At 42.0% G+C, this 115343-nt stretch carries 98 protein-coding genes, 2 tRNA genes, 3 rRNA genes and 2 pseudogenes; 68 read left to right on the forward strand and 37 right to left on the reverse strand.

The genetic code is table 11. The annotated features are described in order from the left end of the window. Positions 1-95: 95 nt before the first annotated feature. From F991_RS00680 to F991_RS00710, 7 genes and pseudogenes are all read left to right on the forward strand, one after another. A pseudogene (locus tag F991_RS00680) lies at positions 96-997 on the forward strand (IS3-like element ISAcsp5 family transposase); the annotation flags it as partial. Between the two features lie 175 nt (positions 998-1172). Beyond that, on the forward strand, positions 1173-2174 hold the full coding sequence (locus F991_RS00685) for a DUF1852 domain-containing protein (RefSeq protein ID WP_004668091.1): 1002 nt from the start codon (positions 1173-1175) through the stop codon (positions 2172-2174). A 27-nt stretch (positions 2175-2201) separates the two neighbouring features. After that, complete coding sequence (locus F991_RS00690) at positions 2202-3230, forward strand: methionine synthase (RefSeq protein ID WP_004668092.1); 1029 nt, start codon at positions 2202-2204, stop codon at positions 3228-3230. Positions 3231-3389: 159 nt separating this feature from the next. Then, positions 3390-3881, forward strand: a complete 492-nt coding sequence (locus F991_RS00695; RefSeq protein WP_004668093.1) for a flavin reductase — start codon at positions 3390-3392, stop codon at positions 3879-3881. Positions 3882-4036: 155 nt separating this feature from the next. After that, positions 4037-4984 carry a pirin family protein gene (locus F991_RS00700; protein ID WP_004668094.1) on the forward strand — a complete coding sequence of 316 codons (948 nt, stop codon included), beginning with the start codon at positions 4037-4039 and terminating at the stop codon, positions 4982-4984. Then, positions 4981-5379: an OsmC family protein gene (locus F991_RS00705; RefSeq protein ID WP_004668095.1), complete on the forward strand. Its 399-nt coding sequence runs from the start codon at positions 4981-4983 to the stop codon at positions 5377-5379. The genes F991_RS00700 and F991_RS00705 overlap by 4 nt, the downstream gene beginning before the upstream one ends. A 97-nt stretch (positions 5380-5476) precedes the next feature. Further along, positions 5477-6130, forward strand: a complete 654-nt coding sequence (locus F991_RS00710; RefSeq protein ID WP_004668096.1) for a glutathione S-transferase family protein — start codon at positions 5477-5479, stop codon at positions 6128-6130. A gap of 60 nt (positions 6131-6190) precedes the next feature. On the opposite strand, the gene F991_RS00715 is transcribed toward F991_RS00710, so the two are convergent. From F991_RS00715 to F991_RS00725, 3 genes are all read right to left on the reverse strand, one after another. Further along, complete coding sequence (locus F991_RS00715; protein WP_004668097.1) at positions 6191-6793, reverse strand: SPOR domain-containing protein; 603 nt, start codon at positions 6791-6793, stop codon at positions 6191-6193. A gap of 129 nt (positions 6794-6922) precedes the next feature. Next, positions 6923-8725, reverse strand: a complete 1803-nt coding sequence (argS, locus tag F991_RS00720) for an arginine--tRNA ligase (RefSeq protein ID WP_004668098.1) — start codon at positions 8723-8725, stop codon at positions 6923-6925. Positions 8726-8895: 170 nt separating this feature from the next. Further along, positions 8896-9816: a Dyp-type peroxidase gene (locus F991_RS00725; RefSeq protein WP_004668099.1), complete on the reverse strand. Its 921-nt coding sequence runs from the start codon at positions 9814-9816 to the stop codon at positions 8896-8898. A gap of 161 nt (positions 9817-9977) precedes the next feature. Between F991_RS00725 and F991_RS00730 the strand changes: the two genes are divergently transcribed. Then, positions 9978-10604 (forward strand): LysE family transporter, encoded by a 627-nt coding sequence (locus tag F991_RS00730; RefSeq protein WP_004668100.1) that lies wholly within the window; start codon positions 9978-9980, stop codon positions 10602-10604. A 6-nt stretch (positions 10605-10610) separates the two neighbouring features. Here F991_RS00730 and znuB read toward each other — a convergent pair whose 3' ends face one another. From znuB to F991_RS00745, 3 genes are read right to left on the reverse strand one after another with little or no spacing between them, the layout of a single operon-like run. Beyond that, entirely contained in the window at positions 10611-11420 is an 810-nt protein-coding gene (znuB, locus tag F991_RS00735; RefSeq protein ID WP_004668101.1) for a zinc ABC transporter permease subunit ZnuB, read from the reverse strand. 3 nt (positions 11421-11423) lie between these two features. Beyond that, positions 11424-12212 (reverse strand): zinc ABC transporter ATP-binding protein ZnuC, encoded by a 789-nt coding sequence (gene znuC / locus F991_RS00740; protein ID WP_004668102.1) that lies wholly within the window; start codon positions 12210-12212, stop codon positions 11424-11426. Next, on the reverse strand, positions 12185-12682 hold the full coding sequence (locus F991_RS00745) for a transcriptional repressor (protein WP_004668103.1): 498 nt from the start codon (positions 12680-12682) through the stop codon (positions 12185-12187). The genes znuC and F991_RS00745 overlap by 28 nt, the downstream gene beginning before the upstream one ends. A gap of 258 nt (positions 12683-12940) precedes the next feature. Between F991_RS00745 and F991_RS00750 the strand changes: the two genes are divergently transcribed. The 12 genes from F991_RS00750 (at position 12941) to F991_RS00805 (ending at position 24117) form a co-directional block, all read left to right on the forward strand. Further along, on the forward strand, positions 12941-13780 hold the full coding sequence (locus tag F991_RS00750) for a metal ABC transporter solute-binding protein, Zn/Mn family (RefSeq protein WP_004668104.1): 840 nt from the start codon (positions 12941-12943) through the stop codon (positions 13778-13780). A gap of 170 nt (positions 13781-13950) precedes the next feature. After that, positions 13951-14349: an ATP synthase subunit I gene (locus tag F991_RS00755; RefSeq protein WP_004668105.1), complete on the forward strand. Its 399-nt coding sequence runs from the start codon at positions 13951-13953 to the stop codon at positions 14347-14349. Positions 14350-14448: 99 nt separating this feature from the next. Beyond that, positions 14449-15324, forward strand: coding sequence for a F0F1 ATP synthase subunit A (gene atpB, locus F991_RS00760; protein WP_004668106.1), 876 nt, complete (start codon positions 14449-14451; stop codon positions 15322-15324). 82 nt (positions 15325-15406) lie between these two features. Then, positions 15407-15652, forward strand: a complete 246-nt coding sequence (atpE, locus tag F991_RS00765) for a F0F1 ATP synthase subunit C (protein WP_000424060.1) — start codon at positions 15407-15409, stop codon at positions 15650-15652. A 39-nt stretch (positions 15653-15691) separates the two neighbouring features. Continuing rightward, positions 15692-16162, forward strand: coding sequence for a F0F1 ATP synthase subunit B (locus F991_RS00770; protein WP_004668107.1), 471 nt, complete (start codon positions 15692-15694; stop codon positions 16160-16162). An 11-nt stretch (positions 16163-16173) separates the two neighbouring features. Next, entirely contained in the window at positions 16174-16710 is a 537-nt protein-coding gene (locus F991_RS00775; protein ID WP_004668108.1) for a F0F1 ATP synthase subunit delta, read from the forward strand. Positions 16711-16752: 42 nt separating this feature from the next. Beyond that, positions 16753-18297, forward strand: a complete 1545-nt coding sequence (atpA, locus tag F991_RS00780; RefSeq protein WP_004668110.1) for a F0F1 ATP synthase subunit alpha — start codon at positions 16753-16755, stop codon at positions 18295-18297. Positions 18298-18374: 77 nt separating this feature from the next. Then, the gene (gene atpG, locus F991_RS00785; protein ID WP_004668112.1) at positions 18375-19244 is read left to right on the forward strand and encodes a F0F1 ATP synthase subunit gamma; all 870 of its coding nucleotides are present in this window, start codon (positions 18375-18377) and stop codon (positions 19242-19244) included. A 30-nt stretch (positions 19245-19274) separates the two neighbouring features. Then, entirely contained in the window at positions 19275-20669 is a 1395-nt protein-coding gene (gene atpD / locus F991_RS00790) for a F0F1 ATP synthase subunit beta (protein WP_004668113.1), read from the forward strand. Positions 20670-20696: 27 nt separating this feature from the next. Next, positions 20697-21116 (forward strand): F0F1 ATP synthase subunit epsilon, encoded by a 420-nt coding sequence (locus F991_RS00795; protein ID WP_004668114.1) that lies wholly within the window; start codon positions 20697-20699, stop codon positions 21114-21116. 136 nt (positions 21117-21252) lie between these two features. Then, entirely contained in the window at positions 21253-21732 is a 480-nt protein-coding gene (locus F991_RS00800) for a DUF2846 domain-containing protein (protein ID WP_004668115.1), read from the forward strand. 225 nt (positions 21733-21957) lie between these two features. Beyond that, a complete protein-coding gene (locus F991_RS00805; protein WP_004668116.1) occupies positions 21958-24117 on the forward strand; it encodes a hypothetical protein in 2160 nt (719 codons plus the stop codon). On the opposite strand, the gene F991_RS00810 is transcribed toward F991_RS00805, so the two are convergent. The 4 genes from F991_RS00810 to F991_RS00825 form a co-directional block, all read right to left on the reverse strand. Next, positions 24114-24710 (reverse strand): hypothetical protein, encoded by a 597-nt coding sequence (locus F991_RS00810; RefSeq protein ID WP_004668117.1) that lies wholly within the window; start codon positions 24708-24710, stop codon positions 24114-24116. The two genes, F991_RS00805 and F991_RS00810, sit on opposite strands and share 4 nt — an antisense overlap. Positions 24711-24889: 179 nt before the next feature. Continuing rightward, positions 24890-25435: a glutathione peroxidase gene (locus F991_RS00815; RefSeq protein WP_004668118.1), complete on the reverse strand. Its 546-nt coding sequence runs from the start codon at positions 25433-25435 to the stop codon at positions 24890-24892. A 99-nt stretch (positions 25436-25534) separates the two neighbouring features. Continuing rightward, positions 25535-26308, reverse strand: a complete 774-nt coding sequence (locus F991_RS00820) for an AraC family transcriptional regulator (RefSeq protein WP_004668119.1) — start codon at positions 26306-26308, stop codon at positions 25535-25537. A gap of 14 nt (positions 26309-26322) precedes the next feature. Beyond that, complete coding sequence (locus F991_RS00825) at positions 26323-27543, reverse strand: MFS transporter (RefSeq protein WP_004668121.1); 1221 nt, start codon at positions 27541-27543, stop codon at positions 26323-26325. 145 nt (positions 27544-27688) lie between these two features. Here F991_RS00825 and F991_RS00830 point away from each other — a divergent pair, with 145 nt between their 5' ends. Together F991_RS00830 and F991_RS00835 are read left to right on the forward strand one after the other, a co-directional pair. Beyond that, a complete protein-coding gene (locus F991_RS00830) occupies positions 27689-28333 on the forward strand; it encodes a TetR/AcrR family transcriptional regulator (RefSeq protein WP_004668124.1) in 645 nt (214 codons plus the stop codon). Between the two features lie 101 nt (positions 28334-28434). Beyond that, positions 28435-29355 (forward strand): DMT family transporter, encoded by a 921-nt coding sequence (locus F991_RS00835; RefSeq protein WP_004668125.1) that lies wholly within the window; start codon positions 28435-28437, stop codon positions 29353-29355. Positions 29356-29760: 405 nt separating this feature from the next. Here F991_RS00835 and F991_RS00840 read toward each other — a convergent pair whose 3' ends face one another. Genes F991_RS00840 through F991_RS00850 form a run of 3 tightly spaced genes read right to left on the reverse strand, consistent with a single transcriptional unit; the run spans position 29761 to position 32673 of the window. Continuing rightward, the gene (locus F991_RS00840) at positions 29761-30330 is read right to left on the reverse strand and encodes an L-threonylcarbamoyladenylate synthase type 1 TsaC (protein ID WP_004668126.1); all 570 of its coding nucleotides are present in this window, start codon (positions 30328-30330) and stop codon (positions 29761-29763) included. 36 nt (positions 30331-30366) lie between these two features. Then, the gene (gene dprA, locus F991_RS00845) at positions 30367-31497 is read right to left on the reverse strand and encodes a DNA-processing protein DprA (protein ID WP_004668127.1); all 1131 of its coding nucleotides are present in this window, start codon (positions 31495-31497) and stop codon (positions 30367-30369) included. A gap of 24 nt (positions 31498-31521) precedes the next feature. Further along, positions 31522-32673, reverse strand: a complete 1152-nt coding sequence (locus tag F991_RS00850; protein WP_004668128.1) for a LysM peptidoglycan-binding domain-containing protein — start codon at positions 32671-32673, stop codon at positions 31522-31524. Positions 32674-32798: 125 nt separating this feature from the next. Here F991_RS00850 and def point away from each other — a divergent pair, with 125 nt between their 5' ends. From def to F991_RS00865, 3 genes are all read left to right on the forward strand, one after another. Further along, positions 32799-33329 (forward strand): peptide deformylase, encoded by a 531-nt coding sequence (def, locus tag F991_RS00855; RefSeq protein WP_004668129.1) that lies wholly within the window; start codon positions 32799-32801, stop codon positions 33327-33329. 44 nt (positions 33330-33373) lie between these two features. Continuing rightward, complete coding sequence (locus tag F991_RS00860; protein WP_034595322.1) at positions 33374-33811, forward strand: DUF2946 family protein; 438 nt, start codon at positions 33374-33376, stop codon at positions 33809-33811. Positions 33812-33913: 102 nt separating this feature from the next. Beyond that, entirely contained in the window at positions 33914-36010 is a 2097-nt protein-coding gene (locus F991_RS00865; protein WP_004668131.1) for a TonB-dependent copper receptor, read from the forward strand. A 45-nt stretch (positions 36011-36055) separates the two neighbouring features. On the opposite strand, the gene F991_RS00870 is transcribed toward F991_RS00865, so the two are convergent. Together F991_RS00870 and F991_RS00875 are read right to left on the reverse strand one after the other, a co-directional pair. After that, on the reverse strand, positions 36056-36817 hold the full coding sequence (locus tag F991_RS00870; RefSeq protein ID WP_004668132.1) for a hypothetical protein: 762 nt from the start codon (positions 36815-36817) through the stop codon (positions 36056-36058). Positions 36818-37236: 419 nt separating this feature from the next. After that, positions 37237-40728, reverse strand: a complete 3492-nt coding sequence (locus tag F991_RS00875; protein ID WP_004668134.1) for a hybrid sensor histidine kinase/response regulator — start codon at positions 40726-40728, stop codon at positions 37237-37239. Between the two features lie 185 nt (positions 40729-40913). On the opposite strand from F991_RS00875, the gene F991_RS00880 reads away from it, so the two are divergent. Beyond that, positions 40914-41246, forward strand: a complete 333-nt coding sequence (locus F991_RS00880) for a DUF485 domain-containing protein (RefSeq protein WP_004668136.1) — start codon at positions 40914-40916, stop codon at positions 41244-41246. 1 nt (position 41247) lies between these two features. Beyond that, positions 41248-42963, forward strand: a complete 1716-nt coding sequence (locus F991_RS00885) for a cation acetate symporter (protein ID WP_034595323.1) — start codon at positions 41248-41250, stop codon at positions 42961-42963. Positions 42964-43020: 57 nt separating this feature from the next. On the opposite strand, the gene F991_RS00890 is transcribed toward F991_RS00885, so the two are convergent. Next, the gene (locus F991_RS00890) at positions 43021-44229 is read right to left on the reverse strand and encodes an oxygenase MpaB family protein (protein ID WP_004668138.1); all 1209 of its coding nucleotides are present in this window, start codon (positions 44227-44229) and stop codon (positions 43021-43023) included. Between the two features lie 85 nt (positions 44230-44314). Between F991_RS00890 and F991_RS00895 the strand changes: the two genes are divergently transcribed. The 9 genes from F991_RS00895 to cysK all read left to right on the forward strand — a co-directional run bounded on the left by F991_RS00895 (position 44315) and on the right by cysK (position 56270). Further along, positions 44315-44911, forward strand: coding sequence for a TetR/AcrR family transcriptional regulator (locus tag F991_RS00895; protein WP_004668139.1), 597 nt, complete (start codon positions 44315-44317; stop codon positions 44909-44911). A gap of 274 nt (positions 44912-45185) precedes the next feature. Continuing rightward, a complete protein-coding gene (locus F991_RS00900; RefSeq protein ID WP_004668140.1) occupies positions 45186-47153 on the forward strand; it encodes a BCCT family transporter in 1968 nt (655 codons plus the stop codon). 522 nt (positions 47154-47675) lie between these two features. After that, positions 47676-49213, forward strand: a 16S ribosomal RNA gene (locus F991_RS00905). A 61-nt stretch (positions 49214-49274) separates the two neighbouring features. Then, a tRNA-Ile gene (locus F991_RS00910) sits at positions 49275-49351 on the forward strand. Positions 49352-49406: 55 nt separating this feature from the next. Continuing rightward, a tRNA-Ala gene (locus F991_RS00915) sits at positions 49407-49482 on the forward strand. Between the two features lie 410 nt (positions 49483-49892). Beyond that, positions 49893-52786 (forward strand): 23S ribosomal RNA (locus F991_RS00920). Between the two features lie 253 nt (positions 52787-53039). Continuing rightward, a 5S ribosomal RNA gene (gene rrf / locus F991_RS00925) occupies positions 53040-53154 on the forward strand. Together the 16S, 23S and 5S rRNA genes with 2 tRNA genes alongside form the textbook arrangement of a ribosomal RNA operon. 235 nt (positions 53155-53389) lie before the next feature. Beyond that, on the forward strand, positions 53390-55015 hold the full coding sequence (locus F991_RS00930) for a Na/Pi cotransporter family protein (protein ID WP_004668142.1): 1626 nt from the start codon (positions 53390-53392) through the stop codon (positions 55013-55015). Between the two features lie 253 nt (positions 55016-55268). Continuing rightward, on the forward strand, positions 55269-56270 hold the full coding sequence (gene cysK / locus F991_RS00935) for a cysteine synthase A (RefSeq protein ID WP_004668144.1): 1002 nt from the start codon (positions 55269-55271) through the stop codon (positions 56268-56270). 62 nt (positions 56271-56332) lie between these two features. On the opposite strand, the gene F991_RS00940 is transcribed toward cysK, so the two are convergent. Together F991_RS00940 and F991_RS16935 are read right to left on the reverse strand one after the other, a co-directional pair. Next, positions 56333-56833 (reverse strand): lytic transglycosylase domain-containing protein, encoded by a 501-nt coding sequence (locus F991_RS00940; protein ID WP_034594865.1) that lies wholly within the window; start codon positions 56831-56833, stop codon positions 56333-56335. A 383-nt stretch (positions 56834-57216) separates the two neighbouring features. Further along, on the reverse strand, positions 57217-57435 hold the full coding sequence (locus F991_RS16935) for a DUF2798 domain-containing protein (RefSeq protein WP_004668147.1): 219 nt from the start codon (positions 57433-57435) through the stop codon (positions 57217-57219). A 241-nt stretch (positions 57436-57676) separates the two neighbouring features. On the opposite strand from F991_RS16935, the gene F991_RS00950 reads away from it, so the two are divergent. From F991_RS00950 to F991_RS00965, 4 genes are all read left to right on the forward strand, one after another. Further along, complete coding sequence (locus F991_RS00950; RefSeq protein WP_004668148.1) at positions 57677-58897, forward strand: MFS transporter; 1221 nt, start codon at positions 57677-57679, stop codon at positions 58895-58897. Between the two features lie 118 nt (positions 58898-59015). Continuing rightward, the gene (locus tag F991_RS00955; protein ID WP_004668150.1) at positions 59016-59522 is read left to right on the forward strand and encodes a hypothetical protein; all 507 of its coding nucleotides are present in this window, start codon (positions 59016-59018) and stop codon (positions 59520-59522) included. Between the two features lie 188 nt (positions 59523-59710). Next, entirely contained in the window at positions 59711-62074 is a 2364-nt protein-coding gene (locus F991_RS00960; RefSeq protein ID WP_034595345.1) for a YgiQ family radical SAM protein, read from the forward strand. A gap of 295 nt (positions 62075-62369) precedes the next feature. After that, positions 62370-62906, forward strand: coding sequence for a DUF2726 domain-containing protein (locus F991_RS00965; RefSeq protein ID WP_004668153.1), 537 nt, complete (start codon positions 62370-62372; stop codon positions 62904-62906). Here the strand turns inward: F991_RS00965 and F991_RS00970 are convergent. The 4 genes from F991_RS00970 to mdtD form a co-directional block, all read right to left on the reverse strand. After that, the gene (locus tag F991_RS00970) at positions 62903-63259 is read right to left on the reverse strand and encodes a RidA family protein (protein WP_004668155.1); all 357 of its coding nucleotides are present in this window, start codon (positions 63257-63259) and stop codon (positions 62903-62905) included. The genes F991_RS00965 and F991_RS00970 overlap by 4 nt on opposite strands. A gap of 415 nt (positions 63260-63674) precedes the next feature. Further along, on the reverse strand, positions 63675-64730 hold the full coding sequence (dinB, locus tag F991_RS00975; RefSeq protein ID WP_171063383.1) for a DNA polymerase IV: 1056 nt from the start codon (positions 64728-64730) through the stop codon (positions 63675-63677). A 1-nt stretch (position 64731) separates the two neighbouring features. Further along, positions 64732-65490, reverse strand: a complete 759-nt coding sequence (locus F991_RS00980; RefSeq protein ID WP_004668157.1) for a glycoside hydrolase family 25 protein — start codon at positions 65488-65490, stop codon at positions 64732-64734. 55 nt (positions 65491-65545) lie between these two features. Beyond that, on the reverse strand, positions 65546-66943 hold the full coding sequence (gene mdtD / locus F991_RS00985) for a multidrug transporter subunit MdtD (protein WP_004668158.1): 1398 nt from the start codon (positions 66941-66943) through the stop codon (positions 65546-65548). 164 nt (positions 66944-67107) lie between these two features. Between mdtD and F991_RS00990 the strand changes: the two genes are divergently transcribed. Beyond that, a complete protein-coding gene (locus tag F991_RS00990; protein ID WP_004668159.1) occupies positions 67108-69108 on the forward strand; it encodes a choice-of-anchor I family protein in 2001 nt (666 codons plus the stop codon). A 46-nt stretch (positions 69109-69154) separates the two neighbouring features. Here F991_RS00990 and F991_RS00995 read toward each other — a convergent pair whose 3' ends face one another. Then, positions 69155-69775, reverse strand: coding sequence for an LOG family protein (locus F991_RS00995; RefSeq protein WP_034595325.1), 621 nt, complete (start codon positions 69773-69775; stop codon positions 69155-69157). 316 nt (positions 69776-70091) lie between these two features. Between F991_RS00995 and F991_RS01000 the strand changes: the two genes are divergently transcribed. The 6 genes from F991_RS01000 (at position 70092) to F991_RS01025 (ending at position 77753) form a co-directional block, all read left to right on the forward strand. Continuing rightward, on the forward strand, positions 70092-71675 hold the full coding sequence (locus tag F991_RS01000; protein ID WP_004668161.1) for a TerC family protein: 1584 nt from the start codon (positions 70092-70094) through the stop codon (positions 71673-71675). After that, entirely contained in the window at positions 71672-72154 is a 483-nt protein-coding gene (locus tag F991_RS01005) for a YchJ family protein (RefSeq protein WP_004668162.1), read from the forward strand. Before F991_RS01000 ends, F991_RS01005 begins: the two co-directional genes overlap by 4 nt. Before the next feature lie 52 nt (positions 72155-72206). After that, positions 72207-72851, forward strand: coding sequence for a trimeric intracellular cation channel family protein (locus F991_RS01010; RefSeq protein ID WP_004668163.1), 645 nt, complete (start codon positions 72207-72209; stop codon positions 72849-72851). 92 nt (positions 72852-72943) lie between these two features. Further along, positions 72944-73582: a tetratricopeptide repeat protein gene (locus tag F991_RS01015; RefSeq protein WP_004668164.1), complete on the forward strand. Its 639-nt coding sequence runs from the start codon at positions 72944-72946 to the stop codon at positions 73580-73582. Between the two features lie 114 nt (positions 73583-73696). After that, positions 73697-75916: a DNA topoisomerase IV subunit A gene (gene parC, locus F991_RS01020; RefSeq protein ID WP_004668165.1), complete on the forward strand. Its 2220-nt coding sequence runs from the start codon at positions 73697-73699 to the stop codon at positions 75914-75916. A 157-nt stretch (positions 75917-76073) separates the two neighbouring features. Then, positions 76074-77753, forward strand: a complete 1680-nt coding sequence (locus tag F991_RS01025; protein WP_004668166.1) for a long-chain-fatty-acid--CoA ligase — start codon at positions 76074-76076, stop codon at positions 77751-77753. A 91-nt stretch (positions 77754-77844) separates the two neighbouring features. On the opposite strand, the gene F991_RS01030 is transcribed toward F991_RS01025, so the two are convergent. Continuing rightward, positions 77845-78231, reverse strand: coding sequence for a hypothetical protein (locus F991_RS01030; RefSeq protein WP_004668167.1), 387 nt, complete (start codon positions 78229-78231; stop codon positions 77845-77847). 167 nt (positions 78232-78398) lie between these two features. On the opposite strand from F991_RS01030, the gene F991_RS01035 reads away from it, so the two are divergent. Beyond that, positions 78399-78797 carry an MAPEG family protein gene (locus F991_RS01035; RefSeq protein ID WP_004668172.1) on the forward strand — a complete coding sequence of 133 codons (399 nt, stop codon included), beginning with the start codon at positions 78399-78401 and terminating at the stop codon, positions 78795-78797. Positions 78798-78916: 119 nt separating this feature from the next. Further along, entirely contained in the window at positions 78917-79444 is a 528-nt protein-coding gene (ppa, locus tag F991_RS01040) for an inorganic diphosphatase (RefSeq protein ID WP_004668173.1), read from the forward strand. A gap of 105 nt (positions 79445-79549) precedes the next feature. Here ppa and F991_RS01045 read toward each other — a convergent pair whose 3' ends face one another. Further along, a complete protein-coding gene (locus F991_RS01045) occupies positions 79550-80875 on the reverse strand; it encodes an OprD family outer membrane porin (protein ID WP_004668174.1) in 1326 nt (441 codons plus the stop codon). 736 nt (positions 80876-81611) lie between these two features. On the opposite strand from F991_RS01045, the gene F991_RS01050 reads away from it, so the two are divergent. Both F991_RS01050 and F991_RS01055 read left to right on the forward strand, forming a co-directional pair. Then, entirely contained in the window at positions 81612-82385 is a 774-nt protein-coding gene (locus F991_RS01050; RefSeq protein WP_004668177.1) for a TorF family putative porin, read from the forward strand. Between the two features lie 446 nt (positions 82386-82831). Further along, a complete protein-coding gene (locus tag F991_RS01055; RefSeq protein ID WP_004668179.1) occupies positions 82832-83620 on the forward strand; it encodes a TorF family putative porin in 789 nt (262 codons plus the stop codon). 40 nt (positions 83621-83660) lie between these two features. On the opposite strand, the gene F991_RS01060 is transcribed toward F991_RS01055, so the two are convergent. Next, the gene (locus tag F991_RS01060) at positions 83661-85148 is read right to left on the reverse strand and encodes a YifB family Mg chelatase-like AAA ATPase (protein WP_004668181.1); all 1488 of its coding nucleotides are present in this window, start codon (positions 85146-85148) and stop codon (positions 83661-83663) included. A 69-nt stretch (positions 85149-85217) separates the two neighbouring features. Then, on the reverse strand, positions 85218-85445 hold the full coding sequence (locus F991_RS01065) for an accessory factor UbiK family protein (protein ID WP_004668184.1): 228 nt from the start codon (positions 85443-85445) through the stop codon (positions 85218-85220). A gap of 275 nt (positions 85446-85720) precedes the next feature. Here F991_RS01065 and glnK point away from each other — a divergent pair, with 275 nt between their 5' ends. The 7 genes from glnK to F991_RS01100 all read left to right on the forward strand — a co-directional run bounded on the left by glnK (position 85721) and on the right by F991_RS01100 (position 92577). After that, a complete protein-coding gene (gene glnK / locus F991_RS01070) occupies positions 85721-86059 on the forward strand; it encodes a P-II family nitrogen regulator (RefSeq protein WP_000780326.1) in 339 nt (112 codons plus the stop codon). A gap of 68 nt (positions 86060-86127) precedes the next feature. After that, positions 86128-87513 (forward strand): ammonium transporter, encoded by a 1386-nt coding sequence (locus F991_RS01075; RefSeq protein ID WP_004668186.1) that lies wholly within the window; start codon positions 86128-86130, stop codon positions 87511-87513. 138 nt (positions 87514-87651) lie between these two features. Next, complete coding sequence (nrdR, locus tag F991_RS01080) at positions 87652-88116, forward strand: transcriptional regulator NrdR (RefSeq protein WP_004668188.1); 465 nt, start codon at positions 87652-87654, stop codon at positions 88114-88116. A gap of 12 nt (positions 88117-88128) precedes the next feature. Next, positions 88129-89244, forward strand: a complete 1116-nt coding sequence (ribD, locus tag F991_RS01085) for a bifunctional diaminohydroxyphosphoribosylaminopyrimidine deaminase/5-amino-6-(5-phosphoribosylamino)uracil reductase RibD (RefSeq protein ID WP_004668190.1) — start codon at positions 88129-88131, stop codon at positions 89242-89244. Further along, positions 89241-90533, forward strand: coding sequence for a DNA adenine methylase (locus tag F991_RS01090; RefSeq protein WP_004668195.1), 1293 nt, complete (start codon positions 89241-89243; stop codon positions 90531-90533). The genes ribD and F991_RS01090 overlap by 4 nt, the downstream gene beginning before the upstream one ends. Positions 90534-90915: 382 nt before the next feature. Further along, entirely contained in the window at positions 90916-91752 is an 837-nt protein-coding gene (locus F991_RS01095) for an MIP/aquaporin family protein (RefSeq protein WP_004668196.1), read from the forward strand. Positions 91753-91917: 165 nt separating this feature from the next. Further along, positions 91918-92577, forward strand: a complete 660-nt coding sequence (locus tag F991_RS01100) for a riboflavin synthase (RefSeq protein WP_004668198.1) — start codon at positions 91918-91920, stop codon at positions 92575-92577. Positions 92578-92622: 45 nt separating this feature from the next. Here F991_RS01100 and F991_RS01105 read toward each other — a convergent pair whose 3' ends face one another. From F991_RS01105 to F991_RS01115, 3 genes are read right to left on the reverse strand one after another with little or no spacing between them, the layout of a single operon-like run. Beyond that, positions 92623-93249 carry a cell division protein BlhA gene (locus F991_RS01105; protein ID WP_004668199.1) on the reverse strand — a complete coding sequence of 209 codons (627 nt, stop codon included), beginning with the start codon at positions 93247-93249 and terminating at the stop codon, positions 92623-92625. Between the two features lie 35 nt (positions 93250-93284). After that, positions 93285-93692: a DNA polymerase III subunit chi gene (locus tag F991_RS01110; protein ID WP_004668201.1), complete on the reverse strand. Its 408-nt coding sequence runs from the start codon at positions 93690-93692 to the stop codon at positions 93285-93287. 4 nt (positions 93693-93696) lie between these two features. Then, on the reverse strand, positions 93697-95145 hold the full coding sequence (locus F991_RS01115; protein WP_004668203.1) for a leucyl aminopeptidase: 1449 nt from the start codon (positions 95143-95145) through the stop codon (positions 93697-93699). 157 nt (positions 95146-95302) lie between these two features. Between F991_RS01115 and lptF the strand changes: the two genes are divergently transcribed. From lptF to F991_RS01135, 4 genes are all read left to right on the forward strand, one after another. Next, a complete protein-coding gene (lptF, locus tag F991_RS01120; RefSeq protein WP_004668204.1) occupies positions 95303-96403 on the forward strand; it encodes an LPS export ABC transporter permease LptF in 1101 nt (366 codons plus the stop codon). Next, entirely contained in the window at positions 96403-97473 is a 1071-nt protein-coding gene (gene lptG, locus F991_RS01125) for an LPS export ABC transporter permease LptG (protein ID WP_004668205.1), read from the forward strand. Before lptF ends, lptG begins: the two co-directional genes overlap by 1 nt. 128 nt (positions 97474-97601) lie before the next feature. Further along, positions 97602-99146, forward strand: a complete 1545-nt coding sequence (gene gpmI / locus F991_RS01130) for a 2,3-bisphosphoglycerate-independent phosphoglycerate mutase (protein WP_004668206.1) — start codon at positions 97602-97604, stop codon at positions 99144-99146. A 51-nt stretch (positions 99147-99197) separates the two neighbouring features. Continuing rightward, the gene (locus F991_RS01135; RefSeq protein ID WP_004668208.1) at positions 99198-100364 is read left to right on the forward strand and encodes a S41 family peptidase; all 1167 of its coding nucleotides are present in this window, start codon (positions 99198-99200) and stop codon (positions 100362-100364) included. Between the two features lie 44 nt (positions 100365-100408). Here the strand turns inward: F991_RS01135 and F991_RS01140 are convergent. The 3 genes and pseudogenes from F991_RS01140 to F991_RS01150 form a co-directional block, all read right to left on the reverse strand. Next, positions 100409-101838, reverse strand: a pseudogene (locus F991_RS01140) (sigma-54-dependent transcriptional regulator). A 21-nt stretch (positions 101839-101859) separates the two neighbouring features. Then, a complete protein-coding gene (locus tag F991_RS01145; RefSeq protein ID WP_004668211.1) occupies positions 101860-103425 on the reverse strand; it encodes a sensor histidine kinase in 1566 nt (521 codons plus the stop codon). A gap of 18 nt (positions 103426-103443) precedes the next feature. Next, a complete protein-coding gene (locus F991_RS01150) occupies positions 103444-104079 on the reverse strand; it encodes a response regulator transcription factor GacA (RefSeq protein ID WP_004668213.1) in 636 nt (211 codons plus the stop codon). Between the two features lie 209 nt (positions 104080-104288). Between F991_RS01150 and pbpG the strand changes: the two genes are divergently transcribed. Beyond that, positions 104289-105353, forward strand: coding sequence for a D-alanyl-D-alanine endopeptidase PBP7/8 (pbpG, locus tag F991_RS01155; protein ID WP_004668215.1), 1065 nt, complete (start codon positions 104289-104291; stop codon positions 105351-105353). 66 nt (positions 105354-105419) lie between these two features. Here pbpG and thrC read toward each other — a convergent pair whose 3' ends face one another. The 4 genes from thrC to xerD form a co-directional block, all read right to left on the reverse strand. Then, complete coding sequence (gene thrC, locus F991_RS01160; protein WP_004668218.1) at positions 105420-106559, reverse strand: threonine synthase; 1140 nt, start codon at positions 106557-106559, stop codon at positions 105420-105422. A 109-nt stretch (positions 106560-106668) separates the two neighbouring features. After that, the gene (locus tag F991_RS01165; protein WP_004668219.1) at positions 106669-107970 is read right to left on the reverse strand and encodes a homoserine dehydrogenase; all 1302 of its coding nucleotides are present in this window, start codon (positions 107968-107970) and stop codon (positions 106669-106671) included. Between the two features lie 129 nt (positions 107971-108099). Continuing rightward, the gene (locus F991_RS01170; protein WP_004668220.1) at positions 108100-108915 is read right to left on the reverse strand and encodes a DsbC family protein; all 816 of its coding nucleotides are present in this window, start codon (positions 108913-108915) and stop codon (positions 108100-108102) included. A 134-nt stretch (positions 108916-109049) separates the two neighbouring features. Next, entirely contained in the window at positions 109050-109970 is a 921-nt protein-coding gene (gene xerD / locus F991_RS01175; RefSeq protein ID WP_004668221.1) for a site-specific tyrosine recombinase XerD, read from the reverse strand. A gap of 151 nt (positions 109971-110121) precedes the next feature. On the opposite strand from xerD, the gene F991_RS01180 reads away from it, so the two are divergent. The 5 genes from F991_RS01180 (at position 110122) to ftsW (ending at position 115321) form a co-directional block, all read left to right on the forward strand. Beyond that, complete coding sequence (locus tag F991_RS01180; RefSeq protein WP_034594829.1) at positions 110122-110382, forward strand: FeoA family protein; 261 nt, start codon at positions 110122-110124, stop codon at positions 110380-110382. Next, the gene (feoB, locus tag F991_RS01185) at positions 110379-112232 is read left to right on the forward strand and encodes a ferrous iron transporter B (protein WP_004668224.1); all 1854 of its coding nucleotides are present in this window, start codon (positions 110379-110381) and stop codon (positions 112230-112232) included. The genes F991_RS01180 and feoB overlap by 4 nt, the downstream gene beginning before the upstream one ends. 75 nt (positions 112233-112307) lie before the next feature. Beyond that, the gene (locus F991_RS01190; protein ID WP_004668225.1) at positions 112308-112559 is read left to right on the forward strand and encodes a DUF6587 family protein; all 252 of its coding nucleotides are present in this window, start codon (positions 112308-112310) and stop codon (positions 112557-112559) included. A 199-nt stretch (positions 112560-112758) separates the two neighbouring features. Further along, positions 112759-114117 (forward strand): UDP-N-acetylmuramoyl-L-alanine--D-glutamate ligase, encoded by a 1359-nt coding sequence (gene murD / locus F991_RS01195; protein ID WP_004668226.1) that lies wholly within the window; start codon positions 112759-112761, stop codon positions 114115-114117. Between the two features lie 10 nt (positions 114118-114127). Then, on the forward strand, positions 114128-115321 hold the full coding sequence (ftsW, locus tag F991_RS01200; RefSeq protein WP_004668228.1) for a putative lipid II flippase FtsW: 1194 nt from the start codon (positions 114128-114130) through the stop codon (positions 115319-115321). Positions 115322-115343: the final 22 nt, after the last annotated feature.

The raw sequence follows: 115343 nt of genomic DNA on the forward strand, positions 1-115343 counted from the left end.
GTGTCATGGTTGACTCCAAAAACAAGCATTTCCCATGCTTATTGGGGAGTAGATTATCACTTATAGGCGTGGTCTAAAATCCTAGAACCACATCAATAGGACATCAGGCATTGCAAATTGATTTTTTAGAAGGTGCGCTCAGAAAAATAGGGCAGCTGAGCGGCAAAAAATGATCGATAAGACCCATCAACTTTCGGTACGACAACAATCGCAATTGATTCAAATCAATCGCAGTACGTTGTATTACAAGTCCAAAGAGATTTCATCAACTGATTTGAGTTTGATGCGCCTGATCGATGAAATTCATCTCGACTACCCATTTATGGGCAGTCGAATGATACGAGATATGCTACAGCGTCAAGGGCATCAAATAGGTCGGCGTAAAGTCCGACGTTTAATGCGCTTGATGGGAATACATGCCTTGTATCCAAAACCCAATACCAGTAAGCCTAATCTTGCACACCGTATTTTCCCATATCTGTTGAAAAACATGGTCATCGATCACTCTAATCAAGTCTGGTGTACAGATATCACGTACATTCCTATGGCTAAAGGCTTTGTCTATCTGTGTGCAATTATAGATTGGCATAGTCGTAAAGTACTGGCTCATCGTGTATCGATCAGTATGGAAACAGGCTTTTGCATAGATGCGTTGCAAGAAGCAATTGTGAAATATGGTTGTCCTGAGGTGTTTAATACAGACCAAGGCAGTCAATTCACAAGCGAGGCATTTTTGAATGAGTTAAAATTGCGAAATATCCGTATCAGTATGGATGGGAAAGGACGATGGATGGATAATGTAATGATTGAGCGTTTATGGCGCAGCGTGAAGCATGAGGAAGTCTATTTGAAGGCTTACGATACGGTTAAACAAGCGAAACAATCAATTGCTGAATATTTGGATTTTTATAACATGATACGTCCTCATTCAAGTTTGAATAAGGCAACACCGGATGAATTTTATGATCAACATTTACTAAAAGTAATGGCAGCATAATTTAAATATTTAGAGCGGATTTATCACTTATAAAACTGAATTGAGTGGTCTAATTAACGGAACCACATTACTCACTTTTCTATGAAACTAAATCATTTTTATTCATGTTGTGAATCGGGTATAAATCACATCATAAAGAAATTAGATTTATCACGGAAATTAGGGTGTCAGATCAATGAGTAAAGAATTTAAATTTACGATAAAGAGTATTCGTTTCGATGAAGACTATCGCCCTTCAGACAATACTCGCATAACCACCAACTTTGCGAATTTGGCTCGTGGCGAAAGTCGTCAAGAAAATTTACGCAATACTTTAAAAATGATCGACAATCGTTTCAATACCTTGGCACATTGGGATAACCCAAATAGCGATCGCTATTCTGTCGAACTTGAAATTATTTCCGTTGAAATGAAAATTGATGCTGAAAGCAATACAAATGCATTGCCTTTGATTGAAATATTGAAAACCAATATCGTTGATAAAAAAACCAATCAGCGCATTGAAGGCATTGTCGGGAATAATTTTTCTTCTTACGTGCGTGATTATGATTTTAGTGTGTTATTGCTTGATCATAATAAAAATCAGTCTGAATTTAAAACACCAGAAAACTTTGGTGATCTACATGGCAACTTATTTAAGAGCTTTATTAATTCTGATACTTACAAAGCAAACTTCAAAAAACAGCCTGTGATTTGTCTCAGTGTTTCGAGCAGTAAAGTTTATCGCCGTAGTGATAATCAACATCCAGTTTTGGGTGTCGAATACCTGCAAGATGAATACTCTTTAACTGATGAGTATTTCCAAAAAATGGGCTTAAAAGTTCGCTACTTTATGCCGCCAAATAGTGTTGCACCTTTGGCTTTCTATTTCTCAGGTGATTTATTAAGTGATTACACCAATCTTGAGTTGATCAGTACGATCAGTACGATGGAAAGCTTTCAAAAGATTTATCGTCCTGAGATTTACAATGCTAACGCTGCGGCAGGAACATCTTATCAACCGAGTTTGAAGAACCAAGATTATTCACTTACTCGCATTGTGTATGACCGAGAAGAGCGTAGCCGACTGGCGATTGAACAAGGCAAATTCGTTGAAGAGCAGTTCATCAAACCCTATCAGAATATTCTTGAGCAGTGGGCGAAGAACTACGCTGATCAAAACTGTGCTGCTGTTTAACGATTCATATTGAGAAGATGATTGACGATGAAAATATTATTACCGACTTCAACAGCTGGCAGCTTACCAAAACCATCTTGGCTTGCAGAACCAGAAAAGCTTTGGTCACCTTGGAAGTTGCAAGATGAAGAACTGATTCATGGCAAACAAGATGCGTTACGTTTGTCATTGCAAGAACAGCAGCATGCAGGCATTGACATCGTTAGCGATGGTGAACAAACCCGTCAGCATTTTGTCACCACTTTTATTGAACACCTTGACGGTGTAGATTTTGAAAAACGTGAAACCGTTCGAATCCGTGATCGTTATGATGCGAGTGTACCGTCAGTTGTAGGTGCAGTGAGTCGTCAAAAACCTGTTTTTGTTGAAGATGCCAAATTTTTACGTCAGCAAACCAAGCAACCGATCAAATGGGCGTTGCCTGGTCCGATGACCATGATTGATACGCTTTATGATGGGCATTATAAAAGTCGTGAAAAACTCGCTTGGGAATTTGCCAAAATTCTTAATCAAGAAGCGAGAGAGTTAGAAGCCGCAGGTGTAGATATTATTCAGTTTGATGAGCCAGCATTTAATGTGTTTTTTGATGAAGTGAACGATTGGGGTGTTGCCACCTTAGAAAGAGCACTCGAAGGTCTTAAGTGTGAAACTGCCGTTCATATTTGCTATGGCTATGGCATCAAAGCCAATACAGATTGGAAAAAGACACTCGGTTCAGAGTGGCGTCAATATGAAGAAGCGTTCCCAAAGCTGCAAAAATCCAAGATCGATATCGTTTCGTTAGAATGCCAAAACTCACGTGTGCCAATGGATCTGATTGAATTGATTCGAGGCAAGAAAGTGATGGTGGGTGCGATCGATGTGGCAACCAATCAAGTTGAAACACCTGAACAAGTTGCCGATACCTTACGCAAAGCACTTCAGTTTGTTGATGCTGACAAGCTCTACCCATCGACCAACTGTGGCATGGCACCTTTAGCGCGTGAAGTCGCAAGAGGCAAGCTCAATGCTTTAAGTGCTGGTGCGGAGATCATTCGCAGAGAGCTTTCTGCTTAATACTCACCAAAATCGTATGTGTAAAGGGATGAGGCAGTTTGATTGGATTTTTCATGATCAAACTGCTTCATCCCACTCCATAAAGATGAAGTGCTTGCGTGACGGAATAGCTTGGTATCACTAAATCTCAAAACTAAGGTGCAATTTAGGAACAATGTGATGATTGAAGCAACAGACTTTAGAAATGCAATGTCTTTGTTAACCAGCGCAATTAGTGTCGTGACTACGGCAGGCTTATCTGGTCGTTATGGATTTACTGCATCTGCCGTGTGTAGTGTTACAGATACGCCGCCGACATTGTTGGTCTGTATGAATCAAGCCTCTAGTTCACATGTGCATTTTGTAGAAAACAAAATTTTAACTGTGAATGTTTTAGGTGCACATCATGAGCATGTTTCTAAAGTATTTTCGTCTAAGTTAGGTCCAGAAGAACGATTTAAACATGGGGTTTGGACAGAATTGGAAACTGGTGCACCCGTTTTAAATGATGCTTTGGTGAGTTTTGATTGTGAGATTGATCAAATTCAACAGGTTGGAACACATACTATTTTTATTTGTCCTATTGTTGCAATTCAACAAAGTCAGCACGATCAAAGTTTGGTTTATTTCAATCGCGCTTATCATCAAGTGGGGCAGACGGAAATCGCTTAAAGCAACTTTTGTATGTTCTTATTCGCTATAAAAATAGATTATCTCATTCATGACACTCTGCGTTTTACTAAAAGACTATATTGATTGATGTTTGTATTGTTAAGATCAATAAAACAACTCATTGCAATAGCATAGGTAAAAAAGAGAGCGATATCATGAGCAATAACAACGATTACGATATTTCTGATTCAAAAGACTGCGAAACTTATATCAATCAATTTATTCAAGATTTTACAATTCGTTCGGCTGAAATTGGTAAGGGCACCGTGATTAAACGAGCTTTGCCAAGTCGACAGAAACGCCTAGTGGGGGCGTGGTGTTTCCTTGATCATGCAGGGCCTGTTACGTTTCCCGCAGGTGATGGTTTAGATGTAGGACCACATCCACATATTGGTTTGCAGACTTTTACATGGATGATTGAAGGCACCATGATGCATACTGATAGCCTTGGTTCAAAACAGTTGATTCGTCCAAAGCAGGTCAATTTAATGACGGCAGGGCGCGGGATTTCGCATACTGAAGTTGCCCCTGATACTGAAACCAAAATGCACGCGGCACAGCTCTGGATTGCATTGCCAGATGATAAGCGTGAGATGGAACCGAACTTTGAACATTATCCAGAATTACCTGTGGTCACCAAAGACCAAGTCGAGTTTACGGTGTTGGTCGGTGACTTTTTAGAAACGTTATCACCTGTGAAAGTGCATACCTCTTTGGTGGGTGTAGATCTCACCGCCCAAGCCGATACCAAAACACGTATTCCGTTAAACCCAGAGTTTGAATATGCCTTTATGGCACTCGAGGGAACGGCTTGCGTCAATGGCCATGAGCTAAACATAGACAATATGGTGGTCTTGGAAAAAGGTTTAACTGAAATATCAGTGGAGCTGACAAAAGGTCATCGTGTGTTATTGATTGGTGGTGAACCCTTTGAGTCACCTATTTTACTGTGGTGGAATTTTGTTGCACGTACCATGGATGATTTAAAACAAGCACGCCAAGACTGGATCAATCACGATGCACGCTTTGGCGAGATTGCTGACTATCAAGGCAAGCGCTTAGAAGCACCTGTATTACCTGATCAAATGAGGGCGTCGAAATGAGTGTGATTGCAAGTGCAAAAGTACAGACTTTGACAGCACCGTGGAAAGGTGAGGTGACGAGTGGTACACATCAATTTCTCACCGATAAGCCTGAAGCTGCTGGCGGACACGATACTGGCCCCGCACCTTATGATTTTCTCACCGCGAGTTTGGCATCATGTACCATGATTACCTTGCGGATGTATGCCAAACATAAGGAAATAGAGTTGGGTGATTTTCAAGTTGAGGTCGATTTTCATACTAATCGCGAACAACAGGAAAAAATACAGCGCCGCGTAATCTTTACGCAACCTATTTCACAAGACTTAAAAGAAAAGCTTCTAAACGTGTGTAGCAAAACACCAGTGACTAAAACTTTGTTACGCAGTTTAGACATAGAGACCGTGATTCTTTAAGACTAAAGTGCTATTGTGCTTGGGCAAAACATAATTCTAAGTGTGATTGTTAGAGGGATCAAAACAGCAATCACACAGCAAAAAAGCAGGCACAAAAATGATTACCTTACATTATCTACAATGCTCGCGCTCATTTCGTATATTGTGGGCATTAGAAGAACTGGGTTTGGATTGCCATGTTGAATATTATCAAAGGTCGTCCAGTTATACCGCGCCAGAAAGCCTAAAACAGATTCACCCATTGGGCAAAGTGCCAATTTTAGTGGATGATGGGCAGGTGATTGTTGAATCTGCTGTGATTTTGGATTATCTGCAACAAAAGTATGATGAACAGCAAAGATTCAAACCACAAAGTGCTAAAGATCAGATGCAATATGCTTATTGGATGCATTATGCAGAAGGCTCTCTGATGCCATTATTGGTGATGACTTTGGTGATGAATAGTGTAAGTAAACACGTGCCGTGGGTGATTCGCCCAATTGCTCAGAAGATTACAGATGGTGTTAAAGCCGGTTTTGTTCGCCCGCGTGTAAAAGAGCATATTCTTTATCTTGAGAATTATTTGTCAGAACATGATTATTTTGCAGGGGATTTTTCTTTTGCTGATATTCAGATGGCATTCCCACTCATCGCTATTCAAAATCGATTACATGGCAAATATCCGCATATTCAAGCTTTTGTACAACGTGTTCAGGAGCGTGCAGCCTTTCAACGCACAGAGCAAAAGAGCTTAGATTCTGAATGCGCATGAGTGGTTGAGATGCAAAAAAAGGAACGATTTTTCGTTCCTTTTTTATTTAAAATCATGTGACTAGCGTTTAATGACAATCGAATCAATGCCACTATGCTGTAGTGTTTGTTGTGCAGCTAAAGCAGCTTCTTGGCTATCATACGGACCAGAAAACACGCGGTACCATGTCTGACCATTTTCAACAGTTCTCACCACATCGGCAGACAATCCATTTAGAATAATTTCTGCACGACGCGCATCTGCGCTATCAGGATCTGGATAGCTACGCACTTGTAAAATATACGTGGTCGGTGCAGGCGGCGTTTGCTCACTTGGGGTGAGGCTTGCTGAATCTTCTGTTGTTTCGACTCTAGGTGATTCAATAATCACAATATTGCCTTGTTGTTTGGTTTCAGGCACAGCTTGTTGTGGAATCGGAGTCACTTGTTGTTGTGGCAACAAGTCGTAGAAACGATAATCTTTGTTGGTGTTTTCTTCTTGATAGTGTTCAGCAGGCACCTGAGTTTTTGTAGGGACAGGTTGCCATGGCTGCCAGAGCATCAACATGACTGCGGCACATAGGATCGCTAGAATGGCGACAAACATGCCTAGCCATTTCGGAATAAGCGGTTTTTTGGGCTTATTTGGTCGTTCAGATACACCACGTTGCGTTTTTCCAAACACCTGAAATTCCTCTTGATTCTATTATGTTATTTCTAGCTTGAATCTTCTGGGAAACAAAGCATTATATTTAAAATAATGCTTTGTTTACTGTATTTTATCCACTGTTCTGTAAGAGCGTTGCTTTGCTATTTACATTGTCTCAGGAGCGGACACACCTAGTAATGTTAAACCATTTCGAATCACTTGCTGTACGTTTATTGATAATAATAAACGGGCTTGTGATAGTTCAATGTCTTGTTCATCGAGTACACGACCATGCGTTCTGTCGTCATACCAGCCATGAAACAGTGCTGCTAATTCTTTTAAATAAGTACCAATCTGATGCGGTTCACACACATTTGCAGCGCGAACAATAATCTCAGGATAGGCAGCCAGTTTGGTCAGAATTTCTGTTTCAACTGGTAGGCTTAATCGTGCAACATGATTACGTGCGAAGCTTTCATCAAAATGGATATTCTTTTCAGGCGCACGAGATAGCATGCGATTGACACGTGCATATGCATATTGAATGTAATACACCGCATTGTCTTTACTTTGTGAAACTGCAAGGTCTAAGTCAAAGTCAATGTGCTGCTCAGATTTACGCATCACGTAGTAGAAACGCGCAGCGTCGTTACCAACTTCCTTACGTAAATCACGCAAAGTCACGAACTGACCTGAACGAGATGACATTTGTACCATCTCGCCACCACGCCATAAGCTGACGAACTGAACCAAAAGAACGGTTAACTTCTTCGAGTCATAACCCATCGCATCAATCGCCGCTTTCACACGAGAGATATAACCGTGGTGGTCTGAACCCCAAATATCAATCAGGTCAGTATAACCACGTTGTAATTTATTGAGGTGGTAGGCAATGTCTGATGCAAAGTAAGTGGTTTGACCATTGCGACGCTTTACAACACGATCTTTTTCATCACCAAATTCAGTTGATTTAAACCAGATGTTGCCATCTTTTTCATAGAGGAAGCCACGTTGATCTAAAGTTGTGAGCGCTTCATCAATCTTGTCGGCCAATGATGCTTCACTAAACCATTCATCAAAGGTTACGCCAAAGTCAGCAAGATCATCTTTGATGTCATCTAAAATGGCATGTAATGCTGCTTGATGGAAAACGCGGTAGCCTTCAGCTAACTGTTGTTGTGAATTTGCGATTAAACCATCGATATGTTTTTCTTTATCACCAGAAAGCACAACTTTGTTGCCTTCAGCATCTACTTCTTCTGCGTATTGAACGTCTTCTGGCACATCTTTATAGATGTCAGCGACTGGGCGAACATGCGCATCACCATCTTGGTCAATAATGCTTTGTGCGATTTCTTTGACATAATCACCTTGATAAGCATTTTTAGGAAAGACCAGTGTTTGACCCGTAAGTTCTAAATAACGTAAATAGGTTGAAGTTGCCAAAATATCCATTTGACGACCTGCATCGTTAACATAGTATTCACGGTCAACTTGAGCACCTGTGGCTTCTAATAGGTTTGCAACCGTCATACCATACGCTGCACCACGACCATGCCCGACATGTAGGCTAGAGGTTGGGTTTGCAGACACAAATTCGACTTGGATTTTTTTGGCTGCATTGGCTTGGCTGCGACCATATTGATCTTTTTGTGCATGGATCTGATCGAGCACAGCAAAGCGCTGGTCTGCATTTAAAAAGAAATTAATAAAACCAGGACCTGCGATTTCTGCTTTGTTAATGTCAGCGACTTCAGGCAGTGCTGCTAAAATCTTTTCAGCAAGATCACGTGGTTTCATGCCAGCCGCTTTAGAGCCGATCATGGCAATATTGGAAGCAAAGTCTCCGTGACTTCGGTCTTTGGTACGGGTTAAATGGCTCGTGTTTGTCCAATCTGAAGGGAGTACACCTTGTTGTTGAAGGGATTGTACCGCATGATCAAGAGCTGCTTGTATTGCCGTATTCATAGTTACCGAAATAAATGTCGCGGAAAAACGTTAAATATAGCAAATTTTGATGGCTTAAGGGGAGAGTCTATGCAGGGAATTCACATATTCCGATCAATCTTTTTTGAGTGCTTTGTTCGTTGGCATTCATAAAGATGCTACACCAGTCAACGGCATAGCACCTTGCGGTTTTAATCTTCCAAAATTTGTTCTAGCAATGCATCACTTGGCGCAAAATAATAAGCACCATCCACAGCCGTTGTGAAGTGCAGTAAACGGTCATGAATACCATCACCAGCAGTACCAAACATGCGTTTTAGCATCGCATCAATAATCGTTAAATTATTGGTGTAAGCAACGAAGAACAAGCCTTGTTCACCTTTTCCATCACCATAAGGCAAGCTGTGGCGCAAGATTTCCATTTCCTCACCTTCATCATCCTCAACCACTGTACGAGCAACATGCGCATTTTCAGGTTTTATTTCGTCATCTAGCTCAATTGATTCAAGCTTGGTGCGTCCAATCACATGCTCTTGTGCATCGACTTTCAGTTGTTGCCATTTCGCTAAATCGTGTACATAACGTTGTGCGAAAATAAAACTACCCTCTTGGAAGATACCAGCGGATTCGGGTAGCAATGTTGCTTCGGCACGATCATCGGGGAATTGCGGATTTTCAGTTCCATCAATAAAACCAGTTAAATCACGACCATCGAATTGGCGGAAACAAGCACGCTCATCGAGCACTTCAACTTTATCTTGAATACCTGCAAAGAACGATTGGCTCATTGCAAAGCATAAATCAGCCCGTGCACTTGCGATGTGAATAAATACATCTGCGGGCACCACAGGCATATTGAAAGCACCTTGCTCAGGATCAAGTTGTTTAAACCCATCAGGTGTTTGTGGGTACAATTTGGACCAAAGTTCAGGACCGAAGGCGATCGCAGTTTTGATCTGAGCATCTGGGTGTTGGGTGATCAAGCGATCACGAGTTAAAAGCAGCGCTGAAATTTGTCGTTTTAATTCAGCGATCGTTAAATCTTTTAAACGGAGAACAATAAAACGCGCATGATCAGAAGGTAGTGGAAGAATGACAGATTGAGCAGCCATTAAGATCTCCTTAGTCATTTTTAAGGCGGCAAAAAAAGGAGTCATTGTGCCTGATCTAAGCAGGACTTAACAATTTTTTTGTTCATTTTTTATCGACTAAAAAAAGTACTGCTTGCACTCAATAAAACGGTATAATTCAACTTTTATTTTGCTCTTTGATTATGTCTTTACAGGTCTGGTTTGCTTTTATGTTGGCATGCTGTGCGATTAGTGTTTCGCCGGGTGCAGGTGCAATTGCTTCAATGTCCAATGGCTTGAACTATGGGTTTAAGCATGGATATTGGAATGTGATTGGATTACAGATTGCACTGCTGATTCAAATCATGATTGTTGCGGCTGGGGTGGGGGTACTCTTTGCGACGACGCCATTGGCGTTTCAAGTGGTGAAGTGGTTTGGGGTGGGCTATCTGATCTATTTAGCATATCAACAGTGGACTGCACCGATTAAAACGATTCAGATTGAACATGAACAAAAGCATAAATCGGCCTTAAATCTAATGCTCAATGGTTTTGTGGTGAATATCAGTAATCCCAAAGCAATTGTATTTTTATTGGCGGTGTTGCCTCAGTTTTTAGATTTATCTCGACCACAATGGCTGCAATATTTGATCATGGCGTCAACGATGGTGGCGATTGATCTGATGGTGATGGCGGGATATACCGGTTTGGCTTCAAAAGTATTGAGATTATTGCGTTCGCCTCGGCAACAAAAGTATTTAAATCGAGGCTTTGCCATGATGTTTGGTTGTGCCGCACTATTGCTTAGTGCGATTCAGCAATCAAGCTAAACAGGGTTAAATTGATTGCGATCGACTTTTCAATTTTTGTGCTGTGAAAATTAGCGCAAAACAAAGTGCCATACATAAGACAATACTTAAGCCAGTGGCAATGTTTAATGCCGCACTTGACCATAGGCCAACCGTGATGCCAAATTGAGCCAATATAAATGCCCAAATCACCATTTGTTTAGGGGAGTGTGCCAGTAAGCGGGCGCTTAGCGCAGGGATGACTAATAAGGCACCCATCAGTAATGAACCGACTGCACGTAATGCCAGTACGGTAAACAATGCCAGTAATAACATGAAAATCAGACGTTGCCAGTTCGCATTTACGCCTTCACTCATGGCCACATCTGGGTCGATCGCAATTTGAATTTGTGCGGACCACGAGCGATACAGCACCACCATTGCAGCTGCAATCACCACAGCAAAGATTGGCAATTCAGCCCATTCAACACTGAGTAAATCACCAAACAAGTAGCTTAATAGTTCTGGGCGTAAGCTTGGAATTTGTTGGATCAGTAATAAACCTGAACAAAGTAAGGTGGCTGAGCATAAAGCAAGCAGTGCATCATTGGGTAGGCGCGAATCGTGCAAAATCCATAAAATAGCAACCAGCAAGACGGCTAAACACGCAACACCAAGCCAAAAAGGTAAATTCAGTATGCCTGCAATAGCAACACCAAGTAAGGTGCCGTGTGCCATGGTATCGGCGAAGAATGACATTCTGCGCCACAGCATCAAGCAGCCCAAAGGGGCGGTTAGAAATACCAGAAGTGTACCCATAATCCAAGCAGGGAGCAGCAGTTGTAACCATTCCATCATTGCTTAGACCTTTGGTTCAGGGTGAATGTGAGGGCGTGGGTCATGTGTACATGGTTCGACATGATCGCTATGTGCACAATCATCATGATGGTGCTGATAGAACATGCGTTGCGTCCCAAAAATAGCTTGGTATTCAGGATGCTGTTGAATGCTTTCAGGCAAACCGCTACAGCAAATATGTTTATTCAGACACACAACACGATGTGTCCCTTGCATGACCCATTGTAAGTCATGAGAAACCATCAGTACGGCACAACCATATCGCTCGGGCAAGCTGCGGACATATTCATATAGCTCTGCTTCAGATTGGATGTCTAAGCCCTGCATGGGCTCATCTAGCACCAAAATATCAGGTTGGCGCAATAAAGCACGCGCCAGTAACACGCGTTGACGTTCACCGCCAGAGAGTTGTTGTACTTTGGAATGCTGTAATTGCAGAATGCCTGTATCCGCCATGATTTCTTGGCGTAAACTTGCTGCACAAATTTCTAAATCGAGTAAGTCCTGAACCCGTAACGGTAGACTAGCAGATGGATTGAACTTCTGTGGAACATAGGCCATCTTAAGTTTTTTAGCAAAGTGAACTTTGCCTTGATTGGGCGACATGATGCCCAGTAATACTTTGATGAGTGTTGACTTACCAGCGCCATTCGGACCAATCAGCGTCACAATTTCTTTTGCTTGTAGTGCAAAATCAACATTTCTCAAAATAACGCGCTCATCACGTTGGACAGAGATATTTTCCAACTGAATCAGGGGAGAGCTTACTGCGATTTGCTGCACTGATGACATTTTCCCGAAATTTCAATGATGCTGTGTTGAGCTGAAAATTGATCAGAGTGAGCAAGTTGATCAAGTTGTTGAAGCAGCCCTTGTGCGGAAGCCTCTTTGACAGAGCGGCATTCAGTACAAATTAAAAACGCAGCTTGATGTCCTTCACGTGGGTGGCAACACGGAATATAAGCATTAATAGACGTTAAACGATGGATCAGTCCCTTTTCTAATAAAAAATCCAATGTTCTGTATACCGTCGGCGGCGCAGCAGGGCGGTCTGCTTGGCCTTTAATTTTTGCCAATAAGTCATAAGCACCCATGGGCGCAGATGCATTTAATATCAGTTCAAGGACTTCTTTACGTAGAGGAGTCAGTCGAGCGCCAGTTGCAGTACATAAAAGTTCTGCCTCTGCGAGTCGAGCTTTAATATCATGATGACCATGAACACCGTGTAAAGCGTTGTCATGTTCATGTGAGCAAGAACTCATAAATGGACCTCATTGTTTGCCTTGAATCGGTTGATCTATCACGGATAACTTTAACTAACCAAATACCTTGTGCTGTAGATGAGCGCGCTAAGTATCTGTGAAATGTCAACGGACCGTATATCATAACATGCAATTCATTTGGAACTAACTATATAAGTCATCCAAGCAAGGAATGACGTTAAGTAGATAAAATAGACATAGGTATTTTTTAACTTTTGTTATATTATAACATGCTTTGCTAAGTTGAGTAGTGTTGTGATGTTGCGCCTTTTTCTGTTTGTCTCGTTTTCAATGTTAAGCACATGGGGCTGGACACAAAGTTTGGTCGTGTCAACACATCCAATTTATTTGATTGCAAAAGAAGTCACCAATGGGATAGAAACACCTGTTCTTTTACTCAGCGATCAAACTGGGCATGATGTGCAACTCACACCAGCACATCGCAAAGCAATTCAAGAGGCTTCTTTGGTGGTGTGGCTTGGTAAAGCACACGAAGCCCCATTAGAGAGATTGCTACATCAAAATCGTAAAGCCGTTGCGTTATTAGATATGGGGATCTTAACGATATTACCGCAACGTAATTTACGTGGCGCGTCACTAGAAAATACCATTGACAGTCATGTTTGGTTAGAGCCAAATAATGCAGTACGTATTGCTTTTTTTATCGCGACACTACGTTCACAGCAGTACCCAGAAAATAAAGCCAAATACTTAGCCAATGCAAGAGATTTCGCACAACAGATGCGACAAGCTGCTCAACAGTATGAAGGAAGCAATAAAGCAAAACCTTATTGGTCATACCATGATGCTTATCAATACTTGGAACGCGCATTGAATTTAAAGTTTGCTGGTGCACTTACCAATGACCCACATATTGCGCCAACAGCTGCACAAATTAAATACTTAAAAGACAGTCGACCTAAGACACAAATGTGTTTATTGGCTGAAATTTCAGCCAGCAGTAGCCAGTATCGAAGACTGAATCCTGTCATTTTTGAGACTGTGGATGAAAGTATGAATGGTGAGGACAATTTTATCTCCGCTTGGAAGAAATTGGCTACAAAAACTGATAAATGTGTATTAAGTGCCCAAAATTAATCAGAAAATTAAAAAAGCGTTGACTCTATCGTCAGAAAATAGGGTAACGAAAAAAGCAGACTTAGGTCGAGAAAAGATTGCATGTTCAGGGGTGTAACTCTATAATGCCTGCGATTCGAAACGATCCGTATTAAAACTTGTCAAGCAGTTATGTTGTGAGTGGATAAAAAATGAGCCGGACTAGTCGATTGATTGACCGACGATTGGCAAAAGCTTTGGTCTTCTTACAAGCATGTATGATTCCAATTGCAGCTTTGCTGGCATGGATGATGAAAGATATAACTGCTGCGATGAGTGCTGCGCTTGGGGCTTCGGTTTGTTGGTTAGCACACTGTTATTTTGCTTGGCAGTCGTTTAGAACGGCGGGCGCAAGAGCATCAAAACAAGTCATGCTCAACATGTATCGAGGAATACTCGGCAAGTTTGCAATTGTGATCGTGGGTTTTATTTTAATTTTAAACAATGTTGAACCACTATCACCGGTTGCATTGTTTGGTGGATTTATCCTTGTTCAAGCGATGTCGTGGGTTGCACCATTTTGGGTGACACGTCTGCAAAAACAAGTGTAAGACACTTTTTTGAGATTTTTGGAGGGTAGCGTGAGATATTCGCAGTTCGCAATATTCATTGCCCTTCTTTTAATGATTGACATTGACCAGGTGTGATTTATGGCTGCTGAAGAACATGCCCTGACTTCGACCGAGTATATCAAGCATCACTTGACCAATATGACCTATGGCAAAATGCCAGACGGCTCATGGAAGTTAGCTGAGACTGCTGAAGAAGCTCAATCGATGGGGTTCACTGCAATTCACTTGGATTCAATGGGTTGGTCTATCGGACTTGGCATCATTTTTTGCTTAATGTTCTGGATCGTTGCGAAAGCTGCAAATGCAGGTGTACCAACAAAATTCCAGTCTGCAATTGAAATGATTATCGAGTTTGTGGACTCAAGTGTTCGTGATACTTTCCACGGCAAATCGCGTTTAATTGCGCCATTGGCATTAACCATTTTCGTGTGGATTTTCCTCATGAACTTAATGGATTTAATCCCTGTTGACTGGATTCCTTATTTAGCTCAACAGATTGGTGCAAGTGTATTTGGTATGGACCCTCACCACGTTTACTTCAAGATCGTACCAACTACTGACCCGAACATTACCCTAGGTATGTCCTTGTCAGTATTTGCATTGATCTTGTTCTATAGTGTTCGTGAGAAAGGGATCGGCGGTTTCGTCGGTGAATTGGCACTTAACCCATTCAACCCAAGTAACAAATTTGCAAAAGCGTTATTGATTCCAGTGAACTTAATTTTGGAATTAGTAACTTTCCTTGCTCGTCCAGTTTCGTTGGCTCTTCGACTGTTCGGTAACATGTATGCGGGTGAGTTGATCTTCATCTTGATCGCATTATTACCGTTCTGGATCCAGTGGGCATTATCTGTGCCTTGGGCTATTTTCCACATTCTTGTAATCACGTTGCAAGCATTTATCTTTATGATGCTGACCATCGTTTACTTGAGCATGGCAAGCGAAAAGCATTAATGGTATTGCCTGATCATCAGTTGATGGTTGGGCTTAAATTTTAGTTTAATTTGGTAATAACCTAACCTCTGAGGAATTTTTCATGGAACTCACTTTAGGTCTAGTTGCAATTGCATCTGCTATCTTGATCGCTTTCGGTGCTTTAGGTACTGCGATTGGTTTCGGTCTTTTAGGTGGCCGCTTCTTAGAAGCTGTAGCTCGTCAACCAGAATTGGCTCCACAACTTCAAACTCGTATGTTCTTAATTGCGGGTCTTCTTGATGCTGTGCCTATGATCGGTGTTGGTATTGGTTTGTTCTTCATCTTCGCTAATCCATTTGTAGGTTAATAGCTTAATTCCTAAATCCACATATTGAGGAATAGCGAAATGAATATCAACCTCACATTGATTGGCCAAGCGATTGCATTTGCGGTATTTGTCGCATTCTGTATGAAGTTTGTTTGGCCACCATTAATCAATGCAATTAGTGAGCGTCAGCGTAAAATTGCTGATGGCTTAAATGCTGCTGAAAAAGCGAAAGCTGACCTTGCTGATGCACAATCACAAGTGAAGCAAGAGATCGACGCAGCAAAAGCACAAGCGGCTCAATTGATTGAACAAGCGAACCGTCGTGCAGCGCAATTGATCGAAGAAGCGCGTACCCAAGCTGCGGCTGAAGGTGAACGTATTCGTCAACAGGCGAAAGAAACTGTTGATCAAGACATCAATGCTGCTCGCGAAGAATTACGTCAACAAGTTGCTGCCTTGGCAGTTGATGGTGCAGAGAAAATTCTGAACCAACAAGTTGACGCAGAAGCTCATAATGCCATGCTGACTCAGCTGGCTGCTAAACTTTAAGCGAGGGAAATATGGCTGAATTCTTGACGTTGGCACGCCCATACGCTAAGGCAGCATTTGCTTATGCATCTGAGCACAATGCAACTGACTCTTGGTCAAATGCGTTACAAGTGCTCAGTGCTGCGGTGCAAGATGAGGCATTTTCCGCTTATTTAAATCGTCCTGAGCTGACTCCTGCGGAGCAAGTAGGTCTTTTTGCTAAGATTCTAGGTGAAGATCAAACTCAATCGGTGTCGAACTTTCTGACACTGCTTGCAGATAATGATCGTTTAATATTGTTACCTGAAATTGCAGCAGAATATGAATTACTTAAATCGCAGAACAACAACACATTGGAAGTAGAGATTCAATCTGCTTTCCCAATGGATGCGAAACAAGAGCATATTTTAGCTCATGCGTTAGAAAAACGTTTTAACAGAACAGTACATGTTACTGTGAACGTTGATCCAACGCTCATCGCAGGTGTTGTGATTCGTGCAGGCGACCAAGTGATAGATGACTCTGCGCTTAACAAGCTTGAAAAAATGCGGACTCGTCTTCTTGCCTAACAGCAAAAAGACTGAACTTAAAAAAGATTGAGGAATAGCGCAATGCAACAACTGAATCCATCCGAGATCAGTGCGCTCATTAAACAGCGTATCAGCGATCTGGACACCAGCGCGACCGCTAAGAATGAAGGTACCATCGTCATGGTATCTGACGGTATCGTGCGTATTCACGGTCTTGCAGATGCAATGTACGGTGAAATGATCGAATTCGACGGCGGCTTATTTGGTATGGCACTGAATCTAGAACAGGATTCAGTGGGTGCCGTTGTTTTAGGTAACTACCTAAGCCTTCAAGAAGGTCAAAAAGCTCGTTGTACAGGTCGTGTATTAGAAGTTCCGGTTGGTCCTGAACTTCTTGGCCGTGTCGTAGACGCTTTGGGTAACCCAATTGATGGTAAAGGCCCGATTGATGCAAAATTGACTGATGCTGTTGAAAAAGTAGCACCAGGTGTAATTTGGCGTCAGTCTGTCGACGAACCTGTTCAAACTGGTTATAAATCAGTTGATACCATGATTCCTGTGGGTCGTGGTCAGCGTGAGTTGATTATTGGTGACCGTCAAACTGGTAAAACAGCAATGGCGATCGATGCGATCATCGCTCAGAAGAGCTCTGGCATTAAATGTGTTTACGTTGCGATTGGTCAAAAACAATCAACAATTGCAAACGTAGTACGTAAGCTAGAAGAAACTGGCGCTATGGCGTATACAACTGTTGTCGCAGCTGCGGCCGCTGATCCTGCAGCAATGCAGTATTTGGCTCCGTATTCTGGTTGTACAATGGGTGAATACTTCCGTGATCGCGGTGAAGATGCGTTAATTATTTATGATGATTTGTCTAAGCAAGCTGTTGCTTATCGTCAAATCTCATTATTGTTACGTCGTCCACCAGGTCGTGAAGCATATCCAGGTGACGTATTCTATCTTCACTCTCGTCTTCTTGAACGTGCTTCGCGCGTTTCTGCTGACTATGTTGAGAAATTCACGAACGGTGAAGTTAAAGGCAAAACTGGTTCTTTAACTGCATTACCGATCATTGAAACTCAAGCCGGTGACGTATCTGCATTCGTACCAACCAACGTAATTTCGATTACTGACGGTCAGATCTTCTTAGAAACATCATTATTCAACGCGGGTATTCGTCCTGCTGTGAACGCGGGTATCTCGGTATCGCGTGTTGGTGGTTCTGCTCAAACTAAGATCATCAAAAAATTGTCTGGCGGTATCCGTACTGCTTTAGCGCAATACCGTGAATTGGCTGCGTTTGCTCAGTTTGCTTCTGATCTTGATGAAGCAACACGTAAACAACTTGAGCATGGTCAACGTGTAACTGAGTTAATGAAGCAGAAACAATATGCGCCTTACTCAATTGCTGACCAAGCTGTTTCTGTTTATGCATCTAACGAAGGCTACATGTCTGACGTTGAAGTGAAGAAAATCGTAGACTTTGATGCTGCGTTAATCTCTTACTTCCGCTCTGAAAAAGCTGCGTTAATGCAACAGATCGATGAAACTGGTGATTATAACAAAGACATCGAAGCGGCAATCAAAGCAGGTATTGAGAGCTTCAAAGCGACTCAAACTTACTAAGTTAAGCTTTAGTTAAGTTTGGTTCACGGATCAACCTTCGGAAGCTCGTAAGAGCTTTCGACTACTAGGTTAAGCGTATGGCAAATTTAAAAGAAATTCGCGCCAAAGTTGCTAGTATCAAGAGCACGCAAAAGATTACTCGCGCGATGCAAATGGTAGCTGCTTCTAAAATGCGTCGTGCGCAAGAGCGCATGGCACAGGGCCGTCCGTATGCCGATAATATGCGCCGTGTAATTGCTCACTTGGTACAAGCAAACCCTGAATATAAACACCGTTATATGGTTGAACGTCCTGTAAAGCGCGTTGGCTATATCGTGGTGTCTTCAGATCGTGGCTTGGCGGGTGGCTTGAACATTAACTTGTTCAAGAAAGTTGTGCAGCATGTCAAAGCACAACAACAGCAGTCAATTGAAGTTGAATTTGCTTTGATTGGTCAAAAAGCGGTTTCGTTTTTTAAGAATTACGGCGGTAAAGTGCTTGGTGCGACCACCCAACTTGGTGATACACCGAGTTTGGAACAGTTAACTGGCTCAGTGCAGGTTATGCTTGATGCATTTGATAAAGGCGAATTAGATCGTATCTATCTCGTTTCAAATGGCTTCATCAATGCCATGACTCAACAGCCTAAAGTAGATCAACTTGTTCCTTTAGCATCAGCAGAAGAAAGCGATGACCTCAACCGTACTTATGGTTGGGATTATATCTACGAACCAGAAGCAGAAGTATTGTTAAATGGTTTGTTGGTTCGCTATATCGAGTCTATGGTTTATCAAGGTGTGATTGAAAACGTCGCATGTGAGCAATCTGCACGTATGGTCGCAATGAAAGCAGCGACCGACAACGCAGGTCAGTTGATTAAAGACCTACAACTCATTTACAACAAGCTGCGTCAAGCCGCGATTACTCAGGAAATTTCCGAGATCGTTGGCGGTGCCGCTGCCGTTTAACATTATTAAGTTTGAATTGAGGAGACAGCAATGAGTAGCGGTCGTATCATTCAGATCATCGGCGCGGTTATCGACGTCGAGTTTGAGCGCAATAGCGTTCCTAAGATCTATGACGCTCTCCAAGTTGACGGTACTGAAACTACATTAGAAGTTCAGCAACAGCTTGGCGATGGTGTAGTTCGTACCATCGCAATGGGTTCTACAGAAGGTCTTAAACGTGGTCTTACTGTAACCAGTACAAATGCACCGATTTCAGTTCCAGTGGGTCCAGCTACGCTTGGCCGTATCATGGACGTGTTGGGTCGCCCGATTGATGAAGCAGGTCCTGTTGCAACTGAAGAGCGTTTGCCGATTCATCGTCAAGCCCCTTCTTATGCTGACCAAGCTGCATCTACTGATCTTTTGGAAACTGGTATTAAAGTCATTGACTTACTTTGCCCGTTTGCGAAAGGTGGTAAAGTTGGTCTATTCGGCGGTGCCGGTGTTGGTAAAACCGTTAACATGATGGAGTTGATCAACAACATCGCGAAAGCACACTCAGGTTTATCTGTGTTTGCTGGTGTTGGTGAGCGTACTCGTGAAGGTAACGACTTCTATCACGAAATGAAAGATTCTAACGTTCTTGACAAAGTAGCAATGGTCTACGGTCAGATGAACGAGCCACCGGGTAACCGTTTACGCGTCGCGTTAACTGGTTTGACCATGGCTGAATACTTCCGTGATCAAAAAGACGAAAATGGTAAAGGTCGTGACGTATTATTATTCGTCGACAACATTTACCGTTATACACTTGCAGGTACTGAAGTATCAGCATTGTTAGGTCGTATGCCATCTGCAGTAGGTTACCAACCGACACTTGCAGAGGAAATGGGTGTTCTTCAAGAGCGTATTACGTCGACTAAAACGGGTTCGATCACATCGATCCAAGCAGTATACGTACCTGCCGATGACTTAACAGATCCATCGCCTGCAACAACCTTTGCTCACTTAGATGCAACAGTTGTATTGAGCCGTGACATCGCATCTTCTGGTATTTATCCAGCGATCGATCCACTTGACTCAACTTCACGTCAGCTAGACCCATTGGTTGTTGGTCAAGAGCATTATGAAATTGCACGTTCTGTACAGAACATTTTGCAACGTTATAAAGAGCTTAAAGACATCATCGCGATCTTGGGTATGGACGAATTGGCTGAAGAAGATAAGTTGGTTGTTTACCGTGCGCGTAAAATCCAACGTTTCTTCTCTCAACCATTCCACGTTGCTGAAGTGTTCACTGGTGCACCTGGTAAATTAGTATCGCTTAAAGAAACCATTCGTGGCTTTAAAGGTCTATTAGCTGGTGAATACGATCACATCCCAGAACAAGCGTTCTATATGGTGGGTGGTATTGACGAAGTGATTGCTAAGGCCGAGAAACTTTAATTAGCAACTCTAATTTAGGAGGTTCTCATGGCGACGATGCAATGTGATGTCGTAAGTGTGAATGAGTCAATTTACTCTGGCACAGTAACGATGTTGATCGCTAAAGGTGCAGGTGGTGAGCTTGGTATTTTACCTGGGCACGCTCCACTAGTAACTTTACTCCAGCCTGGACCGATTCGCGTTCAGTTGGAAAATGGTACAGAAGAAATTGTTTATGTATCAGGCGGCGTGTTAGAAGTTCAACCTCATGTTGTGACCGTGCTTGCAGATACTGCAATCCGTGCCGACAACTTAGATGAAGCAGCAATTTTGGAAGCTCGTAAACAAGCTGAACAATTGTTGGCGAATCAAAAGAGTGATTTGGACTCTGCTGCTGCACTTGCTTCGCTTGCTGAAACAGCAGCTCAGCTTGAAACGATTCGTAAAATCAAAAATCGTGCAATGTAATTGCTGATTTGAGATAAAAAAAGCCACCGTCAGGTGGCTTTTTTTATGGAAAAATAACTTAAAAACAATATTTAAATAATTGTCATTTTCATATAAAGTGCGTCACGCATTCTATAATTAAATGAGAAATACCATAATGAAAATTTTACTTCCTGTTGTACTGAGCCTTGCATTCGTTGGTTGTGCTTCAGTGCCTCAAGCAACACCGCAATTGTCACAACAAGCCAAAAAACTGGATGCACCCACTGAAGGGAATGCCGCAATTTATGTTTATCGCTCTAATAGTATTGTTGGTGCTGCATTGAAAAAAGATGTATGGATTGATGGCGAGTGTTTAGGCGAAACGGCTCGTGGTACGTTCTTCTTAAAAGAAGTGGCGGGTAATCAAAAACATACGGTTTCTACAGAGTCAGAGTTTTCACCAAATCATTTAGCACTGACGACGGAAGCGGGTAAACAATATTTTATCCAGCAGTACATTAAACCTGGCGTGTTAGCGGGTGGGGCGAATCTAAAACAAGTCGATGAACAAACCGGTAAAAAAGCGATTGCTGAATATCAATTCGCACAGTCTGGTAAATGTAGCAAAGCAACGATTAGTTTAGATAAGAAATAACGAATCGTCACTTTAAGGTGGCTATTCTTCTATTTTGTTATACTCAATTGGGTGAATTAGAAATATAAATCCAATTTAAGCACCTTCAAAGTTGATCTTGATATCGACCTTGAAGGTGCTTTTTTATTATCTAAAAACATAATATGATGAATACTTAGTGCGATATGGATCACGTCACGCTAAGCGATAAATAACGAGTATATTGAATAAAAAATTAGGAAAAATATGTTAGCAAGTAATGTCTTAAAGTTGCGCTTGGATCGTATTGAACAACAGGGACATCATTTTTCTGTAAAAGATCAATTGAAGTTGGTCACACTTGCTCAACCTGAATTAACTGCGGGCTTATACAGCCATCTGCTTCAGGTCACTTTGCCTAAAACATGGCATTTTCAACACGATACTATAGAAGAAATAAATTGCTCATTACGTTTAATTACATTGATTCATCAAGTTTTTATACCTGCTTATCAGCAACATGCCCATCGTTTTGCTTGGTTTGAACAATGCGTGGCATTTCGTCTGCAATATTTGACCCAAGGCCTTAGCGAGCAACAACGATATGAAACGGTAACGCAGTTAGCAAACTGTAAAGATAGCCCGCTAAAATTAAGTATCTTGAAGCAATTACACGCTGAATATGATGATGTTGAGATTAAGTATGCTTTAGCTGCTTTTTATCAGCGTTTGGAGGATTGGTCAGCAGCAATTGAAAACTATCGTATCGTATTTCAGCAGCAAGCCATTCAGCCTGATAGTGTTCATTATGATTTTATACACTGCCTATTGAGTCGAAATCGTCATCACAATGAGCAGGGTAATCGTGATGCGGTTGATGCCTTACAGCACTTGGGAAATTTAGAACATATCCAGCAACAAGCGAAACATGAGCAGTTAACCCAGTGGGCTGTTTCATTGATGTTGCCTGAGTGCTTACAATCCAGTCCAGTTGAATCAACCAAGCTACTGATTGATCTACAACACCGATTAAAATATATGGGTCATTCTTTAAACCATTGGCTGGTCACCCATGCGTTTATCGTGCCTTATTATAAAAATGTGATTGAAAGTGCACCGAAGCTGTTAAATAACAGTGAGCTCGTGGTGAGTTTAGATCGGCATAAAGCGGCCAATGATGCTTTGCAGAAAATTTTAACAGGTCGAGACTTAAAACTGGTCAGTGGTATTCATCCTGCGCATTATCGTCTGGGTTTTATCTGGAACTATTTACACATCAATCCCTTAGTTTTGGATGCTTTGGTCACCGCGTCTAAAGGTCATCCTGATGCTTTTTATAATCTAAAACAAATTCCAGCGCCTGATGATGATCATGATGCAGCTCTGACACGCTTATCCTCTTATTTGGCAAAGCAACAAGTCGCCTATAACCTAAGCCAGCAGGGACATACGATTGAGTTTGCAGAACACGCTCACTTAGCAGGTTTTGACTTGATTGTAGATGGTACACCGATGCAGGTGAAGTGTACTTTAGCATCGGATGCAGTAGAGTCCTTTGCAAAAAGCCATCCGCATATTGCGATTATTGTGAATATTGAATTGGCGCATCTGCAAGAGAAATATGCTTCTGTTTTTGCTGATCTGGCATTGAGTTATGAGTCCGTGCAACGCACCGCCCAAACCAGTTTGCAACATGTGGTTGGTGTTGATGACTTTGTTTCAATTCCACTGATGAATACAGGCTTTGCGGTGTATCGTAATTTTTCTGCCTCACAAGCTCAGCCAGTTTCTCGTCCATATTTAGCTTATAAACAATCGAACTCCGTGATCAAAAATAGTTTGGCGATCGGCGCTGCGATTGGAGGACTTGTTTCGGGGTCTATCGGTGCTTTTGTTGTCGGCGGATTCGCTGTTTATCGTACTTGGCGCGTGCAGAAAGTTGAGCAAGCAAAGCCGTTGCAAGAAAAACAACAATTGGTTGCACAGTGCAATCAGATAATGGACTTACTCATTGATTTTGCCGAATGGTTTAATCAAAACCTATTAAAATATCGCGTTGATTTATATGCGTATCAACTTCGACAAATTGAGATGAAGCTGATGGGTAAAATACCTGAAGCGGTGATTTCCACGACTTTATTTGCGTATAAATTTGAAGCTTATCAACGTGCATTGAAATTGCATCAATGGATGCAACAACAACTTGCTTATGAAAATCCTAAGCGTAGAGTACAAGCGGGCTGGGTTGCTCTGGCACAGTCAGATCAGTTTATGTCGATTGAATTAAAACAACGTGTCATTCAACTCAATGCCGAACTCATAAAATATAAACAGATGACACAACATGGTTTGCACTTATCAAATGTTCAACATGCATCGAATGATGTTGCTAAACCCGCTTATCAGATGCAAACAATGCAGATTTAGATGTCTGTCTGAGTTTCAGTATCCGTTTTTCCTAATATAAGTGTTGCCAGTTTAAGCATATCCATTTGAATACGATTGAATTGCTGCTCAATTTTTTCAAGGTCTAATTGGCTAATATCCAGTTGACCATGAAGGAGTGGCATTTTTAAAAGTTGTTGATTTGCATTAAGTAGACTCTGACGAATTTGATCGACTTCATGACTCTTTAGTTGAAGTGCTTGTAAGGTATCGTGTAAAGCATGCAAATTTTGTTTGAGATCTGTCGTTGCATTTTGCAGTTGCTGGGTATTCTTTTCTTGAATCGCTTGCTCAAGCTGGTTTTGGGAGCTTTTGAGCAGAGCCGTATAATCATCAGTTTTTAGCTGTAGTTGTGCTACATCACGTACCATATTAAATAGGTTGCCACTGCTTAGCTTTTGAATATCCTGCGGTGTTGTTGTATTGGCATCATCGGTACTGATGTTTGAGTCAAACTCAGTGTTTGGTTCAGCAACTTGATGGTTTTCTTGAGGCACTTGATCACAACCGACGAACGCGAATGCAGTAACAACTACTGTTGCAGAGAAAATGGCTTTGATGGCTAGATTTTTCATCGTGGCTGAACTGCACCAAAATATGAGAAGATCGTCACTATAATGAGAAAGTATGAAGAAAAATGTGATTTTTGCAATTCATTAACATTTTAGTCAAACAAATAAAATAACAAGGGGAGCGTTTTACTTGTGAAAAAGAGAAGGAACGCAACATGATCCCTCCCTTTGGTTTTTTTAATTTACTTTGCCAATTCAGCTTCAATTGCAGTCACGATACGCTCATCATCTGCAGTAATATCTGGCGCAAAACGAGCCACGATCTCACCATTCTTATTGACTAAGAATTTTTCAAAATTCCATAATACTTCAGGTGGATTATTTGGTGTTAGACCATAATCAACCAGATCTTTCCACCAAGGGCCTTCGCCAGTACGTTCTGGTATCGCTTGGGTTAAGGTCTGGTACAAAGGATGTTTATCATCGCCCGCGACTGATATCTTGGCAAATAATGGGAAATGCACATCATAGTTGAGTGAGCAGAATTGTTGGATTTCATCATTTGAACCCGGTTCTTGTTCTAAGAAATTATTGGCAGGGAAGCCTAAAATTTCTAAACCTTGCTCTTTTTTTGCTTGATAGAGTTTTTCTAACCCTTCATATTGTGGTGTTAAACCACACTTTGAAGCAACGTTAACAATCAGTAGAACTTTGCCTTGATACTGATCGAGATCAACGTCTTGACCTTTGATATCCTGAACAGGGATGTGATAAACCGATTGGCTCATGGAGTATGTCCTAATTTGTTGTTGTGAAATCACTTGTTTGTTTTAACTGCTAATCTTTTAGAGTGCAATGCTATTGATATGAATACATACAAATAATATTTATATCGTCGCATTTTTAAGTTGAATCGGCGTTTGCCCCGTATAGCGTTTAAAAAATTCGATAAAGCTCGAACTATGGTGATAACCCAATGCAAAGGCCAGTTGTTTAATGGTCATGCCTTGGCGGATTTGGTGAATGGCGAAAATGATTTTCGCTCGATTACGCCATTCGGATAATGAGAGTTGTAATTCTTGTTGGCTCAAGCGTAGTACATGACGCTCGCTGACAGAGAAGTTCTGTAAAATTTGCTGTAGGCTGATGTTGAATAAATCAGGATCAGATAATTTTTCTAAAATCGGTGCCAAAATCGGGTGGCTACTTTGTGGCAAATAGTGCGAATGGGCAGGGGCTTGTTTGAGTTGATCAAATAAAACTTGCAATAAATGTTCAAGGTATTCAGGCTGCGCCGCTTGTTTTTGTTGTTCTAAAATCTGCACGATCAAAGCACGAAAAAAAGGTTGGATACTAAAGCAACGACAGCTATTGCCTAAAAACTGCCCGAATTTAGGGTGTATCCGAATACAAATATAATGAATTTCGTGTTCAACAGGCAAAGATTGGTGTTCAGTACGCGGTGGTAGCCAAAGCCCATAACTGGGTGGTGATAAATAGTACTTTCCTTCAATGTCAAATTCTAAAGTACCGTTTAAACTAAAATTAAAGTCACCCCAAAGTGAAGTATGAGGATTGACAACATCGTCTTTTTGATAAAGAAATTCATGTACTTCGATACCATTCAGAAAGGGAAGTTGTGCAGAGACATCATGCTTCATTGGGGACGCTCATGTTAATTTTCGCAGGTGAGTTTAGGATTATTTAAACCGCGTGCGAGGGTAAAAATCAATACCAGAGAACAGAGTACTAGCGGGAGCATAGCAAAAAACAAGATCGTGCCGTCAAAATGATCGACAATGATTCCGCCAAACATACTGCCTAAAGCAATCAAAATTAAGAAGGTCAATGTCACCATCGGCATACCTTTTTCCACTGCTTCAGGTGCATGAGTAAACATCCAGATATTTACCGCCGTTGGGATGATGCCATAGGCAAAGCCCCACAACGCCGTCAGTACGATCGCGACCATGATATGTGTGCCAAACATAGGGAGACTTAAAAATGCCAAAAAGAAGGCAACGCCACTGACTGCAAAAGTATAGCGAATATTGATTTGTCCGAGATAACCCGCAAAGATATTGCCAAAAATTCCTGCAATTCCATATACCAGAAGTAAACGGCTAATCAGGCCGTCAGAAAAGTCAATCTGGTGCTTAAAAAAGGCAGAAAAATAACTATAAACGGCAAAGTGTGCAAAACCCATAAAGATAAAAATAATCAGTCCTTTACGAGCAGCGGGATGTTGTACGAGGATTGGGAGTTCTTTCCAGCGTAGCGAAGAGGATGGTTTTAATTGAGGTAGGTACAAGTATTGGAAGATAAAAAGCAAAATTCCCATTAATGAAATGACTGTAAAAGATGTACGCCATCCATTATATTGCGCGAGCCACGTACCCATTGGCACACCCAGTACGCTCGCCAGCGTGACACCGAACGCGACCCATGCAGTTGCTTTGGCAATAGGTAAATGTGGTGGGGCAAGACGACCACTCAAAGCAACTGCGGTTGCCCAAAAGCCACCAATCGCAATCCCTAAAATAATTCGTCCGAGCAGTAAAAGCGTGAAATTTGGTGCAAATGCCGTGATGAAATTCGCGAGAATCATCAATAAGGTTAACATTAGTAACAGCGGCCGCCGATCTAGTGTTTTGGCAGACACAGGAATGAGTACTGCTGCAAACATCCCGACAACCGCAGTTAAAGAAACGGTGAGACCTGCTGTGCCCACAGAAATCTGAAAATCACGCGCGATTTCATTCAGTACCCCAACGGCAAGAAACTCACCTGTGACCAAGGCAAAAGCACTGAGGGTCACGGATAGAAGTGCAAACCAATTGCCTTGTGTTTGGCTTGACTGAATGGGGGGTATTTCACTAGAAAGGGAGTTTTCCATAAAAATTCCTTTATTGTTAGTAAGATAACAATAAAATTTGAAAAAGAATAATGTTTTATAACGATCGTTAAAAAATAAAATAGTTGATAAAAGCCAATCAGTCAATTATTTTATAGTGAACGTTATAAAAATATTTGTGACCCTTATGACTCATCCAGATATGTCTCTGCCGTCACCTTGTGATGACGCGCTAAAAAAGAAGCGTGGACGCCCAAAGTGTTTTGATGAGCAACAGGCTTTAGAAACGGCGATGTTGTTATTTTGGGAACATGGCTACGAAGCAACTTCGATTAGCGATTTAACTCAGGCTTTAACGATTACAGCTCCGAGCCTCTATAGTAGTTTTGGCGATAAAACAGGGCTATTCTATAAATGCATTGATTACTATCTCGCCCATGAAGCTTGTCCAATTGAAGCAATTTTTTTAGAAGCCAAAACCGCAAAGGTGGCTTTTGAACTTTTTCTTTATGACAATGTACAACGTCTAGCGCAACCCGATAAACCTTCAGGCTGTATGTTGGTGGTTGCAACCATGAATTGTTCTGATAATACCCAAGCGATACAACACAATATTCTTGAAAAGCGATTGAAAACCAAACAAAAAATGTTGCAACGTTTACAGCAAGGTGTTTCTGATGGTGATTTGAAAGCAATAGCCCCATTAGCAGAAATGGCAGATTTCTACGCAACGGTTTTACAAGGTTTAACCATACAAGCAAGAGATGGGGCAAGCGTCGCACAGTTGCACAAAGTGGTTGAACACGCGATGCGTGCTTGGGAGCTATTCTAAAGGATGTCGTAACTGCGATATAAATGTCTGAAATACGATATTTCAATTAATTTGGACATCTTTCACAATACTCACATTGCTGAAATATTGTGAGAAAGGTCATGGGTCAGTTAACAAAATATCAAAAATGGGCATTTGTGCTGCCATTGATAGCGGTCTTAATTTGGTCACTGAATATTGTGGTGACCCGTTATGTGGCTGACCTGATTTCACCTGTCAGTATTAGTTTTTATCGTTGGTTTGTGGCTTTTCTTATTTTGACGCCATTTATGTTGCCGAAAGTTTGGCAGCAACGCGCTTTAATTCGTCCATTGATCGGTAAGTTAGCCATATTGAGTGCATTTGGTATGGTGTTATACCAAGGCTTGTCTTATACCGCCGCACATTATACCACTGCCACCAATATGGGCATTGTGAATGCTTTTGTCCCTATATTTACCATATTTATTTCGTATCTGATTTTGAAAGATCGACCGAATCGTTTTGCGATCTTCGGTAGTCTGTTGTCATTTGCAGGTTTGATTTATGTCATGAGCCAAGGGCATATTTCCAGTTTATTTGCCCAAGGCGGGCACTGGGGCGATGCGGTGATGGTCGTTGCCGTTGGTTTCTATGCTTTCTATGGTGTATTCCTGAAAAAATGGCAACTGCAATTGCCCTTAATGACCAGTTTATATGTACAAATTGCATTTGCGTTGTTGTACCACCTGCCATTTTTACTGTGGTTTGGGCTAGACCGTATCAATGCTGACAATGCCGCAAGTGTATTGTATGCAGGCATGTTCCCATCATTGATTGCGCCATTATTATGGATGCTTGCTGTGCAATCGATCGGTCCAAACCGAACCAGTATTTTTATGAATTTGATGCCAGTGTTTACTGCCATTATTGCCAGTTTTTGGCTCGCAGAAAGCTGGACGATTTATCATACTGTTGGAGGGGCGATGATTCTTGCAGGTATTGTGATGGCACAGAAAAAAACCGTGAAATTATCATCCCGAGTGTTAAAGCCGACGATTTAAGATGTATTTAAAATGCGTGTTTGTTTAAAAAATAGACAAACGCGCAAAATAATAGATATGAAGACAATTCTTTCTATTTGATATTAAACGTATATTTTGAAGAAATGCTAAATTTGTGATCAAAAAAAAGCTGAATAAAAATAGAAATATAATTTTATTAAAAATATAGAAGTGACAAAATTGGTACGCTTTTCACCTTTTTTGCACGGCAAATAATATATTTGTATAAATGAGATGATTGATCCATAATAAGCACAGAAGCAAATTGATACATTTTAGTGTTTAGATTGCTTGCCGAATTTGTGAACCCTCTGGATGTGATTATACACATCCTTTTTATGCTCAGTTATCCCTATATAACTGAGCTTTTTTTTGTCTGCATTTTGGCTCATTTTATCCGTTGTTTTATGCCCGAATCACTTCGCCTGTGAGCGCATTTAAGATTCGACTCGGTTCTTGGCTTTGTCCCAAAGCACCGTCGAGATAATGCAATGCAGAACCAAAATAGCCTTGCGCCTGTTCTAAACGATGTGCAGGGGTTAAACCTGCGGGATTGGCACTGGTTGAGACAATAAAACCACCAAAAGCATTGCATAGTTCGACACACAATGGATGGGTGGTGACACGCACAGCAACCAAAGGGTGTTGCCCTTGAATCCATGTTGGAATCTGTTGATCAGCAGGCAGTAACCAGGTGGTTGCGCGCTCAACTGGTGTGCGGTTAGACCAACTGTTGATCACTTGCTGACGTATTTTGGGAGTCAAACTTTGTAATAAATGTTCGACTTGTGCGACTTTCCCCGCCAGTAAAATTACGCCTTTTTCGATTGGGCGATGTTTGAGTTCAAGAATCTGTTGAAAAGCTTGCTCATTGAATGGATCACAGCCCAATCCCCAAACAGCTTCTGTCGGATATGCCAGTACTTGACCTTGTTTGAGGAGCTGAGCGGCTTCAGAGATTGAGGACGTTATCATGTGAGGTGTGCAGAGTGTTAATAAGAGAAGCTTAGTTTAAAGCATTGGGCGACAACGTAAATAGCGTCCAGCTTGTTGTGTGCATAAACCTAATAACTCAAGTTCCATCAATTGCGCTGTTAACTCTGAAATTGCAGCTTGGTTGGCTTGAGCAAGTTGATCTAAGTCTTGTCCGACCCAGTCTAAGCGTTGATAGAGTCCGATCAAATGAGAAGGGAGATTCGGTGTGGTGGTGTTCGGTTTTTCAGCGTGTTGCTGTTGTGCTTGCCATTGGGTGGGCAAAGCCAAATCTTCAATCACTTGTTCTGGATGGTCGACCAAAATCGCGCCTTCACGAATCAGTTGGTGGCAGCCTTGATGGTGCTCACTATAAATATGTCCGGGAATCGCAAAGACCATCTTGCCTTGATGAGCCGCCTCGTTTGCGGTGATCAGAGAACCACTTTTTAATGCAGCTTCTACCACGACCACACCGAGACTTAAACCACTGACGATACGGTTACGCCTTGGAAAGTGTTGTTGTAAAGGCATTGTGGTGGGTAGAAATTCGGTCACAATCGCACCTGACTGAATAATCTGTTGCGCCAGTTGTTTGTTTTGTGCTGGATAAACGGTATCTAAACCTGTGCCGACGACGGCAATGGTGCGCTGATGGGTGAGACCCCCTTGATGCGCGGCTTGGTCGATGCCATGTGCTAAGCCACTGCTAATATAAAAACCTTTTTCACTTAAATAATAGGCAAAATCATATGCGACTTGCCGCCCATGTGGACTGGGCTTTCGGCTGCCAACCATGGCAATTTGTGGTTGTAATAGCGCGTGCGCTTGACCTTGTCCAAATAAAATCGGTGGATGATCAGCATAAGGTAAAAGTTGGGTGGGATAGCCGATATCGTCAGGAGTTAGAATAAAATCGCTATGTTGACAAATCAGTTGAACCAGTTGTTCAAACTGTTGTCGCCCTTGAGTTGTTTGGAATGTTTCTACGCGTTTTAAGTGATTGGCATGTAAGCCGAGTTGTTGCCATTCCGAAAAGCGATCTGCTTGGGTCGCTTGTTCACAATCCCCAAAATAGTGGATGACTTTTTTGAAACTAGAAAGCGAATGTTGAACCAAATACCACAACAACACAGTGTGGTAGTGATGAGGTGATAGTTGATTCAACATTTCAGATCAGTGCTCAGTCATCAACTAGTCTTCAAGACGAGGCGGTTTGATGTTTGAACCGACTTTAATTGGTAAATCGCTTTCAAGTACATAGGCATAACTAAGCCGATCAAAGCTCTTAAAAATCATGACATTACCCACATATTGCCCAGGTAATTTAACCGTTTCTTTGGTTTTAGGATCTTTGACGGTTTCGCCGTCTTGATAAGCATGAAATACTTGTCCGATTTCAATGCCATCATTTGTACCACGGTCAACGGTGACGACACCATTTTTAGCAGCAGTCCCAATTGAACCCATGACACGAATGATTTTACCGCCATCTTTGACTTGATTTGCATCTGTTGGATAGAACAATGTCGGCAACATCGCATCTTGTTCAGCCATGACACGATCGCCACGACGCACTTCACCATTGTAGCTATCGGTTAATTCAACTGTGGTGATGTCATTTTCATTGCGAATGGCAACACCTGAAGCCACTTGAGTGAGTTCGATGCCGAGGTTCTGCTTTTTACCGTGCTCATCAACAATGATGTAGGGTTCGCCTTCGCGGAATACGCCATAGCGCTGACCATTTTCTAGTCCTTTACCACGGACATAGACACTTTGACCTTTACCTGCAAGGACGCGTTTGTCAGCTGTACCCAAAATGTATGGGGTATGAGCAATGGTGTCTACTGGAAGAATCGAGGTGCGTTCTAACCATTGTTGAATATGCGCCAGTGGAATCACGGGAACACTATTATTTAGAGCTTCAACACGAACCTGTGGACGTAAGGTTGAGATATTGCCACTGTGGCGACGAATAATCCCAGCACAGCCATCGCCCTCATCTTTGCCAATTAAAGGTTTGCCGTTCAATGTGCACAATAACAGACGATCACCTGGATAAATCCAGTGTGGGTTTTTCACGTGTTTATTGCTTGCCCAAATTTCTGGCCAGCGCCAAGGTTTGCTTAAAAACTTGCCTGAGATATCCCAAAGTGTGTCACCTTTTTTCACCACATAAACATGGGGTGCACCTGCTTTGACAGCAGGAGGGCTAACGTTTGGACTTGCAGCATGTGCGATATTGACGCTCATCCCCAATCCCGCGCAAATTGCCACGGCAATCAGTTGTTTTTTTAACCCCAAGGCATGAAATGAGTGTATGCCGTTTAAAACCTTTTTCATTATCATAATTCCTAAAAATTATGTGCGTAGTTGCGTTATAATAACGACATTACCCACATTTTTTTTTGATCAAGCATTCCCTTCAGTCGGTTTTCTGATCAACGGCATAAGTTGAGGATGTCAGTATGGCCTTATTACCTATTCTAAGTTTTCCTGATCCCCGCCTTCGCACCATTGCCAAGCCAGTCGAAGAAGTCACTGATGATATTCGTCAGCTTGCAGCAGATATGCTTGAAACCATGTACGAGGCACCGGGTATAGGTTTAGCGGCATCTCAGGTTGATCATCATATTCAGCTTATTGTTATGGACATCTCTGAAGAGAAAAACCAACCGATGGTGTTCATTAACCCCAAAGTCACTCCGCTGACTGTAGATACTCAGCCTTATGAAGAAGGCTGTCTCTCCGTGCCTCAAATATACGACAAAGTTGAGCGTCCGTCACGCGTAAAAATCGAAGCAATTAACCTTGAAGGTCAAGCATTTGAGTTAGAAGCTGACGAACTTCTCGCTGTTTGCATCCAACATGAAATGGATCACTTAAATGGCAAACTTTTTGTGGATTATTTATCGCCATTAAAACGCCAACGTGCCCGTGAAAAAGTGGAAAAATTGGTTCGCCAGCGTGAAAAAGAGAAAGTGGCAGTTAAACGTTAAGTCAAAATAGAGTTCCCCTCTTTAGTAAAGAGGGGGTAGGGGAGATTTTTACTTTGTTTCGTTGTGGTTTCCTGTTTGCATTCGCCGCGGTCTGTTTACAGATCGCGGTATTTTTGCAGCCATTACTCCCGAAGCAATATCAAATCGCACCTGTGTGTGAAACCATTACTCAAGCTTTGCTATTACCTAAAATACAAGTCCTATTAAGCCAAGCCGTACATTCTTCGCATCATCACCCACATCAGCTTGAACATACTCAAGTTTCGATGCCGCAACATGATCATCATGATCCGAATCATCAATGTCAGTATTGTACCGTCTATGCCAATTTGATCCTGCCGCCTGAGCTTGGGATTAAAGAGGTCTTGGTTCGGATTCAGATCCGTTTAGTGGCCTATCAACATGCCTTTAGACATGTTTATTTTGCGCTACAACAACTGTTTTTATTGCCCCAAGGGCGAGCCCCGCCACACTTTGCATAAATCATTGCTTTTTAAATAGGGTGAATCCAATTCGCCCCTACGAGAGTTTGTAAATTTGATTTTGCAAACTCAAGCCGTGTTTATGTTTTAAGGAAAGCTCTTATGGCTCAGCCTAAATTTTTATTACAACCGCTCATGGTTGCGATGCTTGCTGTCTCAAATACCGCGATGGTGTGGGCAAGTACGGAAACTCAATCAACGCAACAATCTGCTCAAGTTGTTCTTGCACCGATCGTCATCACTGCACAACAACCCAATCAGAGCAATGGATTGGTCATTCAAGCCGATCCTAAGCAACCGATTCAGCCTGTACCTGCAACCGATGGTGCAGATTATTTACAAAGCATTATGGGATTCAGTGCCATTAAAAATGGAGGCAGCAACGGCGATGTTACCTTCCGTGGCATGTTTGGTTCGCGTATTAAAATGTTGGTGGATGGCAGTGAAAACCTAGGTGCTTGTCCATCACGTATGGATGCACCGACCTCTTATATTCAACCTGAAAGTTTTGACCAAATTACGGTGATTAAAGGGCCGCAAACGGTTCAATATGCAACGCCTGGCTCTGCTGCCACGGTGATTTTTGAACGTCAGCCTGAAAACCTAAGCAAAGATCAACCCTATCGTGGTCAAGCCAGTGTATTGGTCGGTTCTTATGGACGTTTAGATCATAATGTTGAAACTGCAATTGGTGATGAAACGAAATATGCACGTTTGAATGCCAATCGTTCTGTGGCGGATGATTATCAAGATGGTGACGGGAAAAATGTTCACTCCAACTGGGAACGCTGGGGTGCTGATCTTGCCTTAGGCTGGAAACCGACTGAGGATGCTTGGTTAGAACTTCGTGCAGGCAAAGGCGATGGTGAAGCTGCCTATGCCGGTCGTGGTATGGATGGCGCGCAATTTAAACGTGAAAGTTTGAGCTTACATGCCGAGCAGAAAAATCTGAACAACGTGATTAAAAAAGTCCAAGCACAAGTGGACTATAGCTATAACGATCACATCATGGATAATTTTAGTTTACGTACTCCGCCGATGACCAATATGAATATGCACGGCATGCAGATGATGGTACCGAATAAGATGTCGATGCGTGTCGATCGCCGTACGTTAAATACCCGTTTGGCGGTCACGACAGATTGGGATAAATTCAGCGTGGTTTCAGGGTTGGATAGCCAGCATAACAAGCATGGTGGTGACATGGTGATGTATGCCATGCCTAAAATGAGTTCCCCTTATGCTGAAGATCTAAAGTTCCAGTCTTATGGTGCGTTTACTGAATGGACTTATAACGTTGATGCCGATCAAAAATTAGTTGCAGGTGCGCGTGTTGATCAAGTCAAAATTGATCAACTTCAAAATGGTAAAAACCGCAAGGATACCGTACCAAGTGGCTTTATCCGTATTGAAAAAGCGTTTCCTGAACATGGTGTGAAAAGCTATGCAGGCGTGGGCTATGTTGAACGAACTCCTGATTTTTGGGAGTTGTATAGTACTTCAACAGATCGTGGGGTGGGGACAACGGATATGATGGGTGTCACCACTTATCGTATGATTGATAATTTAGACAATCTGAAAAGTGAACGTACAGCCCAATTCGATATTGGTTTTCAGGCTGAACATGGCGCATGGAATACATGGGCTTCTGCTTATGCAGGTTTAATTAAAGACTTTATTTTGCTTGAATATCATACGCCTGATAAGCGGAAACCTTTGGCGCGGAATGTTGATGCAACCATTGCAGGTGCTGAAGCAGGCGTGGGTTATCAGTTTAATGATCAGGTTCAAGCAGATGTTTCAACGATGTACGCTTGGGGTAAAAATACCTCTGATGATCGTGCTTTACCGCAAATTGCACCTTTAGAAGGACGTATTAACCTTCGTTATGTCGAGGAGAAATATAGTTTAGGGCTATTGTGGCGTGTGGTTGCTAAACAAAATCGTATTAGCCTAAATGAAGGCAATGTGGTTGGCTATGATATGAATCCAAGTAAAGCGTTCGATACTTTGGCTTTGAATGGGACATATAAGTTAACAGATACTGTTGATGTGTCAGTTGGTGTCGATAATGTCTTGGATAAGACCTACACCGAACATCTCAATAAAGCGGGTGCGTCCATGTTTGGATATGGCGCCAGTGAACAGTTTAATAATATTGGACGGAATTACTGGATGCGTATGAGCATGAAGTTCTAAGCAACAAAAAAACAAGGTGGACTTTCCACCTTGTTTGATTTTGCATTAAGCCAAACAATCTTGTTTTGGCATTAAACTATCGCAATACAGCGGGTTTAATGCACATTGCAAATCATCAATCTGCTCTTGAGTGACATAACCTTCGGCTTTAAGATATTCTGCTACACGGTCATCACGTAAACTCAAGAACGCAGCATCATATACGCCTAAATCAACAAATAATGCGGCGGTTTCTAGACTATTAAAGTGATCTAAAAAGACGTCATTTTCATACATTAAAAAAATATGTTCAATTTCAGCATCACTCTCAATTTTTAAGCGCTGCGCTAAATTTTCAGGACGTGTTTTGATAAAAAGCAAATCTGAAAGTTCATCAAATTGAGTTCGATCAAGCTGATTTTCACCTGCTTTTACATGACCCAGCCACGCTTTAAAGACCAGTACCGCACCACCGCGTAACAACATGCTCCACATTTGATGGCGAGTATCTTGATCTAGATGAGATGACTCAGTTTCGAGTGCTTTTAAGAAAATTTCTTCTTGTTGGGCTAATTTTTCAAATAAACCTAAACCCTGTGGCTGATAAGCAGCAGGTGCGAATACATCAAAATGCAGCTCATCGAAAACATTTAAAGCCAGAGGAACAGCCGCTTGATACAGCGTATTCAATGCGCGTAAGTGGGTATCATTTAATTTGTTTTGAGCAAAGATAGTTTGCCAGTTGAGTTGTGGTAAGAGTGCATTGGCGCTGTATTGACGATAAAACTGTTGCGAGCGATGTTCAGAGCTAAGCTGGGGGCTATTCATGATCAATATCCTTTCTGGCGGTATTATTGTGAGAAATCCTAAAGACGTGCAAATAGGTTTCTATTGATTCGCATAAATTTATGCTTTATTCAGAAAGCAAGTAGAATACGACTAAAGTCTTATATGGCAATTTTTGATATAAAATGGTAATAAAAACAATATTTTATAAAATTGTAAGTAAGTGTACAATCGTTCACTAATGTAAGTGGACTTTTTTGCCATAGTCAAAAACTATTTGAGCACTTCGGTCAATTTTTTAGCAACCAAAGTGCAGGTTTTTGATGGTTTTTGCCTATGTTTCAAAATATTATGCTATTTATTCGACTTCTTTCACAAATCTCCTTGCGGAACTTCAATCGTTCCTCATTCTCCCAGTGAAGAAATACAAGGAGGGTATGAATAATGATGAAAGCAGTTTATTACATCGGCAAGATTTTTAAACCTGACAACCAAGCGCGTAAACCTGCGGGTTTGAGTGGCTTTTTGAGCAGTATAATATTCTGTTTTTTCAGTCGTTGTGGCAATTCAGGATCTGAATCCGCCGTGATCAGTGCCACAGGAACATGTGCGGGCCGATGTTGCTCAATAAAATCTAAACCTCGTTGATCATGATTTAAATGCTGATCAATCAACCAGACTTGAATATCATGCTGTGTGATGAGTTGTAGCGCTTCTTTCGGTTCGGTTGCGGTGAAAACTTGATAGCCCCATTTACTGAGTAAAGTTCGCATTCCGTCTAAAATAGTTTCATCATTGTCCAGACAAAGAACTTTATAAGCCGTGTGTTGTAGTGCTGTGGTTGGTACGACAGATGTATGTATCTTTGTGGCTGCAGTCAACGGCACTTCAATCATAAAGCAGGAGCCTTTGCCCAATTCGGAATGTACATGGACAGGGAAATCTAAGAGATGGGTCATGCGTTGTACGATCGCCAGCCCCAGCCCAAGACCTTGCTCTCCCCAAGGCGAGGTGTGCCCGCAACGCTCAAATTCTTGGAACAGTTTAACCCGTTGTTGCTCGTTTATGCCCGGCCCAGTATCCCAAACCCCGATCCGGATATGATTCGGTCGTTGTGCGGAGCGTAATACGCCCACCACAACGCGACCCTGAGCGGTATAGCGGAGCGCATTGCTGACAAAATTTTGAATAATTCGTCGCATCCATTGTGGGTCAGTATCGACCCAAAACTTGGTGTCATGGACTTTAAATTGAATATCGCGTTGGGCCGCAATCGATTTGAACTGTAATTCAAGGTCATTGAGCAAATCATGCAATGCATAAGCTTGTCGTTTTGGCTGAATGGTGCCCCCTTCCAAACGCGCAATATCTAACAACGCGGATAACATGCTTTCTGCACCATATAGTGCACGATCAAGCTGTTGTAAGGTTTGTTGATCTTCAGACGAATGTATGCTTTGTTCCAGTGCAGTACTAAACAATCGTGCAGCGTGCATTGGTTGCAATAAATCATGGCTGGCTGCAGCAAGAAAGCGGCTTTTGGATTGATTGGCTTTATCAGCTTGTTCCAATGCCAACTGTTGTTCAGTGAGCGCATCTGCCAGTTGTTGTGTGCGATCGTGGACACGTTCTTCTAACACAGCTTCATTAGTACGGAACGCGGTGATGTCTGCAAAAGTTGTGACAAAACCGCCGCCTTTAATCGGGTTGCCCCGCATTTGGATGACCAAGCCATCTTTACGAATACGTTCAAACTCATGTGCACTGCCGACTTTCATCCAGTGAATCCGTTTGCGGACATGTTCTTCTACTGAACCCGGTCCACATTCTCCACGTTCAGCGTTATAGCGAATTAGATCTGCAATTGGACAGCCGACATAAACCAGATCTTTAGGGTAATCAAACAGTTTTAGATATTGATTGTTCCATGCCACCAAGCACATATTCTTATCAACTACACTCACACCTTGGGTCATGTGATCAATCATGGTCATCAGTAAGTTTTGGTTAAAACGTTGCCATTGCGAGGCTTGGTCTAAAATGTTGGCGACTTGCCCTAAAGCTAAGCCATTATTGATCATGGCCGTGGTCAGCAAGGTACGTGCAGAAGCTGCTCCAATAATCCCTGCAAGATATTGCTCAGTAAAGCGCCACCACATGCCATTGGCAACATGATTTTCATTTAGAAGTACATGATTTTGTTCAGAGAATTGTTGAAACGCTTGGGTCGTTGGTCTTTCGCCTGTGATCCGTTTCGCCAAAGCCAATAAGTCACCGACTTTTAGGCGGGCTGCATTTTGATGTAAATCCGTCAGATCAGCCGCAGATTGTGCTGAGGGAAGTGGTTTGCTTTCATAATAAAAAAAGCTTTCTGCCTGAATCTGTTCTGCAACACTGGGACGATAAAGACGCGAGATCCAAATATATAAGACAAGGTTGAGACCCAAAGACCAAAGCACACCATGGGTAAGCGGCGCAAAAGATTCAAAGCCGAGCAGTGCTTCTGGACGTAAGCCATGTATATCAAATGGCCCGAATAACAAAATATGTTGTGCAAAGTTTTGATAATGTTCAGGTAAGCTGCGCAGCAAAGTCGGAAAAAGCAGCGTGTAGCTCCACATTACAAAACCGACAATCAGACCGACATAAACCCCTTGTCGGCTTGCCCCACGCCAATATAGTCCGCCAATGAGGGCGGGTGCGAACTGTGCAACAGCACTAAATGCCAGCAGACCGAAGACCGAAAGCTGATTAATATCATTAAAGAAATTAAAAAATAAGAAACCCAATAACATGACGCTCAGGATGCTGATTCGCCGTGTTAGTTTGAGCACTTTAGGTAACTGTCGGTCATGTCGAGAAATAATTTTGAAGCGCCATAGCGCAGGCATGATCAAGTCGTTGCTGAGCATGATCGAAAGTGCCACTGATGAAACTAATAGCATGCCAGTTGAAGCAGAAAAACCACCCAAAAATGCCAATAATGCTAACCAATCTTGTTGGTAGCTGAGTGGTAGTGCTAAAACGGCAATATCAGAAGAGCCAAGGGATTCAGGAAGTGCATGTAGTGCCCAACTGGCGATTGGAATGATGGCGATTATGGTGAGAATTAAATAAGCCGCAAACCAATGTCTTGCACCACGAATATGTTTCTCATCGCGGAGTTCAACCACAGCGACATGAAATTGGCGAGGTAAACAGATCATCGCCAGTGCAGCGAGTAAGGTTTGCACCCAAAAGGTTTCGGGTACACCGAGTTGTTGTAAATTATAAAAATGCTCCGAGACGTCATTGCTGACTTGTTTAATATTCTCAGGCGATTGTAATAAGAAAAATCCTGCTACACAGAGTAATGCAAACAGTTTTACGAAGGACTCAAATGCGACTGCCAGCATCAGACCACCGTGTTGTTCGGTGTTAGCAATATGTCGTGTGCCAAAAATCATCGCCAAAATTGCAAGTACCGCAGTTAACATCAGAACGCTATTGGTGGTGGTATGTATATTGGCGTTTTGATCAAGAATCACCGCAGCACTGAGTGCAATCGCATGTAGCTGGAGTGCCAGATAGGGCACAATTGCAATCACAGCCAAAATGGTTACAAGGGCGGCCAAGCTGCCACTTTTGCCGTAACGGGCAGCAATAAAATCGGCAATCGATGAAATCGAGTGGTATTGGCGAATACGACCTAAACGCTTCCAAATATCATAACCAAACCAAAGAAATAGCAATGGACCGAGATAAATAGGTAAGAACAACACACCTTCACGAACCGCTGCGCCAGTTGCTCCATAAAATGTCCAAGATGAGCAATATACACCTAAGGTTAAGCTGAACAGCAACATGCGACCACGCGTACTGAGTCGACTGGCATGTTTTTCTCCAAAAAATGCACAGCCAAATAACAGCGCGATATAAAGCGCGAGTATGCCAAGAATAAGCCAGCTATTCATATTGCTCACGTGATCAATTCCATTTTTTATCATACCCGAAGCGTGGGCATAGTGAAGCGTACAGTTCTGCTTGTAACGACCAAAGTCTAAGTTACGGCATCATCATAAACTTGCTAAGTTGGATAGTGAAGAATCCCATAGAGAAAAAGGGGTCCATGGTTGGACACAAAAATAAGGAGTTGATTATGGATGATTCACAAGTAGAGCAGATTCTACAAAATCCAAAGTTTAAAGAAATGGTGAGAAGGAAAAGTATTTTAAGTTGGACGCTAACAGCAATCATGTTGTTTATCTACGTTGGCTTTATGCTTTTGGTTGGCTACAACAAAGAATTTCTAGCAAGCTCATTTAGTGGTGGTGTCACGACTTGGGGCATTCCTCTCGGTTTAAGCATTATCGTGTTGTCGTTTTTATTATGTGGTGTGTATTCCTACATTGCCAATAATAAGCTTGACCAACTCAATGAAGAGGCACTCAAGGAAGTTGAGGCGATTGCACATGAAAAAGGGAAGCACTGAGATGAAAGGGACATCATTTAAAGCGACACTCTTGGCACTGACCAGCATGTGTTGTTCAAGTATTGCATTGGCTGGGCCTGATCTCGGTGCAGCAGAGCAACAAGCGACCAACTGGCATGCGATCATCATGTTCATGATCTTTGTGGGTTTAACTCTATTGATCACCAAATGGGCCGCTAAAAAAACTCAATCTACGCAAGATTTCTATACCGCAGGTGGGGGCATTAGTGGCTTCCAAAATGGCTTAGCGATTGCAGGCGACTATATGTCTGCTGCATCATTCTTGGGTATTTCTGCGCTCGTCTTTATGTCAGGCTTTGATGGTCTGTTGTACTCGCTCGGTTTTATGGTTGGTTGGCCGATTGTTTTATTCTTGGTGGCTGAGCGTTTGCGTAACTTAGGTAAATATAATCTATCTGATGTGGTTTCATTCCGCTTGGAAGAGAAGCCAGTCCGTACTTTGGCAGCCATTAGCTCATTGGTGGTGGTGGCTTTCTATCTGATTGCTCAAATGGTGGGTGCAGGTCAGTTGATCAAACTGTTATTTGGTTTGAACTATAATCTTGCGGTGGTGATCGTTGGTCTATTGATGATGGCCTATGTCATGTTTGGTGGAATGTTGGCCACCACATGGGTACAAATCATTAAGGCGGTGATGTTACTCAGCGGTGCAACCTTCATGGCCTTTATGGTGATGAAAGCAGTTGGTTTTAGCTTTACCAATATGTTTAACCAAGCGATCGATGTTTACAGTCAAGCACACCATTTAAGCTGGGATGAAGCACTTAGAATTATGGGGCCAGGTACACTCACAGCAAATCCAATTGATGCAGTTTCACTTGGTTTGGCCTTGATGTTTGGTACCGCAGGTTTACCACATATTCTAATGCGTTTCTTCACAGTGAAAGATGCAAAAGAAGCACGTAAATCGGTTGTGGTTGCGACGGGCTTTATTGGCTACTTCTATTTGTTAACTTTTATCATTGGTTTCGGTGCGATCTTATTCGTTGCGAACAACCCACAATTCCTTGATCTTGCAAAAATGGCAGTGACAGGCAAGTTAGAACTAATGGGTGGTAACAACATGGCTGCGGTGCATCTGAGTGATGCAGTGGGTGGCGATTTGTTCATGGGCTTCATTTCGGCGGTGGCTTTTGCAACGATCCTTGCGGTGGTTGCAGGCTTGACCCTTTCAGGTGCATCGGCGATCTCACATGACTTGTATGCAAACGTGTTTAAAAAAGGTAAAACCACACCTGCATCTGAGTTGCGTATGTCAAAAATAGCAACTTTAGGTTTAGCTATTTTTGCGATGATCTTGGGTATTTTGTTCGAAAAGCAAAACGTAGCATTTATGGTTGGATTGGCATTCTCTGTCGCATGTTGTGCAAACTTCCCAATTCTTGTGTTATCAATGTTCTGGAAAGGCTTAACGACTCGTGGTGCAGTGATAGGCTGTTTGGTTGGTTTGGTCGGTGCTGTAAGTTTGATTATTCTTTCTAAAGCGGTTTGGGTGGATACGTTGGGTATTGCTGAAACAGCGCCAAATCCATTTAATGGCCCAGCATTATTTGCAATGCCATTATCTTTCTTCTGCTGTTGGTTCTTCTCTGTAACGGATAAGTCAGCACGTGCAGAAAAAGAGCGCAAAGCATTTGATGCGCAGTATGTGCGTTCAATGACGGGTGTCGGTGCTACAGGTGCTTCAGATCACTAAACACATTTGATCCTTAAAAACAAAACCCTCATATCAAATGAGGGTTTTTTTATATGTTTATTGATGCATGCTCGCGAGCTGTTTTGATTGGTTCTGATACAAAGACAATCCCGATTTTTGCATGTGTCGACCGTTACGCTCCAACAAAACATTCAATTGAGGAATGAATCTTGCGCCTGTATAAAGTGTCAGATTGCGCAACAGCAGATAATAAGCAAACCAAGATGCGAATCGAGGGGCAAGTCCCAATTTTTTCATTTTTTTACGTCCAATAAAGAACTGGGTCATTTCTAAATGTTGTCGATAAGCTAGCTTTTGTTGAAAAGTACCAAGATAGCCATATTGCCGTTCAAAAGGTTCTTTAGAAAGACTCGAACCAAGTGAAATACTACTGGCATCGGATTGTGGGTGCGCGAATTGCATCCAATAGATCAGTTTCCAACCGTCTGATTCTTTATCTACTAGCCATTTTTCATCAATCCCCATGAGCCAGCCCGCATATTTCCAAAAATGTAGAAAGCTGTCTACTTCTTGCTGATTTGGGAAAATTCCGAGTGCACGAATGCCAATCAGAACCACACCACTAAACGCAATATTGGTCATCGCTTGATCATATTGGTTAATCGGTACTCCCCATGTTTCAGCATCCCATTTTTCTGACTTTTGTAGTTGATGACGAACCAGTGAATGAATGAAACGAACATAAATCGTTGAGGTAAAACCTTTGCTGAAACGCGCAAAACCATCTTGTTCGGTAATATCGATCCACCATTTGGTGGTTTCAGCCAAACGTGTACCTGCTTGTTTGTTTAATGCGCCTGTCAGTACCAAAGGTTGATTAAATCCGGGATACATATAACCCGTCATCAAGGATAAATCTCTTAAAATAAAACCATTATTGGCACCTAAGCGATAGGTGAATTTGAGTGCGGCATCTATTTTACTCGGTTCATACCAAGTAGGGGGCTGTTGCACCAAATCAAAAAAGGTCGTCAGTTCAGGAATCTCATGTGGCAGTTGATCTAAACCTTGATATAGCGCCGTTTCAAAATATTTTCGATGTTGTCGAGGGTTGAGCATCACCCAACGCATCACTTGATCCATCGGTTCATCACCACTTTGCAATGCGATGTTGAGGGCGAGATATTCTTCGTAACTTGGTTGGACTTTTTGATCAGTCATATAATTTAAGATTTTAGTTTTGATATTTGACTGAATCATTTGCTTAAAGGACGCTAAGCGTTTTGGTCTAATCATACTTTGCATTGCATAATTCCTCTGATTGTTATTTAATCAAAGCATAATATGAATAAATATTCGCATTCAATTCGCATTTAAATTGAGACGAAGTATGAGGAAGCGACCACAGCAACAACGTGCCAAAATGATTGTGGAAAGTATTTTGGAAGGAACGCAAAAATGCATTTCAGAATATGGTGTGTTGCATGTCACCACGCCCAAAATTTCTGAAAAATCAGGCGTTAGTGTTGGGTCGATTTATCAGTATTTTGAGAATAAAGAACAGATTATTGCTGAATTATTATTACGCAAAAGCGAAGATCTAGGACAAGCTTTAAAACAGTTGGTGACCTTACAGCAGCAAGCGTCTATTCAAGACATCATCACATTAAGTATTGCGTTTGGCTTTGAATCTTTGAAATCAGATCAAGGTTTTTTTATTGAAATTTTAAAAAATTGGCATGCTTATAGTGATTCAGAAGCATCACAAATTTTGGAAAGACATTTTTTAGAAATCGGGATGTATTTATTTGGGCGTTATTATCCGCATTGGGATTTTGAAACCTTGAAACATAAATCTTTTGTGATTATTAACAGTACTTTATTTACCATGATGCGCTATGTCAGTAAGAATACTTTTTTGATCGAAGAGCAACGATTGCAACAAGAACTTGGAAAAATGATTATTGCTTTTTTAGACACCGTCTAAGTCTATGTTGTCACGCCTGATTTGATGAAATGTGTAGTGTATTGGTGAGCAAAGTGGTTGATGATTAGCTGTTCAGTACATTCTTTGTTACCCTAAAAATAACCGAAAGAAAGGTTTTTATTGGAAAGTTGTCAGTTTTGTGTGAGCAAGATTGGTACTTCCATTTGATAAACTCTGATGAGTTTTTTACATATTAGACGTTTTTTATTATTCAATTTCCGTCTTCTAGTGTGCCTAAGCCAAGCAATAGCTATTAGAACAGTATGGAGAAAATATGCATTCCAAAACATCATCTTGGTTGGCTAACGTTAACCGAAATGTTTTCTTTAGTACGGTATTGATCATTGTCGTTTTTCTTTCATTTGCAATCATTGCGCCTGATCTCTTTGAAAATTTAACTGCACAAGCAAAACAATGGATTACGGACTCTTTTAGTTGGTTCTATATTTTGTGTGTTGCCATCTTCCTTGTGTTGTTGGTTTATATTGCGTGCTCATCAAGCGGCAATATTAAATTGGGACCCGATCATAGCCAGCCAGATTATAGTAACGGCTCTTGGTTCGCGATGCTGTTTACCGCAGGGATGGGGGTTGGATTGATGTTCTTTGGTGTGGCAGAACCTGTCATGCATTATGTCACTCCTCCAAGTAGTGATCCTGAGACGGTTCAAGCAGCTAAAGAAGCAATAAGAATCACCTTCTTTCACTGGGGTGTACATGCTTGGGCTGTGTATGCCTTAGTGGGCTTATCTCTTGCTTATTTTTCTTATCGCCATAATTTACCTCTAAAAACACGTTCCGCATTGTATCCACTGATCGGTAAAAGAATTTATGGTCGATGGGGCGATGCCATTGATACCTTTGCCACTGTTGGGACGATTTTTGGTGTCGCAACCTCATTGGGCTTTGGTGTATTACAGGTCAATGCTGGTTTAAATTATTTAGTAGGTATCGAGCAGAGTACCGGCACACAAATTGGTTTAATTATTTTCGTTAGTATCTTGGCCGCTTTGTCTGTTTTTGCTGGGTTAGATAAAGGTGTAAAGCGCCTATCAGAACTTAATTTAATACTTGCAGTAATATTGGTGGTTTTTGTTTTCTTGGCAGGACCAACGCTACACTTACTCCGCACTACCGTTGAAAATACGGGACAGTATCTTTCCAACTTATTTGTGATGACTTTTAATTTACAGGCCTATGAGTCGACGGGTTGGATTGGCGGCTGGACGGTTTTTTATTGGTCTTGGTGGATCGCTTGGTCGCCATTTGTTGGGATGTTTATCGCGCGTGTTTCACGCGGTCGAACCATTCGAGAATTTATTCTCGGTGTTATTCTGATTCCGACAGGTTTTACCATTGTTTGGATGGGTTTCTGGGGAAATGCCGCACTCTTTAGCATCATGCAAGAAAACAATATTGCGTTGATGAAAATGGTGCAACAAGATTCATCAGTGGCACTTTTTGAGTTTTTAAATCATTTGCCGTTCTCGGCTGTGATGAGCTTATTGGCGGCAATACTGGTTTTACTTTTCTTTGTGACCTCTGCGGATTCAGGTGCCTTAGTTGTGAACTATCTCACGGCTAAAGATGAAAACACACCTGCATGGCAGCGTGTATTCTGGGTGGTGTTGATCTCGATCCTCACTATTTGTTTGCTCTTAGTTGGTGGTTTGTCCACGTTACAGGCTTCAATGTTGGTGAGCGCATTACCATTTGCCGTGATTATGTTGCTGATGGCTTGGGGCTTGCTGAAAGCGTTGAATCTCGATGCTACCAAATCAAAAATGTTGACCGAAGCTCGAACCACGCCAAGAGCGATGAACAATCCACGCAGTTGGCAACAGCGTTTAGGCTTGATTATGCATTACCCTCATACGGAAGATGAGGTGAAGCAATATATTGCAACTCAAGTGCTAAAAGCATTTGAGGCAGTACAGGCCGAATTTAAACGTCGGAAGTTAAGCGTCGCTATTGATGAAACTGAGCAAGGTTTACGTTTGCGTGTCGATCATCACCAAGAAATTAACTTTGAATATACTGTTTTTTCAAGCAAGACCACGCCACCGAGCTTTATGCTTGGGCAGGGTGAAGCGGATGATAGTGAATACTTTCAAGCTGAGGTGTTCTTGCGTGAAGGTGGGCAAAATTATGATGTAATGGATTGGACACAAGAAGACTTGATCCAAGATATTATTGATCAATACGAACGCCACTTATATTTTCTTAACGTTGTGCGAAGCTGATAAAGTACAAAACAAGCAAAAAAGAAGTCCTCAGGGACTTCTTTTTTGCTATTTAATGGCTAAAAATTCATATTTATGCCGATAAAAGCACCAAACCAATCGTTTTTGTAGAAAAAAGAAACAAGCAAAAGGAAAAGTTAAAAAAAGGGGTTGTGTGTGATTGGAAATGCTGTAGAATGCACATCCATCGGCGGTGATGCAGATAAAAACTTGTTGAGAAACAAGGATTTGGATTGAAAGGTTTAAATCTTGTGTTTGAGAATAAGTTTTAAAAATATCTAAATTGCCTGTTGACTTTTAAGAGATTGAGAGTAATATAGCCGACCTAGCTTGATGGTGACGAATCATCGAGAAGATCATTAAGAATTGAAGAAGAACAACTTGTGTGGATTTTTACTGGTTAATCGATCGAAATTATTTTCATTGATTAGATGGTAGAAATTACTCGAAGTTTATTTGAGAAATATTTGTCAGAAAATTGATGAGCCAAGATTGGTACCCTTTAAAGGTACTACTGATTTTAAACTGAAGAGTTTGATCATGGCTCAGATTGAACGCTGGCGGCAGGCTTAACACATGCAAGTCGAGCGGGGTGATGTAGCTTGCTACATTACCTAGCGGCGGACGGGTGAGTAATGCTTAGGAATCTGCCTATTAGTGGGGGACAACATTCCGAAAGGGATGCTAATACCGCATACGTCCTACGGGAGAAAGCAGGGGACCTTCGGGCCTTGCGCTAATAGATGAGCCTAAGTCGGATTAGCTAGTTGGTGGGGTAAAGGCCTACCAAGGCGACGATCTGTAGCGGGTCTGAGAGGATGATCCGCCACACTGGGACTGAGACACGGCCCAGACTCCTACGGGAGGCAGCAGTGGGGAATATTGGACAATGGGGGGAACCCTGATCCAGCCATGCCGCGTGTGTGAAGAAGGCCTTATGGTTGTAAAGCACTTTAAGCGAGGAGGAGGCTACCTAGATTAATACTCTAGGATAGTGGACGTTACTCGCAGAATAAGCACCGGCTAACTCTGTGCCAGCAGCCGCGGTAATACAGAGGGTGCGAGCGTTAATCGGATTTACTGGGCGTAAAGCGTGCGTAGGTGGCTAATTAAGTCAAATGTGAAATCCCCGAGCTTAACTTGGGAATTGCATTCGATACTGGTTAGCTAGAGTATGGGAGAGGATGGTAGAATTCCAGGTGTAGCGGTGAAATGCGTAGAGATCTGGAGGAATACCGATGGCGAAGGCAGCCATCTGGCCTAATACTGACACTGAGGTACGAAAGCATGGGGAGCAAACAGGATTAGATACCCTGGTAGTCCATGCCGTAAACGATGTCTACTAGCCGTTGGGGTCTTTGAGACTTTAGTGGCGCAGCTAACGCGATAAGTAGACCGCCTGGGGAGTACGGTCGCAAGACTAAAACTCAAATGAATTGACGGGGGCCCGCACAAGCGGTGGAGCATGTGGTTTAATTCGATGCAACGCGAAGAACCTTACCTGGCCTTGACATAGTAGAAACTTTCCAGAGATGGATTGGTGCCTTCGGGAATCTACATACAGGTGCTGCATGGCTGTCGTCAGCTCGTGTCGTGAGATGTTGGGTTAAGTCCCGCAACGAGCGCAACCCTTTTCCTTATTTGCCAGCGGGTAATGCCGGGAACTTTAAGGATACTGCCAGTGACAAACTGGAGGAAGGCGGGGACGACGTCAAGTCATCATGGCCCTTACGGCCAGGGCTACACACGTGCTACAATGGTCGGTACAAAGGGTTGCTACCTAGCGATAGGATGCTAATCTCAAAAAGCCGATCGTAGTCCGGATTGGAGTCTGCAACTCGACTCCATGAAGTCGGAATCGCTAGTAATCGCGGATCAGAATGCCGCGGTGAATACGTTCCCGGGCCTTGTACACACCGCCCGTCACACCATGGGAGTTTGTTGCACCAGAAGTAGCTAGCCTAACTGCAAAGAGGGCGGTTACCACGGTGTGGCCGATGACTGGGGTGAAGTCGTAACAAGGTAGCCGTAGGGGAACCTGCGGCTGGATCACCTCCTTAACGAAAGATTGATGGCCGGTAAGAATCCACAACAAGTTGTTCTTCTTGAAGATATATCTGAGGGTCTGTAGCTCAGTTGGTTAGAGCACACGCTTGATAAGCGTGGGGTCACAAGTTCAAGTCTTGTCAGACCCACCAAATCTGATCGCTAAAGCTGAAAGATTTAAAGATATAGAATTCACAATGATAAGCTGGGGACTTAGCTTAGTTGGTAGAGCGCCTGCTTTGCACGCAGGAGGTCAGGAGTTCGACTCTCCTAGTCTCCACCAAATTTCAAGAACAGAAAAGCAACGCTTTTCCTTGAAATTTAAGCAAACAGCTATGCTGTGCGCAGGCACACATAGGATGGAGCTTAACGAAGTTAAAGATTATAGAGCTTAGTGAAACAGTCTGTTGACTGATTTATTAACCTCTGTGATTTATCACAGTTTAATGTAGCTGACGAGGTTACATTAATTCATTAACAGATTAGTAGAATTGAGTCTGAAATAAATTGTTCAAACTCGGTTAATTCGAAAGAATTAATACGAGAACTAGCGATTAACTGAATCAAGCGTTTTGGTATATGAATTAGATTGAAGCTGTACAGTGCTTAAGTGCACAGACAACGAACCAGTAGCAATTAAGATTGCAACGATAACACTCACTTGTATGTGTTAACGACTGTTTGGGGTTGTATAGTCAAGTAATTAAGTGCATGTGGTGGATGCCTTGGCAGTCAGAGGCGATGAAAGACGTAATAGCCTGCGATAAGCTCCGGGGAGGCGGCAAATATCCTTTGATCCGGAGATTTCTGAATGGGGGAACCCACTTACCATAAGGTAGGTATTGCATACTGAATACATAGGTATGCAAGGCGAACGAGGGGAAGTGAAACATCTCAGTACCCTTAGGAAAAGAAATCAATTGAGATTCCCTTAGTAGCGGCGAGCGAACGGGGATCAGCCCATTAAGTTGTGTGTGTTCTAGTGGAACGCTCTGGGAAGTGCGAACGTAGAGGGTGATATTCCCGTACACGAAAGGGCACATACAATGATGACGAGTAGGGCGAGGCACGTGAAACCTTGTCTGAATATGGGGGGACCATCCTCCAAGGCTAAATACTCCTGACTGACCGATAGTGAACCAGTACCGTGAGGGAAAGGCGAAAAGAACCCCTGTGAGGGGAGTGAAATAGATCCTGAAACCGCATGCATACAAGCAGTGGGAGCCAACTTGTTTGGTGACTGCGTACCTTTTGTATAATGGGTCAGCGACTTACATTCAGTAGCAAGGTTAACCGAATAGGGGAGCCGTAGAGAAATCGAGTCTTAATAGGGCGTTTAGTTGCTGGGTGTAGACCCGAAACCAGGCGATCTATCCATGAGCAGGTTGAAGGTTGGGTAACACTAACTGGAGGACCGAACCCACTGTCGTTGAAAAGCCAGGGGATGACTTGTGGATAGGGGTGAAAGGCTAATCAAGCCTGGTGATAGCTGGTTCTCCCCGAAAGCTATTTAGGTAGCGCCTCGGACGAATACCATTGGGGGTAGAGCACTGTTTCGGCTAGGGGGTCATCCCGACTTACCAAACCGATGCAAACTCCGAATACCAATGAGTACTATCCGGGAGACAGACTGCGGGTGCTAACGTCCGTAGTCAAGAGGAAAACAATCCAGACCGCCAGCTAAGGCCCCAAAATCATAGTTAAGTGGGAAACGATGTGGGAAGGCATAGACAGCTAGGAGGTTGGCTTAGAAGCAGCCACCCTTTAAAGAAAGCGTAATAGCTCACTAGTCGAGTCGGCCTGCGCGGAAGATGTAACGGGGCTAAAACTATGTGCCGAAGCTGCGGATGTAACTTTTAAGTTACGTGGTAGGGGAGCGTTCTGTAAGCCGATGAAGGTGTATTGAGAAGTATGCTGGAGGTATCAGAAGTGCGAATGCTGACGTGAGTAACGACAAAACGGGTGAAAAACCCGTTCGCTGAAAGACCAAGGGTTCCAGTCCAACGTTAATCGGGGCTGGGTGAGTCGACCCCTAAGGCGAGGCCGAGAGGCGTAGTCGATGGGAAATTGGTTAATATTCCAATACTTCTGTGTAATGCGATGAGAGGACGGAGAAGGTTAAGTCAGCCTGGCGTTGGTTGTCCAGGTGGAAGACAGTAGGCATGCATCTTAGGCAAATCCGGGGTGCTCTATGCTGAGAGTCGATAGCAAGCTGTACTTGTACAGTGAAGTGGCTGATACCATGCTTCCAGGAAAAGTCTCTAAGCTTCAGTTACACAGGAATCGTACCCTAAACCGACACAGGTGGTCAGGTCGAGTAGACCAAAGCGCTTGAGAGAACTCTGCTGAAGGAACTAGGCAAAATGGTACCGTAACTTCGGGAGAAGGTACGCTGCTGACGGTGATGATCCTTGCGGTCTGAGCTATTGGCAGCCACAGAAACCAGGCCGCTGCAACTGTTTATTAAAAACATAGCACTCTGCAAACACGAAAGTGGACGTATAGGGTGTGATGCCTGCCCGGTGCTGGAAGGTTAATTGATGGGGTTAGCGTAAGCGAAGCTCTTGATCGAAGCCCCAGTAAACGGCGGCCGTAACTATAACGGTCCTAAGGTAGCGAAATTCCTTGTCGGGTAAGTTCCGACCTGCACGAATGGCATAATGATGGCGGCGCTGTCTCCAGCAGAGGCTCAGTGAAATCGAATTCGCCGTGAAGATGCGGTGTACCCGCGGCTAGACGGAAAGACCCCGTGAACCTTTACTGCAGCTTGACATTGAACTTTGACCTTACTTGTGTAGGATAGGTGGGAGGCTTTGAAGTTAGAACGCTAGTTCTAATGGAGCCATCCTTGAAATACCACCCTGGTAATGTTGAGGTTCTAACTCTGCCCCGTAATCCGGGGCGAGGACCATGTCTGGTGGGTAGTTTGACTGGGGCGGTCTCCTCCTAAAGAGTAACGGAGGAGTACGAAGGTGCGCTCAGCGTGGTCGGAAATCACGCGTAGAGTATAAAGGCAAAAGCGCGCTTAACTGCGAGACCCACAAGTCGAGCAGGTACGAAAGTAGGTCTTAGTGATCCGGTGGTTCTGTATGGAAGGGCCATCGCTCAACGGATAAAAGGTACTCTGGGGATAACAGGCTGATACCGCCCAAGAGTTCATATCGACGGCGGTGTTTGGCACCTCGATGTCGGCTCATCTCATCCTGGGGCTGAAGCAGGTCCCAAGGGTATGGCTGTTCGCCATTTAAAGAGGTACGCGAGCTGGGTTTAGAACGTCGTGAGACAGTTCGGTCCCTATCTACCGTGGGCGCTGGAAATTTGAGAGGATCTGCTCCTAGTACGAGAGGACCAGAGTGGACGAACCTCTGGTGTACCGGTTGTCACGCCAGTGGCATCGCCGGGTAGCTATGTTCGGAAGGGATAACCGCTGAAAGCATCTAAGCGGGAAGCCTACCTCAAGATAAGATTTCCCTAGGACTATATGTCCTCTAAAGAGCCGTTCGAGACTAGGACGTTGATAGGTTGGATGTGGAAGTACGGTGACGTATGAAGCTGACCAATACTAATTGCTCGTGAGGCTTGACTATACAACACCCAAGCAGTTGTATAAAAGCATCAATTCGATTCATAAAACATCAATTCATCTTGATTTAGTGAAATAGCTAGATATGAGCGAGGATAAGCAAAGATTAATAATCTTTGCCCGAGCGCAAGACATAAAGCTATGCTTTATGTTACACTTCAGACTTAATATACTAATCCGTTAATAACTCTTTGGTTCGTAAGTAAGGCACTCGGTGAATACACCGTGATTAAGACCCCAAAACACCACAACAGTTTGCTGGCGACAATAGCAAGAGTGAACCACCTGATCCCTTCCCGAACTCAGAAGTGAAACCTCTTCGCGCTGATGGTAGTGTGGCACTTGCCATGTGAGAGTAAGTCATCGCCAGCTTTTAATTCTAAACACCCCAATCAGAAATGGTTGGGGTGTTTTTTATTGTGTAGAATTTCAATAAAAAAATGGGGAAAAACTGCGTTTTATAATTAATTGGGGTTTAGACAACGTATTAAATTTAATCAGTCCTTTATTGTGAGGCGTAAATCAAATATAAATATTTGAATAGAACAATGTAAGCTATTATTTAGATGTACTTTTAGTACCTTAAAATTATAAGAAGGAAACGTTTGTGTTTAATGTCATTGTGCAGTTGATGGGTGGAATCGGTTTATTTCTTTTAGGCATGTCTCTGATGACAGATAGCCTAAAAGCAATCGCGGGTGAAGCACTGCGGCAATGGTTAGTCAGATTTACAAATTCGCCAATCAAAGCTGTACTATCGGGGATTGGTTTGACCGTTGTCGTTCAATCCTCGACAGCTACCACTTTGGCAACGATCGGTTTTGTCAGCGCAGGAATATTAAGTTTTAGTCATGCGATTGGTGTGATTATCGGTGCAAACATAGGCACCACAAGCACAGGTTGGATGGTTGCATTACTTGGTTTAAAGTTTTCTATTGCCAGTTTTGCCTTGCCCTTGATTGGTATAGGCGCGGCGCTCAAATTATTTGGTAAAGAAAAATTTAGTTTTATTGGACTCACTTTGGCAGGCTTTGGACTGTTATTTCTAGGGATTCAATTTTTACAAGACGCCATGAGTGGTATGGCTTTATTAATCGATCTATCTCGGTGGGCTGAACCAACTTTAATGATGAAACTCATTCTTGTGGTTATTGGTGTCCTCATGACGATCTTATTGCAATCCTCCAGTGCAGCCATTACAACCACATTAGCAGCGCTCTCTACCTCTACAATTAATTTAGAACAGGCTCTGGCTTTAGTGATTGGTCAAAATGTTGGAACGGTCGCAACAGCTATCCTTGCAGCGATAGGGGCGACCACCAGTGCTAAACGCACAGCAGCAGTTCATGTTATGTTTAATATTGTGACTGCCATTTTTGCATTTATTCTATTATCTCCAGTATTTATATGGGCATATCATCATATTGAAAGTATTCATCAACTGGATTCTGTGATCTTAGTTGCTGGATTTCATACAACTTTTAGTTTATTAGGGGCATGTATTTTCATGCCTTTTTTGTCACAATTTGAACAACTGATTATACGGTTACTGCCCGAGAAACAACCGCTAATCACACGATATTTAGATGAATCACTTTATACAGTTCCTGCTTTGGCGATTGCCGCAGCAGAACGTGCACTTTTGCAATCGATTGCGGATATGTATGGGATTTTTATACGTTGTATTCGTGGAGGAATCGTGAGTTCGTTGGTTAAAACGGATGAGTTCGATCAAACGTTGCTTAAAGTTGAGCATTATTTAGACAAAATGACGGTTTCACAGTCTTTAGAAGACCAACATCGATTAATCATTTTATTGCGATTGGCAGTATATGTCCGTGTTCTTAAAAATGATTTAAGCAGCGTTGCGCATATTGAAAGCATTCAAAATCAAAGAAATATTCATGAATTGGCCAATCAGTTTGCAAAGATTCTTGAGCAATTTATTCCGTATTTAATGCATGAACCATTTGCGCGAATCCCAAAAAAACTTGTAGATGAGTTAGCTGATTTTTCCGCAGAGATGCAAGCACATCAAGATTTGGTTCGGCAGAAAATTATTGAGGACTCTTCATCAAGAACAGTATCGGTTACTTATACCTTGGACCAACTCGCTGCACAACGTTGGTTAGAACATTTAGTGATTCATTGTAGCCGTGTGGCTATTTTACTGGGTAATACAGAGCAAGTATTATTGAATGAGGAATTGGGATCAACTCAATTACCATCATGACAGTGTGGCGTGATTGGGTTTTCAAATGATAAAAATATGAATCGCAGGTTTTATGGACTTATGTTTTCTATGCAGTGATAAGTTGTAGCGTTGTCATAGTCTGTGCCTAAGGCGTAATGCGTTTTCATTAAGAATCTTAGATCTCATACTCTAAAAATATTGTTTTTCATAAAAGCTAAAGTTTTCTACTTTTCTCATAGGCTGACATGCCTATAATGATTGGGAATCATTCCAAATCTAATAAGGAAATAACATGTCTACTGATCAACAATTTCCAACACCTGCCAATCTTGGTATCGCAGTTTATGAAAATAATGCAGAGGCAATTGGTAATACACCCTTAGTACGTATTAATCGTATTATCAAAACAGGTGCAATGGTACTGGCAAAAATCGAAAGCCGAAATCCTGCGTTTTCAGTAAAATGTCGTATTGGTGCAGCTTTGATTGCCGATGCGGAAAAACGTGGTGTACTCAAAGCAGGGATGCATATTGTTGAACCAACCAGTGGCAATACAGGTATTGCCTTGGCTTTCGTGGCAGCAGCAAAAGGTTATCCCATTACCTTAACCATGCCTTCAAGTATGAGTTTAGAGCGTCGAAAAGTACTTAAAGCTTTGGGCGCAAACTTAGTCTTGACTGATCCAGCCAAAGGTATGAAAGGTGCGGTAGATGAAGCAGTACGCTTGGCTACTGAAAATCCAGAACTGTATTTTTTACCACAACAATTTGAAAACCCAGCAAATCCACAGATTCATGTTGAAACAACGGGTCCTGAGATTTGGCAAGCAACCAATGGTCAAGTGGATATTTTGGTTGCAGGTGTTGGAACAGGCGGTACCATTACAGGTATCTCACGTTATTTTGAGCAAATAAAAAATCAGTCTTTGTATTCTGTTGCAGTTGAACCTGCTGAATCGGCAATCATCACCCAAACAAAACGCGGTGAAAGCATTACACCTGCGCCACATAAGATTCAGGGCATTGGGGCGAACTTTATTCCGAAAAATTTAGATCTAGATTTGGTCGATGAAGTTGTACCAGTGAATAGTGCAGATGCAATTGAATGGGCGAGAAAATGTGCGATGCAAGAAGGAATTTTGGTTGGTATTTCTAGTGGTGCAGCATTAGCAGCGGCAGCTCAAATCGCAGAACGTCCTGAAAATGCAGGTAAAACTATTGTGGTTATTTTACCTGATAGCGGCGAGCGTTATTTATCTTCAGTATTGTTTGAAGGTTTATTTGATGAGGCTTAGTTATAAGTTTAGGGAAAAAAGCCATGCTTAAAGCGTGGCTTTTTTATACTTGCTGCAATGATTTATAACGCAGCTTTCAGCATTTTTTTATGATGTTTAACCGACTTCGCATATTTCTTACCTTGGCGCTTCATTTTCCAATTGCGCTGATAACCCGTTGGCCCCACATTATAATAAGCCAGTGCTTTTTCCCAACTGCCCGCAGATTGATTATATTTTGCAAGAATGTAAGTACCACAATTGACGTTGGTATATTCATCAAATAAGTTACCGCCACAGGTGCTTTGCCAATACCGTGGGATGATTTGTGTGAGTCCAACTGCACCTGCTGACGAGGTCACATAAGGTCTGTAGCTTGACTCTTGTCTAATCATCGCGGCAATAAGCAGTGGATCAACATCGTGTTGTTTAGCACTTTGAATGATCATCGGAGCAACACGATTGGCTGTATCTGGTTGTACTGAATAGGCTTTTTGAATCCCAACTGATAATTTCTGAGCTCGTGTAGCACTAGAACCGCTTAAATGACTACAAGCCGTTAAGTAAACAGCAGCAAACATCATGCTGAGTTTAAAAAGTAATATGGCGATATTACTGATATGGCGTTTTGCACTGTTTTTTGGAGTGATCATCGTGAAAATAAAAACTTAATCGCATATTCGAAAGTAGGGTGATGGTATGAAGTTAAATTCATGCCGTCAAGTGTGGTTATTTTACTGAGTACAAACAAAAAAGCCCCGACATCCTGTCGAGACTTTTTTATATTCAGTTTATTGCCGTTAACTCCTGTCAACGACCACATCCTGTGCATCTTGTTATTCTGAATGAGACTTCCTGTCTCTCTATGATTTAGATATTACGGAATAAACCTGTACGGGTATATTCGCCATTCACTGCAAGTGATGTAGGCTTTAACTTACAACGGTGTTATCGAAGATAAATATGCTTAGCGGTTTTTAAGAATGAGGCTGACCAGTTTCTGTGCGATAGGCGCGCAGACCAGTACACTTGGAAAAGCAAACATCCATGCAATCATCCAAGCTGACATCCACATGGAAAAGAAGTTTTCAACGAAGCCCAATGCTTTTAAAGTGGTGATTCCAGAAATTAGAAATGACATGATACAAGATAGAATTAATGGAAATAAAAGCGTAGCTGCCTTCATCGGTTAGCCTCTTGAGTGGTTCGGGTAAAATGGTATGGCCAGTCGCTATCATACCGTGTTCGCTCGAAAAGGTGAAAAGTGAATTAGAGCGGCTTGAGGAATGAGGAGAATTATTGTTAGGGAAGATCAACAGACTAAACTTTAATATATTGCTGTAAAAATTTAAGTGAAAAGTCACCTATATTGTCGTGGATTATTTTAGTGAAAACGCGCGTATACTGATCAGGCATAAGGAGTGGCCATGTCTGAATCAGTTATACGTCCAAGCCATATTGAGTATGGTTCAAAATCATTTACTTCGATTTTATGGTCATTGTTTTTTGCAGGTTTTGCTTCATTTTCATCGCTCTATTGTGTTCAACCAATGATGCCGATTTTTGCAAAATTCTTTCAGCTTAGCCCGACGCATAGTAGTTTTCCTTTGTCTTTCTCCACCATTGCATTGGCAACTGGTCTGTTGTTTACAGGCTTTATTTCAGATCGGTTTGGACGTAAACCGATTATGGTGTTTGCCTTATTTCTGGTTTCGATTTTATTGTTGATTAGTGCCTCTTTCCCGATTTGGGAAGTGTTTTTAGGTACCCGTATTTTTATTGGTTTAGCGGTCAGTGGCGTGGCAGCCGTAGCCATGACCTACATCGGGGAAGAAATCGCACAAAAAGATATTGGTTTCGCGATGGGACTTTATATATCTGGAACCGCGATTGGGGGCATGGGTGGTCGCTTGATTGCAGGGGTGTTGGTCGATTTTATTTCTTGGCAATCTGCTACTTATATTATTGGATTTCTCAACCTCATAATCGCCTGTTTATTCTATCTGTTATTACCAAAATCTCAGCATTTCCAACCCTATCCGTTCCGTTTTTCTCGCTTTAAAGCTGCTTTTGAACAGAATCTCAAAGATCCGAAATTACGGATTTTATTTGCTCAAGGTTTTATCCTGATGGGGTGTTTGGTGACGGTGTTTAATTACATCAGTTATCACTTGTTAAAAGCGCCTTTTCATTTATCACAAACATGGATTGGGGTGATTTCAATTGCCTATTTGGCAGGAATTTATAGTTCACCTAAAGCGGCACAATGGGGCTTTAAATACGGACGGGATAAAGTTCTGCCATTTTTGTTGTTGAGTATGATCATTGGATTATTGATTACCTTGATCCCATCGCTTTGGGCTATCTTAATTGGTTTAACTGTTTTTACCTTTTCATTTTTTGCTGCCCATTCAACCGCAAGTAGTTGGGTCTCGGTACAAGCCGTGCAATATCGAGCAGTGGCTTCATCACTGTATTTATTTTGCTATTACATGGGATCTAGTGTGTTGGGGAGTAGCGGCGGTTTGATTTGGGAAAACTTTGGCTGGCTCGGTATTAATTTAAGTGTGGGTATGGTTTTGGCAATCGGTTTTCTGCTTACCTTTTATTTAGGTGACTCAAAAAAACAGGATATTCTCATAAAATAAAGCGACAGATATAGTCGCCGAGGGCTTGCTAAAAATCATTGGATTTTAGTAACTTAAGCAAGTGCTAATTTTAAGCACTATCATATTTTTTTAGATTTTTTATCGTGGGGAAATAACAATGGAATTACATAGTCGTGTTTATTATAAGCATCCAGATGCAAAAATAATGGGGCAATTAGAAGTCTTATTTAAGGAACATGAGGGAAATGCGGAACAGTTCTTACAAGCTGCTTTAGCCATCAATCTAGAAAGTGCGGAAGCCGTACAAGACTTGCTCGATCAAATTGATTCGCCTGAATATGATTTGGAACCAGAAAGTTTATATTATGAGGCAGGGTATGCCGTTTTAGATTTTGTTCATGGTTCTTCTGGCGATGAAAATATTGAAAATATCTTACTTTTTTTAAAAGCGTTGCTGCCAGAGATACACGCCCAAGCATGGGGATGTGGTGATGATGATCCGTGGGAGTTTTGGTTCAAATTTAATGGGGATGAGTTAATTCGAGAAGATGATGAGCCATTCAACGATCCTGATGAAGATGAGAACATCAAAGCATCGATTTATGTGTGGTGGCATAAAGACTTGCCAGCCGAAATTAAAGAAGGTTTCTTAAACGAAGCATAAGCATTATCAGATAGTTAGCACCATATTTCCCCATGCTCTAAATGGTAGAGAATGGGGAATCTTTTTTGTATGTTTTTTAATCTATAAAAATGAATAGAATTCATGTTAAACTGATCAGCTTTCATTTTGGCATCAAAAAATTCCGAGATGCCTCTCTCTTCCTTATTGCTAGCCGAGATTCGCAAGCTATGTCTACTGCCTATACCATGCAGACCGCGCCAAAAGCGTTGTTTGATTACGACAAATATTGGGCGTCGTGTTTTGAACCCGCACCATTTTTGCCGATGTCACGAGAAGAAATGGATCTCCTCGGCTGGGATGCATGTGACTTTATTTTAGTTTGTGGCGATGCGTATATTGACCATCCTTCATTTGTATCAGGTGTGATTGGTCGTGTGCTTGAAGCACAAGGTTTTCGTGTCGGTATTATCGCGCAGCCTGACTGGACCAATGCTGAAAGTTTTCGTGTACTCGGTAAACCAACCATTGCGTGGGGTGTAACCGCAGGCAATATGGACTCAATGATCAACCGCTATACGGCAGATCGTAAAATCCGTTCGGATGATGCATATTCACCAAATAACGAAGCCAATAAACGCCCTGATCGTGCGGCAACAGTCTATTGCCAGCGTTGTCGTGAGGCATTCCCAGATGTACCTGTGTTACTTGGTGGTATTGAAGGCAGTTTACGTCGTATTGCGCATTATGATTATTGGTCAGACAAAGTCCGTCGTTCAATCTTGATGGACTCTAAGGCCGATTTGTTGATGTACGGGAATGGCGAGCGTGCCATTATCGATGTGATGCATCGTTTAGCGAAAGGTGAAAAAGTTCAGGATATTACTGATGTCCGTGGTACTGCATTTATTATCAATAAGCATAATAAGAATTCAAAAGCAAAGTTCGTTGAAATCGCCAGTAATGATGTCGATACCATCGGACGAGTGGATCAGATCATCAATCCTTATGTGATGACTGAAGATATTGATGGCTGTGAAGTTGAAAAAGAAAAGGGCAACTCACTGGCACAATATCAAGATTTTCAAAAAGAATTCGTGGCAAACCCAATTGTCCGTGAAGGGGATAATTTAGATCCTGATACACAGATCGTACAGCTCAAACCTGCACCATCAAAAGCGATTAAGCATAAACTTCCACCACGTGAACTTGCGGTGATCCGTTTACCTTCTTATGAGGAGGTCGCGAATGATCAGGTCCTTTATGCACATGCCAACCGTATTTTGCATCTTGAAACCAATCCCGGTAATGCGCGCGCCTTAGTTCAACGTCATGGCGAACGTGATGTTTGGATTAATCCGCCTCCGATTCCTCTAGCCACTGAGGAAATGGATTATGTCTTTGATTTACCTTATGCACGTTTACCGCACCCTGCTTATGGCAATGCGCGTTTCCCTGCCTTTGATATGATCAAATTCTCAGTCAATATCATGCGTGGTTGCTTTGGTGGTTGTACCTTCTGTTCGATTACTGAGCATGAGGGACGTATTATTCAAAACCGTTCCGAAGAGTCGATCTTACGTGAAATTGAAAAGATTCGTGATACCGCACCTCAGTTTACAGGCATTATTTCAGACCTAGGTGGTCCAACGGCAAACATGTATCGTTTGCACTGTAATGATTCTGAGATTGAAAAGAACTGTCGTAAGCCATCTTGTGTCTATCCGGGTGTTTGTCAAAACTTACATACCGATCATGCACCATTGGTTCAGCTTTATCGTAAAGCGCGTGAAATCAAAGGTGTGAAAAAGATTCTGATTGGTTCAGGTCTACGTTATGACTTGGCAGTATTGAATCCTGAATATGTCAAGGAATTGGTACAACACCATGTCGGTGGATATTTAAAAATTGCACCTGAGCATACCGAACAAGGTCCATTATCGAAGATGATGAAGCCGGGTATTGGCACTTATGATCGCTTTAAACAAATGTTTGAGCGTTTCAGTAAGGAAGCAGGCAAGGAACAGTATTTAATTCCTTACTTCATTGCTGCTCATCCGGGTACGACCGATTACGACATGATGAACTTGGCGATTTGGTTGAAGAAGAATGGTTTCCGTGCCGATCAGGTACAGACCTTCTATCCATCGCCAATGGCAACGGCAACCACGATGTATTACACAGGCAAAAATCCATTGTCTAAAGTGGCGCGTTATACGGAAAATGTCGATATTGTCAAAGGCGATAAGCGTCGTCGTTTGCATAAAGCATTCTTACGTTACCATGATCCAAATAACTGGCCATTGTTACGTGAGGCGCTAAAAGAAATGGGTCGACCTGACTTGATTGGTAACTCAAAACAGCATTTGATTCCGACTTATCAGCCTCAAGGTACTGCTGAGAGTGAATATAAATCTGCGCGTAAGAAGAACTCGACCGTCGCGGGAGATTCAGCAAAACGCAATCAATCGGGTCAAAAACGTCCGCAAAAAGGTCAAATACTGACCCAACATACGGGTTTGCCACCGCGTGAAACTGGTGAGAAAAGACCATTTTCAGGCAAGCCGAAAGCCAAAGCGAAAACACATCGCTAATCAGCATCAAAGAAGGCATGTGGAAGCATGCCTTCTTTTTATATAAAAATGATAAATGGGTCGCAGTCCAATTTCAAAACTATGCTCTATGGAAACATATACTGACAATATCGACTTGAATATTTGCGATATGCTGATTATAAATAACAAGACAGCAAGCTTTTACGACTTTGGTAGGACCGATTAAGAACTTTAAGTTTGAACTGTTAAAATAACTTTACTATCGTTGTTATTGATTAAAAAATTGGCATAAAGCCAAAAATGATTATAAAAAATCTAAAGGGATTAGTTAGAAATGTATTATTTCATAACAATAGTTGGTTTGCTGTTGATTACAGCACTTGCACTTCGACATTTACATCAAAATCGGCGTCAAGATAGTCCATTAAAGCGACGTGGTATTTTGAATATTGCTGAGCAAATTACTTTAATGCGTTTGCAAGCCGTTTTGCACCGTCATACGATATTGGCACATGTATCGTTTGATGCTTTGCTTACCACTAAGTTTAGCCATACGCGACGCAAGTATCAGGGTTTGGTTGCTGATTTTGTGGTGCTCGATCAACAACATCAGGTGCTTGCGATTGTTGAGATTGCAGATGAATCTTATGTCAATCGTCTGAATCAAAAGCATTATCAAGACAGCCTACTTGAATTGGCTGGATATCGTGTTTTTCGTTACAGCAGTATTCCAACTGAGCAAGAATTACGTGAGGACTTGATCCCTGATTTATTTGATCCAATGAGTTCTGCTACATCCACAATTTCTAGTCCGATGCCGCAAACCGAACATTTGATGAAATACAATGTGTTTGCGGCAAAATCATTTTAATCTGGGCGTACCGCAGTCACGGTCATTTCGACTAAGACATCAGGTGCGTATAGTTTAGACTCTACACAGGTACGTGCTGGGGGGTGTCCCTCAGCAATCCATGCATCCCAAACGGTATTCATTGCTACATAGTCTTTTTCGATGTCTTTTAAGAAAATCAATACCGATAAAATATGGGTTTTATCGGTACCTGCTTCAGCAAGTAAACGGTCAATATGGTCTAAGGTTTGCTGTGTCTGTGCACTGACATCTACACTGGTATCATCTGCCAATTGACCCGCCAAATGAACAAGATTTCCTGAAATTGCGACTTCGCAAAAACGTGAAGTGACATGCAGTCGTTGCACAGACATAGAGGTGCTACCTAATTAAAAATGTATTTATAAGATTGTACTTGATGGCCTTTAGTTGCTGTGTAATTTTGTTTTAAATCAGCTGCTAAAAGTTTCCATTTTGATTAAAGAGCGCTGCTAAAAAATAAAATGTAATGTTGTTTTTTATAAAGTGAGTTGAACTGAAGTTCTATACAAAAAAGTAGGATGAGTGGTTTTTATCGTTGGGGAAATAAGAAAAGGACACTTGAAGTGCCCTGTAATATTCGGATTTGATCGTCACGCCAACCACAGGAGCAGATGCTAAAAGCGAGGATTTCTTTAGCAAGAGCAAGCAACATGGATAATGCTACTGCGTTGCCTAGAGTACTGAAAACTGCATAAAAAGCAAACATAAATTTCAGCGTGAAGGGTACTTTTGTGTAAAAAAACCACATTACCATAAGGAAAGTTGAGATTCTTCTTGAATCGGTTGCAACTGATAGACTCCTACACCCACTAAACGAAACTGAAAGTTAGGATCAATATGCATTTCATTCAGTAATTGCATAACCACTTGTAATAATTGTTGTGGAGACTGTAGCGGGTGTTTAAAGCTTTTTCCGTGTTGTAAGACCTGAAAATTTTTGAGCTTTAGTTTGACATTGACACCCCGTGCTGTGAGTTGTTTTTTATCTAAACTTTGCCAGATCTTTGTCGTCAACGGCTGCCATGTATGCGCACATTGATCGAGGTTATAGTCGTCATCAAAGGTGATTTCTTTAGAAATCTGCTGACGTTCTCGTTCGGCTTTGACAGGACGATGGTCGATACCTTGTGCATATAAATAAAGCTGTTTGCCGTATTTTCCAAAATGATGGATAAGGACATTTTCTTCGATTTTTTGTAGATCGCCTAAGGTATGCAAATTCAATTGATTTAGTTTTTCATGGGTGACTTTGCCGACACCTGGAATTTTACTCAATGCTAAGTCTTGAATAAATTGCAGCACTTGATTGGGCTTAATCACGAATAAGCCATTCGGTTTATTCCAATCTGAAGCGATTTTTGCCAAAAATTTATTCGGGGCCACACCTGCAGAAGCCGTCAGCCCTGTCATTTTGAAAATATCCGAACGGATCTGTGTCGCGACTTCGGTGGCGCTTGGGATATTTTTTAGATTTTCAGTGACATCTAAATAGGCTTCATCTAAAGACAGTGGTTCAATCAGCGTGGTGTATTGCTGAAAGATTTGATGGATTTGTACTGAAACCTCACGATATTTTTCAAAATTTGGTTCAATCACAACCACTTGCGGGCACAGCTTTTTGGCTTGTCCCATCGACATCGCAGAACGCAAACCAAAGACGCGCGCAGGGTAGGATGCAGCAGCAATCACTGCACGAGGATGATGGGAAGAAATCACGACTGGCAAATCTTTAAGATCAGGGCGTTCTCTGAGTTCGACTGAAGCAAAAAAGGCATCCATATCGATATGGATGATTTTACGCAGTTCATTTGTCATCCTGAATGCCTTGTTCTTTTAAAAACATACGCCACTGCTGTGGTGATTCAGCATAGACATTTAAATCAACAGGCTTTGCAATACCGTCAATTTTCCCTGTTTGACTGTACTGCCAAAATAACCATGCTCGACCATCTTTGAGTTCAGGTTTGCCATCGTAGTCTCTGACCCAAAGTGGTGTGTCGGTAAAACTTCCCATCAAGACAATGTGATAAAAACTTTTAGAAATATAGAAAATCGGTTGTTTGCCATAATGTCGATGCAGTTGATCATGCATAAGCTGAATTTCTTTGAGTAGCTGCTCTTTGGTATAAGTATTTATACAGTTACTGTCATATTCCAAATCGATTACAGGCGGCAGCGCATCGGTTTTGTTGGGTACGGTGGCAATGAAATTATCAGCCTGAACCTTGCCATCACGACATAAACGATAGAAGTGATAGGCACCCACATGTAGACCTTGTTCACGCGCTTTGAGCCAGTTGTCCTGAAATTTTCGGTCTTTAAAATCACCGCCTTCTGTGGCCTTGAGATAGACAAATTGATATTGCAGTGGCGAGATTTTTTTCCAGTTAATCTCACCTTGATGATGGGATACATCAAAACCGCGAATGGCATAATCTTGAGCAGAGGCTTTTTGCTGATAGAACACACCGAAATACGTCAAAACACCCAACAGACTCGCAAGCCCAATACTGACATAAGTATTATGGCGTTGGTATACGGGTTTCGGATTCGATTTTGGCATGTAAATTTTACAGCGATTTTAAAATAATCATCATAACGTGATTTTGGAGCGGATGCTATTTCAGCTCATCCGTGGTCTCTTTTGGAATCTGCCAAAACACCATCGCAGTAATGATATTAATACAACCTAAGGTAATCAGTGAAGCATGGAATGCGGTGGTAATGGATGCCGTTGGATAATACTGACTAAACAGATTGATTAATGTTCCTGCCAAAGCTACCCCGATACTCATCGAGAGCATCATAATCATGGATAAGAAGCTATTGCCACTGCTGGCATCGTGCTGAGGTAAATCTTTTAAAGTCAGGGTATTCATTCCCACAAACTGGAGTGAGTTGAGTGTACCAAAAATAAAGAGGTGCACAATTTTGAGCCAAAGCGGTGTTGCAGCAGTCATTAAAGCAAAACTGGCAATACACAAGCCGACTAAAATCGTATTGGTCAGCAGAAAGTGACGATAGCCGACGCGTTGAATGAGCGGGCGAACAATTGGCTTGGAAAATAGTGAACCTAATACCATTGGGATCATCATTAAACCTGTAATAAAAGGTTCAAAACCAAAAGCGACTTGTAGCATCAGCGGTAAAATAAAGGGAATAGCATTACTGCCTAAACGCGCAAAGAAATTGCCCAACACCCCGATGGAAAAAATTTTGTGTCGAAACAAACGTCCATGAAACAGTGCATTTTGGTGGCTATGTGCATGATAAGCATAACCTAACGTTGCAATACTTCCGATCACCAATAAGCTGATACTGACGATGCCTGAGTATTGTGGTGCGGCAATATTTTCAATTCCCAATGAAAGCCCGACCATGGCAACGATTAATAAGATAAAGCCACTCAGGTCAAACGATTTCACGGTTGGTTCTTTGTGATTTGGCATGATTTTGAGTGCCATGATCACGCCGAGTACGCCCATGGGTAGATTAATTAAAAAAATCCAGTGCCATGTTGCAACCTGAACCAACCATCCTCCCAAAGTGGGTCCCATCAATGGACCAATCAGACCTGCAAGGCTCATTAAACTCATGGCAGATAGAAATTGCGTACGTGGAATCAGCTTTAATAAAGCGAGCCGCCCGACAGGCATCAACAATGCGCCGCCCATGCCTTGAATCACACGACAGACTAACAGTTGATTTAGATTCTGAGATAAACCACAGCCAAGCGATGCCAAACTGAAGATGACCATCGCTGCGAGATAGGTATTGCGGATACCGAAGCGATCTGCCAACCAGCCACTCAGTGGTATAAAAGCAGCCACAGAAAGCACGTAGGCGACAATTACCCCATGCATTTGTAATGGATTTTCATTGAGTTGCAGTGCCATCATTGGAATCGCGGTATTGACGATGGTGGTATCCAGTGCCTGCATAAAAAAGCCAATGGAAACCAATAACACCAACAAACGAAATTCGGGCTGTACAGCTTGATGCGTGGTTGTTGTCATGAGCTTTGGTGGATGAAATATCCGTTTTAGTTTAATGCAATTGTCATTGAAATAAAGACAAAAATTGTCAAAGAGTGGTCATCGAACTGACATAAAAGTGTCATCGAACTTGCATCTCAGAATACTAGATTAGCCCTACAAAATAAAATCTATGGAATTTGATCATGAAATTTAAAATTTCAGTGGTATTGACCGCAATGCTGTCAGCGGGGTTGGTGGCGTGTAATGATGATAACAAGCAAAATAAGACACCGAACAAAGAAGTTGAACCAAAACCTGAAGTGGTTGAACCGACGCCCGAGCGTATTCAGCTTAGTTTTATGAGTCGTTATGAATCAGGTGTTTTTGCTAAAAGTGCCGCTGAAATTCCAGCTTATGATCCAGCAACGAAACGTGTTTTTGTGGTCAATGCTGAAATAGGGGCATTGGATGTATTGGATCTTTCTGATCCTGCGAAGCCCACTTATCTACAATCACTGACCGTGGATGATATTGCTGAAGGTGCAAAGGTGAATAGTGTCAGCATACAAAATGGCATTATTGCATTGGCAGTTGAAGCAGCCAATAAAACTGATCGTGGTTTTGTGGCGTTCTACCAAGCCAGTGATCTAAAACGATTGAGCCATGTGCCAGTTGGTGCATTGCCTGATATGTTGACCTTTACACCTGATGGAAAAACGGTATTGGTCGCCAATGAAGGTGAGCCATCTGATGACTATCAAATTGATCCAGAAGGTTCAATCAGCATTATTAATGTCAGTGATATCAGTAAGCCAACGGTCAAAACTGCTGATTTTAAAGCTTTTAATAGCCAGAAAGAGGCATTGATTGCCAAAGGTGTTCGTATTTTTGGACCTAATGCCACGGTTGCTCAAGATTTAGAGCCTGAATATATTGCGGTTTCTGATGATGGCAAAACTGCTTGGGTGGCACTGCAAGAAAATAATGCCATTGCCGTTTTGGACATCGCGACAGCCACTGTAACCTCGATCGAGGCAATGGGTTATAAAGATCATGGCCTCAGCGACAGTGGTTTTAAATCCATGCTTGATCCAACTAAAAACTCAAGTAATGGCTTAGATGTCAGTGACTTTGATGGCAAGAAAACCGTCCAAGATATTATGATCAAGACTTGGAACGGGTTGAAAGGGATTTATCATCCTGATGCCATGGCAGCTTATACCGCCGCAGATCAAAAAACTTATTTAATCTCTACCAATGAAGGTGATGCACGTGCATGGGGAGAAAATACAGCTGCGTATTTTGGCTTAACTAAACTTAAAGACTTTGAAAAGAAGAATTTGCAACGTTGTGATAATGATAACAGCAAAGGCTTTGTTGAAGAGTGGCGCGTCAAGCATTTGGTGCACAAAGACGGTTTTGATCGCCGTTGTGCCGATGACCTACCTGCACAATTACGTGATTTAGCTGCGGGTGCGCATTTGAATCCAACCGCTTTTAGTTATTGTGGTGCAAGCAAAGGTGATGCAGGCGATTGTCGTGATGACAAGCAATTAGGACGCTTAAAAATTACGTGGACACAAGGTTATCAAACTGAAAATGGCAAACCAGTGTACTACTCAAAAGCGGGCGATAAAATTGGAGTCAATGGTAATCCATTAACCGATTATTTAATGTATGACGATTTGTATGTGCTGGGTGGGCGTTCATTCTCGATTTGGGATACACAAAATCAGGTCAAAATCGCCTATGACTCAGGTGACTTTATTGAACAATACCTGAATAGTGACCAATGTAAATTAGGCAAGGCGCGTAATCTTCCATGTAAAGACTGGTTTAACAGCAACCACGAAAAAGGCAATACATTGGGTGGTCGTAGTAGTAACAAAGGTCCAGAGCCAGAAGGTCTCACCATTGGCAAGATTGGCAATAAACAATTCCTGTTCCTAGGGCTTGAGCGGATGGGTGGGGTGATGGCGTTTGATGTCAGTAATCCAAAACAGCCAATTTTCCAAGATTATTTAAATACTCGTGAAATATGGGATCAGGCTGATCCATCGACTGCATTATCTGTACATGGTGATCTTGGACCAGAAGGCTTAATCTTTATTTCGGCAAAAGATTCGCCAAATGGCAAACCATTGTTGGTGGTCGGTAATGAAGTCAGTGGCACAACCACCATTTACCAAGTCAATTCAAACTAAGTCAAAAATGCCAAAGGCGGATCAAATTTGATCCGCCTTTTTAATTTTACATTGCCACGTGTTTAGGCGAGTTTAGATTTTTAATCACATTGAAGATTTGTTCGGTATTTTCGCAAATAATGACTTTGGCGCGATGTTGAGGGGGTAAAAAGCCTTCTTCAACCGCATGATCAAGTTGAGCAATTAAGGCATCATAAAAACGGTTCACGTTATAAATGATCATCGGTTTCTGATGTTGGTTGAGCTGTCCCCATGTGGCGATTTCTAGAATTTCTTCAAAAGTGCCGAGTCCACCTGGTAGCGCGATAAAGGCATTGGCACGTTCAGCCATCAATGCTTTACGCTCGTGCATACTTCTCACAACATGCAGTTCCGTCAGTTGATTATGTGCAATTTCATAGTCCAACATAAACTCAGGAATAACGCCGACAACTTCGCCGCCGTGCTCAAGTACGGTATCTGCGACTTGTCCCATGAGACCGATACTGGCGCCGCCATAAACAATACCAAAGTCTTGTGTAGAGAGGTGTTGGGCAAGTTCAATCGCCTTTTCACGGTAAATCGGATTGTTGCCTGGACGAGAACCACAATACAAAGCAATAAGCGGGAGGGTTGTTTTTATGGGAGGAGTGGTTTTTTTAACTGTCATTCTAAATACACTATTCATCTACTTTATTTTTACCTTATCATTTTCGTCGTACTTGTCTAGGCTAAATGACTTTTATGACAGTTTTATGCACATTTCGCATACAAAGCCTTTTCGCTATTGTTAGAAAAAAATTAAAAAACACCCATATAAAAAATGATGAATTTTATTGAAATCTTACCTATACTAAAAATCCTTTCATTCATAAATGTACCTCTATGAGTAGTGGTTGTTGTCACTCTGCTTTGTTCTCTTTTTCTAAAAAAAATGTTTGGGCTATGTATGCCGATCGATTCAATCATCAGTTTAAAGCTGATTTTGTAGAGGAGTCAGCTCTATGATTTTTGAATGGATGTCGGATCCTGCCGCATGGGTGGGCTTAGCGACTTTGGTGGTGCTTGAAATTGTACTTGGTATTGATAACCTTGTTTTTATTGCAATTTTAGCTGAAAAACTACCACCAGAACAACGTAATGCTGCACGTAAAATTGGTTTAATTCTCGCATTGTTAATGCGTTTGGTGTTACTCGCGTCTATTGCTTGGGTGATTACCTTAACTGAACCACTATTCCAGATTTTTGATCATGCATTTTCAGGTCGAGACTTAATTTTACTTTTTGGTGGGGCGTTCTTATTGTTTAAAGGAACGATGGAGCTGCATGAGCGTATTGAAGGTAAGCAAGCATTAAGGCAGGAAAATCCTGTACATGCCGTGTTCTGGGTCGTGGTGGTTCAGATCGTGGTGCTAGATGCAGTCTTCTCACTAGATAGCGTAATTACGGCTGTTGGAATGGTGAAAGATCTATCCGTGATGATGATCGCGGTGACGATTGCGATCGGGATCATGTTGATCGCCTCTCGACCATTAATGGACTTTGTCAATAAACATCCAACCGTGGTGATTCTGTGTCTTGGCTTTTTGATGATGATTGGCTTCTCATTGATTGTTGAAGGCTTTGGATTCCATATTCCAAAAGGTTATTTATATGCCGCAATTGGCTTCTCGGTTTTGGTCGAGGCGGTAAACCAAACTATGCGCCGTAATCAAGAGAAGCTGGTAACGACTACTGATTTGCGTTTTCGCACTGCTTCTGCGGTGTTGCGTATGTTGGGTAATAAAGGCAGCAGTAGCGAAAATCAGCACAAAGAAACAGAGGATGTACTCGCTACACAAGCCTATGCCAAAGAAGTCTTTGATGAAGATACAGGGGTTTATCACAGTGTTTTGGTACAAGGCGTATTAGGCTTATCCGAACGACCAGTCAAGTCAGTGATGACACCACGCCCAGAATTGGAATGGTTAGACTTAGATGATGATCCAACAGAATTAAAAGACCGTTTAATGTCGATGACACATTCGCGTTTGATTATTGCGCGGGGAGAGTTGGATAATATTGAAGGTGTCGTACTCACGCATAAAGTGTTGAATGAATACATTGAAACAGGTGCAATTGATTTCGCAAAACATTTACGCGAGCCCGTGATTGTGCATGAAAATGCACAGGTTCTCATGGTCATGGAGCAATTACGCCAAGCGCCATTACAAATGGCAATCGTACTGAATGAATATGGTTCGATTGAGGGGATTGCAACACCGATTGATATATTAGAGGCGATCGCGGGTGAGTTCCCTGATGAAGATGAGCTGGAAGCAACAGCAGAAACGCTCGATGACGGATCTATGTTATTAGAGGGATCAACCGATATTCGCCATGTGTCTTTATTATTAGGTAAAGACTTGGTGGATGAAAGTGAAGAGTATTCCACTTTATCAGGCTATATCTTATTTCATCTCGGTCGTTTACCTGAAAATGGTGAAATGGTGGAAGCAGACGGACATCGTTTTGAAGTGGTGACGATGGATGGGCACAAGATTGAAAAAGTGCGCATTATTGCGAAAGAGAAAACTGACGAAAAATGATTTCCTCACCAAACTGTCCATGTGGACAAGGGCAATATGCTGCGTGCTGTCAGCCCCTACATTTGAAACAACAATTTGCTGAAAGTGCTGAACAGCTCATGCGTTCGCGCTATAGTGCTTTTGCCTTACAGCAAATTGATTACATTCTTGAAACAACGGCTCTAGGGCAGCAGGCTAGTTTAGATCGAGCTGCGATTGCAGATTGGAGTCAGTCCAATCAATGGTTGCAATTAGAAGTGCTACAACATCAGCCTAAGCTGGATAAAACCCATGCCTTGGTTGAGTTTAAAGCGCATTACCGCGATAAAAACCATGATGAGACACAACCTCATATTCATCATGAAATTTCACATTTTGTGCGACATCAACAACGTTGGTATTTCCTTGACCCGACTTTAGATATGCAAATCACCATGAAGCAACCTTGTATTTGTGGCTCAGGGAAAAAATTTAAGCAATGTTGTGCACAATTCATCTAAGTTTGTCTTAAAATAGCGCACACTTTTCCGCCTTGTTTAAGGATTCAGGCAAATGTTACTGACCGTGATTTATATTATTGCCATTACTGCGGAAGCGATGACAGGGGCATTGTCAGCGGGTCGACGCAGTATGGACTGGTTCGGCGTAACACTAATTGCTTGTGTCACTGCATTGGGTGGTGGCTCAGTCCGTGATGTGTTACTTGGGCACTATCCTTTAACTTGGGTCAAGCATCCTGAGTATTTGGTTTTGACTTGTTGCGCGGCTTTTGTGACGATTATTATTGCCAAATGGATGCGTCATCTACGTAATATATTTTTGGTACTGGATGCTTTGGGTTTAATTGGTTTTACCATCATTGGTTGCCAAATCGCTTTATCTATGGGGCATGGTTTTGTGGTGTCTGCGGTTGCAGGGGTCTTAACAGGCGTATCGGGTGGTATTCTGCGCGATATCTTATGTAATGACGTGCCTTTGGTGTTCCGTCGTGAGTTATATGCCAGTATTTCCTTTGTTGCAGTGATTTGTTATTGGGTCTGTTTAGAAGTTGGATTGCCACATGATTTAACGGTAATTTTCACTCTGGTATTTGGTTTTACCCTACGTTTAATCGCGATTTATTTTGGTTTAGAAATGCCGAAATTTATTTATCAAGAAGATGATGCAGAGTCAGCTTCGTCTACTGATGAGCATTGATTAATATTAAAGTGAGAAGAGAATTTTAGGTAAAAAACCTAAAATTCATTTACATTAAATAAATTAACCTTTAACAGAATCTTAAATTAAAAATGAATCTTTTATCTGTACAAGAAATGGCTCTTGAAGTTATGGAGTTTGATGTAGGTCAACAAATACAGATAGGTCTTGATTATTGTCTTGGGCGGAATGACAGGGTTGAAAATCTTTTATTGGGTAGGAATTGGCTATGGATTGCAGCAACTTATAATAGATCACTTGTTGCTGAATATAATTGGGCTTCAACTTGGATGGAGCAACCCGAATATAACGAAAGTGATGTTATTTATATTGAAGATCTTGAGGTAATTGCAGAGCAAGGCAACGCAGCTGCTTTGTATCTTTTAGGCGTTTATCATTCTGGCTCAAATGAAGAAGAACAGGTCGATATTGATCTTGCATTAAAATACTATGAGAAAGCTGCACAGCAGAAGTTTCTTCCAGCCATTAATAATCTTGCTGATAAATATGAAAATGGGACAGGTGTTTCAAAGAATTTAAAAAGAGCTTTTGAGTTCTATTCTGTTGCTGCGAATCAAGAAATTGCAGCATCACAGTATAGTTTGGGTCTTTTTTATTTAAAGGGGCTCTATGTTGAAAAAAATGATGAATTAGCTAGGGAATGGTTAAAAAAGGCTGAGAAAAATGGTTGGTTTCCAGCATCAGACGTTATATTGAATATGTTGCATTAAGTTTAACAAGACACCATTTGACGTTTAAACAACAACTAGGGCTTGTCACAACGCTTGCATCCACATAGCATACAAAGCATTGACGATAACAATGATTTTGGATGACTTGCTGAAATGACCAGCCTTGCACACCATGCAACCGAAAACCGTTCCGTAGCCGAATTCACAGAACAAGCTTACTTAAATTACGCCATGTACGTGATTATGGATCGTGCATTGCCGCATATCAGTGATGGTTTGAAGCCTGTACAACGACGTATTGTCTTCGCCATGAGTGAGCTTGGCTTAAAATCAACAGGAAAACCAAAAAAATCAGCACGTACCGTTGGTGATGTACTCGGTAAATATCACCCACATGGTGATTCTGCCTGTTATGAAGCAATGGTGTTGATGGCGCAGCCCTTTAGCTATCGTTATCCATTGGTTGAAGGTCAAGGTAACTGGGGTTCACCTGATGACCCTAAATCATTTGCGGCAATGCGCTATACCGAAGCCAAACTTTCAGCTTATAGTGAATTATTGCTGAATGAGTTGGGTCAAGGCACCAGTGAATGGCAAGATAACTTTGATGGTTCGATGAAAGAGCCGATAACCTTGCCTGCTCGTATTCCAAATATCCTGCTCAATGGGACAACGGGTATTGCAGTCGGGATGGCAACCGATATTCCGCCGCATAACTTGCGTGAAGTGGTGAAAGGAACGATTGCACTGATTCGTAATCCTGAAACCACCGATGAAAAATTGGCGGAGTATATTCCTGCACCTGATTTACCAACCAAAGCAGAGATCATTACCCCACCTGAAGAATTACTCAAAATTCAAACCACAGGTCGTGGGAGTTATCGCATGCGTGCGGTTTACACGATAGAAAGAAACGAAATCGTGATTACTGAATTGCCTTATCAAGTCTCTGGTTCAAAAGTGGTTACCCAGATCGCCGACCAAATGATTGCCAAGAAATTACCCTTGGTGGCTGATATTCGGGATGAATCCGATCATAGAAACCCAACGCGCTTGGTAATTGTATTGCGTTCTAACCGTGTCGATGCAGAAACGGTGATGAGCCATTTGTTTGCAACGACTGATTTGGAATCAAGCTATCGTGTCAATCTGAATATGATTGGGGCGGATGGTCGTCCGCAGGTGAAATCCATTCGCCGTATTTTGTTGGAATGGATTGAGATTCGTAAGCAAACCGTGACGCGTCGTCTGCAATACCATTTAACTAAAATCGAAAAGCGTTTACATATCTTGGCAGGTCTTTTGATTGCCTATTTGGATATTGATACGGTGATTCGTATTATTCGTGAAGAAGACAAACCCAAACCTGTGCTGATGCAACATTTTGGTATTGATGAAATTCAAGCTGAAGCGATTTTAGAATTGAAACTTCGCCATTTGGCCAAGCTTGAAGAAATGGAAATTCGCCGTGAGCAAGAAGAACTGGAAGCGAAAGCCGCTATCCTTCGCGAGCAACTCGAAAATCCTGAGTCACTGAAAAATTTGATTATCAATGAGCTGAAAGAAGATGCCAAAAAGTTTGGTGATGATCGCCGTTCGCCATTGGTACGACGAGCAGATGCGGTTCAAATTAAAGAACAAGACTTGCTGCCAGCCGAAACGGTAACGGTGGTTTTGTCAGAAGCAGGTTGGGTGCGTGCAGCCAAGGGCGGTGATGTGGATGCCGCAAATCTCAATTTCCGTGCGGGTGACCAGTATTTAAGTCATGCAGTGGGTAAGACCAATCAACGGGTTTATTTCTTGGACAAAACAGGGCGGAGTTATGCTTTACCCATCAGTAGTTTACCTTCAGCTCGTGGTTTAGGCGAGCCATTGAGCTCGAAACTTGCACCAGCGAGTGGGGTGTCATTTATCCAAGTTTTAGTTGATGATGACAAGAATGAGTTATTGGTGGCAAGTTCAAAAGGCTACGGTTTTAAAACACAAGTAGGTCAATTGGATACCAATGCCAAAGCGGGTAAAACCTTTTTAACGGTTGGAGATAAAGCAACGGCGTTACCGTTGTTACCAATTCAGCAGGCAAGCCATGTTGCAATACTAAGTTCAGCAGGACGATTACTTATTATTGATTTGGCTGAACTCCCTGTCCTAAATAAAGGTAAAGGTAACAAGTTGATACAACTTGAGGAGAAAGAACAAATTTTATCCATGACAACCTTGACGTTAGATGAAATAATCCAAGTCGCTGCAGGACAACAGCATTTAAAACTGAAAGGGGATGATCTCCAAAAATATATAGGAAAAAGAGCAACAAAGGGGCAACTTTTACCACGGGGATATCAAAAAGCAAATAGACTCCTCGTTCAGAGATAAGGCTGGTATTCTGTGATACAAATACGTTATATATGATGACGTATTCATATTATTTGGATAGGTCTACAGGGCAATTCAAGAACTTAATAAAAATGTTTTGCCATGGAAAGTAACGTTGTTACATTTTTAAGGATTACCACTCGGAGATAATGGCATTATGGAAAAGATTTGGTTTGCTGAATACCAAAAGACAGGAATCCCAGAAACAGTTGCACTGCCTGCTGAAAACACTTCACTTGTTGATATTTTTGAACGCAATTTCCAAAAATTCGGATCACGTGATGCCTTTATCTTTATGGATAAGGTTTTAACGTTTAATGAGTTAGAAGTTGCGAGTCGTAAATTTGCAGCTTATTTACAAAGTTTAGGTTTGGCAAAGGGAACACGTGTTGCGGTAATGATGCCGAACGTTTTCCAATATCCAGTGGTTGCATTAGGTGTATTCCGTGCAGGTTTGGTTCTTGTCAACGTCAATCCACTTTATACTGCGCGTGAGTTAGAACACCAATTAAATGACTCAGGTTCAGAAGTTTTAGTCATTATTGAAAACTTTGCCAGTGTATATCAAAGCATTATTGGTAAGACTCCTGTGAAGCACGTCGTTGTTGCGACAGTGGGAGATATGCTTGGTACCCTCAAAGGAACATTGGTCAACTTTGTATTACGTAAAGTGCGTAAACAAATTCCAGCTTGGGATATTCCAGGTTATACCAAATTTAACACCGCATTAAACAAAGAAAATCCAAGTAACTATAAACGCCCAAGCTTAACTTTAAGTGATACAGCGGTCCTTCAGTATACGGGTGGTACGACAGGCGTTTCTAAAGGCGCCGAACTGACTCACCGTAATTTAGTGGCAAACCTTTTACAGTGTGAAGCAATTTTCTCAAGTAAGTTTGGCGCTGCGGATAGTGAAAAAGGCGATCGTATTGTTTGTGCATTACCGCTTTACCATATTTTTGCATTTATGGTTTGTGCGATGTACGGCATGTACAAAGGTCAAGCAAATATCTTGATTCCTAACCCACGTGACTTACCTGCAGTTATTGGTGAACTACGTAAATACCAACCTTCATTCTTCCCAGCAGTAAATACCTTGTTTAATGCATTGGTGAATAACGAAGAGTTTAAACAACTGGATCATAGCAATCTTAAGATGGCGATGGGCGGTGGTATGGCAGTATTACCATCTACAGCCGAAGCTTGGAAGAAAGTGACGGGTACAACCATCATCGAAGGTTATGGTTTATCTGAAACGTCTCCTGTAGCAACAGCAAACCCGCCAGCAACTACTGAATTCAGTGGTACGATTGGTATTCCATTGCCGTTGACTGAAGTTGCGATCTTGGATGATGATGGGAAAGAAGTTGCTCAAGGCGAGCGAGGTGAAATCTCGATCCGTGGTCCTCAGGTGATGAAGGGCTATTGGAATCGTGCTGATGAAACCGAGAAAGTAATGACTGCTGACGGATTCTTCCGTACAGGTGATATCGGTATCATGGATCCACGTGGTTACTTCAAAATTGTGGACCGTAAGAAAGACATGATCTTGGTATCTGGCTTTAACGTTTACCCAAGTGAAATTGAAGAAGTCGTTGCACAACATGCAAAAGTATTGGAAGTGGCAGCGATTGGCGTTCCAGATGAAAAATCAGGTGAAGTACCTAAATTATTCATCGTGAAGAAAGACGCTTCATTAACGACTGAAGAAATCATTGCGTATGCGAAAGAACACTTAACAGGCTATAAATGCCCACGTTATGTTGAGTTCATCGATGAGTTGCCAAAATCGAACGTAGGTAAAATCTTACGTAAAGATCTTCGTAAACCAGCTTAAAAGTCTTTCTTGCCTCTCTTTTTAAAGGGAGGCACATAAAAAATGCCGCAATTGCGGCATTTTTTATGACTATCGATTGTTGTTGTGCTGACTAGGAAGATTTTTTCAGAAACCAGCGATCGATATAGCGACGACTAATACCTGCAATTCCCACGAAAATGATCATGGTGATGAGTTGGAAACGTAAACGCGTTGGGTCAATGCCGTTAAAGCTAAAATAATTATCAACAAAGACATATAGCGTGGTGATGATCAACCAGTGCCAGAGCGTGAAACGCTTAATCCCAACTGCATAAAAGGCAATGGTCAAAATGACAAAAGTGCCCAAGGTCGATTGCCAGTTTAGGTTGGCACAGATCACGCTGAGTAAAAAAGCAACAATCGGAAATACAATTTTTAAAACCCGATCAACCTTAAGTTGGTTTTGGCGTTGTTGATCAAGGCTATCAAACAGTTCTTTTTGATCTTGGCGTTGCATAAATCGACCCTAAAACAATATAAAAATATAGCAATGTTATTTGATCTAACTTCCAAGTAGCGCACATGTACCAAAACAAATGCACTTTGAACAAGTACAAATGAAAGTTTCATAAATCATAAGTTATGATAGCATGATCAGAAGAACTTCAAATGATGGATGTCAGGATGCAGGGTATTAGCGGCATTATATTGATTATTATCGTCGCATGTTTATTGCCTTATGTTTTTACTTTGATTGCGAAATCAAAAGGTGGTTTTCAAGCAAAAGACAATCACAATCCTCGTGAATTTTTGGCTAGAACGACAGGGTTGTCGGCAAGAGCAAATGCTGTACAGCAAAATAGCTTCGAGAGCTTACCTTTATTTATCGCTGCAATTTTAATGGCGGAATATATGGTGATTCCAGAGCGATTTATTCTGACATTGGGCTGGGCGTATATTATTTTTCGCGTTATTTATGGAATTTGTTATTTAGCCAATCTTGCAACTTTACGCTCAATTATTTGGTTTTTTTCCTTGCTTTGCCCAATATTTTTGTTTGTGATCACCATTAAAATGACTTAAACCAAGTTGCCCATAAAAATTCATGACGCCTAATACTAATATACAGCATCATTTTGACTGTATTCACGTTATAATCTGACCGATTTTTTATATTTAATTTCACATACACGAGTGTTGATATGAGTTATAGCAATATTCCTGCGGGTAAAGACGCGCCAAATGACATCTATGTCATCATTGAAATTCCTGCAAATGCAGCGCCAATCAAATACGAAATCGATAAAGATTCAGATGCGTTATTTGTAGACCGTTTCATGGGTACAGCAATGTTCTACCCAGCAAACTATGGTTATGTACCAAACACCTTATCTGAAGATGGCGATCCTTTAGACGTACTTGTTGTGACGCCTTATCCAGTTGCAGCGGGTTCCGTGATTCGTTGTCGTCCAGTGGGTAAATTAAATATGGAAGATGATGGTGGTATCGATGCGAAACTGATCGCAGTTCCACATGAAAAATTATCTCCATTGTACAAAGATGTTCAAGAATATACAGATCTTCCACAATTGTTGATCAGCCAAATTGAACATTTCTTCCTACACTACAAAGATTTAGAGCCTGGTAAGTGGGTGAAATTGAATGGTTGGGAAAGTTCTGAAGTTGCTAAAGCAGAAATCATTAAATCAATCGAAGCTGCCCAAAAGTAAGTTTAGAGGATTAAACCAAATTTGCTAATTTTAAAAATTTGGTTTAAAAAAACCTCCATTCAGATTGAATGGAGGTTTTTTTTATGGCGAGTTATTCACTGTGAATTAGAAGAATTTCACAGGAATATCAAGCCAGAGACGCCATTCGTTGGTGTCGCCGATGTATCCAGCTTGGTATTCATCACTAGCACGGTAGTATGAGTGACGTACACGTAAGCTGGCATCTTTAGCAAAACCTGATTGAACCGTGTATTTAACTTGGTTAAAGAATTCACGCTCAGTTGCATTATCTGCTGTACGTACACGGTTTACTACAGTATCGCCAACTTTAACAGCCGTATTGGTATCAATATCCCAACCATAAACAAATGCTGTGGTCCAACTTAACCCGGGTACTCCAAAGCTTCCGAAATCAAGGCTATATTGCAGTTGAGCTGATTTCTCATCATTACCGATGAAGTCAGAAAGGTATGAGTTAGGTAAATGAATGGTTTGATGCCCATCTCCAACACCTTTACCTAGTCCATAGTCATATCCTGCATTACCGCTGTTTTGTTGGTAAGCAAGCATTACTGTATGTGGGCCAGTATTATAAGTGGTCGAAATTGCCCAAATAGAGTTTTGGTATTTGTCATCAGCTGAGCCAATATAAGAGTACAAGCTTTGGTTTGCTTGGCGATCCCAATCAGTATGGTATCCGCTGAAATCATAAGTTAATGAACTATTATTTGCCAAAGTTTGCTTATAATTAGCATTGATATAATGACGCTCTAAACGATCTTTAATATCAGTACCGAAGTACGCTGTATTTAATTGATCATTTACTTTGTATTTTGCGCCCCAAACTACCGCACGGTCTAATTCATTGCCATCAGATTTAATCTGATCAGAATATTGGTTTTTGGTAAATTTACCGACGGTAACTTCTAAACCCTCAACTTCACGGCTATTTGCTAAAACACCTTCAAAGTATTCTGGTACTAAGCGAGCAGTGTTGCTTGAAAGAACTGGAAGGTCAAGAATCTGAGTACCATAGGTAACAGTTGTATTCGATACGCGTGCTTTTACGTAACCGCCACCACGCGCCCAATGGTCATATGCTGAACCGTCTGGGTGCTTAGGGATCATGCCGTTACCCGCATTATTGTTAGCGCCTAATTTAAAAGACGCATCACCAATAATACCAGCACCGAAGCCTACAACACCTTGGGTAAAGCCAGAGTCTAGCTTAACCATCGCAGTTTGCGCATATGAGCTGGTGTCTTCAACACCATTTTTTTTGTCACGATTTAGATAACCTGTACGGAATAAAACATTTCCGCTTGCATCTTCAACAAATCCTTTTGCTTCGCTTTGTTCGCTTGCATATGTTGAGGTGATTAGTGCGGCATTAATCAATACCGCTAATGTAAGTTTCTGTGCCTTTGGCATAACCTAGCCTCATAAAAAAAATTGGGAAAGAAACTGCAAATTTTGAGCAATTGTATAAGTTATACATGAAAAAGATAGATTTTTATTAAAAAATTTTCATTAATTTTTAATAAAAAGCTTATATAATTTTATGATTTGTTTCTCGTTTAAAAAGTGATCATAATAAAATTAAGTTAATGATTTTAATTGTTAAATGTGTTTATAAAGGTTGTAATATTCGATTGTTATTTCTATATAAGTTATGTTTAAAAAGTGTGATTATGAAATATAAATTTTGTTTAAATTTAATGGGTTATTTATTGATTGGTTAAAAATTTAGCAACTTGATTTGCAAAAAATTACATCCCGACGAATGGCAATCCTACAACGACGAAAAAGGAACACTTTATTCAGATTATTTTAAGTTAACTCAGGTGCACTTTTATTGAGCACTCATTAAATTACATACGTATAACTGATATTTCCAATAGTTAGACAACTTATGGTGCTGAAAAGTGCGTCTTTTTTGTGCAATAAACAACCTGAATTTCTATACTGCTTCTAAATAGATCAAAAAATTAAGAAATAAAGACCTTAGGATCAATTGAAGCGCATCTAAAGTGTCGTAATGGCACTTTTATGGTACGGGAACTATATTTCCTAAGGATTGTTTAAAGTTGGCACAGCATTTGCTATCTATTCCATGATGCAATTTAAAACATAAATCAGTCGAATATCCATCATGGGGGAGATCAATATGATGAAATTTGCATGTAAGGCACTTGCGCTTAGTATGATTGCTGGACTTTCAACAGTGAGTTTCGCTGCAGAAGATAATGCACTTGCGAAAAGTGGTTTAAGCTTTTCAGGAAGTGCTGCATTGACAACCGATTATCGTTTCCGTGGTATGACTCAAACGGAAAGTGACCCTGCGATTCAAGGTGGTTTTCAATTAGATCATGAGTCTGGTGTTTATGCTGGTGTGTGGGCTTCTAATGTTCATTTTGGTTCAGATGATCCAACGCATTTAGAGCTTGATCCATATATTGGTTATGCGACAGAGTTACCATTTGCTGGTAAACCAACTTTAGATGTAGGTTTGTGGTATTACGGTTATCCAAGTTCATCTGACTTGAATTGGTTAGAGATCTACGCGAAGCTTGGTTTTGACAATGCAATTGTGACTGGCGATAACATCTTAGCTGCTATTAATTATAGCAACGATGTCGTTGGCTCAGATGAAGATGGTTGGTATCTAAACCTTGCCTATAGTGTTCCTTTTGCTGACACTGGTTTTGGCGGTGTGGCAAGTGTCGGCTATACCAAGGTTGATATTGATGATGCTTTCGGTGAGAAGGATACTAAAGATAACTATGTCGACTGGAAAGTTGGCGTGACTTATGATGTCAAGTCTATTGAAGGTTTTAGTGCAGAATTGGCTGCGATCGGTACCAATATTGATGCACAAACACAACCATACAAACGTGGTGTGAAAACTGGTGCAGTCTTTACGCTAACCAAAAGCTTCTAAGCTATTCTTTCTCTAAAGCAGAGCGAACGCTCTGCTTTTTTTATACCTATATTTTCCCATGGGAAAATATTCTTTCTGATGAATATTATTTTATTTAACCGAAAAGCAACGTAAATGCATATAGAGCTAGATCATCACTGTATTTTTAAATAATGATTGAGTTGAATACAGAATGATAGAGTTGCTTGCATTTTCATTGTTACTTTTTGAGTGCGCCATAATGATCAGTTCCATTGCAGTTTAGTTGCACTATTTAGTTCATCCTTTTTTAAAAACCCAAAGCATGATCGGGTTCTAGATTTTATATCTAATTAAATAATTGTTATTTATGGTGTTTATTATATTTTTTTAAGTGCTCTAAGCTTGGCATAGCATTTGCAAATTACCCCGTGATGCAATTTAAAAACTTAAATCAATTGAATATCTAAATTATGGGGGAGATCAATATGATGAAATTTGCATGTAAAGCTGTTGCTTTGGGGATGATGACTGCAACTTCAACTTGGGTGATGGCGGAAGATAGTACTTTGCCATTTCCGGGTGCACTTTCAGGAAATATAAGTGTTGTATCCAGTTATAACTTACGCGGGATGACCAATTCACCTGAAAGTGATACACCTGCAATTCAGGGCGGGCTTGATTATAGCCATGACAGTGGATTTTACTTGGGCTATTGGTTTTCAACATTGACTGCGGCCTATGCTGATTTTAATACATCACCGACCTATGTACCCAAAGAGAAAAAATCATTCGAAAATGACTTTTATGCTGGCTATAAAGGCAAAATCACCGATGACTTGGGTTATCAAATTGGGGCAACAGTTTATTACTATTATCCAGGTTGGGAATCAACGGGCTACGAAACGATTGTGGGTTTAACGTATAAAGATTTAACAGTGACAGCCCAAACGCTTTTGAATAACGTGACTTTTGGCAATAAAGGGGACACCTACTTTTTAGCAACTTATGCACCAAAACTCGCAGGTGGGTTCACTGGTAAAGCGCAAGTTGCAGCGTATTATTATGGTGATGATGACGAATATTTAACTTATCAAGCCAAAGCGGGCGATGTCACTAAAACTGATTTTGCTTTCCGCCACGCAACTTTAGGTGTATCACATCCGTTAGCTGAAACAGGTGCAACTTGGAGTTTAGATTATATTTTTGGTGGCTACACGCGCGATGAAGCTAAGCAGAAAAATAAAGTGGTTTTAGCGTTAGGCTATGCTTTTTAATCATAATAACAATCAAAAGCGACCGATATGGTCGCTTTTTTTAAGCGTGATTGCCTCGATAAGACAGTGCCTCAGTGAGATGAGTACTCGTGATCATGTCACTTTCAGCTAAATCTGCAATTGTTCGAGCAACACGCAATACTCGATGATAGGCCCGAGCGGAAAGATTGAGACGTTGTTGTGCCATTTCAATGATTCTTGCAGAGCTATCATCTAAAAGTGCATATTGTTCTAATAACTTCGGAGAAAGCGCTTGATTTAAGCACTGTTGTCGCTGAATCTGCTTTTCATACGCAGTGATGACACGTTGGCGTACAATTTCAGAGTTTTCAGTGGGTGTTCGATCTTGCAATTCTTGTGCTTGCAAAGGTGGCACATCTATGTGGAGGTCAATACGGTCTAATAATGGTCCTGAAATACGATTTTGATAACGTTGAATACTTTCAGGTGAACATTGGCAACGGCTGTCTTGATTAAAGGCATAACCACAAGGGCAGGGATTCATTGCCGCGATAAATTGAAAGTTGGCTGGGAAGGTCATTTGTCTTGCCGCACGTGATATCACAATTTCTTTAGACTCAAGTGGTTGTCGTAATACTTCCAGTACTTTACGGTCAAACTCAGGCAGTTCATCTAAAAATAATACACCTAAATGCGCCAGTGTGATTTCGCCGGGTTTGGGTTGTGAGCCACCACCGACCAATGCAATTGCGGATGCAGTATGATGCGGTGCTCGAAAGGGACGTTGTCCAAAATGATGTTGGGCATTTGCAACCGAATAGATGCTCGCAACTTCTAAATTTTCCTGAGCATTGAGTGGCGGCAAGATCGAGGGCAACCTTGATGCAAGTAAGGTTTTTCCAGTGCCAGGTGGGCCTTTAAACAGTAAAGAATGTCCGCCTGCCGCTGCGATTTCGAGGGCACGACGTGGGCGTAACTGACCTTTAACATCTGCCAGATCAAATTGGTAGCCAGATAATGCCGCATTTTTTTGCTTAGGTGCTGCTGTTATTTGTGAATTGCCCGAAAAGTGTGCACAAACCTCTTGTAAGTGATTTGCTGCATAGACATCAAAATTTGGAAGTTGATTGGCTTCATCTAGATTTGCCGTGGGAAGCAACAAGCGGTGTTGACTCTGTTGGCATGCCATTGCGATCGTCAGCGCTCCTGAGATTGGACGCAAATGTCCATCTAGTGCAAGTTCTCCAATAAATTCAAAGCCCTCTGTACTATTTTCAGGGAGTTGACCAGAAGCGATTAGGATTCCTAAGGCGATGGGTAAGTCTAGTCGTGAGCCATTTTTAGGAAGATCCGCAGGTGCAAGGTTAATGGTTAAGCGTTTGGTTGGAAACAAAAATCCACTGTTAATAATTGCAGAGCGAACCCGATCTTTACTTTCTCTCACTGCGGCTTCAGGCAAGCCGACAATGGTGAGAGAGGGTAGCCCTGAACTGATGTGGACTTCAACTTCGATTTGAGGGGCGTGTAGCCCCAATAAACCCCTTGTATAAATTTTGGCGAAAGACATTTTATTGTTGTTCCATTGTGGTGCTTTATTTTTAGTCATTTTACGGTGCTGTTTGCACCGTGTTGGTGCTTATTTTTTGTTCTGTATGATTTCTTCAAGTGATTTCATCTGTTGTTGTAGCTCAGTGAGGCGTTGGTTAGCTAAATTCAAGGCTGTTCTCTGACGATCGAGCTCTTGCTTCGAAACGAGGTCTAACTTTTCGATACTTTCATTGAGTAAAGCACGTAAATTTTTTTCTAAGTCTTTTTTGGGTTGATCAACTTGCTGCAAAATAGCCTGTATAAGAGTTTCAATCATAAAGTGCTCAATCGTTTATGTGTATTTGTTGCTCAGTGTATCATTGCTTGCGGCAATCCTCTAGCGCTGTTCAAAACAGCTTGATGAGTGACTGCAAGATTCAGTTAAATCTTGGTAAATAGAACTTATTTTCGATTGAGGATCTACATCTCTAAGCGTAAATAGGTTATAAAGAAAACTGATGTCCAGTATTTGAAACCCCCTAACCTTCCAATATTGGCATGAAAATTGAACATAAAACCTTACTGGTGAAAATAAGCCGAAGGAAAACACACATGAAGCTTGTAACTGCAATTGTAAAACCATTCAAATTAGATGATGTTCGTGAAGCACTCTCTGATATTGGTGTTCAAGGGATTACCGTAACTGAAGTCAAAGGTTTCGGGCGTCAAAAGGGACATACTGAACTGTACCGTGGTGCAGAGTATGTCGTTGATTTCTTACCGAAAGTAAAAATTGAAATTGCGATTAGCGATGAAATGGTAGATGCAGTCATTGAATCTATTACGCGTGTCGCAAGCACAGGAAAAATCGGTGATGGAAAAATCTTTGTCACTAATCTAGAACAAGTCATCCGTATTCGTACTGGTGAGACTGGACCAGATGCTGTCTAAATTGGCATAAAGTTTGCTGAGTTAGAAATTAAGAGACACAGCTCACAAAATGAGGTTGGGGGACACGAATGAAAAAAATGCTTATGGCGCTTAGTCTATCTGGCGCACTCTTAGGTGGTTCAGCCGTTGTTTGGGCTGAAGAAGCTGCTTCTACACCAATGACTGAACAAACTGTAGCAGTAACTGAAACAGTATCAACGGCTGTTGCGGCAGAATTGCCAGCAGTTGCGGAAGTCGAACCTGAAGCAGAAGCAACACTCGATACGGGTGATACCGCTTGGATTCTTGTTTCAACAGCACTGGTTCTGTTGATGACGATTCCTGGTTTGGCTTTATTCTACGGCGGTATGGTCCGCAAGAAAAACGTACTCAGTACCATGGCGCATAGTTTTGTTGCTGCGGCAGTGGTGAGTATTGCTTGGGTTGTCATTGGCTATAGTTTGGCTTTTGGCGAAGGGAACGCCTTTATCGGTAGTCTTGATAAGATCATGTTGTCAGGTATTGGTACCGATACATTGAGTGGCTCGATTCCTGAAATTCTATTTGTCATATTCCAAATGACCTTTGCGATTATTACGGTTGCGATTATTAGTGGTTCAATCGCAGAGCGTATGAAATTTGGTGCTTTTGTTGCCTTTGTTGCGATTTGGGTTGTTGTCGTTTACGCACCAATTACTCACTGGGTATGGGGCGGCGGCTGGTTAGGTAATGACGGTGCGTTAGATTTTGCTGGTGGTACTGTTGTTCATATTAACTCAGGTGTTGCAGGTTTGGTTGCAGCGTATATGCTCGGCAAACGTATGGGCCTTGGTCGCGAATCAATGGCGCCGCATAACCTTGCTTTAACTGTGGTTGGTGCAAGTTTACTTTGGGTGGGTTGGTTTGGTTTCAACGGTGGTTCTGCGTTGGGTGCCAACGGTTCTGCATCTTATGCAATCGTGGTTACTCAAGTTGCAGCAGCTGCAGCGGCACTGTCTTGGTTAGTGGTTGAGAAAGTTGTCCGTGGTAAAGCATCTGTTCTTGGTGGTGCATCAGGTGCGGTTGCTGGTTTAGTGGTGATTACGCCTGCGGCTGGTTTTGTGACTGTTGGTGGCGCATTAATCATGGGTCTCATCGGTGGTGTGGTATGTTTCTGGGGTATTACGGCGCTTAAACGTTTACTCAAAGCAGATGATTCTTTAGATGCATTCGGTTTACATGGTGTTGGTGGTATCGTTGGTGCGATCTTGACAGCAGTGTTTGCGAGTGAATTTATTATGGGTGATGCTGCACCTGCGAATATGATGGCGCAATTATGGGTGCAAGTTGAAGGTGTACTCGCAACGATCGCATATAGTGCAGTGATGACCTTCATTATTCTGAAAGTGATTGATCTAGCGATTGGTATTCGTGTCAGCAATGATGACGAACGTATGGGTCTCGATCTAAGTCAACATGGCGAACGTGTTGAATAATCGGATGTAAAATATAATTCGATAAAACGAACAGCCTTGTGCTCCTGCACAAGGCTGTTTTTTGTGTTGTGATGGCTAGTTCAGCAAATGAAGAAACTTTGCTACACTTAGCCAAAGTGAGTAAATAATTGCACAACTATGCATTGTCCATTTTGTAACGCTGCTGATAGTAAAGTCATCGACTCCCGTTTGGCTGCCGAAGGCTGTCAAATTCGCCGTCGTCGTGAATGTACGATTTGTGGTGAACGCTTCACCACCTTTGAAAGTTATGAAGTGGTGATGCCACGCGTGATTAAATCCGATGGTAAAAGTGAACCGTTTGATGAAGCGAAATTACGTCGCTCACTCATGCATGCTTTGCAGAAACGTCCTGTGACGCAAGAGCAAATCGAAACGGTGCTCAGTGATATTCAGTTGCAGATTCGTCGTTTAGGCGAACGTGATGTCAAATCAAGAATGATTGGTGAAATCGTGATGCAGGCATTATTTGCATTGGATCATGTCGCTTATGTTCGATTTGCCTCGGTTTATCAAGATTTCCAAGATGTAGAAGCATTTCGTCATCAGATTGAGCAAATGCAACAACGTGAAAATGAAGCCTAAATTAGAGAAATCATGTCTGAGCTAAACCAAGATCAAACGTTTCAAGATCAAGCTTTTCAGGATCAGTATTGGATACAACGAGCAATTGATTTAGCTCGACTTGGACAATATTCAACTAAGCCCAATCCAAATGTGGGCTGTGTCATTGTAAAAGATGGTCAATTGATTGGAGAGGGCTATCATCCCAAAGCAGGACAACCACATGCAGAGGTTTTCGCCTTAGCGCAAGCGGGTGAACATGCCAAAGATGCAACCGCTTATGTGACTTTAGAACCTTGTGCACACTACGGTAGAACCCCACCTTGTGCAGAAGCATTGGTCAAGGCACAAGTCAAAAAAGTAGTGGTGGCATGCTCTGATCCAAATCCGTTGGTGGCAGGCAAGGGTGTTCAAATTTTACAAAATGCAGGCATTGAAGTTGAAACAGGGGTCTGTGCCGAAGTTGCGAAAACTTTAAATTTGGGTTTTCTAAAAGCAATGTCAACAGGTTTACCCTATGTGCGTTTGAAAATTGCTTCAAGTCTTGATGGGCGTACTGCAATGGCTTCGGGTGAGTCGAAGTGGATTACAGGAACAGCCGCACGACAGGATGTACAGCATTGGCGTGCGATTTCAGGGGCAGTGATTACTGGGATTCAGACGGTTTTGGCAGATGATTGCGAACTGAATGTTCGTGCATTAGCAGATGTTGATCTTGCAACGGTGGTTCAACCGAAGCGAATAGTGCTCGATCGACAAGGACAGTTACCTCTCAGCGCCAAGATCTTACAGAATCCTGAAACAGTCATGGTAATGACCCCATTTCGTCAAGAACTTGCCGATTTAGGCGTGTTACAATTGGCACCGCAACCTTTAAATCAGTTATTGCAAACCTTATCTCAACAGTATCAAATTTATGATGTATTGGTTGAGGCAGGTGCGACTTTATCGACTGCCTTTTTACAACAAGGTTTGGTTGATGAAATGATTAGTTATGTTGCACCAACTTTACTTGGTCAGTCTGCTCGATCAATGTTCAATGCGAAATTGAGCGAAATGGCAGAGCAGCTTCGTTTTGAATTGGTCGATGTAACCCAACTTGGGCAAGATATTCGCCTAAGATTGCTCCCTATCCAAGAGATGATATGAATCCTGAAGCATCGGTTTATCACAAACGTCGCCATGCGGCGCGTACCACTGACGAATATCTTTTTCATCAGCTCGTACCTTATCTGGGTAATAAGCGCCGACTCCTTCATCTGATTTTAGAAGCGCTTGAGATTACGGGAACACTGAATAGTAAGAAAAAGAATCCACCAATTTTTGCTGATTTCTTTGCGGGCAGTGGTGTGGTTTCTCGTTTGGCTCGCCAAAATGGTTATCGTGTGATTGCCAACGATTGGGAACCTTATAGCCATGCCTTAAATCACGCGATTTTAGCATGTACCGATGCGCCGGCATTTAAAGAATTAGGTGGCTATCAAAAAGCGATTGATATTTTAAATCGACTGCCTGAAGTGAAAGGCTGGGTAACGCATAATTTATGTCCTCGCAATGATGATATCTATGATCCTGCCCGTGATCGACTGTTCTTTAAACGTCGTAATGGGATGAAGATTGATGCGATTCGTCAGCAAATCGCAACTTGGCAAGCGCAAGGTGCGATTAATGATGTAGAAATGAGTGCTTTACTTGCACCATTACTGTATTCAGCCAGTTTTGTTAGTAACACCAGTGGCGTATTTAAAAGCTTCCATCAGGGTTGGGGAGGCAAAACACAGACGGCATTAGAACGGATTGAGTCGTTATTGTGGTTAACACCAAGCCGTTTTTGTGAAATTGGTGAGAGTAAACGACCTGCCGCAGAAGTGTGGTGTGTCGATGCACAGCATTTAGCCAATCAAATGAGTGGCTTTGAAGTGGATGTGGCGTATCTTGATCCGCCGTATAACCAACATGCCTATAGCAGTAATTATCATGTTTTAAATGCCCTGACCTTGTGGGATCAGAACGACTTACCCTCACCAGATACCAAAGGTTTTAAAAGCGGTATTGATCGAGCATGGCGTAAAGAACGTCCGAGCTCGTATAACTCGTCTAAACATGCTCAAAATGCCTATGAAAAGTTATTGGAAACCATCAATGCGCGTTATATTTTGACCAGCTATTCGACTGATGGAAATATTGAGCCTAAAGATTTATTGACCGCCAATTTAAAGCGCGGGAAAGTCACATTGCTGACACAAGACGTACCTCGCTATCGTGTTAGTAAGCAGCGACAATCTGAACGGGCAAGGGTACTTGAATTTATTGTGATCACCGATACACATGCAAAATCAGGTCCGCCATTGCGACAGTTACTGGGTCAGCTCTATCACTTTGCTGAATTGGGTGGTGTGGATACCTCAGGGAACAGCACTCAACTTGCACTTTGGTAAGGTCTAACAAGCACCACTTTATAAACAAAGTGGTGTTTTTATATGTAGATGTGCTCTGATCGGTAAATATAATCAATTAAATCGTATTTTTAGATAAGTGGCTGTTTTTATGGTCATTATCTTCTATTTTTTGGTTGTATTTTGACTGAGCAGAATTTTCGACAGAATTTCTTCACTTCGATTTTTATTTAAAATAACCATAAAATACATGGGTATATGAGAAATTAACCTCTACTCTTAAATCCACTTCATTGCATTTTTAAAACTTAAATAAATTTTACTATTCGGTTAAAAAAATATTGACCTAATATCAAAATAAATATAATTTTCCGGGCTCATTTAGGGTCTTATCGATGAGAAGCGATAGCCAAGAGAGGTTGTTATGAGTCGCTCGGAACCCACTTTGTTGGGACAATGTATCGCTGAGTTTTTTGCTACTGCGGTTTTTTTATCATTTGGTATCGGTGTGGTTGCTGCACTCAAGCTAACAGGTGCAGGGTTTGGCCAGTGGGAAATTAGTGTGGTCTGGGGTTTGGCGGTTGCCTTGGCGGTCTATCTTTCAGCAGGCATCTCTGGCGCACATCTTAATCCAGCGGTTACTATCGCATTGGCATTATTTGCAGGCTTTGATAAAAGGAAAGTGCCTTTCTATATCATTGCACAAGTTGCTGGGGCTGCGGTTGGCGCGTTACTAGTTTATGGCCTATACAGTAATTTATTTATCGATTATGAACAAAGCCATAACATGGTCCGAGGTAGTGTTGAAAGCTTAGAATTGGCGGGAATTTTCTCGACTTATCCGCATCATTTACTTTCAATGGGGCAAGCGTTCTTGGTCGAAATGTTTATCACCATGTTGCTATTGTGGTTGATCATGGCAATAGGTGATGATCAAAATGGCTTGCCGCGCGGTGCTTTAGCGCCATTATTGGTAGGTTTATTGGTTGCGGTGATTGGTGCTTCTTTTGGTCCTTTAACTGGTTTTGCCATGAATCCTGCCCGTGACTTTGGCCCTAAAATCGTTGCTTATTTCTCAGGTTGGGGGCCTGTTGCCTTTACTGGCGGTCGTGACATTGCTTACTTTATTGTTCCGATGACTGCACCGATTGTTGGGGCTTGCTTGGGTGTACTTGGCTATAAGTTATTCTTTAGCCATTTTTTAGTGAGTGATCAAGTCGAAGTGCCAAGCACGGTTGAAAAGCAAATCTCGGACATGTAAGCGTAATAAAAAGAAGGCACTGAAATAAGAGCAGGGTGATCAGATGATCGCCCTTTTTGATTTGGCGGCATTTGCGTCAGCGTCGCTTGTTATCTCAAGTTCTTTGCATTAAGGTATCTTGATTCGCTGAGACTCGTACTTGAATGAAGGTAGGTTAAAAGTCACATGTTTACAGGCATTATTGAAAGTTTAGGCAAAGTTGAAAGTCTACAAAGTGTAGGTGGTGATGTTCGTCTACGAATTCAAACTGATTTGGATATGTCGGATGTGCATTTAGGAGATTCTATAGCCACTAACGGTATCTGTTTGACGGTGATCGAGTGGGGCGAGAACTGGTATGCAGCCGATGTTTCCCGTGAAAGCTTAAATCGTACCACCCTAGGCCAATGGAAAGTAGGGCAAGCAGTCAATGTGGAAAAAGCCATGTTACCCACTACACGTTTTGGTGGGCATATCGTCAGTGGGCATGTCGATGGCTTGGGTGAAATTACCGTCTTTCGTCAAGATGCGCGCTCATTGTATTTTGAGGTGACGGCACCAGTTGAGTTGGCCAAATATCTAGCAGAAAAAGGCTCGGTGACGGTAGATGGCATTAGTCTGACCATTAATCACCTACGTGGCAATATCCTCAGTTTGAATTTGATTCCACATACAGCTGAACGAACCAATATCGGTTCTTGGCAAGTTGGTACTAAAGTAAATTTGGAAGTGGACGTCTTAGCGCGTTATATCGAGCGTTTATTGTTGGGTGATAAAGCTGCTGAGCAAAAACCTGAATCTAAACTCAGTATGTCTTTTTTAGCTGAAAATGGTTTTTTGAAATAAGATTTTAAGTAAGGAAAAGCCCAGATCGACTGGGCTTTTTTCTCTTTATTTTTCGTTAGAAAATTCACTATTTTTCAGTATATATTCAATTTCATCTTGAGCGAGCGAATGTAGTTTGGCTCGAAATACCGTCACCGCTTGTTCGATCAGACTTTCTGATTCTAATTCAAGTCGAACCCGAACGCTTTCGAGTTCAGATAAAATTTGATGATCTTCAATGACAAGCTGTTGTCCCGAAGCATAGTCAATGCTCGGTTGTTCAGGGTTACTTTGATAGCGCTCAGTTTGTTGCGCAATTTCTTGATCAATATGATTGCGCAATGCCACGAGATTTTCAGTTTGTTGAGCAAATTGCTGTGCTTCATCTGCTTGTAGCTGTGCTGCATACGCAGCTTCAGCAGCACGTTTTTCGGCGAGGGCCTTTTCTAGTGCTTGTTGTTTACGAATGCGGGCTTGTTCGATCAACTCTGCTTTGAGATCAGCATAGGCCTTTTCGATGCGTTGCTGAGAACGTTGTGCTGCGTGCTCCTCATGTTGTGTCCAAGTTTGAATCAGGGTTTGTGGCAACAGTAGATCACAGATACGTGCTAAATCTTCCTGATAAGTCTGACGGACAGTTTCAGGGGTATTTAACCAACGTTTCTTAAAGTCCTGACCAACATTTAATGCCACAAGACACTCCTCAAATGATGTTATTGCATGCAGATTTATAATTTAAATGTTCGGGCTTCAATACCTAAACGCCGATACTGTTTAAATTTTTCTCGCCCAATCTGTTTCGCGGTTTCATTATTTTCAATAATCTCGATAATGTGGCGAAAATCTTGATTGAGTTCAAGTGCATGATTGTTAAAATTAAACACGATCCAATCATTGGATGGCGGTAATTGCTCTGAAATACAGACCGCATTATTCGGTTGATGAATGCCGTGAGGAATGAAGCTAAGCGGATCGAAAGTCCATAGTTTTTCATCTAGCTCAGTTTGGAGCGCTAAATCAGGACAATACCACCAAATATGCGGATGCTGAGTTAGAATCTTTCGACATAAACGGCAAGCACTTTCGACTTGCCGTTCTGCACTTTTTTCAAAGAGGTAAAAGCTGATTTGGGTCATGTTTTTAGCTATTCGTTTCAACACGATTTGCTAAGAACTGCATCAATAATGGCACTGGACGACCGGTTGCACCCTTGGCTGCACCTGATAGCCATGCTGTTCCCGCAACATCAAGGTGCGCCCAACGGTATTCACGTGTGAATCGCTCAAGGAAACACGCTGCAGTAATTGCACCACCATACGGTCCACCGATATTCGCGATGTCGGCAAAAGGCGAGTCGAGTAATTCCTGATATTCTTCCATCACAGGCATACGCCATACGCGGTCAAGCGACTGTTCGCCTGCATGTTGTAAGTCTTGTGCAAGCTCGTCATCTGGCGTGAATAAACCACTGACCACTTTACCCAGTGCGACCACACATGCACCTGTTAATGTTGCGATATCAATCACGAGTGCAGGATTGAAACGTTTGATATAGGTCAATGTATCGCAAAGAACCAGACGACCTTCTGCATCGGTATTTAAGATTTCAATGGTCTGACCACTCATGCTAGTGACAATATCACCGGGACGTGTCGCACGACCTGAAGGCATATTTTCAGCTGCTGCTATCGCACCAACCACATGAATCGGTAATCGTGCTTCACAAAGCGCCTGCATTGTACCCAAAACGGAGGCCGCACCGCACATATCGAATTTCATTTCGTCCATGCCTAAGCCCGGCTTTAGTGAAATACCACCTGTATCAAAAGTCACCCCTTTACCGACCAAAACGACAGGTGCTTGTTCGAGTTGGGTGTTGTATTCAAGGGTAATGATTCGTCCTTCACGATCAGAACCTTTGCTGACGGCTAAAAAGGCATTCATGCCTAAGTCTGCCATTTGTTGTTCGTTTAGCACATTCACGGTGAGTAGATCAGGGTATTGTGCAGCGAGGGCCAGTGCTTGATCAGCGAGATATTCAGGGAAACAGATGTTGCCCGGACGGTTGCCTAAGTCACGGGCATAGTTTTGTCCAGATTGAACGGCATGAATCAAATTCAATTGTTGATCATTTAATGGACTTAGATCGGCTACAAGCTGGATGCTGTCTAAGACAAATTCATTTTTCTTAGATTTGAATTCATCGTAAGCATAAGCTGCTTGAGTTAAATTTAAAGCGAACAACTGATGTAAATCAGCAGGTAGCGCTGACAGATCTACAGTGATTTGTTTAAATTTATTTTGTGATGATTTGATAATCGTTTGTGCGAGTTTTGCTAATTTTATCGCTTTTAACTCAGTTGTTTCTCCAAGACCTAACAATTGAGTGTTATTTTGAGCAGTAACTTGAGCAATTAACGGCAAGTTTTCGTTAAAGCCAGCTTTGAATTGTGTAGCAGTAAGTATCTCTTCTAGTTGATTGATTTTATAGCTGTTTAGCTGTTGTTGTAATTGCTCAGAATCAACCAAAATCCACAAAGATTCACTTGGCGTTTGCGCTGGGAATGCGCGATGAAGGGTAAATTTCATTGTTTGTATAGAACCTAATGGACAAAAAATAAAGTTAATCCCATTAAACACTTTCAGATATGAGGTTGCAATCCGCAACACGCGATAGGTTTTATATTTTTAACATTCGGGTAAACTAGCATTACCCCTCGATTGGTCTATTTTTGGAAGCATTACTTTGATTATTCGGCGTTACCTCGTCAAACAAGTGGTGTCCACTTCACTGGTTGTGACTGCCTTACTTACTTTAATTATTATGGGTGGTCAGCTCATCAAGATATTTGGACGAGCTGCACAAGGACGTTTGGATGCTGGTGTTCTACTCAGCATTATTGCCTATCGTTTGCCAGAATTCTTAACTTTGATTTTGCCATTGGGCTTTTTTATTGGTCTGATGTTGGTCTTTGGTCGGCTCTATGTCGATCATGAAATGGCGGTACTCAATGGCAGTGGGGTTAGTCGGAATCAATTGACACGACTCTTGTTGCCGATGAGCTTTGTATTTTTGATTGTGCAAGCGATATTGATGTGTTGGGGTGCATCCGCGGGCATCAGTGGCTATCAAAATCTGATGCAGACGCAAGCGGTGCGCGCAGGTTTTGATTTGGTGAGGCCAAGAGAGTTTATTTCCTCGGGATCTTATACGATTTATGCGGGGTCGCTGTCAGAAGATCGGAAAAAGCTAAAAGATGTTTTTTATTATTATAAGTCTGATCGCGATGATAAACCTGATCAAATGATTTTGGCTAAAGAAGCGACTCGGGTAGAAATGGAAAATGATACCGCCAGTGTCGTTGATTTGGTGCAAGGTCGACGTTATGAAATCTATCCAAACCAGCCGCGATATAACCAAGCTGAGTTTCAATCTTATCGTTTACGCTTAGAAAATGATAAAGATGTAAATTTTGAAAGTGAAAATGTTGAAGCCTTGTCGATGGCAAAATTATGGCAAAAACGTGATGATTTTGTGGTCAGAAGTGAGCTGGGGTGGCGTATTTTCGGTCCATTTGTCATGCTTGTGGCCTTGTTGCTTGCGGTGGCATTATCTGAAGTGAATCCACGTCAAGGACGATATTATCGTTTGATTCCTGCGATTTTTATTTTCGCTAGTTTGATTGTGTTAATGATTGCGATTAAAACTCGGATCAGTAAAGCAGAGTTAGACGTTTGGGCGTATCCAGTGGTATTGCTGATTTATGCAATGGTCGCGGCAATTTTTGCACGGAAACAAAAATTGGCACCAAAAATCAAGAAAAGTATTCAGCGAGTGGGGTTGTAATGTTAGCACGTCGTATCATCGCCAAACATGTCACAAAAACCACAGTCCTCGCCATGCTTGGTACAACGCTGGTGTTGTCTTTCTTGCAGGTGTTATTTACCTATCTCGGTGAATTAGGCGCGCTGAAAGACAGTTATAATGCGTGGCAAGCCTTCCTTTATGTGATGTGGGGTGCGCCGCGTTATCTCTATGAAATTTTACCTGTCGCTGCATTGATTGGGTCGGTTTTGGGGCTAGGGGCATTGGCTTCAAATAGTGAACTCATCGTGATGCGTTCTGCTGGGATCAGTCTTTGGCGGATTGTGGGCTGGGTGATGCGTTCGGCACTATTGTTGATCGTCTTATCGTTTGTTTTGAGTGAATGGGTGATCCCTTATACCAATGAACAAGCGCAAAGCATCAAAAAGCAACGCAGTGTTGCCGCTTTAGGTGAAGTCAAAGGTTATTGGTCGCGTGAAGGGCAGCGTTTCGTTTATATCGACTATGCCAACGCACAAGGGCAGCTTCGTAATATTCAGTCGATTGATTTTGATGAAAACTATCGCTTACAGTCTTTTGTAACGGCTGAACATGGCAACTTTGTCAAAGATGGGCAATGGACTTTAGAACAGGCACATCAAGTTGATTTATTAGCCCAAGGCAATGCCATCAAAACTGACCACGCACAACAAGCTTTGGCTTTGGCGCTACAACCGAAATATGTGCATATGGTGACTTTGGATCCAGAAGATCTCTCTCCGAGTCAGCTGATTAGTTTTATGGGCTATATGGAGGAATACAGCCAAGTGCCAAAAACCTATGAATTAGCGTTTTGGCAGAAAGTTGCTTCGCCGTTCGCTTTAATTGCATTAGTGTTGATCGCTTGTTCCTTCATTTTTGGTCCATTACGTCAGCAATCAATGGGTTTCCGCTTGGTAATAGCCTTATTTACAGGACTGGGCTTTTTCTACCTACAAGACTTTATGGGGTATGCGAGCTTAGTCTATGCACCTTCACCAGCTTGGTTTGTATTATTACCCGTGGTGTTGATGTTTAGCATCGGTAGTTATTTATTGTATCGAGCCAGATAGGCGTTGCTTGAATCGAGCTATGATTTCTATGCTGCATATGGGTGAAAGCCAGCAGCAAGGTCATAGAGAATTTGCTTAAATTTCGGTAAACTATGCCGATCAAATGATAGACACACAGAGAGCCCATTATGACGGATGCAAATGCTGGTAAAATTCCTCACGTTCTTGTAATTATGGATGGTGTAGGACATCGTGAAGCAGTCGAAGATAATGCGTATTTAGCCGCTAAAACGCCAAACCTTACAGCGATGAAAGCCAAGCATCCGAACAGTTTGATTTCTGGTTCAGGTGAAGATGTTGGTCTACCTGATGGTCAAATGGGCAACTCAGAAGTTGGACATATGAATCTTGGCGCAGGACGTGTGTTGTACCAAGATTTTACCCGTATTACCAAAGATATCCGTACGGGTGATTTTTTTGAGCATGAAGTCCTGATTGATGCCGTTGAAAAAGCCAAAGCTGCCAATGGTGCAGTGCATGTGATGGGGTTGCTGTCTGAAGGTGGTGTGCATTCGCATGAAGACCATATTGTTGCGATGTGTGAACTCGCTTTGAAGCGTGGCGCAACGGTTTATTTACATGCATTTTTAGATGGTCGTGATACGCCACCACGTAGTGCCAAACCATCATTAGAAAAATTAGATGCTTTATTTGCACAATATCCAAACCAAGGTCGTATTGTTTCGATGATTGGCCGTTATTTTGCGATGGATCGTGATAACCGTTGGGATCGTGTTGAACAAGCTTATCGTTTAATGACTGAAGGTGAGTCAACTCGAGTTGCAGCTACCGCAGTTGAAGGTTTGGAACAAGCGTATGCTGAAAATGAAAATGATGAATTCGTTAAAGCAACACGTATTGGTGATGTTGTAAAAGTACAAGATGGCGATAGTCTGGTCTTTATGAATTTCCGAGCTGATCGTGCGCGTGAAATTACCCGTGCTTTTGTTGAAAAAGATTTTGCGGGTTTTACACGTAAAGTTATTCCTCAATTGTCAAAATTTGTCATGCTGACACGTTACCAAGCCAGTATCGATGCCCCGATTGCGTATATGCCTGAAGGATTGAAAAACTCAATTGGGGAATATCTGTCGAGTTTAGGCAAAACTCAATTACGGATTGCTGAAACTGAAAAATATGCACATGTGACCTTTTTCTTCAGCGGTGGCCGTGAGGATGAGTATGTAGGTGAAAAGCGTATTTTGATTCCATCTCCAAACGTTGCAACCTATGATTTAAAACCAGAAATGAGTGCCTATGAAGTCACGGATGAGTTGGTCAATGCAATAAACTCTGGTGAGTTTGATCTGTTGGTGGTGAACTATGCCAATGGTGATATGGTTGGACATACGGGGATATTTGACGCTGCGATCAAAGCCGTAGAAACCGTGGATACTTGTTTAGGTCGGGTTTATGATGCTGTGATGGCAAACAAAGGGCATATGTTAATTACTGCTGACCATGGTAATGTAGAGCAAATGCAAGACTATGTCAGTGGACAGGTGCATACCCAGCATACCACTGAGTCAGTTCCATTTATCTATGTCGGTCCTACCCAAGCAACCATTGCTGAAGGTGGTATCTTGGCTGACGTTGCGCCAACTTTACTGCATTTGATGCAGATTCCTGTACCTCCAGAAATGCAAGGTAAGAACTTAATTACTTTACAGTAATCTCCCCCTTAATCGCGCTTTATACAGCGCGATGCTTTAGAAGGTGAACGTATGACTCAACACAACAACATTTATCGAGCACTATGGGCAAGTTTGTTGATGTGTTGGGGTGTTACACTTCATGCTGCCCCTCCTTCTGGATGGGGCGATGATAGTACATCACCTAGTGCTGAAGTGCCGATTGAGTCGATTCAACAGTTTGTACAGATTTATGGCATTGTTCGAGATAACTATGTTGATAAAAAATCAGATGATGCTTTATTTCAGCAATCGATTAAAGGTTTGGTGAGTGGCCTAGATAATTATTCTCGCTATTTATCTGCTGAAGAATACCGTCAACTGATTCAATATACCGAAGGTGATCTGGCTTCGGTCGATTTTAATTTAAATTATGATGCGCATACCAAATTGTGGCAGATTCAAGGTCTAAAAACAGGCTCTGATTCGAATAAACTGGGTCTGCGTAATGGTCAGGCGATTGTTAAAATTGATCATCAAGAGTTAAAAAACTTAAATCAAGATCAAGTCCAAGGGTTATTGTATGGTTCGATTGGCAGTACCATACAAATTTTGCCAGAAAGCAATATAAGTACACTGATCTTGGTCAGAAATAAGAAAGTAGAAACAGATATAGAACCCGTTTTATTACACAATCAAGTCTTAGTCCTTAAAATTAGAGTGTTTCAACAAGATACAGCCAATGAAATTAAGCGACTCATCGAGGAATTTGGTTCACAAAAATTAAAAGCTGTGGTGTTAGATCTGCGCAATAATCCGGGTGGTCTACTTTCAGCCGCAGTTGAATCGGCAGATTTATTTTTGGATCAAGGTCTGATCGTCACAACCAAGAGCCGTTCTGAAGGTGATCAGCAATTTCAGGCGTTACCATCGAATGAGTTTCAAAAGCTTAAATTGGGAATATTGATTAATCGACGTTCGGCATCGGCAGCCGAAGTATTTACCGCCGCATTAAAAGATCATAAACGTGCTTGGGTGGTCGGAGAAAATAGTTACGGCAAAGGTGTCGTACAAAAACTGTTTCCGTTACCAAGTGGTGCTGCGCTACAAATGACAGTATCGCATTATTACACCCCGAAAGATCAGATGATCGAAGGACAAGGCATTCAGCCGAATCAAAGCTATGCGTTGCAGCCTGAAATGAAAGAAGATTATTATTTAGAGCATATCAGCGAATTAGTGCTGAAAAGTAAACCTTAATGCAATGAAGCCCCTGATTTAGCAGGGGCTTCATTTTTTAAGAATTATTCATCCTCTTCAGTATCTAAGCCGAACTTTTTAAACGGTAGCGTAAAGAGCGGAAGGTCATCCCTAATTTCTTAGCGGCTAAGGTCCGATTCCAATGGGTTAAGTTTAGTGCGTTGAGCAGGACTTCTTTCTCAATATTTTCTAAATAACGTTCTAAGCCTTCAGGTGGAAGCTTTTTGGAACTAGTGCTTGGACTGGTTGAATATTGTGCTTGTTCAACATCTTCTTGAGTATAGAGTGATGCTGTCGGCATCGAGATCGGACTGCGCAAAGGTGCGGTCTGTAAGTGTGCGAGGTCAATGCTGTTGTCATCGCTGAGTGTCATTGCGCGTTCGATGATATTACGCAATTCACGGACATTGCCAGGGAAGTATTGCTGTAGCAAGAACTGCTCGGCACGAGTCGATAAGGATTTAGGTGATAAATCCCATTCCTGACTAATTCTCTGGATGAAGTGATTGGCCAATAACAGGATATCTTGTCCGCGTTCACGTAAGGGTGGAAGTACGATATCCATCACATGAATACGGAAAAATAAATCTTGTCTAAATCGACCTTGTTGCACCAGTAGTTCAAGGTCTTGATGGCTGGCACTAATCACTCGGAAATCAACATCAATTTCCTGATCCGAACCGACAGGGCGAATTCTCTTTTCCTGTACTGCACGCAGTAATTTAACTTGCATATTCAACGGCAATTCAGCAATTTCATCTAAAAATAAACTACCGCCGTGCGCAGAAAGAATTAAGCCTTGTTTGTCTTGTGTCGCGCCCGTAAAGCTGCCTTTTTTATGCCCAAATAACTCACTTTCCATCAATTCAGTTGGAATCGCACCACAGTTAATGGCGATAAATGGCCCTTCACTACGATTGCTTAAACGATGGACCAGATTTGCAACCACCTCTTTGCCTGTTCCTGATTCACCTGTAATAAACACAGGCGCTTGAGAACGCGCAATTTTCTTTAAAGCGATCCGTAACTGTTGAATTGGCGGCGAGCGCCCGATTAACAGTTTATTTTCTAACGCTGTTTCGGCTGCCTCTTGCTCAGGTTGCGGTCGATTCAAGGCTTTTTGAATCAATTGATCCAAATGCTTTTGATTGACTGGTTTACTGACAAAATCAAATGCACCTGCTTTTAGTGCTGCAATCGCAATGTCCATATTGCCATAAGCTGTAAGTACAGCGATGGGTGTGTTGGGATGGTTCTGAGTGACGTGTTTGACTAAATCTAAACCGTTGCCATCTGGGAGGTTCAAATCTGTTAGACAAGCATCATACTGAAACTCAGTGAAAAACTTTTTTGCTTGCTCAATCCGATAAGCGAGATGTGTCTTGATGCCCATTCGTGCAAGTGTCATTTGCATTAAGAGACACAAGTCCTCTTCATCGTCTACAAGCAAGACGAGTGGTTGTTTAGTTGTCATTCCCCGAAAAACCTAATTTAATCAATTAATTATTGAGCACTCAATCCTGAAGCATGCTCCTTGTTGTCGCTCTACATAAGTGAGCTTTGCATGATTTGCCTCACAAAATGTATGAGACAGATACAATCCTAAACCAGTTCCATTAATTTCGGTACTAAAAAATGGTTTAAACAGTTGAGAAAGGTCACGTTTCGCAACACCCGTACCAAAATCAATGACATCAATGCGTGTTCGCCCCTCATTGCGCTGAACTTCGATCTCAATATAAGGGGCATCTGAGGCATTATGGCGCAATGCATTTCGAATTAAATTAATCAGCACTTGGCGTAATTGTTTGTCATCAAATAGAACTTTGACATCTTCAGGAATATTGAGCTGAATCATGTGCTTGACGTCAGCTAAGTCCTCATTGCATAGACTTTCAAAGAATGTGGTCAGCTCAATCGTTTGAGGCTCTGTTGGCTTGTTACGTGCCATTGCTAAAGTGTCTTGCACAATGCAGTCAATTCGTTTGGCTTGTTTGCTAATCATACGAGACAGCATTTCTTGTTGATGCTCATCGCTGGCTTTAAATAACTCATTGGCTTGCACGATCGCAGCCAAAGGGTTGCGAATCTCATGGGCGATGCTGGCCGAGAGTTGTCCTAGCGCAGCTAATTTTAATTGTTGTACTTGTTGCGTGAGCTTCTGCGCATCTTTTAATACCAGCAACACCAGTGCTTGTTCAGGAACGATTAAATGTTTCACCCGAACATTGACGGTATATAGACTCTGTTGCGACTCAAATGTAAATTCTTCGCCATCTTCTAAATCACTAAATTTAATCAGTTCAAAAAGATCGGGTTGCCACTTAATGAGGGGCGTTTTTTCAGTCGAGACAGGCACGTGAATGCCCAATAAGGCGTTGGCAGCGGGATTGGTCAATACGATATGATTGCTTTCATCGAGTACCAAATAGCCGTCTTCAATTTGTTCCAGAATATAACGGTTAATATTTTGAAGTTGATGAATTTCAATCGATTGATGAAAGGTCAATGCTTCTAAAATATTAAACCGTTGTACTGCAATACGCCCAATCGCAAACACCACGAAAAATAAAAAGGCCAACAGCAGACTATTGCCTAAATGATTTAAGTTGTTGTAATCAAGAAAGTTACCAATGAAACGCTGGTAAATCACCATGATGACAGCAAAAAGCGTAATAATCAGGGAAAGTCGGGCATCGAGTAAGATTGCAGATGAAAAAATAATAATGACGTAGAGCAAGCTGAGTTGCAGATTGGGTCCACCCGTTGAAAAGGTGATAATACTTAAGCAGACCACATCAATGATGAAGATCAAGATCAGTTGCTTACTGATTTGTGATGGAACCAATCTTAGAAATAAAAGCTGACCGATATTGAGCGTGACATAAGCAATCAGCGTATAGAAATATAAAGACGGGTAAATGTAATTGTTGGCCAGTTGCTCGGCGGTCAATAGGTAAATGAGCAATAAGCTGACGGAAATAATCAGACGATATCCGCTATACCAAGCGCCTAGTTGGTAAATGGTTTGTGACACTGAGGATGCAATTTTTCCCAACATAGGCGATTCACAAGGGTTTTAAGGTTTAATCAGTCCATAACGAATCGCAAGATGGGTGAGTTTGACATCACTATCAATTGCCAGTTTTTCAAAAATACGATAACGATAGGTATTTACGGTCTTCACACTGACAAATAACTTGTCAGCGATTTCTTGGGCGCTAATACAGTTGACCACCATCATCGCCACTTGCATTTCACGTTCAGACAGCGCATCAAAAGGGGATTGCTGCGTATCAGAAAGATAAGAACTGGCCAGTTGCTCAGCGATGTCAGCACTGAAATATTTACCACCCAGCATCACTTTGTTAATCGCACGAACCATTTCTGCAATCGGTGCACCTTTGGTGATATATCCTTTGGCGCCTGCTTTGAGTAAAAGGGAAGGATAAGGTTCTTCTGCTAGACCACTTACGGCGATAACTTTGGTATCCGGAGCACTTTGTAACAAGCGTCGTGTGGTTTCTACACCACCAATCCCCGGCATGTTTACATCCAGAAGCACAACCTGAGGGTGTTTTTGGCGAACAATAGCGATCGCGTCTTCTCCAGATTCGGCCTGTCCAATGACCTCAACTTCTGGGTGGTCTTCTAACATACGACAAATACCAGTACGTACGAGTTCATGATCATCAACAACGAGAACAGTGATCAAGAAGACCTCCTTTTATTAAAAAATTGGTTTTTTGTTACATAAAGCAAAATTAGCTTGCAATGAAATGACAAAATTAGCAATGCTATTCTTCATTTTAAGAGAATAGTTGTACACAATTGTGTCTATAAAAGCTTTACCCAATATGCTCAAATGTAAGGCATAATGATAGTAAGCGCAAATGTGCAGCATCCTGAGTTGAGTATTGTGTCGTGAAAAATCCTAAAAAATCCGTCATGCATGTTTTAGGCATGTCTATCTTGTTGGCTTGCAGCTCAACAAGTTTTGCTGAGTTAGTTGTCAATAACAATTCAGCGTCTTCGATTGACAATGGTTCAGCTTCATTGAGCTGGTCGGCCAGTGATGTCAATCAATTGATGAATGATGATGAGTCATTGGATATTGGTCCACAAGGCTCTACGTCTGTAACGACGACCTTGCGTAGTGGTGGCTCTGCTACGATTAGCTCGTCAGCAACGCCACAACAAAGCGTTCAGATACGCGATACTTCTGGTTCAATCAGCCAGCCTTCAGTCAATGCACGCGCTGCATTGGTGATGGATGCGCAAACGGGTGAAGTGCTGTATAGCAAAAATACCAACTCAGCTTTGCCAATCGCGTCAATCACCAAAGTCATGACAGCCGTGGTTACTGCTGATGCTCGATTGAACATGTCTGAAGAAATCACCTTACAGAGCATTGATTTTGCTGGCGCAGGCGGGAAGAACTCGAGTTCCACACTACGCGCAGGCGATAGTATGAATCGAGCAGAATTACTACTATTCGCTTTGATGAAATCAGAAAATCCTGCTGCTGCTGCTTTAGCGCGAACTTATCCAGGTGGGCGTAATGCCTTCTATGCGGCGATGAACAGCAAAGCAAAACAATTGGGAATGACAGCGACACATTATGTCGAGTCCACAGGTTTACATCCGGGCAATGTTTCATCTGCACGTGACTTAGGCATTCTGGTCAGTACAGCATCACAGTATGGCTTGATTCGTCAGTTTTCAACCACACCGACCTATGATTTTAATTTAGGTTATCGTGTACTGAAGTCAAATAATACCAATGCTTTAGTACGTAATGGTGGTTGGAATATTAATTTGTCTAAAACTGGATATATTAATGAAGCAGGACGCTGTGTGGTTATGCACACTACTGTGAATTCACGTCCAGCGGTTGTGGTGTTATTGGGTGCGCCAAGTACGCAAGCACGAAATAGTGATGCAACCAATTTATTGACTTGGTTAAATACTTTGCCAAAACGTGTTTAATCATTATTGAACAAATAAAAAACCAGTTGCATGCAACTGGTTTTTTTATGTCATGAGACGCGATGGTTACATATTAGAAAGAATCGAATCTTTCACTTGATCCATCGTAGCATCAATCGACAACATCACAGCATCAGCGCATTGCTTGATCGCGGTATCAGGATCTTTTAAGCCATTACCTGTCACCGTACAGACAATCACAGAACCTTCAGCGATTTTACCTGCTTTAAGATCACGGATTGCACCACCGATCGATGCTGCTGATGCAGGTTCTACAAAGACACCTTCATACATTGAAAGTAAGCGTTGTGCTTCTAGGATTTCAGCATCCGTTAGTTCATCGAACCAACCTTTAGAATCACGTACTACTGCTTTAGCATGGTTCCAACTTTGTGGGTTACCAATACGAATCGCCGTCGCAACCGTCTCTGGATTTTCTACTGGTGCGCCACGTAAGAATGGTGCAGCGCCAGCAGCCTGATAACCGACCATCGTTGGTAAGCCTTCTGGTTTTGGCCCAGTAAACTGATCTGTAGCTGCATCATAAATCACTTGTTCAAACTGATCAGCAGGTTGATTTGCAACCGCTTCGGTATAACCCATCCAGTGTGCAGTGATATTACCCGCATTGCCCACTGGCAAGCAGTGATAGTCTGGTGCACGACCCAAAGCTTCTACGATTTCATAAGCAATGGTTTTTTGACCTTGCAAACGATAAGGGTTAATTGAGTTTACAATAGTAACAGGTGCTTGATCCGCAACTTCTTTGACCAGACGCATACCATCATCAAAGTTACCGCGGATTTGCATGGTAATCGCACCGTACATCATCGCCTGAGCCATTTTACCCATCGCAATCTTGCCTTCTGGAATCAAGACAAATGCTTTGATGCCTGCACGCGCTGCATAAGCTGCTGCGGCTGCTGAGGTATTCCCTGTAGATGCACAGATGATCGCTTTAGAACCTTCCTCAACGGCTTTGGTCACCGCCATCGTCATACCACGGTCTTTAAATGAACCTGTTGGATTCAGACCTTCGTATTTCACGTAGATTTCAACGTTTTTACCAATAATACGTGGAATATTCTCGAGTTTAATGAGCGGTGTATTACCTTCACCTAAAGAAATTGCACGCGTAGTTGCAGATACAGGTAAACGGTCACGATAACGATCTACAAGACCAGTATAACGATTGGCATTCGACATGATGGTGTTCCAATATATAGATATTTTAAATCTTTGTTTTCAAAAGGGACTTGACGATGTGCAAGTCCCCCCTTTGAAAAGGGGGATTTAGGGGGATTTAAAAACCTGATTAACTATCGAGCGATTCTAAACGAATTCTGACGATTTCGCCATGAATTGCAGGTAATGCTTGAATTTGTGCAAGCGCTTCATCCATTTTTGATTCAACAATTGGATCAGTTAAGATCACGATTGGAATCAAATCTTTTAGACGAGATTGTTGCATGATGGCATCAATACTAATACCTGTACGGCTTAAAATCGCGGTGACATCAGCCAGTACGCCTGTCTGATCTTCGGCATTTAGACGGATATAGTATCCAGTCGTCATTTCTTCACGGCTTAAAATCGGCATGTCGGCTAGGGCTTCAAATGCCAATTGCGGAATAGTCCCCGCACCATCTTCGGTATACGAGATGTCACGAACAATATCAATCACATCAGCTACGACAGCAGAAGCCGTTGGACTCGCACCAGCGCCGGCACCGTAATAAAGCGTTGGACCGACGGCATGTGCTTGCACCAACACTGCATTTTTAACGCCGTTTACATTGGCTATCAACTGTTCAGCAGGGATCAAGGTTGGATGTACACGAAGTTCAATACCATTGGCTGCGCGACGAGCAATACCTAAATGCTTGATACGGAAACCAAGTTCTTCAGCATATTTCACATCTTGCGCGGTGATTTTGCTGATCCCTTCGGTATACACCTTGTTAAATTGTAATGGGATACCAAAAGCACAAGAGGCCAAAATCGTAAGCTTGTGTGCTGCATCAATTCCTTCAACATCGAAAGTTGGGTCAGCTTCAGCATAACCAAGTTGTTGCGCTTCTGCCAAGACATCTGCAAATGCACGACCTTTTTCGCGCATTTCGGTGAGGATAAAGTTACCTGTACCGTTGATAATCCCTGCGAGCCATTGGATATGGTTGGCAGCAAGACCTTCACGGATCACTTTAATAATCGGAATACCGCCAGCAACGGCTGCTTCATAAGCGATTTGTACCGCGTTATCCTCAGCAGCTTTAAACAGTTCATTGCCATGTTCAGCAAGTAAGGCTTTGTTTGCTGTGACGACTTGCTTGCCATGTTTAATGGCTTCCATAATCAGTTCATAAGCAGGATGAATCCCACCCATGACTTCCACAACGACATCAACATCAGGCTGACGCACAATTTCCATCAGATCAGCGCTTTGCTGAATCCCTGCGAGTTGTAAATCTGGACGTGGACGGCGGGTGCCTACGTGTGTAATTTGAATTTCTCGACCAGTACGGCGTTTAATTTCAGCAGCATTTTCTTGTAGTAATTTAAGGGCTCCACCACCAACAGTACCAAGACCGAGTATCGCCAGACGAACTGGTTTCACGTCACACTCCATTTTATTCAATCATTTTAATGAAGCTTGATCATAGCTAAAAAAATGCAGCGAAACTAGGGCTAAGATCATCTTTAATCTGTCGCCCAAGTCGTTCTTTCTTGGCGGTAGAGAAAAGGCTTATTTGTTTAAGCGTTGAGCGATTTCATCCGCAGTCATATAGCCGCCTAAATACTCACCCTCAACGTTATAAATTGCAGGCGTACCATTCACACCCATATTTAAACCGAGTTGGTATTGGTCGCTTACTGGATTTTTACACTCGGCTGCTGTCACAGGTAAGCCTTGAATCGCTTGGTCAAATGCAGCTTTACGATCTTTACTACACCAGATGGCTTGCATCGTTGGCATAAATTGATCACCACGCGGCCATGCAATATAACGAATCTCAATGCCTTTTTCGTTTATGGCAGGAATATTTTCATGGAGTCGGTGGCAGTATGGACAGCTTGAATCGGTAAATACATAAATGATATGTTTGGCTTTGCCACCTTTGGCTGGATAAACAATCAGGTCTTCATTCTTTAATGAAGCCAAGTGTTTTTTGTTCTCAGTGGCTTGCAGTGCTTCGCTGACATTATGCAACTGTTTGTCGCCTAAGCGAATTACATCACCTTGAATAATATATTGACCATCGCTGGTGGCATACACAGAACCCATACCTTCAAGATTGACCCAGAATAAGTTGGGAACTTCAGTTTTTTGTATTGAAACGATTTTGGCGTTAATTTTAGCGGTTTTAAAATTCTTTTCTAAAGTAGAGATCAAACGTTGTTGTGCATTTCGCTCATTTAACGTGGATGCTTCACCTGTCGCAGGTGTGCTTGCTGTGAGCGTATCTTGTTTTTGTGCTGAATTTTCTTTTGAACAAGCACTGACCAATAAGGTTGAGGCTAATGTACAAGCAAGTACAAGCTGAGATCGAGTAAATACCATAAAGAACCTTTTTTGTACGTTTTCATTTCTATAAGCGGCTAAGCATACCAAAAAAATCAAATGACTTCGTTAAATCTTGCTGACTCTCTGTGAATGAGAATATCTTCTCGCTGATTCCCTGATAAAAGGTCATTTTAGCCGCGCGGATGGTGTTTGCTGTGCAGTTCTTGCATACGATGTTGCGCAACATGAGTATAAATCTGTGTGGTAGACAGGTCACTGTGTCCGAGTAGCATTTGGACGACACGTAAATCAGCACCATGATTCAAAAGGTGGGTTGCAAAAGCATGGCGCAAGGTATGCGGTGATAGTTCAGTTTGAATGTTGGCTTGTAGGGCATAGCGTTTAATTGCATACCAAAAATTTTGACGACTCATAATTCCACCATGCTGGGTTAGAAATAGATAATCAGTACTACTCTTATACAGTTGTGGTCGAGATTCTGCTAAATATTTTTCGATCCACTCGCAAGCATATTGCCCAAGTGGTACTAGGCGTTCTTTATTGCCTTTACCGGTAATACGTAAAAAACCTTGTTTTAAATTAATCAGTTCTAAACGCAAATTGAGTAGCTCTGAAACCCGCAAACCGCAAGCATATAAAACCTCGAGCATGGCGCGATCACGTAGACCTAAAGCATTGCTAATATCTGGCGCATGAATCAACGCTTCCACATCTTGTTCGGATAGATCCTTGGGCAATGCTCGACCAATTTTCGGCGATTGATGGGTGGCAACAGGATTGTCATCTCTGAGCTTTTGTTCTCTTAGAAATTTATAAAATTGACGTAAAGCGGATAAGCAACGAGCGATAGAACGAGGACTCTTTCCTGCTTTGGTCAATGCAATCAATACATCCGCAATATCATCACTCGACCATTGTGGTAATACGCCATTTTTGTGCAATTCACTACATTGAATCAGATCAGATAAATAAGCATTACGGGTATGCGGACTGACGGTTTGCGCCACTAAATAATCACGGAAACCCTGTAAGAAACCCAAATGTTCGGGAATGGTCACGGCGGCAGGGATACGCGGTTTTTTATTTAACATGGTCGTTCTGATATGCATGATGTGTTGGCACTTTAAAAGAAAACAGAAGGCTTGTCGATTGGAGGTTTATTGTAAATGCCATTGAGATTGCTTTTGGTAATTATTCTCATTTGTCTGTATACTTGGGCAAAAGGTTTTATGGTGAAAAGTGGTGCGTTTATCAGCATTAAAAGTCAAGCAAACAGCGATGATTACCAAAGTAAATCGCTCAGTCGATGAAACGGAACATGCAGATCTTGTGGCAGTTCGTTTAGAGAGTTTAGGCTTTGTGCCAGGTACACAAGTACAAGTGGTGACCAAAGGTATTTTTGGTGGTGACCCCATTCTCATCCAGATCGGTTTTACGCGCTTTGCATTGCGTAAAGCTGAAGCCGATAAAATTGAAATTCAACTTGAAGGAGCACCTGCATGAGTGATGCGTTACGTGTTGCCCTTGTGGGAAATCCAAACTGCGGTAAGACTTCATTATTTAATCATTTAACTGGAACGCGCCAAAAAGTTGCCAACTATGCGGGTGTAACAGTTGAGCGTAAGGTCGGTCACTTTCAATTGCCTTCTGGTCGAAGTGTGCGTGTGCTGGATTTGCCAGGCACCTATAGCTTGCAAGCAACCAGTCCAGATGAAGAAATTACCCGTGATGTTTGCCAAGGTAAAATTGCGGAAGAAGGGCAGCAAGATGCCTTTTTATGTGTCGTAGATGCAACCAATTTGAAATTGCACTTGGGCTTGGTCTTGGAAATGATTGAGCTTGGGCGTCCGATACTGGTTGTATTGAACATGATGGATGAGGCGCGTCGTCGCGGTATCCAGATTAATACGCAGAAGCTGTCACAGCGCCTAGGCGTACCTGTGGTCGAAACGGTTGCTGTTCGTAGTGCGGGCATCGAGAATTTACGTCACGCTTTGGATCAAGAAAAGTATGCGATCCCGCAAACGGAGTTAAGTGGTTTAACGGGTGAACATCATCAGAAAATCGAGATGATTTTCAAAGATGTGGTGAGTTTCGTTGATCAGGAAGATAAACGTACTGACTTTCTCGATAAAATCTTTTTGCATCCAGTCTTAGGCCTACTTAGTCTTGCCGTCATGATGTTCGTGGTGTTCCAAGCTGTTTTTGCTTGGGCCGCCCCTTTTATGGATGGCATCGAGGACTTTTTTGCTTGGCTCGGTGAGATGTTGGGCGAATCGATTGCGAATCCTTTACTGAATAGCTTAGTGGTTGATGGGATTATCGCTGGGGCGGGTAGTGTGGTGGTGTTCTTGCCACAAATTTTAATTTTATTCTTCTTTATTTTGGTATTAGAAGAATCCGGTTATTTACCGCGCGCAGCGTTTTTACTCGATAAGTTAATGTTTAAAGCCGGTTTGAGTGGGCGTGCGTTTATTCCGTTATTGTCTAGCTTTGCTTGCGCAATTCCTGGAATTATGGCGACGCGGAGTATTAGCGACCATCGGGATCGTTTTACCACGATTATGGTTGCGCCGTTGATGACCTGTTCCGCGCGTTTACCTGTTTATGCACTGTTAATTGCTGCATTTATTCCAAGTCAAACAGTGTTGGGAATCTTTAATCTGCAAGGTTTGGTGCTGTTTGGCTTATATATGGCGGGTATTGTTAGCGCGTTGTGTGTTGCCTTTGTGACCAAGTTTTTACAAAAGGATAAATCACAGCATGCATTGTTACTCGAATTGCCAAGTTACCGTATTCCCGATATCAGAAGTGTGGCTATTGGTTTATTGGATCGAGGTAAAATCTTCTTAAAACGCGTTGGTGGAATCATTTTCGCTTTATCGATTTTACTTTGGTTTCTGTGTACTTTCCCTCAAGCACCTGAAGATGCAACCCGCGCTGCGATTGATTATAGTTTTGCAGGGATGTTGGGTCATTTGATGGAACCCATTTTTGCACCACTTGGTTTTAATTGGCAAATTTGTATTGCTTTGATTCCCGCAATGGCTGCACGTGAAGTGGTGGTTGCTGCATTGGGTACGGTTTATGCACTGTCTGGCGCTGATGATGATGCAATTGCAGAGGGCTTGGCGAGCTTAATTAGTGCGGATGGTTCAGGCTGGTCATTGGCAACTGGATTGTCTTTATTGGTGTGGTTTATTTATGCGCCACATTGTCTCGCGACTTTGGCAACAGTACGTCGTGAAACAGGTTCTTGGAAACATGTGGCCATCATGACAGCTTATCTGTTTGGATTGGCTTATTTGATGTCCTTCTTCACTTACCAAATTGCATCCAGCATTTGGGGGTGATTGTAATCTTCCCTTGCGCTGCGATAACCGCAGCGCAGCCCTTTTTTAAGGGGCGAGATCATTGGAGAGCGGCTTATGCTTGAGTATTTAATTGTTGTTGCACTGGTACTATGGAGTACCGTTATTGTTTTTAAAAAGGTATTTCCTAAAACAGCAGCTTCAGTATTTTTAGCTTTGTCGAATGTCTGTCAACGTTTTGGGTGGCAGCGTTTAGCAACATGGCTGAAACCTAAAATGGTTGCGGGTTGTGGTGGCGGTTGTGGTTGTGCTACCGATGACAAAGAGACGAAAAAGTCCGAGCCAGTACAAACCGTAAAATGGCGTTAAGAAATATAATGATTGCTCATGTTTGAGAATGTGGGCAATTTTTAGGATTGCTGACCTCATATCAGGATGCTGTGCATCACCCTCTACTTTTACGCACTGACACAAAAAAGACTGAATAAAACCAAAACTGAAAAAGCATTTAAAACAGTAAAGTGCTAACATTTTTGCCATTCCGTGATCCGTAATAAATGGGGCAAAAATGTTAATACAACGTGGTGGATTAAAAGTTGTGGCTGGCTTGGGTATTTCAGGCGTATCAGCAGTAAACTTTCTGCATGAACAAGGCTACCAAGTTGCAGTAACGGACTCCCGAACAACGCCCCCAGGACACGATCAAATTCCTGAAAATGTACGAACAAGTTTCGGAAAATTAGATACCGATCTTTTGCTTCAAGCCGAAGAAATTATTTTAAGTCCTGGTCTTGCGCCACAATTACCCGAGATTCAACAAGCGATTGCCCAAGGCATCCCCGTGGTAAGTGATATTCAACTGCTTCGTCGCGCGACTGAAGTCCCCATTGTTGCAATTACGGGGTCAAATGCAAAAAGCACAGTGACGACACTTATTGGTTTGATGGCCGCTGATGCAGGTAAAAAAGTCGCTGTAGGCGGTAATCTTGGACGTCCAGCGCTTGATTTACTCAAAGATCAACCTGAATTGATTGTGTTGGAACTTTCCAGTTTCCAACTTGAAACTACCTCGAATCTCAATGCTGAAGTCGCGGTGTTGCTCAATATGAGTGAAGATCATTTAGATCGTCATGGTGATATGTTGGGTTACCATAAAGCCAAGCATCGTATTTTCCAAGGTGTAAAAAAGGTGGTGTATAACCGCGATGATAGTTTGAGTCGTCCTTTAGTTCCTGATGTAACGCCAATGCAAAATTTTGGGCTGAATGCACCTGATTTGAATCAATATGGGGTGCTTCGAGAGGCCGATGGGGGCATGTGGTTGGCGCGTGGGCGTGAGCGCTTAATCAGAAGTTCAGAACTTTATATTCAGGGCATGCACAATATCGCCAATGCCTTGGCTTGTTTGGCACTTGGTGAGGCGATTGGCTTAGCAACGTCATCGATGCTTGAAACACTTAAAAGCTTTAAAGGTTTAGAGCATCGCTGTGAATACGTCGAAACGATCGATGGTGTACGTTATTACAATGATTCTAAAGGGACCAATGTCGGTGCAACACTGGCTGCTATCGACGGTCTAGGTGCTGCTATTGAAGCCCAAAAAGGTAAACTGGCATTGATCATGGGTGGTCAAGGCAAGGGGCAAGATTTCAAACCGCTACGTAATGCAATACAAAAATACGTAAAGAAAGTGATACTGATCGGTGAAGATGCGGCCATGATTGAACAAGCGTTACAAGGTACGGCGGCCATCCAACATGTCAGTAACTTAAAGGAAGCGGTAGAGCTTGCTCAGAAAGTCACTCAAGCGGAAGATGTTGTATTACTTTCTCCTGCATGCGCTAGCTTTGATATGTTTAAAAGCTACAATGACCGTGGACATCAATTCGTGGCATGTGTACATGCCTTGAATGAAAATAAAAACTAGGAACAACATTATGGCTGATTTAGCCCAAAATACGGCACAAAAAATTTCGCAATTATTGAGTCATCTGCCAAAGCTTCCAGCAGAAATGACGGCACGTAATCTACTCATTTTCTGTGTTATTTCTTTATTGTGTTTCGGTTCGGTGATGGTGGCATCTGCATCAATGCCTTATGCTGAATATATTCATGAGAACCCATTTTACTTTTTGATTCGTCATGGTATTTCGATTTGTGTGGCTGGTGTGGTAGCTTTTCTGACCTATCGAATTTCTATGAATCTGTGGTTCAAAAATGCATTTCTATTGTGGCTCATCACCATGGCTTTATTACTGGCAGTATTGCTGGTTGGTACTGAAGTAAATGGTGCACATCGGTGGATTAAGGTCGGCAGTTTTACCTTGCAGCCGACAGAAATTGCCAAAATTGTGATGGCTATTTTTACTGCTGATTATGTGGTGCGCCGTGCCAAAGAGGTTCGAACGCATTGGAAGGGGTTATTACGTTTAAGTGGAGTGATGGCTTTAACGGTTGGTTTCATCGTAGCGGAACCCGATCTCGGTGCAACGGTCGTGATCGTGTTGATGATGGTTGGTGTGTTCTTCTTAGCTGGTGCACCTGCGACACAATTCTTGATCATGCTGGGTGCGATTTTAGCAGGCATTAGTGCGCTGATTATTTTTGAGCCATTCCGTTTTCAACGCTTACTTTCCTTTACCAATCCGTGGGCAGATCCATTGGGTGTGGGTTATCAGCTATCTAACGCGCTGATGGCATTTGGGCGTGGCGAGTGGTTTGGAACGGGTTTAGGCCATAGTGTACAAAAGCTTTCCTATCTTCCTGAAGCGCATACTGACTTTATGTTGGCTGTGCTTGGTGAGGAGTTTGGTTTTGTCGGGGTGACCTTGGTCATGATCCTGTCTTTTACCATGTTGGCGTGTTGTATCAAAATCGGACATCGTGCTTTGCAGCATAATTACTTGCGTGCTGGCTATTTGGCCTATGGAATCAGTATTATTTTCTTACTACAGATTTTGGTAAATGCTGGTATGAATATGGGCTTGATGCCGACCAAAGGTCTAACACTGCCATTTATTAGTTATGGTGGTACTTCGTTGATGATGTGTGCGGCGATGATTAGTTTGATTCTAAAAATTGATGCATCCACACAAGAGCTCAATCCTGTCAAAGAAGAATCAAATTTCTAGTTGATATCTAAAAAGTCAAAAA

The sequence above is a fragment of the Acinetobacter sp. CIP-A165 genome (assembly GCF_000367985.1).
In the GTDB taxonomy this organism is placed as follows: domain Bacteria; phylum Pseudomonadota; class Gammaproteobacteria; order Pseudomonadales; family Moraxellaceae; genus Acinetobacter.

Coding starts and splice junctions, on each gene's coding strand:
- F991_RS00685 (WP_004668091.1), top strand. CDS start 1,173: ATGAGTAAAGAATTTAAATTTACGATAAAGAGTATTCGTTTCGATGAA.
- F991_RS00690 (WP_004668092.1), top strand. CDS start 2,202: ATGAAAATATTATTACCGACTTCAACAGCTGGCAGCTTACCAAAACCA.
- F991_RS00695 (WP_004668093.1), top strand. CDS start 3,390: ATGATTGAAGCAACAGACTTTAGAAATGCAATGTCTTTGTTAACCAGC.
- F991_RS00700 (WP_004668094.1), top strand. CDS start 4,037: ATGAGCAATAACAACGATTACGATATTTCTGATTCAAAAGACTGCGAA.
- F991_RS00705 (WP_004668095.1), top strand. CDS start 4,981: ATGAGTGTGATTGCAAGTGCAAAAGTACAGACTTTGACAGCACCGTGG.
- F991_RS00710 (WP_004668096.1), top strand. CDS start 5,477: ATGATTACCTTACATTATCTACAATGCTCGCGCTCATTTCGTATATTG.
- argS (WP_004668098.1), bottom strand. CDS start 8,725: ATGAATACGGCAATACAAGCAGCTCTTGATCATGCGGTACAATCCCTT.
- F991_RS00725 (WP_004668099.1), bottom strand. CDS start 9,816: ATGGCTGCTCAATCTGTCATTCTTCCACTACCTTCTGATCATGCGCGT.
- F991_RS00730 (WP_004668100.1), top strand. CDS start 9,978: ATGTCTTTACAGGTCTGGTTTGCTTTTATGTTGGCATGCTGTGCGATT.
- znuB (WP_004668101.1), bottom strand. CDS start 11,420: ATGATGGAATGGTTACAACTGCTGCTCCCTGCTTGGATTATGGGTACA.
- znuC (WP_004668102.1), bottom strand. CDS start 12,212: ATGTCATCAGTGCAGCAAATCGCAGTAAGCTCTCCCCTGATTCAGTTG.
- F991_RS00745 (WP_004668103.1), bottom strand. CDS start 12,682: ATGAGTTCTTGCTCACATGAACATGACAACGCTTTACACGGTGTTCAT.
- F991_RS00750 (WP_004668104.1), top strand. CDS start 12,941: ATGTTGCGCCTTTTTCTGTTTGTCTCGTTTTCAATGTTAAGCACATGG.
- F991_RS00755 (WP_004668105.1), top strand. CDS start 13,951: ATGAGCCGGACTAGTCGATTGATTGACCGACGATTGGCAAAAGCTTTG.
- atpB (WP_004668106.1), top strand. CDS start 14,449: ATGGCTGCTGAAGAACATGCCCTGACTTCGACCGAGTATATCAAGCAT.
- atpE (WP_000424060.1), top strand. CDS start 15,407: ATGGAACTCACTTTAGGTCTAGTTGCAATTGCATCTGCTATCTTGATC.
- F991_RS00770 (WP_004668107.1), top strand. CDS start 15,692: ATGAATATCAACCTCACATTGATTGGCCAAGCGATTGCATTTGCGGTA.
- F991_RS00775 (WP_004668108.1), top strand. CDS start 16,174: ATGGCTGAATTCTTGACGTTGGCACGCCCATACGCTAAGGCAGCATTT.
- atpA (WP_004668110.1), top strand. CDS start 16,753: ATGCAACAACTGAATCCATCCGAGATCAGTGCGCTCATTAAACAGCGT.
- atpG (WP_004668112.1), top strand. CDS start 18,375: ATGGCAAATTTAAAAGAAATTCGCGCCAAAGTTGCTAGTATCAAGAGC.
- atpD (WP_004668113.1), top strand. CDS start 19,275: ATGAGTAGCGGTCGTATCATTCAGATCATCGGCGCGGTTATCGACGTC.
- F991_RS00795 (WP_004668114.1), top strand. CDS start 20,697: ATGGCGACGATGCAATGTGATGTCGTAAGTGTGAATGAGTCAATTTAC.
- F991_RS00800 (WP_004668115.1), top strand. CDS start 21,253: ATGAAAATTTTACTTCCTGTTGTACTGAGCCTTGCATTCGTTGGTTGT.
- F991_RS00805 (WP_004668116.1), top strand. CDS start 21,958: ATGTTAGCAAGTAATGTCTTAAAGTTGCGCTTGGATCGTATTGAACAA.
- F991_RS00810 (WP_004668117.1), bottom strand. CDS start 24,710: ATGAAAAATCTAGCCATCAAAGCCATTTTCTCTGCAACAGTAGTTGTT.
- F991_RS00815 (WP_004668118.1), bottom strand. CDS start 25,435: ATGAGCCAATCGGTTTATCACATCCCTGTTCAGGATATCAAAGGTCAA.
- F991_RS00820 (WP_004668119.1), bottom strand. CDS start 26,308: ATGAAGCATGATGTCTCTGCACAACTTCCCTTTCTGAATGGTATCGAA.
- F991_RS00825 (WP_004668121.1), bottom strand. CDS start 27,543: ATGGAAAACTCCCTTTCTAGTGAAATACCCCCCATTCAGTCAAGCCAA.
- F991_RS00830 (WP_004668124.1), top strand. CDS start 27,689: ATGACTCATCCAGATATGTCTCTGCCGTCACCTTGTGATGACGCGCTA.
- F991_RS00835 (WP_004668125.1), top strand. CDS start 28,435: ATGGGTCAGTTAACAAAATATCAAAAATGGGCATTTGTGCTGCCATTG.
- F991_RS00840 (WP_004668126.1), bottom strand. CDS start 30,330: ATGATAACGTCCTCAATCTCTGAAGCCGCTCAGCTCCTCAAACAAGGT.
- dprA (WP_004668127.1), bottom strand. CDS start 31,497: ATGTTGAATCAACTATCACCTCATCACTACCACACTGTGTTGTTGTGG.
- F991_RS00850 (WP_004668128.1), bottom strand. CDS start 32,673: ATGAAAAAGGTTTTAAACGGCATACACTCATTTCATGCCTTGGGGTTA.
- def (WP_004668129.1), top strand. CDS start 32,799: ATGGCCTTATTACCTATTCTAAGTTTTCCTGATCCCCGCCTTCGCACC.
- F991_RS00865 (WP_004668131.1), top strand. CDS start 33,914: ATGGCTCAGCCTAAATTTTTATTACAACCGCTCATGGTTGCGATGCTT.
- F991_RS00870 (WP_004668132.1), bottom strand. CDS start 36,817: ATGAATAGCCCCCAGCTTAGCTCTGAACATCGCTCGCAACAGTTTTAT.
- F991_RS00875 (WP_004668134.1), bottom strand. CDS start 40,728: ATGAATAGCTGGCTTATTCTTGGCATACTCGCGCTTTATATCGCGCTG.
- F991_RS00880 (WP_004668136.1), top strand. CDS start 40,914: ATGGATGATTCACAAGTAGAGCAGATTCTACAAAATCCAAAGTTTAAA.
- F991_RS00885 (WP_034595323.1), top strand. CDS start 41,248: ATGAAAGGGACATCATTTAAAGCGACACTCTTGGCACTGACCAGCATG.
- F991_RS00890 (WP_004668138.1), bottom strand. CDS start 44,229: ATGCAAAGTATGATTAGACCAAAACGCTTAGCGTCCTTTAAGCAAATG.
- F991_RS00895 (WP_004668139.1), top strand. CDS start 44,315: ATGAGGAAGCGACCACAGCAACAACGTGCCAAAATGATTGTGGAAAGT.
- F991_RS00900 (WP_004668140.1), top strand. CDS start 45,186: ATGCATTCCAAAACATCATCTTGGTTGGCTAACGTTAACCGAAATGTT.
- cysK (WP_004668144.1), top strand. CDS start 55,269: ATGTCTACTGATCAACAATTTCCAACACCTGCCAATCTTGGTATCGCA.
- F991_RS00940 (WP_034594865.1), bottom strand. CDS start 56,833: ATGATGTTTGCTGCTGTTTACTTAACGGCTTGTAGTCATTTAAGCGGT.
- F991_RS16935 (WP_004668147.1), bottom strand. CDS start 57,435: ATGAAGGCAGCTACGCTTTTATTTCCATTAATTCTATCTTGTATCATG.
- F991_RS00950 (WP_004668148.1), top strand. CDS start 57,677: ATGTCTGAATCAGTTATACGTCCAAGCCATATTGAGTATGGTTCAAAA.
- F991_RS00955 (WP_004668150.1), top strand. CDS start 59,016: ATGGAATTACATAGTCGTGTTTATTATAAGCATCCAGATGCAAAAATA.
- F991_RS00960 (WP_034595345.1), top strand. CDS start 59,711: ATGTCTACTGCCTATACCATGCAGACCGCGCCAAAAGCGTTGTTTGAT.
- F991_RS00965 (WP_004668153.1), top strand. CDS start 62,370: ATGTATTATTTCATAACAATAGTTGGTTTGCTGTTGATTACAGCACTT.
- F991_RS00970 (WP_004668155.1), bottom strand. CDS start 63,259: ATGTCTGTGCAACGACTGCATGTCACTTCACGTTTTTGCGAAGTCGCA.
- F991_RS00980 (WP_004668157.1), bottom strand. CDS start 65,490: ATGCCAAAATCGAATCCGAAACCCGTATACCAACGCCATAATACTTAT.
- mdtD (WP_004668158.1), bottom strand. CDS start 66,943: ATGACAACAACCACGCATCAAGCTGTACAGCCCGAATTTCGTTTGTTG.
- F991_RS00990 (WP_004668159.1), top strand. CDS start 67,108: ATGAAATTTAAAATTTCAGTGGTATTGACCGCAATGCTGTCAGCGGGG.
- F991_RS00995 (WP_034595325.1), bottom strand. CDS start 69,775: ATGAATAGTGTATTTAGAATGACAGTTAAAAAAACCACTCCTCCCATA.
- F991_RS01000 (WP_004668161.1), top strand. CDS start 70,092: ATGATTTTTGAATGGATGTCGGATCCTGCCGCATGGGTGGGCTTAGCG.
- F991_RS01005 (WP_004668162.1), top strand. CDS start 71,672: ATGATTTCCTCACCAAACTGTCCATGTGGACAAGGGCAATATGCTGCG.
- F991_RS01010 (WP_004668163.1), top strand. CDS start 72,207: ATGTTACTGACCGTGATTTATATTATTGCCATTACTGCGGAAGCGATG.
- F991_RS01015 (WP_004668164.1), top strand. CDS start 72,944: ATGAATCTTTTATCTGTACAAGAAATGGCTCTTGAAGTTATGGAGTTT.
- parC (WP_004668165.1), top strand. CDS start 73,697: ATGACCAGCCTTGCACACCATGCAACCGAAAACCGTTCCGTAGCCGAA.
- F991_RS01025 (WP_004668166.1), top strand. CDS start 76,074: ATGGAAAAGATTTGGTTTGCTGAATACCAAAAGACAGGAATCCCAGAA.
- F991_RS01030 (WP_004668167.1), bottom strand. CDS start 78,231: ATGCAACGCCAAGATCAAAAAGAACTGTTTGATAGCCTTGATCAACAA.
- F991_RS01035 (WP_004668172.1), top strand. CDS start 78,399: ATGCAGGGTATTAGCGGCATTATATTGATTATTATCGTCGCATGTTTA.
- ppa (WP_004668173.1), top strand. CDS start 78,917: ATGAGTTATAGCAATATTCCTGCGGGTAAAGACGCGCCAAATGACATC.
- F991_RS01045 (WP_004668174.1), bottom strand. CDS start 80,875: ATGCCAAAGGCACAGAAACTTACATTAGCGGTATTGATTAATGCCGCA.
- F991_RS01050 (WP_004668177.1), top strand. CDS start 81,612: ATGATGAAATTTGCATGTAAGGCACTTGCGCTTAGTATGATTGCTGGA.
- F991_RS01055 (WP_004668179.1), top strand. CDS start 82,832: ATGATGAAATTTGCATGTAAAGCTGTTGCTTTGGGGATGATGACTGCA.
- F991_RS01060 (WP_004668181.1), bottom strand. CDS start 85,148: ATGTCTTTCGCCAAAATTTATACAAGGGGTTTATTGGGGCTACACGCC.
- F991_RS01065 (WP_004668184.1), bottom strand. CDS start 85,445: ATGATTGAAACTCTTATACAGGCTATTTTGCAGCAAGTTGATCAACCC.
- glnK (WP_000780326.1), top strand. CDS start 85,721: ATGAAGCTTGTAACTGCAATTGTAAAACCATTCAAATTAGATGATGTT.
- F991_RS01075 (WP_004668186.1), top strand. CDS start 86,128: ATGAAAAAAATGCTTATGGCGCTTAGTCTATCTGGCGCACTCTTAGGT.
- nrdR (WP_004668188.1), top strand. CDS start 87,652: ATGCATTGTCCATTTTGTAACGCTGCTGATAGTAAAGTCATCGACTCC.
- ribD (WP_004668190.1), top strand. CDS start 88,129: ATGTCTGAGCTAAACCAAGATCAAACGTTTCAAGATCAAGCTTTTCAG.
- F991_RS01090 (WP_004668195.1), top strand. CDS start 89,241: ATGAATCCTGAAGCATCGGTTTATCACAAACGTCGCCATGCGGCGCGT.
- F991_RS01095 (WP_004668196.1), top strand. CDS start 90,916: ATGAGTCGCTCGGAACCCACTTTGTTGGGACAATGTATCGCTGAGTTT.
- F991_RS01100 (WP_004668198.1), top strand. CDS start 91,918: ATGTTTACAGGCATTATTGAAAGTTTAGGCAAAGTTGAAAGTCTACAA.
- F991_RS01110 (WP_004668201.1), bottom strand. CDS start 93,692: ATGACCCAAATCAGCTTTTACCTCTTTGAAAAAAGTGCAGAACGGCAA.
- F991_RS01115 (WP_004668203.1), bottom strand. CDS start 95,145: ATGAAATTTACCCTTCATCGCGCATTCCCAGCGCAAACGCCAAGTGAA.
- lptG (WP_004668205.1), top strand. CDS start 96,403: ATGTTAGCACGTCGTATCATCGCCAAACATGTCACAAAAACCACAGTC.
- gpmI (WP_004668206.1), top strand. CDS start 97,602: ATGACGGATGCAAATGCTGGTAAAATTCCTCACGTTCTTGTAATTATG.
- F991_RS01135 (WP_004668208.1), top strand. CDS start 99,198: ATGACTCAACACAACAACATTTATCGAGCACTATGGGCAAGTTTGTTG.
- F991_RS01145 (WP_004668211.1), bottom strand. CDS start 103,425: ATGTTGGGAAAAATTGCATCCTCAGTGTCACAAACCATTTACCAACTA.
- thrC (WP_004668218.1), bottom strand. CDS start 106,559: ATGTCGAATGCCAATCGTTATACTGGTCTTGTAGATCGTTATCGTGAC.
- F991_RS01170 (WP_004668220.1), bottom strand. CDS start 108,915: ATGGTATTTACTCGATCTCAGCTTGTACTTGCTTGTACATTAGCCTCA.
- xerD (WP_004668221.1), bottom strand. CDS start 109,970: ATGTTAAATAAAAAACCGCGTATCCCTGCCGCCGTGACCATTCCCGAA.
- feoB (WP_004668224.1), top strand. CDS start 110,379: ATGAGTGATGCGTTACGTGTTGCCCTTGTGGGAAATCCAAACTGCGGT.
- F991_RS01190 (WP_004668225.1), top strand. CDS start 112,308: ATGCTTGAGTATTTAATTGTTGTTGCACTGGTACTATGGAGTACCGTT.
- murD (WP_004668226.1), top strand. CDS start 112,759: ATGTTAATACAACGTGGTGGATTAAAAGTTGTGGCTGGCTTGGGTATT.
- ftsW (WP_004668228.1), top strand. CDS start 114,128: ATGGCTGATTTAGCCCAAAATACGGCACAAAAAATTTCGCAATTATTG.